The organism is Neobacillus cucumis, from assembly GCF_023715505.1.
In genome coordinates this window covers 1-115,343 of sequence record NZ_JAMBOH010000012.1, presented here as the reverse complement: position 1 = coordinate 115,343, position 115,343 = coordinate 1, and the positions used below count along the sequence as shown (strand labels likewise).

The following is a 115,343-nucleotide window of genomic DNA, read 5'->3' as shown; positions in this document are numbered from 1 at the left end:
ATCAACTAGTTTAATGTCACCGATAATATTTCGGAAACCAAGGATTAAACCACCGACTACTAAGGCAGGAATTAATGGAGTGAAAATTTCAGCAAGATGTCCCATCATCCGCTGGATCCAGTTCTGATTTTGCTTGGCTGCTATTTTTGCTTCTTCTTTCGAAGTGCCGTCAACGCCAGCAATTTTTACAAATTCATTATAAAAGCTGGGTACCTCGTTCCCGATGATAACCTGGAATTGTCCAGCTTGGGTAAATGTACCTTTAACAAGCTTGATGGATTCAATTTCTTTGACGTTTGCTTTACTAGGATCGTTTAAAACAAAACGCATTCTGGTAACACAGTGGGTTACGGCTGCAATATTTTCTTTACCGCCGATGTGTTGCAGTAGTTCTTTCGAAGGATCTGTATACTTCGTCATGTGTCTTTCCCCCTAATGAATGGTTTAATGACCATTTTCTTTCTATTAAGATTAAACCCATATAAATCAGGCAATGAGTACGATTTCAAAATCCATCGTTGCTTGTATATACAAGTTTTGTTTACGGTTTCATTTTAACTTGTATATACATGTATGTCAACAAGTAAATTTTAAGTTTTTTAAAATAGTTTTTCAGCTGTCAAAAAGAGCAAATTCACTATTATTATGGGGTTTATTATATCTAAACATAATTAAATACAGTTATTGGATACAGCGGACAAGAAAGAGGGAGGACTAATTTATTATTTTGGAATAAGCCTTTCGAATTACTTTTCTACTTTACAGTAATAAATTATTGATAGAAGATTCCGAAAATGGTAAAATGAACTTGTTTAAATTCTTCTGAGTTTAGACCTCCTAATTGTGAGAGCTTAGCCTAGACCACTAAGTTCTCTGTTTGAACCTTTGAATCTATTTCAAAGGTTCCTTTTTTGCTTTTTGGCATACCAAGTGCAGAATTTGATAAAATAAGTTTAAATAATGTCCTTTTAAAAAAGTGAGGGAACATGAAATTGGAATTTTTGACGTTTGATCAGTGGGATGATCATTTATGGGACAGTGTCAGGCCAATTTATAATGAGGCATTTGCTGAAAAAGGGGCAAAGCCCGAAAAAATAATCCGCAATATGTTTCGAAAACAGCTTTGTTTTTTACATATCGGACTTGATGATGGTCGAGTTGCTGCGATGTCTTTAACTGGTAAATTGAAAGAAGCAAATTCGTTGCTTATCGATTATTTTGCAGTGAAGGAAGAGCTGAGAGGACAGAGTTTTGGTACACACCTATTGAAATACATAGAGGATTGGGCAATGACGTCTGAACATTATAATAGCCTTATCATTGAAGTCGAAGCCGAAGAAACACCCGAAAATCAGGCCCGGGCTGCATTCTGGAAAAGAAGCGGTTTTGTCTTAACTGAATATATTCATCAATATATCTGGGTGCCTGAGCCCTATCAGGCAATGTATAAAAAACTAAGGCCGGATACGAAATTATCAACCGATGGGAAAATCCTTTTTACCTATATTGGACAATTCCATAAAGAGTCCTTTCAACGATAATTTGAATTTTATAAGTAGTTACGGGAAAGGTTTAATTTTTAGTATTTTTAATCAAAACTTTAAAAAGAAAGTATCCGGTTTCCGTTTACGTCTTTTAAATCTTTCACTCTAAAAATCTGCTTTTCCACTCAGGTGAAGGGAGCAGACAAGTTTCTCTTTTTCCAAACCATTTATATCGGTTAGCTGCCACGAGATTATAGAAAAAATCCCGAACAAAGGATGGGACAACTAATAGAAACGTGAACAGAGGCCAAAAGCCAGTCAACTGCTTACAGACACGTAAAGCGGCCTCTGATTTTAGGTACAATTTATCTCCTTCCATTAAAACAAAACTGTTAACGCTCAACTCTAAGCCATGTTTTATCAAAATCTCTTGACCGGTCTTTCCTTGAAGAGAAGTAAATGTAAAGATTCCTTTACGGTCTCTTTTCAAAATAAATTGAACGCTGCTATTGCAGAGATTACATTCGCCGTCAAATAAGATTATACGTTCCATTAACACACCAACTTTATCTAGATATGTCTAGCATACCAGCAACTAATCACAATAACCAGAAAGGATAATGTAAGCAGCAATGATAATTGGGTTAGATTGTACTTCCTGAAAGGACAATGTCCACGAATGGCGCCTGACACCACCAATTTATGTACAAATTTAAAGAGTGTCACATGACACTCTTTTTTGATTTATCCCAAAAGCTTGTTTAAAATTAGCTTAAAAAAAACCTAACTACGTCATATGAATTGTTTTGATATGCTGGAAGTTGATATAGATTGGGTCTTCTTTAGCACTAATCAATTCAACAAAATTATTCTTAATGGATTGAATCTTGCCGATCACATTTTCATTCTCCCCGATATTAAACACGATTAATTCTCCAAGTAATTTTTCAATTTGAACTTCAAAGGACCTGGCAAACGTTAGGTTGCTTGGACTTACTGGAAGGCTGGCGTTGCTTAATCCATAAGGACGTTGATTGTTGGTATACGGGATTAACCATTTTAAATGGTTTAACGAGATAAACATGGTTTTGTATATCGGCGAGTAGAAGACAAAATAATTATTCATGATACTAATGATATAACCATGTAAGGCTTGGTTACTCGTGACATAGATTTCTGTAAAAATTCCTTTTGCTGCCGTAAGGGTTTTCCGTAACGAGATCTCTTCATTATGATTATAAATGGGTGTTGGTTCGTCATTAAAGGTGATTTCATCAATTTCATATTGTTTCATGAACTGCCAATTTTGAATATGAATAGTTGGAATATAAAGATAGTCAGTTCCATTAAATATAACCCATAAATCACTTCCGATATCCACTAAAAGCCCATATATATATTTCTTACCGGATATTTCAAGTTTAATATATTTGCCGATATTTTCTTTCAATTTCACGGACTTACTCACATCCTTTCCTAAGTATTTCCATTCACAAATAGAGAGGGGCTGAAATGATCGTTTCGTTTCTTTATGCATCTAAATAATTAATCCGATTTGCCCGGCTCATATTTGTAAGGGGACATGGCTGCCGTTAAAATGCTTTGTTTGATAGAACAATAGAGTATTCTTCATTGTGAAAATTGCGGTATTAAAACCTAAAGCTTCGTTGGTTGCTCCTTGGCCATCCAGCAAACGGGAAAGTTCTTTCTTGATTACGGGGAACGGGTTCACCGGTAAAGCGGAAGGCTCTAGTTTCTTGGTCTTTTTGTTTCCATACATTTTTAGTATCGTTATTGACTTGCTCATTTGAGGTAGTTTCTGATTTCTTAGGTGCAGCATATTGTGTGACAACAGGCTTTGAGACTGTTATGGTTTCTTGAGGTTTTTCGTTTTTCATCTCTTTTTTAGATGAAGATGATGAAGATACCGCGGATGTCTGCCTGCTAGTCTTTTCTGTGTTTTTATTCGATTTTATATCATTGGATTTAGAACCCGTCGATTCGTCTTTTTTATTCTCAGTTGGAATCGTTTCATTTTTTTGTTTTTTCATCTCTTTATTAAATACTTGAATTGGTTCAAACTCATCAGACTGCATTTTTACTTTTGAAGATTGGTCATCCTTTATAACTGGTTCTGTTTTGATCGGATTAGACCAAACCTTCATGTAGTTTGGCTCCATAACATCTGTGGCTTCAACTTCAGTTTGTTTGTTTGATGTGGATTTAGATTTCTTTTCACTAGTAGTACTCTTACCCGTAGTATTCTTAATTGTCTCTGCTGTATATTCCTTTGGTGCTTTACCAGAGCTACCATCGTCGTCTTTCTTTTTTGATTCATTCGTTTGTTTTGTCTCTTTAGAATTCTTTGTTTCGTTAGACTCCTTTGTTTCTTTAGAATTCTTTGTTTCGTTAGACTCTTTTGTTTCTTTGGAATTCTTTGTTTCGTTAGACTCTTTTGTTTCTTTGTTCTGATTCTTATTCTCATTTTTACTTTCTGTTTTTTTCTGTTCTTTTTTCATTAGTTTTTCTTTTATAAAACCTTTTAAAATATTGGAAATATGTGTGACTTTGATTAAGATTCGCTCTTCGCCATTAATTAACGTAACAAAATCTTCATCAATCTCACTTAGTACACCGTAAAAGCTTTGTTTATTAATACTCAAGATCGTTACCCAAGAATATTGGAAGGAGTGTAAAAGCTCCATTAAGCTTTGTGTTTTTTGGAATTCTACAGTTGCTTTCTCCGGCTGAAATTGCTTTGTATTCTTAGTAATCGCTTGAATTTTATCAATGTTATAATAAAAAATATATTTCTTTTCAGTTTCTAGTACCACATGGTCTGTTTCTACGCCAATCAATTTTCCTTTAAATATGTCTTCACCCACATAAAGATTTACCTGAAACCCTTTTAGTAAATCCAATGCGGCTGAAAATTTTTCTAACCCCATGTTTCATCCTCCTTAAGAGATAATGGGTCGCTTCTCTTTTGGAGAAGCGACGTAATGGTTAATCGTTATCTTCGTTGTTATCGGAATTGTGGCTGCTGCTGGATGAGCTGGAACTTGATTCCTCCTCATCATCGTTTGCTGATTTATCCACCATTAAGCCGTAACTAATATTTCGAATGTGCTTTAATGAAAAACGAACCACTTCTTCATTCACGATGAGGGAGGCATAGTGTTTGTTAGAATCACTAAGTACACCCTCTAAAGACTCTGGACCACCATCGCGGTTAATTTTTACCCATTGAAATCTAATACTCTCTAAAAGTTTATGAAAATTTTCTGCAGTCTTAAAATCTAATTTTTCAGGAATTTTCAAGCCCAATTTCATAGCATCTTTAGAACTTTCTGTGATACTCCTGACATGGTTCGTTTTGTAGTAAACGACGCCGTCTTTTTCTGTTAAGAGTACAAAGAAGTCTTCAAATACCGCAAGTAATTTCCCGATTCTAGACTCCGGACCGCCACGATCTACCCTAATTGTTTTACCAACATGCATGTTCATAAGTTCTCTATCCATAAAAGTTTTTTCCTCCTTTATTAAATAAACATTTACACTGCATCTATATGTATCACGGGATGATGTTGTACTAATAAAGAGGCCCTTTTTCGTGTTTTTTGCAAAAAATAGGCAAAAAAAAGTATATGATATTCAACCATATACTTTGTCGTCCTGTAGTTTAATTAGTTGCTGCTTTAAGTAGCTATTTCGTTTTTCAATGAAATTAACGATAACGTCCTTTTCCGAATCAAGACTATAGCCTTTTCTTTTAATATAAGGGTCCAATTGTATATGAGGCTTCAGTGTTTCAAAGAGTCCTTCAATAATTCCTATTTGGGTTTCAACCGTAAATTGGCTTTCTAAAATGTAGGAAAGAATCTCACAGTATTTCTTTTTAAAATCAGGAACGTGAAGTAGTCTGCCGGTCAAGGTGTTATACCCAGTTATAGGTACAAAGTCATGATCAAGCCGTTTCCCGTGCAGATCTCTGCCCCAAGTCCCATCATAATCCCAAGGAGTTATTTCAAAAGTGTTGGTTTCACTATTTCGGTAGAGTGCATAATTATGGATAAAGCCATCAAAATTTTGGGTACAAACAACTCCCGCTAACCATGTTAGATACTGGTCCACATTTAGCACCTTTGTTATTTCTTCTTCAAACTCCTCATTTTTAAGTGTGTTAGTTTTTGTGATTAAATCTTCTAAATACGACAATTCATCCTCATCACCATATTTAAGGGTATATCCTTCGAGTAAATCCGTTTTTAATTTCTTTTTTGGTGATAGAAGGGAGAAATTTGCGTAATAGTTAGTTGCATAAATTATGGGTCCCATTGGTAAATTTCTTTTTTGTAAAAGAAATTGATCGAAAGATTCGATTTCTAAATAAATACCTTTACAAAAACCATTTATATAGAGAAGAACATGCTTGGAGTGGGGGGAAATGACACCAATTGTATCAAAGAAATCAAATGAAAGCTTGTTACGACTAAGTGAGATATCATTGTACTCTGCGTTTAAATGGATTTCATGAGCGCCATTAACGGTAAAGGGTTTTTGAAAAATAATGTTATAGGATTTCTTTTTCTTCTTTCGGATCACATTACCACGATATGCCAAGCCGATTGAATATTGATTGTTTCCTATTTTGAGGACTGCCTGAACATGTTCATCCATCCAGATATCTTTATTGAGCTGGTTTAACGTCTTGGGATTGATAAAAATTTCATATTTTTGCAATCTAAAAACCCCTATTAAATACATATTTTTTAGAATACTATGCTCTGACTATAGCAATGGTGCAGTTTATGGGCTACTTGGTTTTTTTAAAAAAAATAAACTTTTGTCTATGACACTTTCACACTTTCTCCCATAAATTATCATTGAAGTATAAATATATTGGAAAGTGGTGGAGTGTTTAAATGAAAATGGTAATGGAAGATCTGCTTACGCAAGCACAAGAGAACGGGGTAATTGAATTTTTAATCAATAACCCTGTTGAATTTAAAAAAGGGCCAAAACCCTCAAAACACCCTAAAGGTACAAAAGGTACAAAAGGTTCAAAAGGTTCAAGCGGTTCAAAAGGTTCAAGCGGTTCAAAAGGTTCAAGTGGTTCAAAAGGATCTAGCGGTTCTAAAGGATCAAGCGGTTCAAAAGGTTCTAAAGGCTCCAGCGGTTCTAAAGGCTCTAGCGGCTCTAAGGGTACTAAAGGCTCTAGTGGTTCTAAAGGTACTAAAGGCTCTAGCGGTTCTAAAGGCTCTAGCGGCTCTAAGGGTTCTTCAGGCAGCCATGGTTCTAAAGGCAGCCACGGATCTTCAGGCAGCCATGGTTCTTCAGGCAGCTGGGGTTCTTCAGGCAGCCATTGTTCTAAAGGCAGCCACGGATCTTCAGGTAGCCATGGTTCTAAAGGCAGCCACGGATCTTCAGGCAGCCACGGATCTTCAGGCAGCCATGGTTCTAAAGGCAGCCACGGATCTTCAGGTAGCCATGGTTCTAAAGGCAGCCACGGATCTTCAGGTAGCCATGGTTCTTCCGGCAGCAAAGGCTCTTCCGGCAGCAAAGGTTCTTCCGGCAGCAAAGGTTCTTCCGGCAGCAAAGGCTCTTCCGGCAGCAAAGGTTCTTCCGGCAGCAAAGGTTCTTCCGGCAGCAAAGGTTCTTCCGGCAGCAAAGGTTCTTCCGGCAGCAAAGGCTCTTCCGGCAGCAAAGGCTCTTCCGGCAGCAAAGGCTCTAAAGGCGCTAAACGTCCTAAAGGCTCTAAAGGCGCTAAACGTCCTAAAGGCTCTAAAGGTAAGAAATAATTGGATTTATAAAGCCGGTACTTCAACAAGTGCCGGTTTTATTTTTTTAAGGTTCTTCAAAACAAACTGCAGCCCAATTTAACCCAATCTACATAAATACCTAGATCATATAAGCAGAGTTATTTGCCCAAATATAAAATTGTTAGGCAAAAATCTATTTAAGTTTAAAAATATTTATCTAGATAGATGCTGATTTGTATAATTACAGGATATTCGTTTAGAACAAGCCTTCATTTTGGACGTACTATATGGCAAGGGACAAGAAGAGAATAAACGGAAAAAAATCAGAAGGAAACTAAATGAAGGGAGTAAATTAACTTTTATGTATCATCATTTGACGGTGATTGTTACTATAACAGCTTTTATTCTAACTATGGTGATGATCTTCATCCGTCCCAAAAATATGAACGAAGCTATACCAGCTGCGATTGGGGCTGTTCTAGTCTTCTTGAGCGGTAGTGTGTCAACAGGTGACTTGCTTGACATCAGTTCCAAGGTAACTGGGGCTGCAATTACCATAATAGCCACGATTGTAATGGCAATTGTTCTTGAGAGCATAGGCTTTTTCAGCTGGACCGCGGCACTAATGCTTAAACTATCAAAGGGGTCTGGTTACCGCTTATATTGGAACACCTTGCTGTTATGCTTTTTAATGACGTTATTTTTTAATAACGATGGAAGTATTCTAATTACTACACCGATCCTAATTTTAATTTTAAATAATTTAAAATTGAAAAATTCTCAAAAAATCCCATTTCTGTTAAGCGGAGCTTTAATCGCCACAGCCTCCAGTGCCCCCATTGGTGTAAGTAATATTGTTAATCTTATTGCATTGAAAATTATTGGAATGGACCTTTACATGCAAACCGAAATGATGTTTGTGCCAGGAGTCCTCGGTCTATTGTTCTTATCCTATTTGCTGTACCTTGTCTTCAAAAAGAATATTCCAGCCCAAATCCGCTTCCATTCATACTCCATTCCGCTGCAAAAAAACCGCCCATTTCATCCGCTCCAACAAAACTCAGAAAGTCTGTTTGACCAACAAAAGAAACTTATGATTAAAATGTTAATCTTCGTCCTAATAGTTAGGATTAGTCTATTTGTAGCATCCTTTATCGGCATCTCGGTCTCTCTAGTAGCGGTTTGTGGATCACTAATTTTATTGATTTGGAGATGGATGTATTTAAAAGTCAATCCAAAGGATGTCCTAAAAAAAATACCATGGCACATTTTAATCTTTGCCTTCAGTATGTACGTGATTATTTTTGGCTTACACAATATCGGTTTAACAGCTTTTTTAATTGAAAATCTAAAACCCCTTGTCAATGACAGCTTCTTACATGCGAGTTTAACAATGGGTGTTATCACGGCATTTTTATCAAACATTTTTAACAACCATCCTGCCTTGATGGTCTCAACCTTAGCTTTAACTGAAATGGGACTAGACCCGCTAATTATGAAAACGGTGTATTTAGCAAATATAATCGGAAGTGATGTTGGATCCCTTATTCTACCGATTGGAACCTTAGCGACCCTAATATGGATGCATATACTAAAGAAAAGCAAAATCAAGATTACTTGGGTCGAATACATTAAAGTAACGCTGATTGTCATACCGCCAACCTTGGTCTTTACCTTAATCAGTTTGTATCTATGGCTTTTACTCTTTTTTGTAAAATAATTTCACATAAACAAGTTTGATGAGGGTTAATTTGTTCATTAAACTTGTTTTTTTTATTCTCAAGTCAGATAACCACTACACACTTTTTACATTCATGAATAATAAATAATGGGAAAACTTTTTAAGTTTAGGATACAAGGATGTGAAGGGGATGTGGCACAAATCCCATTAAATCAACGAGAATTACCAAGACGGATAGAAAGCATCTATAAACAAATCATTCAAGCAAGTGATCATGCAGAGGATCATCACGAGTTCCAGGACGATGCTAGAATCTGTCGGGATAATTTAATTTCATATTTAGGATTTCGTGAACAAAACTTACTTGGTATACGTCAAGAACTAAAAGAAAAAGGACTTGCAGATCTTTTTCAATCACCTACACACCTTTTATATACACTAGAAAAAATATTATCCTATTTAAATATCTCATTACCTTCGCAAAAGAATCTAATGGTTTCAACTCCATATGATTCAAGAAAAATCTTAAAAAAGCGGACAGAAGAACTTTTCGGGAATAGAATGCAACCGAATCAACCAGCAATTATGGTCACGGTAGATTCAAAAGTCTTAAACAATCCGAACCAGATAGAACAGCTAATACTAAATGGAATGAATATTGCCAGAATCAATTGCGCTCATGATAATCCGGAAATATGGAAGCAAATAATTGATGCTATACGGGATGTTGAAAAAAAACTAAGGATTGAAGGGACGTATCAAAAGACCGAATGTAAAATCTATATGGATTTAGCCGGTCCCAAGGTACGAGTTGGGAAGCTGCCTGATGCTCCTATTTATGTGAGTAAAGGGGATCGGCTGCGATTATATTTGAATTCCGATACGGAGGGGCATTCGGTAGTGGAGGATACTCCTGCCGGCGTCCCGGTAACGCTGGAAAAAGCGTTTCGAAATGTTCGGGTAAACGATTCTATTTTTATCGATGATGGGAAAATCCATGGTATCGTATCACAAGTTACCAAGGAATTTGTAGAAGTGGAAATCCATTCACCCGCGCCCAAACCAGTAAGGGTAAAAGAAGGGAAGGGGCTAAATTTACCTGATTCGCTCTTAAGCTTAAATCTCCCTGCATTAACAGAAAAGGATTTAGCGGACATACCGTTTATAACTAAGCACGCGGATATTTTAGGAATATCCTTTGTCCACTCCCCACTTGACTTAAGAAAATTACGTCAAGAATTAGAAATACTTAAGCGAACCGATATTGGTGTAGTCGCCAAAATTGAAACAAAGGACGCTATCCATAATTTGGCGAGAATCCTTTTAGAAGGTTTACATTTTAACAGATTCGGAATCATGCTGGCAAGGGGAGACTTGACTGTTGAGGTTGGTCCTGAAAACTTATCATTTGTGCAGGATGAAATCTTAACCATCTGTTCGGCTGCCTACACACCCGTTATATGGGCAACAGGTGTATTGGAGAAGCTCACAAAAAAAGGAATCCCAGCGCGTGCAGAGATAACCGATGCTGCCTATGGGAGTCGGGCAAACTGCATCATGCTTAATAAAGGGCCTTTTGTCGTCGATGCATTGAAAATGCTTGTTAAATTGTTACGTACAGTGGAAGTTATTCCGGCGAGACAAAAACCACTGATTGACTTAACGTCGCAGTTTGGGGTATTTAAAAAATAGCAGCTGCCTAGATTAACAGTTATAGGAAGCTGCTATTTTTTTTTAAAATCCCTTTTTATAGTAATCCTCCATAATCACGTCTGGAACCATACTACCTCCTGTCGCCCAAACGATATGCGCAGCTTTTTTGTTAAGCAAATGATTTTTTTGTAAAAATGCCTTCCCTTCTTGTGCTAGTTTAACCGGGCCAATCATCCCTGCGAGAGCAGAAGGTTCCAATCTTATATTCTCTGTAACAACCAGAATCCTTAAAAGTTTAAATAACTCATCATCTCTAACTGTAAAAGCTCCGCTTAAAATAGGCGCGATGATCTTACCAACAAATCCGGATGGTCTTCCTACAGCAAGTCCATCCGCCGCCGTAATATTATCAATCCCTATATCTTGGACGGAAATCTTTTCATGGAGTCCTGTTAATAATCCAAGTAACATACAAGGAGAATGAGTAGGTTCAGCGAAAAAGCAGTAAACATTGTTTTGGAACAATTGTTTTAAACCGAACGTAACACCACCGGGAGCACCGCCCACACCACAGGGCAGGTAAACAAACAAGGGATGATCTTCGTCGACTTTTATCTGAAGCTCTTCTAGTTGATTTTTTAACCTTATGGCAGCCACGGCGTAACCTAGAAATAAATGCTGTGAGTTCTCATCATCTACAAAATAACAACGGGGCTCTTTTTCTGCCTGAATACGACCAGCCTCTACCGCCTTACTGTAATCCGCCTCATATTCAATTACTTGAACACCTTTATCTCTTAGCAGATCCTTTTTCCATTGTTTCGCATCTGCTGACATATGGACAGTTACCATAAATCCTAATTTAGTACTAATTATCCCAATGCTTAGTCCTAGATTACCCGTGGAACCTACCGCAATTTGATATTGTGAGAAAAATCGGCGGAATTCTTCACTGTCCAAAATAGAATAATCATCATCCTTGCGAAGAAGGTGTTGCTCAATCGCTAAATCCTCGGCATATTTGAGGATTTCATATATGCCGCCTCTTGCTTTAATCGAGCCGGAAATGGGTAGATGACTGTCACATTTTAACCATATATCTCCTTCTATTGGCTGAGCGTAATTCTTGACTAATTTATTCTTCATGGCAGGGATCTTAACTAAGTTTGATTCAATGATTCCGTTGGTTGCTTTCGTTTCAGGAAACACTTGAGCTATATAGGGAGCAAATCGTTTCAGTCGTTCTTCAGCATCTTGAATATCCTCCAGAGTGAGCGGGCAGTCTTCCAGGCGGTTTTGAGTCGTATGGATTTTCGGATTAAACCATAAGACTTCGTCATATGATTTCATTTTTTTGATTAGGTTAAGGGCCTGAGCGTCAAGCAAACTTTCAATCTCTACTGGGTTCACATTTTTCCCTCCATATTTCAGATTTGATATCTATAGTTTAACATTCCTAGTTTGTGGGTTGAATCGATTTACTCTAGGTTTGTGGGTTATGATAAGTGGGAGCTATTTTCAAAAAAATATGAATAATCAACAATACTTGGATTTTCTCGAAAGGACGGGTAAAATCTAAATTATGGTGTTTTTACTAATAAATCATGTAGATTGGGGCAAGACCAATGATTGCTAAAACAGAAGAGGATTTTAACAGTTTAAAGGAAATTGGCAGAATTGTAGCATCGATAAGAGATGAACTAGTGAAAAGAGCTGTACCAGGTGTCACCACTAAAGAACTTGACGATTTAGCCGGAGAACTTTTTGAAAAAGAAGGAGCGATCTCCGCACCAAAGGGCGAATATGATTTTCCTGGCTATACTTGTATCAGTGTTAATGAAGAAGTCGCGCACGGGATCCCTGGAGAACGCGTAATTCAAGAAGGGGACTTAGTGAATATCGACGTGTCTGGTTCAAAAAATGGTTACTTTGCTGATACTGGCATTTCCATTGTAGTTGGCAAAGGAGAAGAGATCCTTACCAAAATTTGCGATGTTGCCAAAGAAGCCTTTGAAGCAGGGTTAAAAAAAGTAAAACCAGGTGCTAGAATTACAGGAATGGGTAAAGTCGTTCATCAAGTAGCAAGGCAGCATGGATTAACTGTCGTTATGAATCTTACCGGCCACGGTATTGGGCGTACGATTCACGAAGAACCTGAGTATATTTATAATTATAATGAAACATCAGACCACGGGCTGTTGAAAGAAGGAATGGTCATTGCCTTTGAACCGTTTATCTCTACCCATGACGAGGAAGTATTCCAACTAGATGATGGCTGGACTTTTGTTACAGAGCAAAGCTTTGTAGCACAATATGAACATACATTGATTGTTACAAAAGATGGCCCAATAATTTTAACGAAATAATCGATTTAAAGAGAGCGTATGAAAGTACGTTTTCTTTTTTTTGACCATTTATGGAACACGCTAGATTTCTCCTCCTCATATAGTAAGAGGGGAGGGAATCGAATGGAACCCTATTTCCTTTACTTCAAGAATTAGTTGTGCTTTATTTTATTGGGTTTATCGGTTTTATCACATAGCGAGCAGGGATTCTCCCGGAACGGACGGAGGAACAAATCCTTACTCAAATTCTTTTATATATTACACTTCCAGCATTAATTTTATATTTAATGAATATATCTCCTTCAAAAGATGCATTATCAAATTTTATCATTCTTTTTTTATTATCTGTTTATGCTCTATCAGTTGCTTGTCTGCTTTCTTTTTTTTGCGCAGGAAAGCGAAAGTCGGACAATCCAGGGAAGCCGTTTTTGAGTCACTGATTATTTTGGAAACCAGGGTTTTATAGGCTATGGCAGTATGTTACCTTCTTTTTCAAGAAAAAGGTGTTATCTATACAGCTGTCTTTCATTTAGTATATCTTCTTATATAGCCATATGGTATCTATCTTTTCGTTAAAAAAGAGACACATGTCAAATGGAAAAAGGTTTTCTTAAATCCTGGTATTGCAGCAACACTTTTGGGAGTACTCCTGTTTTTTTTACCTATAAAATTACCCTTTATCGCGGTACAGATATTACAAGAATTGGGATCCCCCAACCATTCCTCTATCTATGCTCCTAATTGGTTGTTTAGTCGGGACGTTGTCCTTTAAAGAAATTATAATACTATGTAAAGAACTTAGTATTTGACTTGGTTGCTTTACAAGACTTCTTTTTATCCCATTATGTTTAATTCCCTTCACACTAACAAGTGTTTCCTTTTCTGTCATTACAACTGCCGTTCTAATATCAGGAACACCCAGTGCCTCGACTGTATCGTTACATGCACAAAAATATGGCGGTGATGTTTACTATTCCTCGATTGGTGTTTTTATTAGTACGGTTTTCTCGTTTCTAACAATCCCGCTGTTATACGCTTTGCTTACTTTCATATTTAATATTCAATAATGTGAAGGGGACAGCTTCTCCTTCTTTTTTTGCATTGTTGCGAGTAATAGTGATATTACTAGGAAAAGGGAGAAAATCAAAGGAAAGAGGTAATGGCTCCGCTTTCCTTTGATTTCACAATTTTGTCACATTCCATTATAATTTTCCTGTTAACAACGGCCCCGGCTTTCATGAGAGTTGGAAGTCAAAAGAAAAAGCAGAAGCACCTCGATCAGGCGCTGGAGCTAGAAACACTATTCAATCATTAAAAAGGGAGAGGTGCTTTATTTGAATTTAAGTACAATTAAATATTCATGGTTTGGAAACATCAAGGGAGATATATTATCTGGGATAGTGGTTGCTATGGCACTGATACCAGAAGCTATTGCCTTCTCAATTATTGCGGGAGTGGACCCGATGATTGGGCTGTATGCATCCTTTTGTATCGCGGTTACCATTTCTTTCGCAGGCGGACGACCCGGGATGATCTCGGCTGCGACCGGGGCAACTGCACTATTAATGACATCCTTAGTCAAAGAACATGGTTTGCAATATTTACTTGCCGCGACTATTCTCACTGGTGTTCTCCAAATCATTATGGGAGCATTAAAATTAGGCCGTTTGATGAAGTTCGTCCCGCGTTCTGTGATGACAGGTTTCGTTAATGCACTGGCCATATTAATTTTTTCAGCTCAATTAGTTCAGTTTAAAGGGGCTAACTGGCAAATGTATGCCATGGTTGCTGGGGCGCTTGTGATTATTTATGTACTGCCTCGTTTTACAAAAGCTGTACCCGCTCCATTAGTTGCGATTCTTGTTATGACCGTTGTCTCGATTCTAACGGGCAGCGATGTACGTACAGTTGGAGATTTAGGAGAACTAACATCCAAACTACCAGTATTTTTAATTCCTGATATTCCATTTAATTTTGAAACATTGCAAATTATTTTTCCATACTCTATTTCCATTGCGATTGTGGGCTTGGTGGAAACTTTACTAACGGCTTCGATTGTCGATGATATGACAGATACTGATAGTGACAAAAACAAAGAAGCTAGAGGACAAGGGATCGCCAATATCGTATCCGGCTTTTTCGGCGGTATGGCTGGATGTGCCATGATTGGACAATCTGTTATAAATGTTAAATCAGGTGGAAGAGGGCGTTTGTCTACCTTTGTAGCAGGTGCTTTCTTATTAACTCTCATCTGCTCACTAAAAAGCTTCCTTGTTCAAATTCCAATGGCTGCACTTGTGGCGGTTATGTTTATGGTTTCGATTGGAACGTTTGATTGGTCTTGTCTTAAAAACTTTAATAAAATACCGATTACCGATTCAATTGTTATGGTCATTACTGTTATTACCGTAGTCATGACAAATAACTTATCTTTAGGGGTTTTAGTAGGGGTAATCCTAAGTGCGATATTCTTTGCTTCAAAAATTTCCAAAGTAAATGTAACTAGTATTTCAGCAAAAGGGGCCAATAAAAGGATTTATCATGTGACAGGACAACTTTTCTTTGCTTCTGTAACTGACTTTATAAATGGTTTTGATTTTAAAGAAGCTGTAAAGGAAGTCGACTTAGATTTATCTCATGCCCACCTTTGGGATGATTCTGCTGTTGGAGCAATTGATAAAGTCGTGATCAAATACCATCAAAATGGTGTCAAGGTAAACCTTAGAGGATTAAATACGGATAGTAATAAGCTTATTAATAAAATAGCTATTCATAACAAGCCTGGCGGTCTTGAAAAAGCTGCTAGCCATTAATTGAGGATGAACACGCTGAATATTACTCAGCGTGTTTTTTTATCGTTAAAGAAATTATAAAATTTTCGCTTGTGGATAACTCTTAATAAATGGACTATCGACGTCCAGCTCCAGCGCTTTTGTTCTTGACTATGTACCACTAGATGTATTACAATTATCTCATATTCAAGATAATCAGATTCAAAATAATTATCAAACGAATTTGGAAATACTAGCAAAAAAGGTGTACAACGTATTATGGCTTACGACCAAATGCAATGATCAAGTCTTGGTTTAGTACAAATTGTCTTAAATGCCTATGCCATATAAGAGTTTGAAAGGAGAATATAGATGAAACACATTTTTCAAAAAGGAAAAAACCCTGCAAAACCAACTTTGCTATTACTTCATGGTACTGGTGGAAATGAATTAGATCTCTTACCGCTGGCTGGAATGATAGATGATGAGGCGTCGGTGCTTAGTGTTCGTGGGAATGTATTGGAGAACGGAATGCCCCGCTTTTTCCGTAGACTAGCGGAAGGTATTTTTGATGAAGAGGATCTTGTCTTCCGAACCCAAGAATTAAATGATTTTCTTGATGAGGCTGCACAAAAATATGAGTTTGACCGGAATAATATTATTGCCATCGGCTATTCAAACGGGGCCAATATTGCGGCAAGCCTATTATTTCACTGTCAAAATGCCCTAAAGGGGGCAATTCTACATCATCCGATGGTACCAAGAAGGATAGAGCTTCCCGACTTAACAGGAATAAATGTGTTCATTGCCGCAGGGACGAATGACCCGATTTGTTCCCCACTGGAATCAAAGGAATTACTAGCATTACTACAAGATGCCAACGCATTGGTAGAGCTGCACTGGGAAAATCGTGGACATCAATTAACTAGAGAAGAAGTAGAAGAAGCTGCCAAATGGTATAAAGGAATTGTGAGTTAAGGAGGTTTTAACACATGCAATTATTAGGACTGCATCATGTATCGATTTTGACAGGCAAAGCCGAGAGAAACTACGAATTTTATACCAAAATTTTAGGCATGAGATTAGTTAAGAAAACAGTCAATCAAGATAATACTGAGTCCTATCACCTTTTCTATGCGGATGCCGAGGGAACTCCAGGTACAGAGGTCACTTTCTTTGATATTCCAGGCCTAGGCCACTCCTACCGAGGAACTTCAGATATATCTACGGTTTCTTTAAGAGTGAAAACCACAGATGCTTTGTTATTTTGGAAAGAACGTTTTACCCAATTGGGAATCCATCATGACTCTATTGAAAAAAGGGCCGGTCGCGATACTTTAGCTTTTCGAGACTTTGAAGGAACCCGCTTAATCCTTGTGGCAGATAATGAGGAAACCGGCGTTAGAGCCGGAATCCCTTGGAAACGGGATGATATCCCTGTTGAACATGCCATTATTGGATTAGGTCCAGTCACACTTACAGTCAGCATTGCCGAACCAACGATCGGAATTCTTACAGAAGTAATGGGATTTCGATTTGTGAGTTCCTATCCATCATTAGAGGGGGAATATCCTGATATCATGGTTTTTGCAACAGGAGAAGGCGGCAGTGGAGCAGAGGTCCATATTGAACCAAGACCCGATCTACCGCGGGCACGAATTGGACGCGGTACGAGTGCATCATGTGGCCTTCCGAGTACCTAATCAAGAGGAATACCATTTATGGGCTCAACGTTTAAAACAACATCGGATAGCCAATTCAGGTAAGGTAGAACGATATTATTTTAAAGCACTATATTTTAGAGAACCCAATGGTATTTTGTTTGAACTATCAACTGATACACCTGGCTTCGCGACAGATGAACCCTTGGAAACGATGGGTCAAAAACTGGCATTACCACCATTTTTAGAACCAAGACGGGAAGAAATTGAAGCAAACTTACGTCCTCTTGAATTAAATTGAATTTATATTTTATAAAGCAGACGAAAAAAATTCGTCTGTTTTTATTTGTGTTAATTGGTTAAATTAACTATTAAATAATCGAGTACATATTGAAAGAATTCGGTATCAAGAGGGGGAAGTAATATGAAATGCCCGCAATGTGTCTATACTAATCCAGATGGTGTGAAATTCTGCTTAAGCTGCGGCGAAAAGTTCATTAAAAATAATACAGAAGAGGATGAAAACAGCTTATTTTATGAATTTGCCCATTATGTGGATATGGTTCCGAGATTTGAACGTTCGGTTGAACCAAAATTTCAAAACGTCTTTTCTCGTGTCTTCAGAAATCATAGTGAATTAGAGGCTGAACGTCTTTTTATCGTAGGCACTGCGCTTACCACGCCGAAAATTACGGAAGTAACAGAAACATGGCCAAAACCTTGGCTTTTTGCAAGGGTGTTTATATTTGCCCTTATTGCATTCTTAGGGTTATATATTGGCGTAGGTTATTTTAGAAATGTAAACTTTATACCGGGACTTATCATTGTTGGTGCTTTTGCTGTTCCGTTGACTACTTTAATCTTCTTCTGGGAAATGAACGCTCCGCAAAATATCGCCTTTTATCGAATCATTTATGTGGTGTTTATCGGCGGGATTCTTTCTATGTTAGTCGCCCTATTGTTTTTCGATATTCTAAAACATAATATCAATCCCATTACGATCGGCATTGCCGAGGAACTCGCCAAAGCAATTACGGTCATCACTTTTGTACGGTACCGTAAATACAGGTATATCTTAAATGGACTTCTTATTGGTGCAGCCGTTGGAGCAGGATTTGCAGCCTTCGAAACAGCTGGTTATGCCCTAAGAGCGCTGCTTTCCGGGGATGGAAAAAATCTATATATCACAATGCTATGGCGCGGAATTTTGGCTCCTGGCGGCCATGTCGCCTGGGCAGCTTTGACAGGTGCAGCATTCTGCAGGGTTCAAGGGGACCAGCCTTTTAACATCAACATGTTATTCCATAGTAAATTTTTACGTGTCTTTATCTTAGTTGTTTTGATGCATGCTCTCTGGGACATGCAAATACCAGGAATGTTCCCCTTTGGACAGATCTTCTTGATGGTTTCTTCATGGATTGTCGTGTTCCTTTTGATTCGTGCTGGTCTCAAAGAAATAGGCAATAAAAAATTTAAATATCAATCAAACATTCGTTAGGGAAGAGAATAAGCCATAATCCATAGGGGGATATACGATGGATTTATCCTATATTTTAAAATCTTTTATACTGTTCTTCACAGGTATTATCCTGCTTCGAATCGCTGGAAGAAAATCAATCGCACAGATGACACTTGCCCAAACGATCGTAATGATCTCATTAGGTCACCTTATAGTTGAACCAATTGTGGAAGTAAGTATGGTTAAGGCGATTGGAGGGGCAATCATTTTTGTGGTGTCCATCCTAATAGTTGAGTATATCCAACTTCATTTTAACCCTTTTGAAAAATTAATTATGGGAAAATCTAAAATAGTTATAGAAAACGGGGAATTAAATGTTAAAAATTTAAAGAAGCTTCGATTAACTGTTGACGGGCTGGAAATGCGGATGCGCAATATGGGTCTTACCAAGTTATCTGACATCAAAATTGGCACGATTGAACCAAACGGTCAATTGGGCTATGAATTAAAAGAAGACGCGAAACCACTAACGATTGGCGAATTTAAAAAACTAATCAATCAAATCTCACAACAAAAACCAACGACAACGAACAAGGATTCTAGTCAGGACATATTTGAAGAGATCCAACAAAATACTCCACAAAAACATCCGGAATATTTAAATTAACTATTATTAAAGGCATAAAAAAGCCTCCATTGTATTAAATTCACAATAGACGGTATTAAAATTAAAGGAGCAGCCATTTAAAGTAGCTGCTCCTTTTTTTGTCGTTAAAGAAATTATAAAATTTTCGCTTGTGGATAACTCTTAATAAATGGACTATCTACGTCCAGCTCTAGCGTTAGCCCCTCGATGGTCTACAGCCACTCAGGGAATGAAGGCAAACGCCTTCTTTCCCTGAGTGGCTTATGCTTGTCGGAGCTATTCAAGGCGCTTGCGTTTTTGTTCATAGACTTTTATCGCAATGTTTTTAATGCGCCGCTCCAAGCAAGGACTTGGTCGATCATTGCATTCACATTGTTTAAATGTATTTCCTGAGGTTTGAAGTCAGTACCGTTTTCAAAATCAGTAAATAAAGATAATGTAGGGTGAACTCTGACATCGGCAATCATTAATTCTCCGCAAATCCCGCGTAAGTGCTCAGCGGCACGCGCACCGCCGGTCGAACCGTAACTGACAATGCCAGCCGCTTTGTTATTCCAAGCCTCACGTGCACAGTCAAGTGCGTTTTTCAATGCTCCTGTAATACTATGGTTGTACTCTTGGACAATAAACACAAACCCGTCTAAGCTTCCAAGCTTTTCATTCCATCTTCCTAATCCAGGCTCAGAGCCGTCAGTTGTACCTAAGAATGGTAAGTCAAAATCTTTAATATCGACGATTTCGTAATTTGCATCCCCTCGTTTATCAGCAATTCCTTTTATCCATTCGCCGACTTGTGGACTTACACGTCCTTGACGTGTACTGCCTAGAATAATTCCGATGTTTAACTTATCATTTGTCATTTTGTTTTCCTCCTTTGTTTCATTACCAAATAATTTGCTGAAGAAACCCATTTGATACACCACCTATGGCTATAAACGAATTATGTAAAAACGGTAAGCTTTTCCTCACAATTCATTAGCTTACCACTCCTAATATCAGTTATTTGACGATACTTTATACCTATAATTAGGTGATATTTTCTAAAAAATCTAATCTACTTCTAATATTTTTTTGCGATACTTGTCCAAACCATTCCTTTATCAGTTGAATTTATTATACAAGGGAGGTGAATCTTATGAATCCTGAAGATGTAGTTTCGATTGGAGCTAATTGTATTCTCCAAACCAGAAGAAATGGCTTCTTTTTGGTAGTGGAAATAGAAGCAGAAGCAGGTAATGTTGAAATCGAGGAATTTGTCTTTATTCGCATTTCACGGAGAGAAGCTAATACTTTGTTGAATGCAGGAGTCCAGCGGTGCGAAGTAGTAACTAGAAGACCAACTTCTGATGATTTAGAAGTAAATTTCATTTGTGTATTGATTTTAGACGGAGAGGCCTTTGCTGTGTTTGATGTAGAGGACGACACAGACGAAGCTGTTCTTGTTGAAATCTCTTTAGCTGAGGCACGCCGTTTAATTCGCAGGGGTGCAAGACAATGCACAGTGATTAATAGACGTCTCTTTTAAATACAGGAAAAGTTTTTAGTAATAAAAAGGTCTTCCGAAAAATTGGAAGACCTTTTTATTGATTTACATATTTTCCTTAACATTCACCATATAGGTTTCCTGTGTGACATTTCCTTTTCGTTTTAATTTATTCCAACCTACAGTTACTCCTTTTATTGCAGAGAAAATTGATTTTATCACGACATACGTCATAAGCTGTTTGTACAAGATCCGTTGTAAAAACAAGGAAAACAGAGGTTTAGTTCTTTCATTCTCCAAACGAAACGCATATAGGGACGTAACGAAATCGAGCAGGTAAAATAGGATAAAGCCAATGGCTGCTTTTCCAGAGTGCCCGTTAAAAAGAGCCATAATAAACAATATATCTGCAATAGGAGAGATGGTTTGATAGATATATTGAAAAAGCCACATGTTTGGTAAGCCGATAAAACCTAATGTATTGTGTTTCTTATTAAATAAAGCCTCACGATGTTTCCATAAGCATTGTAATGTACCATAAACCCAACGGTACCGCTGTTTGGCAAGACTTTTTATATCTTCAGGTACTTCTGTGAAGGCATAAGCCTTTTCCTCAAATTCGATCTTTTTCCCTTGCCGTAAAAGGGTAAGAGTGATATCGGTATCTTCTGCCAGCGTATCTTCTTTAAAGTATCCTGCTTCTTCCACAGCCGTCTTTCGCCATGCACCGATCGCACCTGGCACGACCGTAATACAATTTAAAGCCGCAAATGCCCTTCTCTCTAAGTTAAATCCTGTTACATATTCAATATGCTGCCAGTTAGTAAGGAGGTTCCCCTTATTACCGACTTTGACATTACCTGAAACAGCAGCCACATTTTCATTTGTAAAATGGTTAACAAGCAGGGAGATGGCATTATCAGCGATGAGTGTATCTGCGTCAAGTGCAACGACGATTTCTCCTTTTGCTTCTTTGAAACCAAGATTGACTGCAGAGGATTTTCCTCCATTAGATTTTTTTATTAATCTGACGATAGGATGGTTTGAATAAGTTTTTTCAACAACATCAGCCGTATCATCCTTTGATCCATCGTCAATAATTAACATCTCAAAAGCAGGGTAATCGCTCGATAGTATAGATTCAATCGTTTTGTAAATTACTTTATCCTCGTTGTAGGCAGCAATAACAACACTCACAAACGGTGTAAAGTTAGGGTCAATTACAGTCTCTTTATACTCTTTTACCTGCTTTCTAGAAAGAAAGATGAAGAGAGCAAGGCGCAATATTCCTAAGATAATAGCTGAGTAGAAAAGGAAATTTAATCCTAAACGCCAGCCCTGCATAAGCTTAAAAACAGCTTTATCATAGACCAAATAAGGGCTGTCTTGATTAGCGGAAGGCATAATCTGACTATCTTTTTTTCCAATTAAATCACCAATGGTTGTAAAGGTATAGCCGCGCTGTTTTAGTTCTTTTATGATAATCGGCAACGCCTTCACAGTGTTGGAGCGGTCACCCCCAGAATCGTGGAACAAAATCACATTTCCCTCTGGTAGCTGCAGCAACACTCGCTTTACAATTTCATTACTAGAAGGTCTTTGCCAATCGTCAGAGTCTATTAATTCGCCGACCATCGTATACCCCATATCCTGTGCACGCATGATAGGGAGCAGTTCCCTTCTTGTGCTCGGTTCCGCATCTGCCACATACGGCGGGCGGAAGAGGGTCATTGAGTGCCCAGTAATTTCCTCAAAAAGTCTTTGATTAGCATTTAGCTCTAATTTTGATTGCCATGGTGCGGTCGATGCAACATCAGGATGCGTAAAGGTGTGACTGCCAATTTCATGGCCTTCTCCATGAATTCTTTTAATCAGTTCTGGATGCAGCACTGCATTCTCTCCTACGATAAAGAAGGAACCCTTTATATGATACTTTTTTAAAATGTCCAATATTTGCGGTGTATAGACTGGATCCGGTCCGTCGTCAAAGGTAAGGACAATTTCCTTCTGTTTAGGTTTGCCGTAACGAACCACTTCAAAAGGCTTTGGTAACTTGATATAGGTTTCATTTTGGATTAATCCTTGTGAATCCATTTCAATAGCCCTTTTACCTTTTTCTGATTGAGAAACCACTTTTAAAATTTCTCCTTCGCCTGTATAGTGAACGGGTTCAGGACTGGCTAAGGTTTTTAGGGCATTGGATGGATTTTTCATTGCTTTTGGTTGATTCATATAGTTCCAGATAGAAGGATCTTCGGAACCAAGACGCCAGACAGCGATTCCTTTTGAACCACTTTCTATTGCTGTTTTCATTTGATTATAAAATGTTGCGGCATCTAAAAACCAAACAGTATGGTTTTTTTCGTTTGTTTTGTAACGTAAATAAGGATTGCCTACTTGTTTATTCCAATTGATATTTATGCTCGTACCCATTCCAAGCTTCATTAAATCCCCGAAAGTAACTGTTTCCGTAGGCTCCTTGGAGTTTTCTTCCCAGTCATACCCGTAGCTTCCCAAACTTACAATTAATTTTTCAGAAGGAATATGAAGGCGGTTCAAGCTGCCCTTTACCCAATCTAATGGTGCGATAGGTCCAGGATTACTGGTAGAGTTGTGCTGGTCATATAGCATTACAAATATCCGGTCAACATTATTTGCTAATGAACCATAGTCAAAACTAGTGTTACTTGGCGGGACATCAATTGATACCAATAGGTCATGTTGATGAAATGCATGAGAAACTTTATTTACAAAATTTGATAATTCAGCTTTGTCCTTTTGGTTAATATTCTCAAAGTCAATATTAATACCAGCAAAGTCATTTGTTCTCACATAATCCAACAAATTTTTAATAAAAAGATCCTCCGCACCGGGAGAAGTAAATAACCGATGCAGAGTTTCTGCATCCCATTTATTATTAATAAAATTATTTACTACTGGGAGAACCTTTATCTGATGTGCTTTTGCCTCTGTAATAATAGACGAGTCATTGCTGGATTTAAAGGTCAGGTCAGTATTAAGCTGCAGCCACTCGGGTACTAATGTTGTTATCGAATCGATATTTTTTTTAAAAGAAGTTTTGCTGTTTGCATCCCAATTGACGTAAAAACCATAAACTTCTTGTTTTTGTGAAATTTGTCCTTTGTTTTCTACATCATTTTTTTGAACAAGAGGGGCAGGATTTGTTTTTTCCAGCTGGCTGGCAAGCTGTTCTTTAGTGAAACTTTGATTAATGGGTTCAATCCTCGTTGTGACTCCACTTTTATTTAATTGTAGGTTCGGAAACACCGGGTCAGTATATAGACTTTCAATAAAAATAAAAGATACTAAAACAACTAATAGAGTAAAGCCGGTACTCATACGTTTAATTATCGACCAGCGTCTTTTTGCTGGATCAAGAAAAACATGTTCTTGATTTCGTTCCCTTTTTTTTAGCCCTAGATTGTAAAACCAATGGAAGAAATAATAACAAACAAGCCCGATTAAACCACCCAGGCCTGGTGTTAAATTATATCCTTCTAATACAGGTATATTGAGAAAAGGCAAATCTCGAATAGTAGGGATAAAAAGGGTAATTAACGTTCCAAGTAAAATGGCAATGATATTAAGACGAAATAAAAGTGAGAGAACGAGCAATAATGGAATTCTTACACTATATATAGGCAAAAAGGCCAGGAAAAATCCAAGTGAACTCGCAATGGCCCCTCTATTACCAGTGACGGGTGCAAAAAATGATCGAACAATCCACCTAAAAACTTTATTCACGCAATCCCTCCTTTTAGGTGTTTGTTGAGAGTTAAATTTTAATATTAGAATGTATTACCTTCTTAATGCTACGGTTACTGCTTTTTTTCGACAAAAAAGACTACCAACAAAAGGTTAGGTAGTCACTAATAGATTTTGGGGGTAGAATGAAATGTTTTTTTATTTCTAATGGTACTTGAGTCAATTTTTGGTTTTTAGTCTCTTAAATTTACTATACTACCCCCATAAACCCTGCAGGATTTGGCGAAATTTGTATGGTAATCCTGAAAAAAAAGATAAAAGGGGAAGAATATGAACAAAAGAGCTATTGGAGCACTAACCATGGTGTTAGTGGGATCCGTTACGTTTTCTCTCACCGGCAACTTATTATCCAATCAATCTACTAAACAATTGAACGAAGTTAATAAATTACCCATTTCAGATGAACCAAAAACAGCTGATAACATAGACTCAACAGAAAAAACATGAATCCTCAAACGATAGGAACAACAGATAAAATCACAAAAGAAAATAATACCTTAAAAGAGCAAACACCTACAACGGAAAGACAGAACGTGGATACTACGGTTTCTATTAAGCCTGTTCCTCTTCATGCGGAGAGTAATAAAACCACAACTCAGGTTCAAAACAGTACTACGACTATACGAGCTGCTTCATCCAGAACCAAAACTACATCACCTGTTACTACTAAAACTACGACCAACCAAACAACAACAACAACAAGCACAACAACAGCCACCAAGACGGCACCAACAAACTCGACAACCACATCGTCATCAAAGACTACTACGGCACCAACAAACTCGACAACAACGTCGTCATCAAAGATTACTACGGCACCGACAAACTTGACATCAACATCACCATCAAAGACAACAACAGCACCGACAAACTCAACATCAACAACCAGTAATCGTGGACAACAAGTTTCTCAAGCTGCAAAAGCAAAAGCTGCGATTCGTAAAGATCAAAAAGGGAGCAATGGAAAGACAAATTAATCTACTAATTAGGAGACCATTAGGTTCCCTTTTTACGCTTAAAATTCTCTGCTTTTTAATTAATACCTGAAAAATAATTGACATAACCACAGTAAAGTATAGTTTCGGTACGGTTTTACAGATAATTATCATATCAACAAAATAAAAAAAGGAAAGAGAGGGCAGTTAATGAAACAACTATGGTATGGCGGAAAAATTTACACAATGGAAAAGGAAAATGAAACAGTAGAGGCTATTGTTGCCCAAGATGACAGAATTATTGCAACAGGCACATTTAATGAACTTAGTAAATTAGCAGATGAGCTTATCAATTTGGAAGGTGCCGCCATGTATCCTGGTTTCGTGGACAGCCACCTGCATATGATTTTTCAAGGTCAAAAGTTCACACGGCTAGATTTATCGAAAGCTTCTTCAGCTGAGGAAGTGTTAGATATGGTGAAATCAGCGGCAAAGACTACACCTCAGAACCAATGGTTATTTGGAGAAGGATGGAATGAAAATAATTTTATAGATCACCGGATTCCGACCATCCAGGAGCTTGATGCTATTCGCAAAGAACCAATCGTACTAACTAGAATCTGTCATCATGTTATTTTGGGAAATACAGCAGCCCTACAGGCAGGCAGAATCTTTGGAAATAGTAAATCCCCAGCAGGCGGAGAGATCGGACGAGATGAACAAGGTACGTTAAATGGTTTGTTATATGACCTAGCAACTAATTCCGTAACAGAAGCGATTCCACGAGAAGGTGAAGCGTACATCGAGTCTCTAACCGATTCTCTTAATCATGCCATTGATGAGATGCTATCCTATGGTTTAACGGGAGGACACACTGAAGATATGAGCTACTTTGGGGAGTTTTCGAATCCGTTAACCGCTTTCCATCGGGTTGTAGGGGAAAAACATCATTTTAGAGTAACACTGCTTCGACATAATGCTGTATTTGAAAAAATGATGAAGGCCAATGCCACTTTTGACGAGCCATTTATTGAACCAGGTGCCATGAAAATATTTGCTGATGGTGCATTAGGCGGAGCAACTGCTGCCTTATCAAAACCGTATTCAGATCAACCAAATAACCGTGGTTTATTGATTCAAACGAATGAACAATTAGAAGCATTAGTGAAACTAGCACGGCAATATAATGAAGCTGTCGCCGTGCATATGATTGGAGATGCAGGAGCTGAACAGGTACTTACTGTAATTGAAAAATATCCATTAACAAACGGTAAAAGAGACCGCCTGATCCACTGCTGTGTGTTACGCGAAGATTTAATAGAACGAATGGAAAAATTACCGGTAGTTTTAGACATTCAACCAGCATTTGTACCTTCAGATTTCCCCTGGGTCATCAATCGACTAGGTAAAGACCGGCTGGAGTGGGCCTATGCGTGGAAAAAATTAGTCGACCGAGGATTAATGTGCGCAGCTGGGACAGATGCACCTGTGGAAGAGATTAATCCATTATATTCTATTTATGCTGCAGTTGAGAGAAAAAAACCTTATGCAAAACATGATGGATACATTCCGGAACAAAAGCTGTCTCGCTTCCAAGCAATCCAGCTCTATACGATTGGCAGTGCAAAAGCCATTTGTAAAGAACATGAACGCGGGCTAATTAAATCCGGATATGTCGCGGATTTTTCCATCTTTGATCGTGATTTATTTGAGGGATCATCCGAAGATATGCTAGCGGCAAAAGCCTTGAAAACAGTTGTGGCTGGTCGAGTAGTATTTAATAGATGTTAAATAAAACAGCAATAGTAACATAGAAAATATGTCGTAGCTTTTCTTTGAATATGAAAATTGACCACAAAGTAATAATCTACTTTGTGGTCCTTTTATAAAAAGTTATTTAGTTAGTTCATTACGGTCCTCAATCTGTGGAGGTTCTTCTATCCATCCATTTTTGATCATAATCCTTCCTCCATCATGGGCAAAAGTGGAAATATCTTTTGCCAGAAACGCCATTTTTGCTGGTAAGTCATTTCGTAAACTAAATGCGCTGCCTAATGCATTACTTCCGAGCCCAAAGGACGTTAATAAACTGGTGTTGTACATCATCAATTTGTCAGAAAATGGTGCAATTGTCGATGTAGTTGCTTTACCTGCATGAGTAGCAGGCGGTTCTATAAAACTTTTGCGTAAAAATTCACCTAAATCCATTTCAATCTTTTTTGACAATTTCATTCCTCTGACGAGATATTCTTGCACATCCTTATTTGCAGCTACTTGAGCAAATCCAATCATTAATTGCATTCCTATTAGGTTTGTTTCAATGGCATGATGGATAAGAGAAACTTCAATCGTATTTAAAGATCTCAGTTCTCCAAACAAATGGAAACCACTCCTATAATCGGTATTCTGAACAAAATGCACTTCTTTAGGCATCGATACAAAGGGTGGTCGTACCAAAACACCCTTTTCTAAAAGGAACTGAGTGGATTGGCTGTTCATCGCTTGGGATTCTGCTGTCAATTTGATAAAAAAATCATTAATATCTTTCCGATAGGACATGCCACAAAAAAGTGAATATAGGCTCATTTCCACTTTCGTCATCATATGCAAGTACATGATATCGAAAATGTAATCATACAACTTTGGAGCTCCCTTACTTACATCCTCTTCTGTAAAACCAATTGGAATTACGGCTCCTTCTTGCTTGAAAATTTCCTTAATAGTATCTATTGTTATGGATGCATTATTATAATGCGTTTGTAACAATAGTTTTTCTTCATTATCGGCGTGCTCTATAAAATGCTCCAATATTCTTATAATCATGGTTTTTTCTTGAAAAGTCATCCATAAATTGGCTAATTCTGATGACGTAATTGGAACCCCACTCGTCATTTAAACCCCTCCTGTTTATAACTTTTCTTAATTTAACCATAAGTTCTTAATTTAATAAAAAAGAGGAGATATTTAACGGAAAGGGAAGCCAATAACTAAAGAGGGGAATTACTTGGAGGATAATGATATTAATCAAATCAATGTTAATTACGATTCAAATAATAAACATTATGAGGATGCTCTTAAATTGGTTAGAGTTAATCAGATACTATTTTGCTTGATATTTATTTAATGGCGATGATTTGAAGTGCTTAGTCGTTCCTTTTTCCTTTTGGATTTATGCAGGAATTTGGATTTTAAAGCTGAATCTTTTCTTCTATTTGTTCACCATTCTTCCCCTGATAAATAGCTGCTTTTTCGGGAATATGGACTGTATAGGTCGTAATTCCTGCGTTTGCCATCTCTCTTAGAAAGTCCAGAAAGGGAAGGGTAATGTTTGCGATTGATTGTAATGCCTGATCTCTATTAAAGTGATTAGCAATCACAAAGTTTACTTGAGGTTCTGTTTGTAACTTCGAATGCTCGCCCTTGTAAGAGGCTTGACCCGTGGCAACATTTATATCGTATTGCATAATTCCAATTTCAGATAATTCAACTAAAAATTCAGCAAAACTTGTCTTTCCTGTACTTCTCCTTTCAATAATCTTATTTAACTCTTTCTCAGTTAGTTTGTCATCCATGATCGGACCTCCATAAGATTTTTTCTTCATCATTTTAACCGTAAAGCTAATTCTTATGCCTAGAATTGTAATATTCAAATCAAATCATTAAAAAGAAATCTTTTTGAAGGAAATTCTTTTGAAAACGGAGACTATAACCGCTAATGGAAGATGCAAAACCGCTTCCTTTACGTAAGAGAGAAGATTACATAATGAAATAGGAACAACTGCTACTACCGTCACTTCCTGTTTTTGGCGGCCAATGACGATAGTTATGTTACCTATCCTAACCATCACGTTGACTGTACGGTTTATATCGTGTTATAGTTACATAACTAGAAAGGGGTGAGTAAGTTGGGAAGTTGTATCGTATTGGAGAAATAGCCAGTCAAATGAATCTGTCAAGAAGAACTATTGATTATTACACCCATTTAGGCTTACTGAACCCTGTAAGGACGGATTCTAATTATCGAATGTACGGAGAAGAATCTATTAAAATTCTTGAATTAATTGAACATTATAAAACTCTTAATATGCCGCTTGAAGAAATTAAATCTGTTATTCGAATGATTAATTCATGTACTGAGATAGATAAAGAGAAAATAGAGAAACATTGTGAACAGCTTGCAAATTTAATGGATCATTTAAAAGAGGAAATAAAGGTCATGGAGCCAATACTTCAAAAATTAAACAATAATGAAAAAGAAATACTCGTAAATAAACTTTCCATACAGGGAGTTACGTTGGCACAAACATTGTTATTATTATTTGGTTAATGAGGGGTCATTAGATTCTTAATCTTACAATTATATTATTTTTTTAAACCAGGAGGTGTATTCCTTACTTTTAATTAAAGTGAGGAGACCATTGATATTAATTAATTTGCTGATCATAGCAATTCTAATTGGATTTACTGCTTTTTTCGTAGCATATGAATTTGCTATTGTTAAAATCCGCAGTTCCCGAATTGACCAACTCGTTGGGGAAGGTAATAAAAATGCACTGGCAGCAAAAAAAATCGTTTCGAACCTTGATGAGTATTTATCTGCCTGTCAGTTGGGGATTACTGTTACTGCATTAGGTTTAGGATGGTTGGGAGAACCAACTGTCGAGCATATACTTCATCCGCTGTTGGTTTTCTTAAACTTATCAGAAACTGCTTCGAGTGTAACATCCTTTATTTTTGCCTTTGCCTCTGTTACATTTATCCATGTGGTAGTTGGGGAACTCGCACCAAAAACGTTTGCAATCCAAAAAGCTGAGACAGTCACATTGCTTTTCGCTAGACCAATGATCCTATTCTATAAAATTATGTATCCTTTTATAAAAATGTTAAATCGTTCGGCTCGCTTAGTTGTAGGGATATTCGGATTGAAACCCGCATCAGAACATGAAACAGCACACTCTGAAGAAGAGCTTCAATTAATTATTAATGAAAGTTATATGAGTGGAGAAATTAATCAATCTGAGTTTAAATACGTTAACAATATTTTTGAATTTGATGATCGAATTGCAAAAGAAATTATGGTACCACGTACTGAGATTGTTGCTTTTGATCGATCTCAAACTTTAGCAGAATGCCTTGAAATCATAAAAGAGGAAAATTATACAAGATACCCAATTGTTGATGGTGAAAAAGATAACATTGTGGGAATGTTGAATATGAAAGAGGTCTTGACGGATTATATCATCCATAAGAATTTAGAAACTCCAATTGAACATTATGTGCGTCCTGTGATTCAAGTTTTTGAGTCCATTGCCATTCACGATTTGTTACTTAAAATGCAGAAAGACCGCATTCATATGGCAATTTTAATGGATGAGTATGGAGGGACTGCAGGTTTAGTAACAGTCGAAGATATTCTTGAGGAAATAGTCGGTGAAATCCGTGATGAATTTGATGCTGATGAGGTACCAGATATTAATAAAATTAGTGAAAATAAAACCATCGTAGATGGAAAAGTTCTTATTGAAGAAATAAATGATTTATTTGGTTTAGACTTAGACGATACAGATATGGATACCATTGGTGGTTGGATCTTATCACAGAAAATGGATATTGATGAAGGTGAAAAAATTTGTCATGCTAACTATGAGTTTAAAGTGATTGAAGTGGATAGCTATCATATCAAGTCATTAGAAATTGTAAAATTAAATCAAGTGGCAGTTTAGTAGAATAAATGAATTTATTGCGCCAATTCATTTTGGATTGGGTGAAAAAGGGGATACTGAAAAATCAGTATCCCTTTTTTTGTGGGATTTCCAGAAACATCTTGTGGTTGATCTACCGAAGATTTTTCTGATTTCACACAAATATTATTATAACTTAAATAAAAATTTATATTATAGCTAAATAAGGGCTCTTTTAATTTATTTGGTAATAATGGCACAAATTAAAACGGATAATATTAGTTAAAAGGTTCGTCAAACTGGAGGTGCATCATGACAAACATCTGCAAGCTCTTTACAGCAACATTCTTAGTCCTTTTACTAATGTCTGGAATGTCATCAGTTAAGGTTAGTACAGCGGAGACAGAACCTCCACAAATTGTCGGATCGTTCGGAGTCGCCATAAATGCTTTAACAGGGGAAATTCTTTATAATAAAAATGCATATTCAAAAGCGTATCCTGCAAGTATGACTAAAGTGCTAACAGCCACTATTTTAGATGAACAAATAAAAGATGGAGAATTATTAACGGTTAGCCGAAATGCTGCAGATCAAGAGTGCCTTTGTTTGGGGCTTACAGCAGGAGAGAAGATTTCCAAACTAGACGCAATGAAAGCATTATTGTTATTAAGTGCTAATGATGTGGCGGTTACGATTGCTGAAAACGTGGCCGACAGCGAAGAGGGATTTGCAGATCTGATGAATCACAAAGTGAAACAATTGAATCTAAAAAACACCCATTTTGTTACACCTAATGGTCTTCATCATCCAAATCATTACACCACTCCATATGACATGGCCCTCATCACAAGAGAGGCGATTGCGCATCCTAACGTACTGAAGGTCTTGTCTACACAAACAACACATATTAAAACTAGCATGCAAGAAAAAACAATTCATAATCTACTTCACACCATGCCGAACGCTATTGCTGGTAAACCTGGATTTACCGATGCGGCACAGCACACGCTAGTCGAATATTTAAAAAAGGACAATAAGGAAGTCATCTCTGTGGTCATGAAGACGGATAAAAGGGCAAAATACAGTGATGTTCAAACAATGGCAAATTATTCATTCGATTATATGCAAACATTTTCAAATCGATAATCATTGGCCAAAATTGTAAAGGGAAATCATCACAAAACACATAGATTGGTTTAAGTTGCCTTTAAAAGTTTTTTCTTATATAATTATCCATATTCAAATAGGCGATGGAGTTCGCCATAAACTGTCTGTATGACTAATGACTCCTACCAGTGTTTATACTTATTACTGGTAGGAGTCTGTTTTATTTTCAAGGAAAATTATATAAGGGGTCGTTTAAATGAATGTATTAGCTGTTGGGGTTGGTGGCTTTTTTGGGGCCCTTTTGCGTTATTTGATCGGAAAAGAAATACCTGCACCCTCGGGATTTCCATTAGGAACCTTGGTCATTAACCTATTGGGGGGTCTATTTTTATCATGGTTTTTTACTATTACAGTAAAACGAACGAATATTAGTCCGAATTTAAAATTAACTATTGGAACGGGTTTTACAGGTGCCTTTACTACTTTTTCAACCTTCTCTGTTGAAACATTGAATTTAATTAAAAATGATCAAATAATTCTGGCCTGTCTCTACGTGGTTTTAAGCATTTTAGGAGGAATTATACTTGCGTTGATTGGTGCTAAACTAGCTGAATATCAGTCTGAGAATCATAGGAGAGGAGTAGAGAAATAATGTTATTTGTAGGTATTGGAGGTATATTTGGTGCCATCATGCGATTTCAGCTAGGAAAATGGATCACTGCCAAAACATCTGTTGCATTTCCATTTGGTACTTTTATCATTAATATTACTGGTTCGCTTGTACTTGGTTTTCTAGCTGTTTTACATCTAGATAAGGAAATTCCGGAATGGATTTGGTTATTGTGTGGAACTGGTTTTCTTGGAGCCTATACGACCTTTTCTACATTCGGATACGAAGCTATTCAAATGATGCAAAAGAGGGAAACTAAAAACGCTGTATTTTATGTTAGCATTTCCGTAATATTTGGTATTATTTTTGCGTGGGTCGGGAGCATTATCGGCAAACTGTTGGTTTAAACAGAGATGATGAATGATAGTTAAGAATATGTATCATTTTTATATACACTACCTTAACAATAGATTACTTGAATCTAATTACATATTGTTTTAATATATAAGCAAATAGTTATATATCGATTTTAATCAGATTAGAAATCCAAGACGTAAGCATAAATTTATAAAGTCTACAAAAATTATTTATTATATAAATTGGAACTTAAATAAGAACATAATTATTTACTTATGTAATTAAGGCGGTGTCCGTTTTGGTGAAATCAATAGTTCAATTAGAGAGCGCAGCTAACGTTTTAAAAATGTTAGGTGATAAAACACGCTTAACCATTATTGCTATATTAAAGCAACGTGAGTGCTGTGTATGCGAATTTCTTGAAGTGTTTGATATGAGTCAACCATCTATCAGCCAGCATCTTAGAAAATTAAAAGATGCAGGGATGGTTAAAGAAGAAAGAAGAGGTCAGTGGGTATATTATTCCCTTAATCATGAAAGTGAGCTTTATGGACTTATAGAAGATATTTTGGAACATGTACCAGCGCAGACAGATAAAATCAAAATGATTGAAAAAGCGAATCCGACACTTCAATGCGGATGTTAGCTTCACATATAGTTTGGGAGTGAGAAAATGAGTAATACAAAAAAGAAACGTCTATCTTTTTTAGATCGTTACCTAACGCTATGGATATTTCTAGCTATGGCAGTGGGTATCGGATTGGGGTTCATTTTTCCAGGTTTTGTAGAAGGCATGAACAAATTGCAAGTTGGCACTACATCGATTCCACTTGCGATTGGCTTAATTTTAATGATGTATCCTCCGCTCGCCAAAGTCCGATATGAGGAGATTGGAAGGGTCTTTAAAGATGTAAAAGTCTTAGTTTTATCACTAGTACAAAACTGGATCATTGGACCAATTCTTATGTTTTTATTAGCCATTATTTTTCTTCCTGATAAGCCAGAATATATGGTTGGTCTAATTATGATTGGTTTAGCTCGTTGTATTGCGATGGTTATTGTATGGAATGATCTTGCTAAAGGAGATACGGAATACGCTGCTGGTTTAGTAGCATTCAACTCTATTTTCCAAATGTTATTCTTCTCTGTTTATGCGTATGTATTTGTAACGATCATCCCTGAATGGATAGGAATCCAAGGGGCAGTTGTCAATATTACGATGATAGAAGTAGCTAAATCAGTTTTCATCTATCTTGGAATACCATTTATAGCTGGTATGATTACAAGGTTTACGTTAGTAAAGGCTAAAGGCAGACAATGGTATGAAAAGGTGTTTATTCCTAAAATTAGTCCGATTACATTAATTGCTTTACTATTTACGATTATCCTTATGTTCTCATTAAAAGGGGACGCTATTGTAAGCTTACCATTACACGTAGTTCGTATAGCAATTCCTTTATTAATTTACTTTGTAATAATGTTCTTTGTTTCATTTTTTATGGGAAGGAAAATTGGAGCGGACTACCCTGTTACAACAACTCTTGCTTTTACAGCTGGAAGTAATAACTTTGAATTAGCAATTGCTGTGGCTGTTGGTGTATTTGGAATCCATTCTGGTGCTGCGTTTGCAGCCGTTATTGGACCTCTTGTAGAAGTGCCTGTAATGATTGTGTTAGTTAACGTAGCTTTATGGTTTAAAAGAAAATATTTTAAAGAGCATGCAGCCTAATCTTATAATTAAAGGTGGAATACAACATGGAAAATAAAAAGAAACTTTACTTCCTATGTACAGGAAATTCTTGCAGAAGCCAAATGGCAGAAGGTTGGGCAAAGAAACATTTAGGCGATGATTGGGAAGTACGCAGTGCTGGGATTGAAGCACACGGATTAAACCCAAATGCCGTAAAAGCGATGAAAGAAGCTGGTATCGACATTTCAACTCATACTTCTGATATTATCAATCCTGAATATCTAAACAACGCCGATTTAGTTGTAACATTATGTGGTGACGCTGCCGATAAGTGCCCTGTTACTCCTCCTAGAGTAAAACGAGTTCACTGGGGCTTTGATGACCCAGCAAAAGCTCAAGGAACTGACGAAGAAAAATGGGCATTCTTCCAACGTGTCCGTGACGAAATCGGAGAACGCATTAAGCATTTTGCTGAAACTGGTGAATGAGAAATGAATTTAATAGCCAAGAGTAAAAATACTCTTGGCTTTAACTTTAGGAATAATATAAGTAAATACTTATACTAAAACCCTTTAGGAGGTTTAATTAATGAATAAAGTTGAAATTTTCGATCCGGCATTGTGCTGTGCAACAGGTGTATGTGGTCCAAGTGTAGATCCAGAGTTAATAAGAGTGGCAACGGCTATCTTTCTATTAGAGAAAAAAGGATACAACATCAAAAGATATAACCTTGGATTTGAACCAGCCATTTTTGTTGAGAACAAAGAGGTAAGCAAAGTTCTTCACGAAAAGGGGCCAGATTCACTCCCTATAACCTTAGTTGAAGGTGAAATTGCAAAAATTGGAGCCTATCCAACCAACGATGAATTTGCTGAATGGTTTGGAGTACAGGCTGAGGAACTTAGCGAAAAATCAAAACCACGTCTTACAATTGATTTAAAACCATCGAAATAAGAAAGAAGTGAAAATTATGTTTCAGTCTTTCCATCCAAAAATGATTGTGAACACCAAGTTTTTATTTTTCACTGGAAAGGGTGGAGTAGGGAAGACATCGACTGCATGTGCAACCGCTGTAGCATTGGCTGATGATGGAAAAAAAGTCTTACTTGTCAGTACAGACCCTGCCTCTAACTTACAGGATGTATTAGAAGTTGGGTTAACAAATACTCCGGTGGGAATTTCTAATGTACCAAACCTTTACGCTTGTAATCTTGATCCTGAAGAAGCTGCAAGGGCATATCGCGATAGAATTGTTGGGCCTTATCGCGGGAAACTTCCTGATGCAGTAGTTGCTACTATGGAAGAACAATTATCAGGGGCTTGTACAGTTGAAATTGCAGCATTCGATGAGTTTACAAATATACTGGCAGATCCTAATGTCGTTAATGCTTACGAGCATATAATCTTTGATACGGCACCTACGGGTCATACTCTTCGACTTCTCCAATTACCAACTGCTTGGAGTGGCTTTTTAGAAGAGAACACCCATGGCGCCTCTTGTTTAGGCCCTTTATCAGGGTTATCTGAAAAGAAGCAAATTTATTCGGTTTCAATGGACGCACTATCAGACTCAACAAAAACAACGCTCATTCTTGTCGCAAGACCTGATGAGTCATCATTACTTGAGGCAAACCGTGCATCTAAGGAATTAAAAGAAATTGGTATTACAAATCAAGCTCTCATTGTTAACGGGTTAATGCAATCTTATCTGACAGACGATAAAGTTTCATCTGCCTTTTATGAACGACAACGTAATGCCATAAAACAAATGCCCAACGATTTAAAGCAAGTTGTCACTTACTCGTTGCCGTTTGTTTCTTATTCCTTAACAGGTATTCAAAACTTACGGTTCTTCTTTAAGCAGTATACAATGCCAGCTGCAGAACCAGAGGCTGAAGGCAAGATTATATCCCTGCCTGGCTTAAATAAAGTGATTGAAGACTTCTCCTTAAATAATATTAGAGTGATTTTTACCATGGCGAAGGGTGGTGTTGGAAAGACCACAATGGCATCTGCAATCGCCGTTGGATTAGTAGAAAAAGGTCATAAAGTACATTTAACCACAACGGACCCAGCTGCGCATCTAGAGTTTGTGTTTCCAAATAATGATATGAATAATCAATTAACCATTAGCCGTATTAATCCGACTGAAGAAGTAGCGGCATACAAAGCAGAAGTCTTATCAAAAGTAAGCAATGAACTGAATGATGAAGCACTTGCCTACATTGAAGAAGACTTAAACTCTCCTTGTACAGAAGAGATAGCCGTATTTCGTGCTTTTGCAGAGGTAGTAGCTCGATCAAAAGATGAAGTTGTTGTGATTGACACGGCCCCAACTGGCCACACCTTACTCCTTTTAGACGCCGCTCAGTCTTATCATAAAGAACTAGTCCGTTCAACAGGGGAAATACCTGAGAGCGTGAAAACACTGCTGCCTCGGCTAAGGAATCCAAAAGAAACAAGCGTCGTCATAGTAACGTTAGCAGAAGCTACCCCTGTATTAGAAGCTAGTCGATTACAGGATGATTTAAAACGTGCTGAAATAACTCCTAAATGGTGGGTAATCAACCAAAGTCTATATGTAACTGAAACTAAAGATCCTGTGTTAAATGGCAGAGCACAGGCAGAAGAAGGATGGATACAAAAGGTTACTACTGAATTTGCAAAAAGATGTGCAATTGTTCCTCTTATGAGTGAAGATTATAGAGGATATGATCAGTTAAAAAATTTTTTATAATGCCTACTAAGTGACTAGATTGAAGGGTGGAATAAAACCATGACTACAAAGAACTATAACGAATTAATTAAAGACCGTATTTATTTTGGCGGAGCAGATGATGTAATAGATATGATGGAACATGAACAAGCTGATGTGATATTTGATTTACGCGCAGAGTCACATGAGAACAAGTCAGGGTATGATCGAATTCATAGTCCAATCGTTGATGATGCCGAACATCAAGATGAATCAATCAAAAAATCGATTGAACATGTTGTAAATGCCTATAATGAAGGGAAAAAAGTTTATTTCCATTGTGGGGGCGGAAGCACCCGTGCGGGGACTGTTGCAGTGGGAACCCTATTGTCATTAGGTAAAGCGAAGACAATTGATGAGGCTGAAAAATTAGCCAAGACAGCCCGTCCAAAAGTTAATGTAAAACCTCAAATGAAAGAAGCGTTACAACGGATTTATCCTAATGCTTAAAAAGAAATCAAACATACAAGTAACTTTTTGATTTGCAAATGGATATAAACCAAGTAAGATAAGTAAGTGAATTTTTTGAAAGGTGATGGGCAAATGAATATTACAGATCAAGCTCGTGATATATTGAAGCAATTGTTCCAAGAACACGATGCCAAAAACATCCGTGTCTATTTTGCAGGCTTTGGCTGAGGACAGCCACAAGTGGGACTAGCTCTGGATGAGCCAGATGAAAAGGATAAAGTAGTAACTATTAATGAAGTATCGGTAGCAATCGATCCTGATATTGAGCCATATACGGAAGACCTTACTCTTGATTTCAGTCTAGAGGCCAATGGGCTCGTGTTATTAGGTAATGAAAGTAATTGTTGTTAAAGGGAAAAAATGGAGGGAAGTTTGTTTCTTAAAACGAACTTCCCATTATTGGTACATATTAATTAATGCCATGAAACAGGGCTAATTTTCAGTCTTGCTTAATTGCTTAAAAGCTTCAATAAATCGTTCGTAAGTTTGTTTACCATATTGTTCGGAGTTGTTTTTGAAAAACAGTTCTATTGTTAATTCTTTAGCCTGTTGCAAGGAACAATTTCGAGAAATCATTACTAAATTTATATAAGAAAGAAAATACTCTTTTTTTAAGGTGCTGGCATGATTAACGGTCAAATTAACAGCCTCCTACAGACGAGGTGCTTAATTAACAGCACACACCATTGCCATTAGTTTTTACGATAGTTAATTTAGGTTTTAATTTTAATTTCTTTGCTACTATTTGAATAAAGGATTCCTTTTTCAACCGCTCTAATTTCCAAGCGTTTTCGTTTTGAGCTATTCTTTCTACTTCCTCTTGGAGTAATTTTATTAATTGATATACTTCAAACTCATTAAACATGTTCAATCCCCCTATTAATCAAATTATGTTGATATATTAATCAAAAAAAAATGATTTAAGATCAAAAAATTAGCAACCAGTTGGTTTAAAGATACAGCAAAGTTCATAGGACAATAAATGATTAAGTTCATCTTGATTAAGTTCATAATAGCTCCAGGTGCCTTTTGTTTCTTTTTTGATAATGTTGGCATCTAATAAAATCTTTAAATGATAAGATAATTTTGATTGAGCCATATCCATCATGGGAGCCAGATCGCACACACACATAGAACCATTTTGAGTTAAAATATTCATGATTTGAAGTCTCTTTTTATCTGCAATAGCTTTAAATTTTAGTTCATATTTCTCAAACACTTTATCTAAGGATACATCTTGTAATTTAATTTCTTCTTTCATCTTTATCACCTGCTTCATAAATCAAATAATCTTGATACACTCATAATATATCCAAAATTCACATGTGTCAACTGATTAAATCAAAAAAAGTTGATTTAAATTTATATTTTATTATATTGTATTTTCTGAGGAGTTAAAATGGGACAAATAAAAAATCAAATTTATTTGATAAAGGGATTGTAATTGAAAAAAATTACAAATATACTGTAACTATAAATCCAGAAAAGTTGATTTAAAAAACAATAAATCAAAAATAATTGATTTATGGTCAGAATAATCATGAAGGAGCTGTTAATAATGAAAATGCATGTTGGCGTAAATGTTACCGATTTAGAAAAGTCCATTGAATTTTACGCTAGAGTATTTAATTCTCAGCCAATAAAAGTAAAGCCAGATTATGCTAAGTTTTTACTTGATGATCCTGGCCTTAATTTCACTTTAAACTTAAAAAATGAAGTTTCTGGAAACCAGGTTGGACATTTTGGCTTTCAAGTAGAAAATCAAGAAGAGGTCTTACAACATAAAGATCGTTTAGAAAAATTAGGCTTCTTTGCAAGAGAAGAAATGGATGTTACCTGCTGCTATGCTCCTCAAGATAAATTTTGGGTAACCGACCCAGACGGAAACGAGTGGGAGTTCTTCTACACAAAAGGTGATGTAGAGACAATAGCTACACAATCCACATGCTGTGCAACAACACAGTCCAAGATAGAAATTAATAAATAATAACGAGCTTCCCATCTTGGGGAGCCTTTTAATGGAGAGTACCCATTCGAATAAGAATTGTTTGACTTATAAAATGCTGGTCACCGATTTATGATCACTAGGTTATAACATGTTTATATAAAGTCTTTAAGGAGTTGTTAAATAGCAGCTCTTTTTTTATTAAAAAAGTAACCTTAAAACAATAAAATGGGTTATCCCAGTACTTTAGCTGCAATTTTAGTTATGAGGTTAATGGTTTTTCCTAGAGCTTTTTAAGCAGAATGTAAATAACAACTAAGCACTGTTTTCATAAATGTCCCATTTATTTTACTTCAGAATACAATCGAAGAGAATGGAAAATAACTAATAAGATATTTTTTGGAAGGTGAGCGCAAATAAAATGAAAAATCAAAGATATACAAATGCTCTGCTACAGGAAAAATCTCCTTATTTACTGCAGCATGCACACAACCCTGTCAATTGGTATCCATGGGGAGCAGAAGCTTTCGAGAAAGCTAAAAAAGAAAACAAGCCGGTTTTTGTTAGTATTGGATATAGTACTTGCCATTGGTGCCATGTAATGGAAAAAGAGAGTTTTGAGAACGAAGAGGTGGCCAAATTATTAAATGATCGATTCGTGTCGATAAAAGTAGACCGAGAGGAACGGCCAGATATTGATTCGATTTACATGCAAGTTTGTCAGATGATGACGGGACATGGAGGGTGGCCGATGAGCGTCTATATGACGCCTGAAAAAGTCCCTTTTTATACTGGGACCTACTTTCCGAAAGAGGCTCGCTACGGACAACCAGGATTCAAGGACCTAATAGTAGGTTTATCGAATAAATACCTCCAAGATCCTGAGCATATAAACGAAGTAGTAGAAAGTGTCCTCGAGGCATTAAGACCCGAGCAGCAAGCTGGGAAACCTGTAAAACTAACAAGAGAGGTAATTGAGAATTGCTTTGACGATTTTGTTGAACGGTTCGATGGTAAATATGGAGGTTTTGGTGAAGCCCCGAAGTTTCCGATGCCGCATACATTAATGTTTCTTTTGCGGTATTATAAATACCAAAATGATGAGCATGCTCTTGATATGGTGGCTAAAACCCTGGATGGACTCGCCCGAGGAGGAATTTACGATCACGTTGGTTTCGGATTTTCACGCTATTCCGTTGATGAATATTATCTTGTTCCACATTTTGAAAAAATGCTCTATGATAATGCCCTTTTGGCGATGGCCTATACAGAAGCCTATCAGAATACAAAATCTGACCATTTTAAACAAGTTGCCGAACAAATCTTCACTTATATACTCCGTGATATGCAGCATGGCGAAGGCGGGTTCTATTCAGCCGAGGATGCAGACTCGGAAGGGGAAGAAGGAAAGTTTTATGTTTGGACACCCGATGAAGTCATGAAGATATTGGGAGAAGAATTAGGAGGCTTATATTGCCAGATATATGACATAACTGAACATGGAAATTTCGAAGGTAAGAACATACCAAACTTAATAAATGTAGATTTAATCACATACGCTTCACAAAATAATCTACCTGTTGAAACCCTAAAAAAACAGCTGCAAGAGGCTAGACAAAGGCTATTTGAGCACAGAGAGAAAAGAGTGCACCCCCATAAGGATGATAAGATTCTTACATCATGGAATGCATTAATGATCGCTTCCCTTGCGAAGTCAGGAAGGGTTTTCGCAAAGGAGGAATATCTATGGGCGGCAGAAAGGGCGATATCCTTTATTGAAAACAAACTCATCATAGATGATCGTTTGATGGTACGTTACCGCGATGGAGAAGTCAAGAATAAAGGTTTCATCGATGATTATGCCTTTATGGTATGGGCCTATATTGAAATGTACGAGAGCACATTACAACTAAAGTATTTAAGAAAAGCAATTAAGTTGACAAATGACATGATTGAACTGTTCTGGGACAAACAGGCTGGAGGCTTTTTCTTTAGTGGAAGTGATAATGAGGAACTATTAGTACGCCAAAAAGAAGTCTATGATGGTGCAATCCCGTCCGGAAACAGCGTGGCCGCGATGCAAATGATCCGGTTGTCACGCCTGACAGGTGACTATGAGTTAGAAGAAAAGGTGCAGAAATTATACGATGTGTTTTCTGAAGATTTAACAAGCTACCCCACTGGCCATACCTTGTTATTGCAAAGTTATTTGATAACACAAATGGCTATGAAGGAAGTCATTGTCCTATCACGAGATAAAAATTACGATGACCTACTACGTGAGTTGCAGCAAGAATTTCATCCAGAGATAACTTACTTGATAAGTAGTGACCAGACTGAATTAGCGGAAGCAGCGCCATTCACGAAAGATTATCAGATCTTAGATTCCAAGACAACTATTTATGTTTGCGAAAATTTTGTTTGTAACAAGCCCACAAATGATTTGGATGGAGCATTGCAATTAATCAACAAAAAAGACCGCTAAATTCCCAGCGGTCTTTACTTACTTATTCGTTTGCTTTTGCCATAATCCCAATATTTAAGGGTATCCGTTTGTCCAGTCGCTTCACTTTTTAAAATATGTCCGTCTTTGTCTTTATAAACTTCATATTCCTCGTATGTTTCAAAGATGTAGCCATTCTTCCTTTCACGTTTCACCAATCGTTCTTCCGTAGCAGGAATGTCCGTTGATGGTTCCTCCGCCGCTGGCACGGCTGCGGCAGGCTGGTCGTTTGAATAGGCATAGTTTTTATTCAGGAATGAGTATGGCGAATCAAGATAAGCCGAAAAGCCCAAGAGAATCACAGCAAAAAAAACACTGATAAAGTTTTTTCTTTTCATGTTTATGCTCCTCACTTCGATTGAATCCTCAAACCCATTTTATGCATGTCCATTAAACATATGCCTATTTTATTAAAGGCTCCTTACTTTAACAGGATTCACCTGAGGCCGAAAGATAAGAAATAATACTAGGGCAACGAATGTAATAACAACTCCTGAAATGTAAGGAAGTCCGATCGTTAAAGAAAATAACCAACCGCCAAGTGGCGGTCCAATGATCCTGCCTAACGAATCAAAAGAAGACAATAAACCTGTCGCCCGTCCATGACCAGTGGCCGATGTCTTCGTCAAGAGGGAAGAAACACTTGGTCGAATCACACCATTACCTAATCCAAATATTGTTAGAAAAATGGCAGCAGTAGAAAAACTATGAACAAGCAGGATAAGACCAAACCCTACCGCAGAAACAATCATCCCACCTTGAATGACAGAACTCTCGCCGTATTTTTTCGTTAATCTGCCTACTAACCCACCTTGAACAAGGGCACTTCCGAATCCCATGATCATGAAAATATAGCCAAGCTGAATAGAGTCGAGGCCCGCTCTTTTAGCGGCAAAATAAGCAAATGTTGCTTCAAGCCCGGATAGTGATAAAGAAATGAGAAACTGTACAAAAAACAGAATAGAAGTATGACCATTGAGTGCTTTCCAAATAGATGGTTTTTTCTGTATCGTTTCACTGCCTTTCTGTTTTGATTCCTTAAGTAAAATCAGTACAAGAAATAAGGTGATCAACGATGACCCGCTTGCAAGATAAAAGGGCATAATTAAGCTGATTCTTGAAAAAATGCCGCCTATCGCTGGGCCAAAGACAAAGCCTAGTCCTGTCGCAGCTCCTATGATCCCCATACCTTTGCCTCTATTTTCCTCTGTAGTGATATCGGCGACATAGGCCATGGCAGTTGGCATATTTGCTGAGGACAGAATTCCTCCAAGTATTCTTGCCGCAAACAACATCCACAATTGCGTTGATATGGCTTGGATGAAAAAGGAAATCGCTAAACCGGCTATTCCAAGCATCATCACCGGCTTTCTCCCGATTCGATCGGAGACCTGACCCCAAATGGGAGCAAAAATAAGCTGCATAAGCGAATAAACCGCCATTAATAGGCCGAGTTCAGTAGGATTTGCCCCAATTTCCTTTGCATAAAACGGCAAAACTGGAATAATAATTCCGAAACCAACCATTACCAAGAACATAACAAGAAATAATATAGGTAAAGCCTTTTTTGTTTCCAACTATTCTCACCCCCGCTGTAAAAAAACAGTACATTCTTTATAAGGATAAAGGATATAGACGTGTTAAAACAAGCATATAAATCCCATTATTTCCTTGACTGGAAATAGTATGCAGACAAATGCGTTATTAGCTTACAATGAATCCTATTCTTTGAAATGGAAGGCAAACGGACAAATTTCCAATTATGAGGAGGCAGCCGAAATTGTCACGACTTTTGGTCTGCATTTTGATGGAGGTATGTTGGTTCGAAAAGCACAACAGCCAAAAGAAATTGATAAAAAGCCCAGCTAATCTTGGATAGTTGATTACTATTAATATGCTAGCAACATGATAGCATCAATCTAGTTAATGATAGATCATACAAAAAAACACATCTTAACAGGAAGATGTGTTTTTTTACCTATTTCACTGCTTTTCTCGTGCTTTCTGAGGCAAAGTCCGCAATTATTACAAGAATCATATAACATAAGAGCAGCAAGGTTATTTGTGTGTAATTGAAAAAGCTCATCGCAAGCTTAAAGTCCATTCCTAAACCGCCTGCCCCGACAAACCCAACAACGATGGTTGTCCTCATAATCACTTCCCAGCGATAGAGGATATAGGTAAGAAATCTAGGCATGACAATCGGCAGGATTCCATAAAAGAACGATTCTGTTTTAGATGCACCCGCAACTGCCAAATTCCGAATGGGGCGGGAGTCCATGTCTTCAATTACTTCAGCCCAAAGTTTCCCCAATATCCCAAAATTATGAAGGGCAAGGGCAATCGCGCCTGGTAATAAACCCGGTTTAAAAATAAAGATAATCATCATCGCCCAAACTAGCTCAGGAACTGCCCTGGAAAAAATATAAGCGAGGCGGACCACGCCATAAAGGAGCCAATTGTACCATTTTATAGATCCGCTTAACTTTCCATTGGCGATGTTTCGAGCCGCCGGAACCACTGTAAGAAGTGCGGCAATGGTGGCGAAACCTATCGCCATAATACTCATTTCAAGTGTTTCTAAGGTAAGCTTTAACGCTGCAGACCAGCTTTCTCCATCAAGGAATGCCGGATGTTCAACACCAATTCCAATTAGCCCTCCGAAAAATCTTTTGGCCGCTTCGATGTTCTTATCAGAAAGCAGCTCAAAAAATTGTGCGTTTTCACTAATATTGATAAATACCCATGAGCCGATTATAAGCAATAAGGTGAAACAGACAGATCTCCAGCCAGAGCTGAAACCGCGCTGTTTCTTTCGCTCTATTAAGGCCCTGCGAACAAAATTACTCCATAAATCCACTAAAATGACGAGTCCAATAAGAAAGAACACAAAGGCCCAAACCCGATCATATCTTAAGTCCTGAAGGGATAGCTGAATTTGATAACCTAGGCCGCCAAGACCAATAAAACTCATAATGGCAGAAGAACGGATTGCACATTCAAAGCGGTACATCGTGTAACTAATCATATCCGCCCAAATCAATGGAAGGTAGCCATATATGAGTGTTTGAAGTTTAGACGCGCCCGATGTTTTTAATGCTTTTATAGGCTCTTCCGAGACATCATTTAGCATATCCGCAAAGATTCTGCCCAAGATTCCCCCGTAAGGGATAGCTATGGCAAATATCGCAGCATAAGGGGAAAGTCCAACTGCTGCTACAAACAGCCATGCCCAAATGAGTTCATGTATCGAACGGGTAAACCCTAAAATTCCTCTAAAGAACACCTTCGAAACCCATTTCGATGTATTCGTAGAAGGTAATACACCAGATGCAAGAATCCCCACGATAAAAGCATACAGGATCGCAAGCGACATTCCTGCAACAGCATACGCTAATGTAATCCACGCAGATTCAAGTCCGAGTACGAGAACATCAGGGGATAGGTCAGGATGAAAAAGTCCTTCAAATATTTGTATTAATGTTGGAATCCCACCGGAATGAAATAAATCCGCATTCCACCGTATCGAAAAAAGACTCCAGACAAAAATAGCTGCCAAGAGGAGAGAAAGGAGAAAGCGATTATGCAATCGAAATAAGCGGGTTAACTTCATAAGGTACCACCGCTTTTTATTTGATATAACTCAGCTAAGTGGTCATCTGTTACTTGTTCGGTTGGCAAGTCAAAAAATACCTCGCCATTTTTCATCGAAATGATTCTAGTAAAATATTTTCTAGCGTATTCAACAGAATGGAGGCTGGTAATTAACGTCTGGTTTTCCTCTGTGACAATTTTTGTCAGCATGGATAAAATGTCATCGGCTCTGGCCGGATCTAATGAAGCAACAGGTTCATCGGCTAAAATGACTTCCGGTTTTTGTACCATCAACCGTGCCATGGCGACACGCTGCTGCTCACCGCCTGATAAAGTGGAGGTAATTTCATAGGCCTTATCATGAAGTCCGACACGTTTTAATGCATTAAGCGCTAATTCTTTCTCCTGTGGGACTAATAATGAAAAAAGGGACTTAAAGGTTCCCCATTCAGAAAGTTTTCCGGCTAGAACATTATGGATAACCGCAAGCGGCCCAATCAAATCGAATTGCTGGCGGATAACGCCAACCTTTTTAGCAAATATTTTTCCTTTTTTATAAGCAGAAAGGGGCTTGCCATCGATGAGAAGGTCGCCTCCTGTAATTGGCACAAGTCCAGTAATTGAATTAAGCAGAGTGGTTTTACCCGCTCCGCTTGGTCCAATTAATGCGACTAATTCACCTTGTTTTATGGTAAAAGAAAGGGAAGATAAGGCTATCTTCCGCTCAAAATGTTTTGTTAAATTGTTGGCTTCAATCATATTTTTTGAAGACATTTCTCTGACACCTACTACTTAATGATGTTTAATTCTTTTGCTACCTTTTGAATCTTTTCATAATTACTATTTTTAGTTTCGATAAATTTATCGGTTTGGAAAAAGTCCGTAATTTCTTTTTGATCTGTTGTAATGGAAAGAATCGCATTTTCTACCTTTTTCGTTGCGCCTTTTCCAAAGACATCGTCCACATTGCTGTTGATGGTCCAGTTATAGTCATAGAAAGAAGGGGTTGTATAGAATACTTTTACTTTATTTGTATCAACTTTTTTATCTTTAACGGCTGCTTGCCAAACAGCTTCGTTTAGTGCACCGGCTTTGAATGCACCTGATTCTACTAATTTATAAGTAGTATCATGTGAACCCGAGAAGTTTGGTTTTCCATCAAAGTCTTTGTTCGCGTCAATTCCAGCTTCTGATAGGTAATAACGCGGCATTAAATGTCCAGAAGTGGAGCTTTCGCTGCCAAATGTGAACGATTTCCCTTTTAAATCTTCCAGCTTAGTTATACCTGAATTGGGCTGAGTAATGAAAACAGAGTGGAATTCAGCATCTCTTGGTCTCTGTGCGAAAGACTCAGCACCAGGAACAAGGCTGATCGCTTGAACACTTGTTAAACCGCCAAACCAGGCCATATGAATTTCACCGCGTTGAAACCCTGTTACAAGGGCAGCATAGTCAACAGATGGTACAAATTCTACTTTCATTCCTGTTTTTTGACTAAGATAATCGGCAACTGCCGTCATGCCTTTATCAAGTTCTGAAGCATTCTGGTCAGGAATCGCACCGATCTTGAAAACTTCTTTTGCAGTTGTTTCTTTTTTTGCATCACTTGCTTTTTCATCCTTTTGGCTGCTACATGCACCTAGTGAAAAGACGAGGATAACTAATATTAACATAGAAAGCCATTTCTTCATAAATGTCCGCACCTCTTAGTAATTTTATCTATTGCCTTTCTCATTATAAAGAAAGAAATTTGTCGAATAAATTCATTTAATCTATTTGTTCTATCTAACTCAATCGATTATCTGTATAGGTAAATATAGGAAATGAAAAACCCCTGCTAAAAGGCAGGGGCTGGTACACGTTCTTAAACTGTCATTTGTGGCCATTCTTCAACATTCCATACTTTGGTTACCCAATCTTCATAAAAATCAGGTTCGTGGCAAACAAGCACAACCGTACCTTTATATTCTTTTAAGGCACGGTTTAATTCTGCCTTGGCATCAATATCCAAGTGGTTTGTCGGCTCATCGAATAAAATCCAGTTGCTTTCATACATCATCAGCTTGCAAAGGCGCACTTTTGCTTGCTCTCCACCGCTCAGCTGATTCATCGGTCGTGAGATATGCTCATTTTTTAAACCGCAGCGGGCAAGAGCAGCCCTAACTTGATGCTGATCCATCGAAGGGAAGGCATTCCAAACATCATCAATTGGTGTAATATTGCAGGCTTTTACCTCTTGTTCAAAATAAGAAGGGAAGAGGAAGTCACCGCGTTCAACCTTGTCATTTAACGGGTCAATTTTTCCAAGCATGGTTTTTAGTAGTGTGGATTTACCAACACCGTTGCAGCCAATAATTGCCACTTTTTCACCGCGTTCAAGCGTCATACTCATTTTCGGCAGCAATGGATTTGTATAACCAATCTCTAAATCTTTTGCTTCAAACACATAGCGGCTGCTGGAACGTGACTCTTTAAAGCTGAAGGAAGCCTTTACGCCAGTTTCGGGACGGTCAATCCGCTCAATTCTATCCAGCTGTTTTTGCCGGCTTTTAGCCCGGCCAGTAGTCGAATACCGTGCTTTGTTTTTAGTTTTTAGCAATAAAGTCTTCTTGTTTTTTAATAAATTCCTGCTGTTTTTCATAGGCATTGATATGCTGATTTTTATTGATTTCCGCTAGTTCTAGGAATTTTTCATAGCTTGCTGTGTAGCGGGTAAGCTTAGAGAATTCTAATTGAAAAATAACATTCGATACAGGGTTCAAAAATTCTGTATCATGGGAAATTAAAATAAACGCATATGGGTATTCTTTTAGATATGAAGTTAACCAGCGTATATGCTCAACATCTAGATAGTTGGTTGGCTCGTCTAGTAATAGAACCTTGGGCTGTTCATAGTAGCTTGGCTAACAGGACCTTTGTACGCTGTCCGCCACTTAGTGTGCTGACATCGCGGTCTAAGCCAATCGCATCCAAACCTAATCCTCGTGCTGCTTCTTCAATCTTAATATCTAGTGAGAAAAACCCCCTGCATCCAGAGCATCTTGGATTTCACCCATTTTTTCCAATAAGACTTCCAACTCTTCAGGTGAGGCATCTCCCATTTGTGCGATAACTTCATTCAATTCTTTTTCTTTTTCAAAAAGAGGAAGAAAGGCATCCCGAAGAACATCTCTCATTGTTTTGCCAGGTGTTAACACGGTATGTTGATCCAAATAGCCATAGTGAACGCCTGGTGTCCATTCTACACGGCCGCCGTCATAAATCAATTGCCCCGTAATAATATTCATTAAAGTGGATTTACCAACACCATTCGCGCCGACTAATCCAACATGATCTTCTGCTAATAAACGAAAAGATACATCCTTAAATAATTTGCGATCTCCAAATGTATGGGATAAATTTTCAACAGTTAATAAGCTCATTTTTATTCGTAATCCTCGCTTTGTTCAAGAATTCATACATTAATTCATCATAATAGATTTTTTAGCAGAAAAATATTGTGAATTACTTGGAAATCAAATAAGTGTGTTTAAATCCCACAAGAATGAATTTTCCAACATCCTTTGAATTCCGTTGTGAGCAAATGTCGGAATCCGAAGTGCTGCTTTATTTTTCTAAGAGTTGATGAAGAAGTTTAAACAAGCACTATCCCTTGTACATATAATAGGGAATAAGGGAAGGAGTGTTTGAATGGCGGCGTACAATCAAGATGGAATATCTATTGGTACTATATCAGGGGGAATTGTAAACTTTGGTGGAGCTGTTACAATTGCTCCAATTTCGATTACAAAGACATCTTCTGGTTCAAGTTCAGATAATCAGGGGGGAACGATGACAACAAGTAGTGGAAGTAGTTCTTCTTCTAGATCAAATACAGCAAGCAATGGCAGGAGTTCTCCTTCCAGAACAGGTTCAGATAATAGTGGAGGGAGTTCGTTTATTGACACCAGCTTATCAGGAATACTAGAAATCATCAGACGGTTTTAGCATAAACCCGTCTGAATTTTTTTGAAGGTTAAATATCGTAAACTAACTTAAAAAGAACTACTTAGAATCCCTTGTTTTGTGAAGTGGGGCTAATTAAGTAGTTCACTCTTTTTTTGTTTCTTTCTTCATTAAAGCTTCCGGTAGAGAACATGCTTCTTCTATTGAAAATAATCGACAAAAATAATTAAGTATGTCAATCACCAGTTACAATAAAATTACCATAATCAATTACTATAAAATCCCCGTTTTCAGAAAGTGCTAGATTCTTCTCTTTAATATCTTTTGGTTCAATTCCATTTTCCTTAAATATCTTAATCAATTGTGATATTTTTTTATCATATTCTTTATCTGACGGTATCTTTTGTGTCATTTTTTTCATTATAATCCATCCGTAACCAGACTCTATTACTGGACATAAATGTTTTCGTATATGGGATGGTGAATTGAAGAATAACTTATATTCTTTTTTATTGCTCTTCATACCCCAATTATTAAGGGCAACCTTTAGTACATAACCATTTTCAAGGTCAAACACAATTCTATTCTTGCCATTTCCAATTATTGTATATTTTAACTGAAGAGCTTTAATAGCTTTTTTGACATGCGCATTCATTTCTTTGCTATCTTTAATATTACTTTTATTTTTTATTTTTAAAATCCATGAATTTATTGATTTATTTTCTTGTTTAGATAAGTAACTAGATTTTAAGGAATCAATCTCATTTTTCCTTTTATTATTTTCCTCATCTTGATGATCGTATATGTTTTCCATCTCCCTTCCTAGAATATTAATTTTCTACAGTATTCTTATTTCAGTAAATTGATTTATGGATATATACTCAAGTATTATTAAAACAACCTTAAAACAGTGTATGCATAACATCATTTATCTGAATGGTTGTATATACGATGAAAACTAGAATTTATTAGTACTTTTTGTTCCCTAATATTTGTGAAAGCAAATTATCCGTTAGCACATCGAGGACTTAGATTGCATTTTTTCACACAAAAAGAATTAGTGTACATATACAGGGGAATTCGATATAGAAACATTAATATTAAGGTAGTAAAAAATAAATATATTTAAAGAAAATAATCAAACCACCAGTCACTATGATTGGTGGTTGTCTTTTCACTATAGTGGGATAATGCTTTACAAATTGAATCTTTATGCCACACTTTGATTGCTATTGTTTACCGCTTGACTTTGCTGCTTAGGTTTTGCCACATTAAAAATCAGATTGAGTAAAATCGCCGTTAAACTTCCTGCAACAATTCCACTGTTAGTTAATATTTTCACACTTTCTGGAAGGGCATCAAATAAATTAGGAACTGCTGTAACTCCTAGACCTACAGCAACTGAGCAGGCAATAATTAACAGGTTTTCCTGAGATGAAAAATCCACTTTGCTTAGCATTTTAATCCCGGAAGCAATAACCATACCAAACATGGCTACCATGGCACCGCCTAGTACGGAGGTATGCACAACCGTTGTTAACGCAGCAATTTTAGGAACAAATCCAAGAAAGATCAAAATACCTGCCATTGTATAGATCACATTTTTCGACTTCACACCGGAAAATTGAACAAGTCCAACATTTTGCGAATAAGTCGTGTAAGGGAAGGAGTTAAATAGTGCACCTACGATACTAGCAAGGCCTTCTGCACGATATCCTTTTACCAAATCCTGTTCGGTTAATTTTCTTCCTGTAATATCACTTAATGCGAAATAAACACCTGTTGATTCAACGAGACTTACAATCGCAACTAGTGTCATCGTAATGATTGGAGCCAGTTCAAACGTTGGTACAGCGAAATGCAGGGGAGCAACCATGTGGAACCATGATGCCGCTCCAACAGCAGAAAAATCAACTTTGCCTAAAAGTGATGCCGCAATGGTACCGGCCATCAATCCAAGCAAAATAGAGATTGAACGGATGAAACCTTTAAAAAAGCGATAAAGAACAATGATAAATAATAATGTACCAAATGCTAGGCATAGATTTGTTACTGATCCAAAATCTGGGCTTCCTTGACCCCCGGCCACGTTATTCATTGCAACAGGAATAAGTGTAATTCCAATAATTGTTACAACTGAACCAGTGACAACAGGAGGGAAGAAGCGGACAAGCTTTCCAAAAAAGGAAGCAATCAGGATAACAATGATTCCGGAAACAAGTATCGATCCATAGATCGCAGACATACCATATTGCCCGCCGATCGCAATGATTGGACCAACTGCCGTAAATGTACAGCCTAGGACGATTGGAAGTCCGATTCCAAAGTAACGATTTTGCCATACCTGCAAGAGAGTGGCAATCCCGCTCGTTAAAATATCTAAAGAAACTAAATAAGCTAATTGTTTACCAGATAAATGAAGTGCACCGCCGATTATTAGCGGGACAATAACAGCCCCGGCGTACATTGCTAAAACATGTTGAATTCCTAAAGAAGCTGTTTTCCATGGACCTTGTTTCATTACACTAATTCCTCCACTTTTTCATTGATAAATTGAACTTTTCCGTTTGATAGGGAAGCGACCCTTGCTAAGGATTCCACCCTTAAGCCACATTCTTTTAGTTTTTCGGCTCCTTGCTGGAAGGACTTTTCAATCACAATTCCAATCCCCATTACCTCGGCTCCACTTTGTTTGACAATCTCCACTAATCCAAGTGCCGCTTGTCCGTTTGCAAGAAAGTCATCAATTATTAGAACTCGGTCATCTTCATTTAAATATTTTTTGGAGATGGAGATTTCGTTTGTTTCATTTTTAGTAAATGAATGGACAGACGCGGAAAGTAAATCATCTGTAAGTGTCAAAGATTTTCTTTTTCTAGCGAAAACTACAGGAGCATTCATATATAATCCAGCCATTACTGCTGGTGCAATACCAGAAGATTCAATCGTCACGATTTTTGTAATTCCTTCATTAGCGAACCGTGAGGCAAATTCTTTTCCAATCTCATTCATTAGGAAAGGGTCGATTTGATGGTTAAGAAATGAATCCACCTTCAAGACCTGATCTGACAATACCCTTCCTTCTGAAATAATTTTTTTCTCTAATAATCTCATAATGTTAAATCCCCCCTGAAAAATAAAAAGAGCCCAATGGTCATTACTCACACTTTAATAGAGTGAGGCAATGACCATTGGGCTCTAATTTCCATCATAAATAGTAGAAATAAGCATAATAGGTTAATCACATTACCCACTCATAGTCAGATTGTTAACGGCAATCTGGTAGAAACTTGCGGGCCATATTCCCGCGATTATATGAGCGAAACTTATCTTTTATGTAATCACATTATAACATGGTAGAAAGGGAAATCAATCACTTTTTCACCAAAAAACGAACATTAACGAAAAATAATAGACTATTATTCGTCTTAGAAAGCACTTTCATTCATTTTTCACTGTTCAAAAAACAAAGATTGAATAGCCATTCAGTTTCGAGTACTATTATAATACAGATGTTTAGTCAGAATATTCCAATCAAGGAGGGGGTTTATTTTTGCAAAAAACAATACCTGAAAGCTGGTGGAACCAACTACGGCTGCCCGTTATTTCTGCACCGATGTTCTTGGTGTCAGGCACCGAACTCGTTAAAGCATGCTGTTTAAACGGAGTGATTGGATCATTTCCTGCGCCAAACGCAAGACCAATTGAGGTGCTAGATCAGTGGATGGGGCAGTTAAATGAAGAGCTTGCCGAGGCACGCGCAAAAGAGCCGAATCGAAAAATTGCTCCGTGGGCCATGAATATGGTGGTACATAGCTCTTATAGCCGCCTGCAGGATGAACTTGACTTAATTAAGAAACATAAACCGCAATTAGTGATTACTTCATTGGGAAGTCCAAAACATGTAGTGGAGATTGTTCATGAGTATGGCGGACTTGTCTTCTCAGATGTAAGCGATTTAAAGTTTGCTAAAAAAGCGGCCGAAGCAGGTGTTGATGGCCTCATCCTCGTAGCAAGCGGCGCCGGCGGTCATGCCGGGCAAATTAACAGCTTTGCGTTTGTTGATATGGTCCGGTCATTTTGGGATGGAATCATCATTCTTGCCGGTTCTATTTCCACTGGTAAGGGAATCTTAGCAGCTCAAGCGGCTGGTGCCGACCTTGCCTATATGGGTACACGTTTCATCGTAGCAACGGAAAGTATGGCTAACGATGATTACCGGAAGATGCTTGTAGAAGCCACTCAAGAAGATTTGATATTAACCGATGCGTTTTCTGGTGTGAAAGCAAACATGCTAATCCCGAGTATTAAGAAAGCAGGGCTTGACCCCAAACAATTAGTCAAAAAAGACCAAGTGAACTTTGATGATATGCAAAAAGAAACAAATGCCAAGGCCTGGAAGGATATCTGGTCTGCCGGCCATGGAGTAGGGGCAATTGACCGAATTGAATCCGCTGCGGATATTATTGGCCGATTGGAACTTGAATATAGGGAAGCACTTCAAAAGATTAATAGTTTTGCTGGGAAATTAACAAGTGTGGGTGTCAACTAAAGCGGTGATGGAAAACTAGGATATTAACAGAAAAAAGGAACCGAATCATTAAACGGTTCCTTTTTTCTGTTTCTTGTTATTTTCCTTTTTTGCAACAATATTGACCACTTTATAACCAGGTTTTAATTTCACCTTTTTTTTGCCGTTGTCTGTGGTGACTTGGTAGAGGGTATATTTACGCGGTTCAATTTCCAACCGATCAATGTTTTTAATCGTCTCTTTACGGAAATGTTTATGGATCTTTTTTATTTGCTTCTCCGGTTTTTCACCGTAAAAGATATCATAAGCATAAATAAAAAGATAGATAAACACAGCACCGATGACAATGTAATATAGGGCGGAAGTTATGACTGTCATGATAGACATCCTTTCTTAGGAGCAGGTGTAAATAGTACAAAGTGTATTATAACGAAAAAGGAGGAATTAAGAAATGATTTGTTTGGCTGTAGGAATAAGATATTGGGAGAAATAAACTATTTTAACCTGTGTAATTAAATATTTTTAATAAATAATCGTCCATATATAGTGAACATATGGCCGGAAATTTGATAAAATACACATTAGAAACCTTTATTAGTCAATGTTTAAAGCGCTTACTCATGTCCACGTCGTGAGGACAATTGTGTTTTTTCTTTTTACAAATCCAACTACAATACTTAGGGGGGATTTTTTGTGTCCAGCCATATTTTAGAAACCTTTTTAAATCAAAATCTCGAAGACTTAAAGGGCAAAGGTTTGTATAATGTCATCGATCCACTGGAAAGTCCAAATGGACCAGTCATTACGATTAATGGCAAGGAATTAATTAACCTTTCCTCTAACAATTACTTAGGTTTAGCCACAGATAAGAGACTTAAAGATGCAGCAAATGACGCCATTGGGAAATACGGTGTCGGAGCAGGGGCAGTTCGCACCATCAATGGAACCCTTAAACTACATGTCGAGTTAGAGGAAAAATTGGCCGAGTTTAAGCATACGGAGGCAGCGATTGCTTACCAATCAGGCTTCAATTGTAATATGGCCGCTATCTCTGCAGTTATGGATTCGTACGATGCGATCCTTTCAGATGAATTAAACCATGCCTCGATTATTGATGGCTGCCGACTTTCAAAGGCAAAAATTATTCGATTCAACCATTCTGATATGGTGGATTTACGTGCTAAAGCCAAAGAAGCAAAGGAATTTGGTCAATATAACAAGATTATGGTGATTACCGATGGCGTATTTTCAATGGATGGTGATATTGCCTTATTACCTGAAATCGTAAACATTGCAGAGGAGTTTGACTTAATTACGTATGTAGATGATGCCCACGGATCCGGCGTCCTTGGGGAAGGGGCAGGGACCGTTAAGCATTTCGGGCTTTCCAATAAGATTGATTTTCAGATTGGGACCTTATCAAAAGCTATAGGTGTTGTTGGAGGTTATGTAGCTGGCAAGAAAAATCTGATTGACTGGTTGAAGGTTCGCAGCCGCCCGTTCCTATTTTCCACCTCCTTAACTCCTGCAGACGTGGCAGCATGTAAAAGGTCTATTGAAATCCTAATGGAAAGCACCGATCTTAATAAGAAGCTGTGGGCAAATGGCCATTACTTGAAAAAGGGATTAAAACAACTAGGGTTTAATATTGGCAACAGCGAAACTCCCATCACACCATGCATCATCGGTGACGAGTCGCTCACACAACAATTTAGTAAACGTCTTAATGAAGAAGGAGTTTACGCAAAAGCGATCGTGTTTCCAACTGTACAAAAGGGGACTGGGCGCGTCCGCAATATGCCAACTGCCGCTCATTCTAAGGAAATGCTCGATCAAGCGATTGCCATTTATGAAAAAGTCGGCAAGGAAATGGGCGTTATTTAAACGAAAACAGAGACACTCTACACAATTAAGTAACGTATCCATACATTAATACAGAATTTTTCAGCATAAGGGAAGAGGACGGAGAAACAATGAAGCGGATTTTAATCACAGGCGCATTAGGGCAGATTGGATCAGAATTAACATTAAGATTAAGGGAGATTTATGGAGCAGATCATGTCATTGCTACTGATATTAAGAAGAATGATAGTGAAGCTGCCCAAAGTGGCCCCTTTGAATTAGTAGATGTAACTGATTTAAACAAAATGATGGAGACGGCCAAAAAATACAAAGTTGATACAGTGATGCATTTAGCTGCGCTCCTTTCAGCAACAGCCGAGGCAAAACCTGTATTTGCTTGGAATTTAAATATGGGCGGTCTGATGAATGCTCTTGAAACGGCGAAGGAGCTGAAAGCCCAATTTTTCACACCTAGCTCAATTGGAGCTTTTGGACCATCCACACCTAAAAATAATACTCCTCAGGATACCATTATGCGGCCGACTACAATGTATGGGGTCAATAAGGTTGCCGGAGAATTGTTAGCTGATTACTATTATTACAAATTTGGCGTCGATTCACGCGGATTGCGTTTCCCCGGCCTAATCTCACATGTTACCCTTCCTGGAGGGGGAACAACAGACTATGCTGTTGAAATTTATTACGAAGCAGTTAAAAACGGAAAATATACTTCCTATCTTAATAAAGGTACCTTTATGGACATGATGTACATGCCGGATGCATTGAACGCCATTATCGACTTAATGGAGGCGGGTCCATCTAAACTCAAGCACCGTAATTCTTTTAATGTCACAGCGATGAGTTTTGCCCCCGAGGATATTGCTGCGAGTATCGCTAAGTATATACCAGGGTTTGAGATTAACTATAAGGTAGATCCCGCTCGGCAGAGAATTGCCGAGAGCTGGCCAGATTCGATTGATGCTAGTGCAGCGAGGGAAGAGTGGGGCTTCAAATGTGAATATGATTTGGATAAAATGACGCAGGATATGATTGAGAAGCTGCGGGAGAAATTATAAATTATCGAAACCTGAGCCAAAATGGCCCAGGTTTTTGATTGTGTTAACACGTTTGGCTCATTTTTTTGATTTTATGGCTGATTTTTAACCGGGTATGGTCCATTTCTACATGTGTTTGGCTCATTTTATTAATGTTTGGCTCATTTTCATGAGTTTATGGCTTATTTTCCAAAAGTAGGAAACCAAACCAGCAAAAAAAAAGAAACAGCGAGCCTGATCAGCTTCGCTGTTTATCTTTTTACATAAATAAGTTTCTCTTGTTTTTCTATGACACGGCCAACGATCGCTGCTTGGACAACACCGCTTGCATGTAGTTGGTCCACATAACTTCTCGCTTCCACTTCATTCATGGAAACCAGCAAGCCGCCTGAAGTGATTGCATCACAAAGGACAAGCTGCTCTTCTGAAGCAATATCCTCATAAACCGTATCATCACTGATCCATTTATGATTGGACTTAGAACCTCCAGGAACAACACCGTTTTTCGCTAATTCAACCGCACCTTCCAAAATTGGCACCTGACTCCAGTAAACTTCAAAGCTCACATCACTGCCGCGTGCCATCTCACTGCCATGACCAAGCAAACCAAATCCCGTTACATCTGTTACAGAATGCGGTTGATAATTGGTCAATACTTCAGCTGCCGTCTTATTGAGCATTGCCATTGTTTCTGTAACCAACTGCTCTTGTTCAAGAGTTACGGCACTTCTTTTAATACCAGTGGTTAAGATCCCAACGCCAATCGGTTTAGTTAACACTAGAACATCACCAGGTTTGGCGCCGATATTTTTCCATACCTTGTCAGGGTGAACGATCCCCGTTACAGATAAACCAAACTTAGGTTCTTGGTCATCAATGGAGTGACCGCCAACCGTAATCGCACCTGCTTCTTTTACTTTATCAGCCGCACCGCGAAGGATATCGGAAAGCATTTCAGCTCCAAGCTTTTTAATTGGGAAGCCGACAATATTCATAACCGTTTTTGGTTGACCACCCATTGCATAGACATCACTTAACGCATTTGCTGCTGTAATTTGACCGAACATATAAGGATCATCGACAATCGGCGTAAAGTAGTCAACCGTTTGTATGAGAGCAATGGAGTCGGTTAATTTATAAACCCCCGCATCATCTGATGTATCAAGCCCCACAATCAATTCAGGGACAGGTTCTTGTTTAGGTAATTGACGCAAAACTTGCGCCAGGTCCTCAGGACCAATTTTGCAGCCTCAACCAGCTTTTGTCGAAAAAGAGGTTAGGCGAATCTTCTCTTGTTCACTCAACATGTCCACCTCCATTTTCATAGTATACCTCTTTCCGTGTAAATCCGCACCAATCATGCAGAACATTTGCAGAAGGGGAGGGAATACAGTAAAATATTTCTACTATCTAGATATAGGAAAACTGAAATATAGGGGGTGAACGTGTGAAAAACTATCATGTTATTGTAGAATTTTGTATGCAATGAAACTACGCACCAAAAGCCGCGAGTTTCGCGGAAGAGCTTTTTAACCATTTTTATCGGGACATACAAAAATTAGAACTAATTCCTAGTTCAGGCGGTGCTTTCGAAGTGACCGTTAATGGGGATAAGATTTATTCCAAGCTTGAAACCGGAGTTTTCCCAGATACTGAAGAAATGATTGAAATTATTAAGACTAAATGACAAAAGCCCTCAAAAAACGAGGGCTTATTTTTATTTACATAATCATATTATGTTAACTAGACTGAAAAAATCATCCTTAAACACAGGTTTAAGGTAGAGTAATATATCTATTTTTCCCTGATCCTTTTTTCGTTTTAGAGATAAAAACCTCTAATCTACCATTTGTAAAACCCGCTGATATATCCTGTTCTTTAATATAAAATGGAAAATCAATTGAACGAGACCGTTTATAATGGGTTGTGTAAGGGGGGTGTTTCGCTGCCGAGATGGTTAATTTTTTTTCTTCTATATATACTTGTATATCTGATGCCTCAAAATCACTTAAAATCGCTTCAACAATCCACTCTTGATCGGTCTCGAACAAGTCAATTTGAAATTGTGTTTGGTCGTAATAAGCTGTGAGTGGATCTAGAAAATAGTTTTCCAGCCACTTTTCCACTAAGGCAAAATCAAAGGTTTGATTTTGCAGATGTTTTTTCCTCATTTTAATCCCCCTTGCTCGTTCATTTTATTCTATCCTGACTTAAAATGTGAAAAGGTTATGATATAATAGGAAAAGAAATTTTGCCAATGGACGAGCTGTAAAAAGTCTATGGCAGGCGGCTAAAATGCCCTTATACCATACGAAAAGTCAAACGGCCCGCAGCAAGTATACAGGAGGAGTTTTTTATTGTGAAAGAATGGTTACGTTCACTACCGGCCATCCATGAGCTACAAAACCATGAGAATTTTCTCAAACTTTATAACGAAAATCAACTTGATCACCCGCAGCTTACAAAACAGCTGAAAGACGTGCTCGATCAAATTAGGGATTCAATACTAAAAGGGGCATGGCAAGGAGCCACACCTGGAACCAATAAGTTTACGGAAGAATTGTTTCAAACACTTGAAGAAAATATTCACAAGCGATTCTCCTATACGATAGAAAAAGTCATCAATGCAACAGGGACCATTTTACATACAAACCTTGGAAGGGCAAGACTAAGTGAAAATGCGATTACGCATGTGGTTGAAACGGCAAGAAATTACTCCAATCTAGAATATAGGTTGAAGGAAGGAGAACGGGGCTCACGCCATAGTCATGTAGAATCACTCATTAAAGAGATTACAGGCGCTGAAGCAGCAATGGTCGTCAATAACAACGCGTCGGCTGTTTATCTTGTATTAAGGGCATTAGCTAAAGACAAAGAGGTCATTGTTTCCCGTGGACAGCTTGTTGAGATTGGCGGATCCTTTCGCATTTCATCCATCATGGAGGAAAGCGGTGCCATCCTAAAAGAGGTCGGCACGACAAATAAAACCCACTTGTATGACTATGAAAATGCATTGTCACCAGATACCGCTGTCATCATGAAGGTGCATACCAGCAATTTTAAAGTGATCGGCTTTACAAAATCAGTTGAATCAGAAGAACTCGTACAGCTAACTAAGAGGCAAGAAAATGTGATCTTCTATGAGGATCTTGGCAGCGGCGCGCTTTATGACTTTAAGAAGCATGGTATTGGCGAAGAACCAGTTGTTAGTGAGGTCATCAATATGGGGGCGGATGTTGTTACGTTTAGTGGAGATAAACTCCTTGGCGGACCACAGGCAGGGATTATTGCCGGAAAGAAAGCTATTATTGATCAATTGAAAAAGCACCAATTAGCCAGAGTAGTTCGGGTTGATAAGATGACATTGGCAGCTCTAGAGGGAACCCTTATGGATTATGCCCGTGGGGAAACCGCAATGAGAAGTATCCCAACAATTCGTGATTTATTAGTTTCTATTCATCAATTAGACGAAAGAGCACAATTATTTGTTACAAAATTATTACAAAAAGCGAGCGATTTTAATGCTACGATTTTTCAAGACTCAAGCCAAGTCGGCGGGGGAACAATGCCGGATGTCTTACTGCCAACCATGGTTATTGCCCTAAAGCATGAAAAGCTTTCAGCAGAGCAGATCGGCAGAAAATTACGAACGGAAACGAAACCTGCCATTATTGCCCGTATTCAAAAAGACGAAATTATTATAGATTTAAGAACCGTTTCCACGGAAGAAGAAGAACTATTGGTTAATGCATTGATAAATATCATTCCTAAATAACTCATTAAAGCGGAAGCGCCCAAGTATATCAAATCAGGCGCTTCCGCTGTTATTTACATATCATGTCCAGGATTATGGTTATTGCGTGAATGGTTGCGATTTTTCACTTTCTTTGAACCACTCATGGGTTCTGGCTGGCCTGATTGTTTTGGCGCATTTTTACGCATATCTTTTCCATCATTTTTGTTCACCATATTTCATCCCTCCTACTGTTAGGATGCAGTCAATAAGTGTTTTTATGCTGAATAAATTGTATTTTTCTGTGCATTTTAACGGTATATAAAATGAAGGGGTGGATTAGAAAATGCAAAAATATCCTTATAATAAAGACAAACAACAAGCTTTTCAAGCAGCACAGCAAGGATACGAAAATGCTCAAGGCCTGTATAAGACGATCGTTAGTGACAGTGCCAGTTACGGTCATCAGCTGAAGCATTTAAAGGATGAGGTAAATGAGGCCTACCAGCAGATCGAAAATGCGCTCGAGGTTGCTTCAGAACATCAGAGGGCACAATTACAACGTTTTCAGCAAGATCTTCAAACTATGGTGTCAGAAGTCAATCAAGAAGACTAAAAAAGCAGGAGGGAGATCCTCCTGCTTTACTATCGTCCAGCTGCAGTGCCTAGGGGCTCTTAGGTCTAGCCAATCCGACAAGAAGGCTAAAAAACAGCCTTCTAGCTGGCTCGTCTTATGCCTGTCGGCCCTGTTCAAGGCGCTTCCGCTTTTGGTTTCTACTGGTTCTTTTTACGTTTTTTGTTGTTCATTCTTTCTTTTGCAGTTAATTCTGGTTCACTGGCAAATTCCTCATTGAAACCGGCGCCTTTTCCTTGACCTTTTGCTGCATTCATCCCTGGAATTACATGATTAGACTTACGTTTTACCATTCCAATCACCTCCTGTAATTAATATTTCCCCCTTCACTTAAATAATGACAAAATAAAAGTTTTTTGCGATAATATTAACGAAAGGGTATTTTCCTAAAATTCTAAATTCACTTGTGTATAGTTGAGATTTACAAAATATTCTGAACAAAATACATAAAAAACTATAAGAAAAACTTATCAATCACAATAACTTTCTTGTTATTTACTTATATTATAGGGTGTATTAAGATAAGAATTGTGAGAAAAGTGAAGATGACTGGGAAAATTCAAACTTTCAAGACTTTTCGTTAATTTTAAGTATGAAAACGAACAGGAGGAATTACACATGGTAAAAAACGATGTATTTAACGCTCGTTCTTCCTTCGAGGCTAACGGTAAACGTTACCATTACTACCGTTTAAACGCATTGGAAGAAGCAGGTATTGGCAATGTATCTAAATTGCCTTATTCCGTAAAAGTTTTACTTGAATCTGTACTTCGCCAATATGATGGCCGCGTAATCGCAAAAGAACATGTTGAAAACTTAGCAAAATGGGGAACAGCAGAGCTAAAAGAAGTGGACGTTCCATTTAAACCAGCGCGTGTTATCCTTCAAGACTTCACTGGTGTTCCAGCAGTAGTGGACCTTGCTTCATTAAGAAAAGCAATGGCTGACCTTGGCGGGGACCCTGACAAAATTAATCCAGAAAAAACGGTCGATCTTGTTATTGACCACTCCGTACAAGTTGATGCCTATGGCTCATCTGATTCATTAAGAATCAACATGGATTACGAATTCGAACGTAACGCTGAACGTTACCAATTCTTAAGCTGGGCACAAAAATCATTCAACAACTATCGTGCGGTTCCGCCTGCAACAGGAATTGTTCACCAAGTAAACCTTGAATATTTAGCAGATGTTGTACATGTAGCTGAAGTTGATGGCGAACTTGAAACATATCCTGATACATTAGTAGGAACTGACTCCCATACGACAATGATCAACGGACTTGGCGTACTTGGCTGGGGCGTTGGCGGTATCGAAGCAGAAGCTGGCATGCTAGGACAACCTTCTTACTTCCCAGTCCCAGAAGTTGTCGGTGTAAAATTAACTGGAGTGCTTCCAAACGGTGCAACAGCTACTGACCTTGCACTTAAAGTAACGCAAGTATTACGTAAACATGGTGTAGTTGGAAAATTCGTTGAGTATTTCGGACCTGGTGTGTCTTCATTACCACTAGCTGACCGTGCAACCATTGCGAACATGGCTCCTGAATACGGTGCAACATGCGGATTCTTCGCGATTGACGACGAGTCACTTGCTTACATGCGCCTAACTGGACGTGATGAAGAACAAGTTAAAGTTGTAGAAGAATATTGCAAAGCAAACGGATTATTCTTTGATCCTTCGTTTGAGCCTGTTTATACAGATGTCATTGAAATTGATCTTGCTGAAATCGAAGCAAATCTTTCTGGACCTAAGCGCCCTCAAGATTTAATTCCTCTTTCACAAATGAAAGAAGAGTTCGTGAAAGCTGTTTCTGCTCCACAAGGAAACCAAGGCTTCGGTTTACAAGCAAATGAACTAGAAAAGTCTGCTGTGGTTAAATTTAATAATGGCGATGAAGCTACGATTAAAACAGGTGCAGTTGCAATAGCTTCCATTACTAGCTGTACAAACACATCGAACCCATATGTTCTAGTTGGTGCAGGACTTGTTGCGAAAAAAGCTGTAGAACTCGGAATGGAAGTTCCTAAATTCGTTAAGACTTCTTTAGCCCCAGGTTCAAAGGTTGTAACAGGTTACCTTCGTGATTCTGGCTTACTTCCATACCTAGAGCAAATCGGCTTTAACCTTGTAGGTTATGGTTGTACAACATGTATCGGTAACTCCGGTCCATTAAAAGAAGAGATTGAAAAAACAATCGCAGAAAACGATCTATTAGTTACGTCTGTTCTTTCAGGTAACCGTAACTTCGAAGGACGTATTCACCCGCTTGTAAAAGCTAACTACCTTGCTTCTCCACCATTAGTTGTTGCTTACGCCCTTGCAGGAACTGTAAACATCGACTTTGCTAATGAAGCAATCGGTAAAGATAAAGATGGTAACGATGTATTCTTCAAGGATATTTGGCCATCAACTGCTGAAGTAAACGATGTTGTAAAACGCACTGTTACACCAGAATTATTCCGTAGAGAATACGAGAATGTGTTCGGTGACAACGAGCGCTGGAACCAAATCAAAACTAGCAATGAGCCATTATATACTTGGGATGAAAATTCCACTTACATTGCGAACCCGCCATTCTTTGAAGGCTTATCACCTGAACCAGGTACAGTTGAGCCTCTAGCCGGGCTTCGTGTTGTCGGCAAGTTCGGTGATTCTGTTACAACTGACCATATCTCACCTGCAGGAGCTATTGGCAAAAACACTCCAGCCGGTAAGTATTTATTAGAAAAAGGCGTTGAGCCTCGTGACTTTAACTCCTATGGTTCCCGCCGTGGTAACCATGAAGTTATGATGCGCGGTACGTTTGCAAACATTCGTATCCGTAACCAAATCGCACCAGGTACAGAAGGCGGCTTCACAACTTACTGGCCAACTGGCGAAGTTACATCTATCTATGATGCTTGCATGCAGTACAAAGCTGATGGCACTGGACTAATGGTTCTTGCTGGTAAGGACTACGGAATGGGTTCTTCACGTGACTGGGCTGCTAAAGGTACAAACCTTCTTGGCATTAAAACAGTTCTAGCTGAAAGCTTTGAACGAATCCACCGTTCTAACCTAGTGTTAATGGGCGTTCTTCCACTTCAATTCAAAGATGGCGACAGCGCTGAATCACTTGGTTTAAATGGTAAAGAAACTTTCGAAGTACAAGTAGACGAAAATGTAAAACCACGTGATCTTGTAAAAGTAACAGCTACTGACGAAGCTGGCAACAAGAAAGAATTTGAGGTTCTTGTACGCTTTGATTCCGAAGTGGAAATTGATTACTACCGTCACGGTGGAATTCTGCAAATGGTTCTTCGTGAAAAATTACAAGCTTAATTCTTGTTACGCAACACCATGTCAAAATTGGCATGGTGTTTTTTCATATAATGATTGACAAATTTATCTCTTTTTAAATAAAATGGAACTATCAAACGTAAAGGAATGAACAAAGGGCCCATGAAATTATAATCTTATTTTTCAGTACATTATTCGAAATTTACGAAAATGTTGAACCTGAAGAATAGGATGAGTATGTCCTTTTTTATGTCCTGATCGTTTATATCTAATCACTGCAAAGAATCCTTCATAGGGTTTATTTGTCTTTGGATTTTCATGGGTATATAACATTAAATGACATAACACTCTCTTTCAGGTTCAAATGAAGGGGGTTTTTTTATGTTTACAAATCAAAAAGTCGTTCTAAAAGTCAGTGGACTAGATAAAAGTATTCAACTAAGAAAGATTCTTGAAAATATTCAATTTGATATAAAAAGTGGAGATCGCATCGGGCTTGTCGGAGGTAATGGCTCCGGTAAAACAACCCTGGCCAAACTTCTGCTCGGCACACTTAGTCCTGATAAGGGAACCATTGAAAAGTCCGATCACATAAAAATAGGATACCTATCACAGTCTATTGATTTTGAAATTAGTGGATTCGGACAGCATCACTTAAATAATGGAGAAGACTTATACCAATATACAAAGGAGTTAGGTCTCAATAAGGTTTATGACTGGAACGGAGAACGCCTGTTGCATTTAAGCGGCGGAGAAAAGCTAAAACTTGCGCTATCGGACCTCTGGGCCTCGAAACCTGATTTTTTAATCCTAGATGAGCCTACTAACCATCTGGATTTTAAAGGAATAAACTGGCTGGTATCTGAATTAGCAAACTTTGATGGACCAGTCCTGGTCATCTCTCATGATCGCCACTTCCTGGATCAATCCGTTACGCAAATATTTGAATTAGCAAATTGCAAACTGCATTTTTACAACGGAAATTATAGTAATTTTCTAATTGAAAAACAAAAAAGGTTCGAAAACCAGCAGCATGCGTATCACGTCCAGCAGCGCCAGATTGAACTAGTTGAATCACAAATGGAGCAATTAAAGTCGTGGTCTGAAAAGGCCCACCGTGATTCAACTAAGAAAGGCTCAGGCCCCTCCAAAAGGCAATTTGGGATTAAAGAATTTCATCGGGCGAAGGCTAAAAAGCGCGACAGCCAAGTTAAATCAAAAATGAAACGATTGGAGAGTGAATTGACCAAAAATAGAATCGAGAAGCCACTAGAAGATAGCACCGTTAGATTCCAGTTTGATGCAAGCGGGAAAAGAGGAAAGCGTATTATCGAGGCAAAGAATCTTTCAATAAAATTTGGTGACCGTACCCTATTCCATGGTTCGCAGTTTTATATTAATCAGGGGGAGCGAATCGGTCTTTTAGGCGATAACGGCAGTGGGAAAACAACCTTAATCAAGATGATTTTAGGTGAAGAGACCCGCTTTGAGGGTGAAATTTGGAAAAGTGATTCACTAAAAATTGCTTATTTGAGACAAGATGTAGACGATCTGCCTGCTGATAAAAATGCACTAGAAGCACTTGGGTTTACTGACAGACAAGACATCCTTAGAGCCAGAACCTTATTAGCGAATTTAGGTCTTACGGAACAACATATCCTAAAGCCGATTGAGACATTGAGTCTAGGAGAACGAACGAGGGTTAAACTGACTGATTTACTAATGAATGAATACGATGTTCTCATTCTCGATGAGCCCACCAATCATCTTGACTTAGCAAGCAGGGAACAGCTTGAAAAAACGTTAGCTGAATTCACAGGAACCATCCTCACCGTATCCCATGATTATTATTTTCTTAATAAATTATGTGATCGTCTGCTTGTCTTTGAGGACCAACGGGTTAAACGAGTAGAAAAGACACCGGATGAATATATAAACCCTGAGAAAGATAATGGGAATAATGGAGAAGATGATTTATTGATTATTGAAAACAAGATTGCGCTAATTTTAGGACAATTATCGATGATCGATCAAAAAGATCCAAAGTACCCTGTTTTAGATCAAGAATTTAACCTTCTACTTCAACAAAAACGGAATTTAAAAAATAAATTTTAAAACTTGTCACTACATTGGCATACAGTTATTTTGTTTCAACTGAGTTTATAGTGTAAAATCATTATAGCTAAAGTAGAAACAAAGGAGGTTCCGGGATGATTAAAAAGGTGATTGCTGCTGTCGTACTCGTTAGTTTACTGACAGTTGCGATTGTTCAAGCGATGGATAAAAAGACTGATACTCCTAAAACAGCGACAGAAGCATCGGCAGCTAAAGAAGGACTTTCGATTGGGGCTTCAGCACCTGATTTTGAGCTTAAAACGTTAACCGGAGACACCGTAAAGTTATCACAACTAAAAGGGAAAAAAGTCATGCTGAACTTTTGGGCGACATGGTGTCCGCCTTGTAAAGCCGAAATGCCAGAAATGGAGCAGTTTTCTAAACAAATTGGTGATGATACCGTTATTTTAGCAGTTAATATCGATCCTCAATTAGATGTGCAAGGATTTGTTAATGAAAATAAAATAACGTTCCCAATCCTTCTAGATGCAGAAGACAAAGTTAATGAAGCGTATCAAATTCTTTCAATCCCGACGACTTATTTTATTAATAGTAAAGGGATTATCCAAAACAAATATACTGGCGCAATGAAGCTTGATGTCATGAAAAAATATACACAAGCATTAAATTAAACAAGAGATGTTGGCATATGCCAATGTCTTTTTTTGTACTTTGAAAATTGTCCAGTTTCAGTGTCTAGGTTCTCGAGGACATAAGCCTCTGTTTAAGGCGTTTTCGCTTTTCGAACAAATTTTCAAAAAGTTGTAATAATTGCAACCGTTTCAGGGAATAATAATTGTTACAATAGGAAATAAGGAAGGTGATAACAATGAGAAAACCTAGAAAACGCTCATTCGCAGAACTAGTATTAGAAAATAAATCACAATTAATGAAAGACAGTGCTGCTATGGAAAAAATTGAACAGCGATTAGAAGAAAAGCGGCTCGGCAAAGCTGAGTAATCACATTTGTTTCCAATCATGCTTCCCCTCCTTATGGGTAAAATGATAATAAGGAGGGATTGAAACATGGGTAATCCGAAAAAAGATTTTAAGCATTTCTCACCAAGCCATTTAGGTACTCAACCAAGAGGATTTAGTGGCAATAATGGGAAAAAAATGAATGATACTTCTGGGAAGCATGCTCAGGTCATTCAAACTAAAGGCGAATAATGCTATGTATATAAGACCCGTCAGGCACCAGCCTTACGGGTCTTTTTGTTTTAAGTTTCCCTTGATTCTCCTGTGATAAATTTTGCTTTCCGTTACAAACTATATCTGTACCAAATACACCTTTAGGAGGATTTTGAAAATGACCTACAACAACAAACCAAATCCCGATGACCGCAGCGATAATGTTGAAAAACTTCAAGCGATGATTACAAATACTATTGAAAATATGGAAGCTGCCGAAGAATCACTTGCTTTAACAGACAGTGAAACACAAAAGCAACAAATTCAAGCTAAGAATGAACGCAGGCGTGAAAGCATCGATTCTTTCCGTTCTGAAATTAAAGATGAGGCAAACAACCAAGGTTAATTTCCCCTCCCAGGACCTGTTCATTATCTGAGCAGGTCCTTTTTGAGACCTCTCATTTTATCTAGGAGAACCTGTTATGGTAAGATAGTGAGTAAAACCTAGTACAAGAATTTTAAATAGAAGAGTGATGATTTTGAATCAATTAGAAAACAACCGTTCTTATTCCATCATGCAGATTCAACAGTGGGAACAAGAACTGAATGAAACCGGTTTTATTACTGAAGAGGCAAACTTACTAGCCGCTATCCGTCAGGAAACAAATCCTGTAACATTATCAAAACTGTTAACATTTGGCGCTTTATCAAGACTCCATGATCATAAAGATGACTCCATCGCCGCGGTTTGGTTAGAAAAAGCACTAAAACTAAATCCCCTAAACCAAAAAGCAAAGGAACATACTGTTCAATCTGACTGGAAGAAGATGCATCATTTATTGACACCATTAACGTTTCCGTCCATACGGGAAACGGATAATCGTACAGCTAAAAAGAAAACCGCGGAAGAGTATATTGAAGTATGTCAGCGATTTTTAGCCGAAGCGGATGAACACCTTCAGGAATTGCAGAAAATCATTGATACTGTCTCAAAAATCGATTTGGACGAACTTTTACAAAGATATAAAAGACTTTCCGAACTGCTTTCATCTGCGATTGAGGAAACAGGAAGCTTGTTAAAAGCGGCTGAGGAATACAATCAATCGATAACAGGGGTTTTCCATACTTCGACCTATTATGATGATTTAAAAATACATATGTCTAATTTAGAAGAAATCAAACAGACATGGCAACAGCAATTTGTAGAGGAAGAAACCCCTGCTGCAAAACCAGAGAATGCATTAGATCAGCTGCAAAATATGGTAGGGATGGATTTAGTAAAGAAACGCATTAACGATTTTTACCGGTTTCTTAAGTACCAAAAACAACGGAAACAACTGGGCTTTCAGATTAAAGATGAGCTTAGTCTTAATATGATTTTAACCGGGAATCCTGGGACAGGAAAGACAACCTTAGCTAGATTATTAGCGAAGATTTATCATGAACTCGGGGTATTACCAAGGGAGGAAGTCATTGAAACGAATCGCTCGCAACTCGTTGGTTCTTTTGTCGGGCAAACGGAAGAAAATGTCCGTTCGATTGTTGAACGCTCGATTGGCGGCGTTTTATTTATTGATGAAGCCTATAGCTTAAAACGTGAAGGTCAAACGGGAAATGACTATGGACAAGCTGCCATTGATACGCTTGTTTCATTAATGACAAGCAGTGAATATGGCGGAAAATTCGCCGTCATTTTAGCTGGCTACCCAGATGAGATGCGTTCCTTTTTAAATGGGAATCCAGGGCTGCGAAGCAGATTCCCGCAGTCCAACTTTATTCATTTGCCTAATTACTCTAACGAAGAACTAATTGATATTGCCGAGTTAGTTGCAGCCGAAAATGATTATCTTTTAACAGAGGAATCTAAAATTGAAATTCATCACCGTCTTGAAAAGGAACGGGTAGATGATAGCTTTGGTAACGCCAGAACGGTCCACAATATTGTTTTGGATGCCATTTTTAAAAAAGGGTCACATAACACTGCCGATGGCGACATTTTAGATATGATGCTGCTTGACCAAGAAGACTTTCAAACCGAGAATGAGAGTATTATGGAATCACCGCAGGAACAATTGAACCAATTAACCGGTTTGACCAACTTAAAAATAGAGCTAAAATCACTTATATCGTTCGTCAAAATGCAGCAATTCAGAAGATCGAAGGGCCTCCCTGCCGTACCGATTCAACTGCATGCTGTTTTTACGGGAAACCCAGGTACAGGGAAAACAACTGTAGCTAAAATTTATGCGGAGTTTTTAAAGGAATGCGGTATTTTAAAAAGAGGTCATCTCATTGTGGCGAGCCGGGCTGATTTTGTTGCTGGCTATGTCGGTCAAACAGCTGGAAAAACGAAGCAAAAAATTAAGGAAGCCTTAGGCGGGGTTCTTTTCATTGATGAGGCCTATTCATTAATTAGTCAAACAGCAGGTGACTTTGGAAAAGAGGTCATCGATACTCTTGTGGATGAAATGACAAAACAAAATGAAAATTTGGTGGTCGTTTTAGCTGGTTATCCTAATGAAATGAATCAACTGCTTGAGAGTAATCCAGGGCTTCGTTCCCGCTTTAAAAAGTTCTTCCTTTTCCCTGACTATACAAATGAAGAGTTACTTGAAATCATGATCAACTATGCGGGTAAGTTTCAGTATCAGCTTACAGAAGACGCAAAAAACTTACTGCTTCAAACAATGGAAGCTGAAAGTTTTAAAGGTAATGGCCGATTTGCTACCAATTTAGTGGATGAAATGATACAGGCACAAGCATTACGGTTAATGGATGGAGTAGAGGAAGAAGGTCTATTAGAAAAAGCGCTGTTACTGGAACTGGAGGATATCGAAAAAGCACTTGATAAAACTTCAGTATACTAACAATGAAAGGGAGGTTTATAGTGGGAAATTATTTTGTCTCAACTAGGGAAATCCAACTGTATTATGCGGATACAGATATGATGGGTGTCATTTATCATGCTAATTATTTAAAATTTTTTGAGCTAGGCCGGACAGGTTTTATCGAGGACATCGGCTATAGCTATCTTGCCATGGAGGAATCGGGTTACTATGCTCCTGTCTATGATATTAATATTACCTATAAAAAACCATTAAGATATGGAGACAAGGCCTTTGTAAAAACATGGGTAACATTAAATGATGGAATCAAGACCATTTATACTTATACCATTGTAAACGGGGAGGAGGAGGTCTGTGCAGAAGGGACTTCGACCCATATTATTGTGAAAAAGGATAACTTTAAACCGACTTCCTTTAAAAGAGCTTTTCCGGAATGGTATTTGAAATATGAAGAAATAAAGAAAAAATAATCTCATTTTAAAGTTAACCTTTCAACAAGAAATGAGGTGTTACTGTTGGCTTTTGGAATAAACCGCAATGAACTAAACGAATGGAAAAAGAACATTGATCAGGGAAAAATTGCGTTTTTGACTCATTATTGGCTGGATGATCGCTTTCCTGATTGCAAAACCGTCACAAAAGTTGGATGTCTTGACCTTGATAAATTAGCTGAATGGGGTAAAAAGTACGGGTTAAAAAAAGAATGGATTCATCACCGCCAGGATGGTTACTCCCATTTTGATTTACTAGGTGAGCGGCAAACCGAAATTTTAGAAAAAGAGGGCTTAATTGAACATATTTGGCAAAAAACCGGCACACTTGAGGAGTAGGTGATCAAGCGTGCCGGTTTTTCTTATCAGATAAGAAGATATAAATTTTGCCTTCGAGAATTGTCCAGCTCCAAGCGCCATCGGCTCGAGGTCACAAGCCAATCCGTCCAAAAGGTTAAAGAACATTTCGGCCGGCTCGTCTTGTGCTTGTCGCCAATAGGCGGGCGCCTTGCGCTTTTCTTATTGAATCCACTGGTACATATGTTTTTTAATTTCATCATATTTGGCTTGGGCATTTTTTAGCCCGTAGTTCTCAGCCCTTTCAAGGGGAACAACGCGAAAGCTTTTGTTTTTCTGACTTGCAACATATGAGGGTGTAAAAACTGGATTGGAAATCTCAATTTTGCTGCCCTCGGCGGCAATCTTTTTTGTGATATCAATCGTCGCTAAACCACCAATATCCCTATACTTTCCGTGCTGTGCGGAAATAAAATTTCCAAGTGAATAGATAACAAACGATTTTCTGCCATCTGTTCTATTAATCCATTCCATTGGCTGGAGTACATGCGGATGGGAGCCAAAGATAATATCCGCTCCTTCATTTGCCAGAAATTGTGCTAAATCCTTTTGTTCTTTTGATGGGATTCGTTGGTATTCATTCCCCCAGTGAATACTCATTACTACCACGTCGGCATTACTTTTTGCCCGTCTGATTTCTGCTTTCATGGCATTTTTATCAATTACATTAACAAGATAGTCTTTCCCTTTTGGAATTGGAATGCCATTCGTTCCGTATGTATAAGATAAGAAGGCAACTTTAATCCCATTTTTATTGATAATCCGTAATCTTTGACGGTCCATTGGATCAATAAAGCTTCCAACATGGGGTAAACCAATTTGATCTAAGTAGGCAGATTCTGATTGGATTCCCTTTTCTCCTTTATCCAAGGAGTGATTATTGGCGGTTGAAACAATATCCACGCCTGAATGGATCAGGGCATTAGCAACCTGATGTGGACTATTAAACCTCGGATATCCGGAAAGGCCCAATTCTAGTCCTCCTAACATGCTTTCTTGATTGGCAGTTAGAATATCAGGTTTTTCAAGGATTGATTTTACCGGATCGAACATAGGATCAAAACTATAATCAGCACCGTTAAAGGCATCTTGATATACAGGGTTATGAATTAGGATGTCTCCAACCGCCCCAATGGTTATTTTTTCAGTCAGAGTTACATCTCGATTAACATTAAATGATGGCCGTATCGAATGTTTTTGTACACTATAAATTTTATTTTCCTGATTTGCAGATTGCTTTTGCTGTATGATGAGAACAGCCGCAGTCGTAATACAACCTATAATAATGAACATTGAAGGTAAAATCGCCTTTTTCTTCATAATGTCTCCTTTAATCACTAGACTAATAAGCAAATTACTTTTGTGCTTCTTGATGTTACTATATTATATTTAAGTATAATTTTACATTTATTCTTAAAATTTTCTAAAAAAGTTTTGAAAGGAATAGGACATGTTTAAACTAACAAATAGTGCTTACCTGAAATTATCCGAAATTGTTGTCCAAGAAAAGGTAACAGCTGATGAGCAGCTTTTCCTGCGACTAACCATGGGGATTGGCTGAGGCGGACCTAAATTAAATCTGTCTCTGGAAGAGCGGAAGATTGAGGGAGATCGTACTTACCAATTTGATCATCTTACTGTGATTATTCATGAAAAAGATATGGTTTACTTTAATCATACGAAACTGGATTATGTATCAGATGTACTAGGGAATAAACGGTTTCAACTATTGCATATGTGAAAAATGGCTATAAAGAGACATAATGTCCCTTTATAGCCATTTAATTTTTGGTTCTGTTTTATTTAAAATTCTTTTAATATTAGCCCTGTGGCGGTAAATAACAAATGATGCCATCAAGAGTACCACAACTAATAAAGGGATGTCCCAATTACGGACAAATCCTGAAACGACGGCATATAAGACAGCAGTAATACCTGCAGCCATGGAGGATAAGGATACATATTTGGTTATGTATAAACAAATAAAAAATACCACAATAACCGTCAAAAACATATAAGGTGCTGCTAACAATACGACCCCGCCAGATGTTGCAACTGCTTTTCCACCACGAAATCCCGCAAAAATCGGATAGGTATGTCCCAGAACCGCAAAAATCCCTGCCAACAATGGATTTATATCAAGATGGAAGATCAAGGGAAGAGCAGCTGCTAATGTGCCCTTTAGAATATCAGCAAGCGTTACCGCTAAGCCCGCTTTAACCCCGAGCGTTCGAAACGTGTTCGTACCTCCTAAATTCCCACTTCCATGCTCCCGAATATCGGTTTTGTAAAATACCTTTCCAACTATTAGCCCAGATGGAATGGAGCCAAGTAAATAGGCTAGGATCAAGACCAAAATTATTTGAACCATTCAAAATTTCTCCTTCAATAAAAGATCCAGTTCTTCTATTTTACCATGGATTTGTGAAAAAGTACTATTCCTTTCAAAGATAAGTTTAAAAGAGAAGTAAAAAAAAGTTGGTCAAAATGGTTCTCTAAAAATGCTTTTCACTGGGGAAATTGATTATTGAGTCAAAAGTAAGGACAAAAAAAGTCAAATTTATTACAAAGCAATTGAGAATTTAGGAACGGTTGATAAATCGATTGAATGCCGGGAAATGGGAACCTATAATAAAGAAAAATCTAATGATCATCAAAAGAACCGGCCTTATCTAGACGGTAAAAGATCGGTTTTCTTACATAATTTTATACTAACGATGAAAGAGGTGATGAACCCATGAAAAGAAGTGTTCTGCAATATCCTTACTACCAATACCCAGATATAAGGGTTTTATATGTAGAAGATGAAAGGTTTTCCCGCGAGAAACTCCTGCGGGTTTTAAATCGAAGGTTTGCCAATATTCATGTTGCTATTGATGGTGTCGAAGGTTTACAACTCTATCAAAAATATAAACCGGATTTAATTATTGCTGATATAAAAATGGATCAAATGAGCGGATTAGAGATGATAAAAAACATCCATGCACATAACGAAAAGGTCCAAATCATTGTTACCACCGCACATGATGATAATGATTTTTTTGTCCAATCGATTGAAAGTAATGTCAACTATTTTATTTTAAAACCGATTGATTTGGATTTACTGTTACAAGCGATTCAAAAATCCGTTTACCAAATTCAGCTCGAAAAAGAGCTTGAAAAACAAAAGAATCTTATTCGTATTATTCTTGATTTTCAGGATAATCTCATTTTTATAATTGAAAACGGAGAGATTGTAGAATGGAATCAAGCTTTAACCAATGTAACGGGTATAAGTATTCACAAAAATAATCCAACAGGTTATCAAAGTGAATTTCTGGCAAGTTTTTTTGTCGAGGATCCTCATTATTTTTATCCCAAGGATAAAGGGCGTTGGTTAGAGGAGTTTACTTCCAGCGGAAAAAACATGGCAAAAGTTCGTTGGAAAGGACCACATGGAAACGATTATAACTATGTGATGAAAGCAGGACCCATCCCAGGTACTAATCAAACCTTATTCGTGCTTACAGATATTGAGAAAGAAAGTCGAGAAAAGGATCATTTAGCTATGCTGGACCCATTGACGAGCAGTTATACCCGTCAGAAATTCAAGGAAATTTTGGCCAGCGAAATGAGGCGTTCCGAACAATTTAATCGGGCCTTCTCACTTATTTTAATGGATATTGATTTCTTTCATACACTCAATGATCAAATAGGTCACACAGCAGGAGATAAAGTGTTAATCACAGTATCGACCATTGTTCAACAGCGGATTCGCGAGTGCGATATTTTAGCCCGCTGGGGAGGAGAGGAATTCATCCTCCTTATTCCTGAGACAGTTGGAAAAAATGCTGTTGTTTTAGCCGATTCAATCCGTTCGATTATTGAAGAATACGATTTTCTTAAAATCGGAAAGGTTACCTGCAGCTTTGGAGTTGCTGAATTTGCTTCGGGAAAAACAAAAAGTGAATTACTCGCAGAGGCCGAACACGCCTTAACCTCTTCAAAAAATAATGGACGAAACTGTGTAACATTATACACCTAAGAAGAGTATGGGGGCGGCAATTATGATATACATATATATTAGCTTATCCTTGATGATTGGTTATATCATTTTCACTATTTATTTATATGTTTTTAAGAGCCGTATCCTGATGAAGAAGCTGAAAGACAGTGAACGTTGTTATCGAGATTTAGCGGAAAAGTACGAAGCCATTAATCGAAACCTAGAAAAAAAGATTCAAGATGAAGTAGAAAAAAACAGACAAAAAGATCGTCTCCTTATTCAGCATTCTCGTCTTGCTGCGCTGGGGGAAATGATAGCCAGTATTGGCCATCAATGGCGCCAGCCCTTAAATAGCTTATCCCTAATCATCCAAGATGTACGGGAGGAATTTGAGTTTGGTCAGCTTGATGAAATCTATATTGATAAATTCACGAAGGAAAGCATGATTCAGATCAAACATATGTCCCGTACCATCAATGATTTTCGGAAATTTTACAAACCGAATAACGAAAGGGGCCCTTTTTCGATTGGAAGTTCAATTGAGGACGCTTTGTCGATTTTTTCCTCCAGTCTAAAATATTATGGGATTAGAATGGAATTTGAATATCGGGGTGAGCTGATGGCATACGGCTTCCCAAACGAATATAGTCAAGTGGTGTTGAACATTTTAACCAATGCCCGCGATGCCTTTATTCAAAAGGATATTAAGGATCGAAAAATAACGATAAAATTACGTGAAACATCAAAATTTATTACAGCCGAAATCACGGATAATGCCGGGGGAATAGAGCCTGAGCTCCTAGATAAAATTTTTGATCCCTATTTTACAACGAGGCCGCAAGGAACAGGTTTGGGCCTTTTTTTGACTAAGATGATACTAGAAAATATGAACCGATTGGTTATGGCAGAAAACCAAAAACATGGTGCCCGGTTTTGCGTCTCAATACCAAAAGTAAATGAAACAGCGAAACAAGAACTAATCTCTGTTTCTTAAGGTAAGCTCCCAATTAAACGGCTAGCTACAGCGCCTAGGGGCCCGGGGTCATAAGCTTATCCAGTTCCGGCTCCTTTGGACTCGAGTCATAATCCACCCCCTGAAGAAGGCAAAAAGCGCCTACTTGCATGGTGCGTCTTAGCCTAGAGTCCCAGGACAGTCGCCTCCACTTTTAAATCAATCCGTCAAGAAGGCTCGACTGTAGCCTTGCGCCCCTGGTCAAGGCGCTTTCGCTTTTCGATTTTGCAAGCGTTTTATTTTGGCTTTTATTATCAAAAAGGGTAAAATAAAGATAATAATTCCAAGGAGTGGTAATGATGGCAATTGAAAATCCAAGCCGTGAGGAAATTGGTGCTATTTTGAATAAGGCAAAGAGAATCGCTGTTGTGGGCTTAAGCGACAATCCTGCAAAGGCTTCCTACCAAGTATCAAAAGTTATGCAAGATGCAGGATACGAAATTATCCCTGTGAATCCAGCTGTTGACAATGTCCTAGGTGTTAAGGCAGTAGCTTCTTTAAAAGATATCCAGGGGCATGTAGATATTGTCAATGTTTTCCGACGTTCCGAACAATTGTTCGATGTCGCAAAAGAATTTGATGAGATTGATGCCGACATATATTGGGCCCAGCTCGGTCTTGCAAATGAAGAAGCCTATCAATTTTTAAAAGAAAAGGGGTATACCGTCATTATGGATCGCTGCATTAAAATTGAATATGCAATGACAAGATAAAGAACTGCTATTTTTTAGCAGTTTTTTTATTTTTCACCCCCTGTAAACAGCTAAAATTGTATTACAAAAAAATGTTGTTTTTAAATACATATTTGCCAAATCGAAATTAATCGCTACAATTAAGCATAGACGCCGCAAGAAGATGTGTTAAAATAAATGTGGCAAACATTAGTTCTATTGGATAAATTTAAAGGATAATGAACTCTTTTAAACGAATGTTTTACTAATTAATTGTGAAAATGGCGGTGAACGCCATTTATGTTTTTTAGGTATGAAAGGGGTATTTTAGTGGCAAGAAATCAGCAAGCTTTTGACTACAATGATGATGCCATCCAGGTACTAGAAGGTCTTGAGGCAGTTAGAAAACGCCCAGGTATGTACATTGGCAGCACTGATTCACGGGGTCTTCATCATCTTGTGTATGAGATCGTTGACAACTCTGTAGATGAAGCACTAGGCGGATTCGGTGATCAAATCATTGTAAGAATACACAAAGATAATTCCATAAGTGTTATGGATAAGGGTAGAGGAATGCCTACAGGTATGCATAAAATGGGAAAACCAACACCTGAGGTGATTTTAACTGTGCTCCATGCCGGCGGTAAATTTGGCCAGGGCGGCTACAAAACCAGCGGTGGTTTGCACGGTGTAGGTGCATCAGTCGTAAATGCCTTATCTGAATGGTTAATCGTAACAATTAAACGAGATGGCTTCGTATATGAACAACGTTTCGAGGATGGCGGTAAACCGGTCACAACACTCGAAAAACTCGGCAAAACGAATCAAACGGGGACAACGATTCATTTTAAGCCTGATCCAACCATATTCTCGACCACTACCTATAACCTTGAAACTCTATGTGAACGGCTGAGAGAATCAGCTTTCTTGTTAAAAGGTTTAAAAATCGAAATTATTGATGAGCGTAATGATATTCACGAAGTTTTTCATTATGATAATGGTATTGAGGCTTTTGTTGAATACTTAAACGAAGATAAAGAGACACTCCATCCAGTTGTCAGTTTTGAAGGATCTCAAAACGGGATTGAAGTAGAATTTTCATTTCAATTCAATGATGGATATTCTGAAAATGTCTTGTCGTTTGTTAACAATGTAAGAACAAGGGATGGCGGTACACATGAGGCCGGAGCCAAAACCGCCATGACTAGGGTATTCAATGACTATGCCCGCAAAGTTGCTTTTCTTAAGGAAAAAGACAAAAATTTAGACGGTAACGATATTCGTGAAGGATTATCCGCGATTATTTCCGTGAGAATCCCAGAAGAACTGTTACAATTTGAAGGACAAACAAAGGGAAAACTCGGTACGAGTGAAGCGAGATCATCAGTAGATTCCGTTGTTTCTGAACATTTATCCTACTTCTTAGAAGAAAATCCTGATATTAGTTCCTTATTAATCAAAAAATCGATTAAAGCGTATCAGGCCCGGGAAGCAGCAAGAAAAGCCCGCGAGGATGCACGAAGCGGTAAAAAGAAGAAAAGAGGAGAAACCGTCCTTTCTGGAAAGCTGACACCGGCACAATCACGGAACCCGCAAAAGAATGAACTCTACTTAGTAGAGGGTGATTCTGCGGGAGGTTCTGCCAAGCAGGGCCGTGACCGCCGTTTTCAAGCTGTCCTTCCACTCCGTGGAAAAGTTATCAACACAGAAAAAGCGAAACTCTCTGATATTTTCAAAAACGAAGAAATTAACACGATTATCCACGCAATTGGCGGAGGCGTTGGTGCCGATTTTACAGTCGAAGACATCAATTATGACAAAATTGTCATTATGACAGATGCTGATACAGACGGTGCCCATATCCAAGTTCTATTGCTTACCTTCTTTTATCGTTATATGAAGCCGCTTCTTGAAGCAGGTAAAGTGTTTATTGCCCTTCCACCGCTATATAAAGTAAGTAAAGGCTCAGGGAAAAAAGAAATAATCGAATATGCATGGAACGAGGATGAGCTTCAAGGAGCTATTAAAAAAGTTGGTAGAGGCTATATCATTCAGCGCTACAAAGGACTTGGCGAAATGAATGCAGACCAGCTATGGGATACCACAATGGACCCAGAAACACGGACATTAATCCGCGTTAAGATTGATGATATCGCAAGAGCGGAGCGACGTGTTACTACGCTAATGGGTGATAAGGTCGAACCGCGTCGTAAATGGATTGAAAGTAATGTAGCATTCGGTTTAGAAGAAGATGATACGATTTTAGAAAATGAAAATATTACCGTCTCCGAGGAGGTTACTGAAGGATGAGTGCACTTGAAAAATTTCGGGACTTACCTCTAGAAGATGTAATTGGTGATCGTTTTGGAAGATATAGTAAGTATATTATCCAAGAACGTGCACTGCCGGATGCGCGGGACGGATTAAAGCCTGTACAGCGGCGTATCTTATATGCTATGCATGTGGAAGGCAACACCTTTGATAAAGGGTTTCGTAAATCGGCAAAGACAGTCGGTAATGTTATTGGTAACTATCACCCACATGGTGATTCTTCTGTATATGAGGCGATGGTGCGTTTGAGTCAAGATTGGAAGGTTCGGAATGTGCTTGTCCAAATGCATGGAAACAACGGTAGCGTCGATGGTGACCCGCCCGCTGCGATGCGTTACACAGAAGCAAGACTTTCGGCGATCGCCGCTGAACTTTTAAGGGATATCGAAAAAAATACAGTAGAATTTATTCCAAACTTTGATGATACATCAAAGGAACCGACTGTTTTACCAGCCATGTTCCCAAACTTACTTGTAAATGGTTCAACAGGAATATCAGCCGGTTATGCCACCGATATTCCTCCACATCATTTGGGTGAAATCATTGATGGCGTGATCATGAGAATGGATCAACCGGATTCAACCGTAGATGAACTCATGACCGTGATTAAAGGACCAGATTTCCCTACTGGCGGAATCATTCAAGGCATAGAAGGCATTAAAAAAGCCTATGAAACTGGTAAAGGGAAAATCATTGTCCGAGGAAAAGCTGAGATTGAAGAGGTTCGCGGCGGTAAGCAGCAAATCGTTATTACGGAGATACCTTACGAAATTAATAAAGCCAACCTCGTCAAGAAGATGGATGAGTTCCGAATCGATCGAAAAGTTGAAGGAATGTCAGAGGTTCGTGATGAGACGGACCGAACCGGTCTTAGAATCGTGATTGAATTAAAAAAGGACGCACACGCAGAAGGTGTCTTGAATTACTTATACAAAAATAGTGACCTTCAAATAACCTATAACTTTAATATGGTCGCAATCTATAATAAACGCCCGAAACTTATGGGAATTCGTGAGTTACTCGATGCCTATATTGGGCATCAAAAAGAAGTTGTGACCAGACGTACTCAATATGACCTCAATAAAGCGAAGGAACGCCAGCATATAGTTGAAGGTTTAATGAAGGCTTTATCGATTCTTGATGAAGTCATTGCCACCATCCGCGCATCTAAGGACAAACGGGATGCAAAAGATAACTTGATTGCGAAATTTGCCTTTACAGAAATACAGGCAGAAGCGATTGTCTCTTTACAGCTCTACCGTTTAACAAATACTGACATCACAGCTTTACGTCAGGAAGCAGAAGAGTTAGCCAAAAAAGTGGAAGAGCTTTCTAGCATCTTAGCTAGTGAGAAAAAATTATTATCTGTCATTAAAAAAGAGCTCAAAGACGTGAAAAAACGCTTTGTCGATTCACGCCGTTCTAAGATTGAAGCGGAAATCGAAGAAATTAAAATCAACCTTGATGTCACCGTGCCAAGCGAAGATGTCATTGTTACAGTGACAAAAGAAGGTTACGTCAAACGGACAAGTCAGCGTTCTTTTGCGGCATCCGGCGGACAAGATTTGGCAATGAAGGAATCCGACCGTCTCCTTGCCCAATTAGATATGAATACAAAAGATGTATTATTGCTCTTTACCAATAAGGGGAACTACTTGTTCTGCCCTGTTCACGAGCTGCCGGATATACGTTGGAAGGATCTCGGCCAGCACATAGCCAACATTATTCCAATTGACCGTGATGAGGAGATTATTCACGCCATTTCCGTTAAAGACTTTGAGAAGGATGATTATCTTGTTTTTGTAACGAAAAATGGCATGGTTAAGAAGACTGAGCTGAAAGCCTATAAAGCGCAGCGCTACTCTAAACCTCTTGTTGCGGTAAATCTTAAGGATGACGACCAGGTGGTTGATGTTCATTTAACTGATGGCTCTAAAGAGCTCTTCTTAGTCACGAACTTGGGATATGCTTTATGGTTCCATGAGGAAGAAATCAGTATCGTCGGACAGCGGGCTGCGGGTGTAAAAGGCATTAACTTAAAAGACGACGATGTAGTCATTGGCGGAAAGCTGATTACTCCAGGCAGCAGCGAATCCATTGTGGTAGCTACCCAGCGTGGCGCCTTAAAACGCATGAAGTTAAAAGAGTTTGAAAAAGCAACACGTGCGAAGCGTGGTGTGGTCATACTAAGGGAGCTTAAAGCAAAACCGCATCGGATAACCGGCTTTGTCATCGCAAATGAACAAGACTTAATTATAATTGAGACAGAAAAAGGCTATTCCGAAACGCTAAAAACAGTGGATATTAGCTTTAGTGACCGTTACTCTAATGGCTCATTTATTCTTGATGAGGATGAGAACGGCAAAGTAACAAACGTTTGGAAAGTATCCGTACCATCAGCGGTAACCGAATAAAAAAATGAAAAGAACCTCCTAGGAAATCAGGAGGTTCTTTTCATTTTTTTCCCAAAATTGGACATACTAAGTAAAACAAAAGGATGTGGAGGGGAACTGGATGAAAAAAGAGATGCTGCTAGTAATCATTTCGTTTTTTCTTATATCGCTGTCGACCATAACAGGGGTTTATGCGATTGAAGAAAAAAACAAAACGGTCACCATTTCCAAACAGGAGGCAGATTTAACTGGTGATAGACAAAATGAGACCATCTTCCTAAAAGGGGTACCTGATCAAGATGAAGAGGCCAATTTACAAAATATTTATATCGAAATATCGGCGTCAAATGGCAGAACATACAGCCTCCCATTAGAAAGTGGTACTAAGGCATCGCTGAAGATAGTAGATTTAAACCATGATGGATTGAAGGACTTATTTGCAAACATATTATCAAGTGGAACCGAGGGCACTGTTAAGAGCTATTTGTATACCTTAAAGAATTTTGTCCGAACCGAGTTAACGGTTCCTGAACCGCTCGAGATGGATGCAAAATTTAAAAATGGGTACAAAGCAGAAATTAAATTATCCGACACTGGAAAATCCTATTTGTTTGATTTAAAAAAGCGCAAAGACTATTACAAAAAACTCGGTTTTTATTATAGAGGAAAATTAAATGAGCCAACGGAACTTACAGTAAACAATTATAACCATGTGGAACCGATTCACATCGACAAACAAAGAATCGGTCTAAAGGGGCAGCAGAAGGTGACAGGGATCGCAAATGCGGATACGATCGCTTTAGTTGAATCTATTTGGTATTATGATCGTGGACACTGGAAGCTTTTTAAAGCAGATGTTAAACCATCATGATGTTAAAGTTGAGTGTGGATACGTTCAAAACACAGGAGAGATCTTCTGTGTTTTTTCTTTATATTGAAAATTGACGAACATCCTTAAGTGGAATATACTTAGGTCTATAAATAATTAAGTTACCTAACTATTAGTCTGGTGAATAAAAGAGGTGATATAAATGGCTGGGACAGAAAATGAAACGGCACATAAACTTATTAAGGCTTTTCAGCAATTCCGCAAAACTGGAAGAAATGAAAAGAAAATAGCCGGATTTAACCCAAGTGAATTCAGGGTACTGTTCCTGATTCAACGTGCAAATGAGAATAATAGTGAGATGAAGGTTTCAGAAATCAGTCAGAAATTGAGAGTGACCCCGCCAACGGTAACACAAATCATCAATGGTTTAGAAAAGGATGGTTATATTGAACGGACCATCAATCCTGAAGATCGCCGGGCTGTAAAGATTAGCCTGACGGAGGCTGGACTAAAAGCAACAGAACAAGCCAGAAAGAAATTTAATGAAACCTTCTTAGGTCTAATCGATTACTTAGGAGAAAAGGATAGCGAGCAGTTAGCGGAACTACTCTTTAAGGTACATGATTATTTCAATCAATTAGATAATCAATAAAATTTAACATTAGAAAATGGAGAGGGTTCTTCTTGTTAAAATTAAGCAAATATCTTAAACCATTTCAGATTCCAATCTACCTCGTCCTTGTGCTTGTCCTTTTACAATCCCTATCGGAATTATACCTGCCAACACTCATGTCTGATATCGTGGACAAAGGGGTCGTGACTGGTGATTCGCACTATATTTGGAAAATCGGCGGTTTTATGCTGTTGGTAGCAGCAGGCGGTATGATTTGTTCGATAGCCGCCAGTTTTTTCTCAGCAAAAGCAGCATCCGGCTTCGGAAGATTATTACGAAGCAAGGTCTTCTCACACGTGGGAAATTTTTCCTTAAATGAGTTTGATAAACTAGGGACAGCATCGCTTATTACAAGAACAACGAACGATATTACGCAAATACAGCAAGTAATGATTATGATGCTAAGAATGATGGCCGCTGCACCAATGATGTGTATTGGCGGCATTATCATGGCGTATTCAAAAGATGCGAAACTCACTCTGGTCCTGGCGGTGGCGATTCCTTTTCTAATTGCAGCGATCGTGGTGATTGCTAGAAAAGGAATTCCGTTGTTTAAAGCCATGCAAGTTAAATTGGATAAACTTAATCGTGTTTTACGGGAGAATTTAACCGGCATTCGGGTTATTCGTTCCTTTAACCGAGTAGAGTTTGAGAAAAAACGCTTTGATGAAGCGAACTGGGATTTAACGCAAACCGCCATTAAGGTTAATAAAATTATGGCGGCAATGATGCCAATTATGATGGTTGTCCTGAACCTTACCACGGTAGCGATAATTTGGTTCGGCAGTCACCGGATCAGCAATGGACATATGGAAGTAGGGGATATGATGGCATTTATCCAATATGCGATGCAGATCATGTTCTCGTTCATTATGCTATCAATGATGTTTGTTATGATCCCGCGAGCTTCAGTTTCAGCTGTCAGGATTAATGAAGTACTTGAGACAGTGGCCGATATTAAGGACCCAGCATCTTCTGCATCATTTGATGGCGAAAAAGGAAATGTGGAATTCAGGGATGTTACATTCAGCTATCCAGGTGCTGAAATGCCGGCTATTTCTAACATTTCTTTTTCGATGCATCCTGGCGAAGTGACGGCAATTATTGGAGGTACTGGTTCAGGTAAATCAACCCTTATTAATTTAATTCCACGTTTTTATGACGTTGATCATGGTCAAGTGCTTGTAGATGGAGTAGATGTTCGCGACATGACACAAGAACAGCTTCGGCAAAAAATTGGTTTTGTTCCCCAGCAGGCTGTTCTCTTTACTGGAACGATCTCTGAAAATATCCGCTATGGGAAAGATAATGCCTCCGATGAAGAAGTCTATCATGCGGCAGAAATTGCTCAGGCAAATGAATTTATTTCATCGATGCCTGAGGGTTTTGATTCGATTATTGCCCAAGGGGGAACAAATGTTTCAGGTGGTCAAAAACAGCGCTTATCCATTGCGCGGGCCCTTGTAAGAAAACCTGAAATCTATATTTTTGATGATAGTTTCTCAGCATTGGACTTTAAGACTGATGCAAAGCTACGTGCAGCCTTAAAAGAAGAAACCGACGATTCTACCGTCTTGATTGTGGCACAAAGGGTAAGTACGATCATGGATTCCGATCGAATTATTGTTTTAGATGATGGAAAAGTTTCCGGAATTGGCACACATAAAAAACTCATGGAATCTTGTTCAGTTTATCGTGAAATTGTAATGTCACAGCTGTCAGAGGAGGAAATTGCATGAGTACGGATTCCAAAAATCAGCGTCCAGAAGACGGTGCCGCTCCACAAAGACCAGGTCCGGGAGGAGGATTCGGACCTCGTGGAATGGGGATGCCTGTCCAAAAAGCAAAAGATTTTAAAGGAACTCTTAAAAGACTCGTAGTCTACTTAAAGCCTTATAAATTGCAGCTCATTTCCGTCCTTATCACTGCAATCATTAGTACCGTCTTTTCAATTGTCAGCCCGAAAATAATGGGTAAGGCCACCACAAAGCTCTTTGAAGGATTAATGATGATTTTTAAGGGTGTTCCTGGCGCTAAAATAGATTTTGATTATATTGGCCAAATCATATTACTCTTAATTGGTCTCTATATATTAAGTGCCATTTTTGCCTATTTACAGGGATATATCATGGCAGGGGTAGCCCAAAAGACCGTCTATCATTTAAGAAAAGAAGTGGAAGAAAAACTGAACCGTCTGCCGTTAAAGTATTTTGACTCTAAGACCCATGGTGAAATACTAAGCAGGGCTGTCAATGATGTGGATAATATTAGTACCACGCTGCAGCAAAGCTTAACACAGCTGATTACTTCCGTTGTTACTTTAATTGGTGTCATCGTGATGATGCTTTCAATCAGTCCATTAATGACCTTGATTGTCATCGTTACACTGCCGCTAAGCTTTTTTGCTACTGCTAACATTGCGAAAAAATCACAGCAGTATTTTAAAGGACAACAAAAATCACTTGGTCAGTTGAACGGGCATGTGGAAGAAATGTATACGGGGCATAAAGTGGTTAAAGTGTTTGGGCAAGAAAAAAAATCAATCGAACAATTTGAAGAAATTAATAACAAGCTTTATCAATCAGGCTGGAAGGCCCAGTTTGTTTCCGGAATGATTATGCCGCTTATGTCTTTTATCAATAATATCGGCTATGTGCTTGTGTCTGTTGCAGGCGGCCTATTAGTGACTAAAAAGGGGATTGAAATCGGGGATATCCAGGCTTTTATCCAGTATGCTCGTCAGTTCTCGCAGCCCATTGCACAAACAGCTCAAATTGCCAACGTCATTCAGTCAACAATCGCCAGTGCGGAACGCGTGTTCGAAATATTAGATGAAACAGAAGAGGTACCAGAAGCGGTTCAGCCAAAAGAAATTAACCTACCAGAGGGTAATGTAAGGTTTGAACATGTTTCCTTTGGTTATAACAAAGATGAATTGTTGATTGAAGATATGAACATCGATGTCAAATCAGGTCAAAAGGTTGCGATTGTGGGTCCAACTGGAGCTGGGAAAACTACTTTAATAAACTTGTTGATGAGGTTCTATGAACTTAATTCCGGTCGAATATTAATCGATGGAGTTGATACAAGGGATTTAAAAAGAGAGAAACTTAGAAGTCTGTTTGGAATGGTTCTTCAGGATACATGGCTGTTTAACAGTACGATTCGTGATAATATCGCTTACGGAAGAGAAGGGGCGTCGGAAATGGAAATTTTGGCAGCTGCCAAGGCTGCAAATGCTGACCATTTTATCAGAACACTTCCGGAGGGCTATGATACGATTTTAAATGAAGAAGCATCGAATATATCGCAGGGTCAGAAGCAATTACTTACGATCGCTCGGGCTATCTTAGCGGATCCCGCGATTCTTATTCTTGATGAGGCAACCAGCAGTGTCGATACTCGAACGGAAGTACAGATTCAGAAAGCAATGGATTATTTGATGAAGGGACGCACTAGTTTTGTGATTGCGCACCGTTTATCGACCATTCGGGATGCTGATTTAATCCTGGTCATGAATAATGGTACGGTGATTGAAAAAGGTACACATCAGGAATTATTGGAAAAAGGCGGTTTTTATGCTGATTTATATAATAGTCAGTTTGCCGGTCGGAAAAATGTAGGTTAATGTATGGCGCTTAGGGTGATCCTAGGCGTTTTTTTCTCTGAAGAATTTCCGAAGGATTATTGTAAAATTTAATCTCGTCTCATTTTCTTAAGTATACTTAGGATATGAGACAATATATGAATTTGTTTACATAATAATATTATGTAAACTAATAAAATAATGAAAAACTGCCGAGAAGGGGCAGCTTTTTTATTATTTTATTCCATTTGTTCTTTAGGCATATCCATTTTATCTACAGCTATTTTTAAATCGTCGTTCTTAATATGTGTATAGATCATCGTTGTCTGTATAGACGAATGACCTAGTTGCCGTCTTAATTTTGGCACATCATTTATTTCTGCATGATATCTCGTTGCGAACGAATGTCTTAGTTTATGTACCGATAATGATGGTTTACCAAATGCCGCTGCATATTTTTCAATGAGTTTTTCAACAGATCTTGCTGTTAGCCTTCGTGATTTTCCTTTTGGACCTACCGGTGCAGAAATAAACAATGCTTTATTTGTTTTATCGACCTTATACTTTGAAACTCTCACCGTGAGATATTCCTGGAGATCAGCCATGGCCACCTGGCTAAAATAAACGAATTGTTCTTTATTTCCTTTTCTAATCACTCTTACGCAGTATTTACTGAAATCAATATCGTCTAATTCGATACCGACTAACTCGGAAAGCCGCAGGCCTGATCCTAAAATTAAGGAAACTATCGCTGTATCTCGTTCTTTATTTAACAAATAAAAGTTATAACGCTTTTTATTTTCCTTATATAATTCACCATAATCATTTGCTACAAACAAACGAAACTTTTCGTATTCATCGCCAAGAAGGATTTTACCTTCCATTTTATTTGCTTTCGTTTCCATGCTGTCTTTTACTTCATTAAATTCGATTTTAGCCATGACATTACGGTTAATATATGGCTTTAAATCAGGCGTTTCAGCAATATTTTGCAAATAGTTAAATAACGACTTTAAGGCTGATAATTTACGGTTAACGGTCAATTCCTTGTTATCTAATTGATAATGGAGATAGTTTAAGAAGTTTTCAACCTCTAAAACTGTCATGTGTTCGAGACGTTCTAACGGAATATCCTTAACGGGACCTTGATACAGTTGCTCCATAATCATCCAGTTGAAAAAGATTTTGTAGTCATGACAGTAATTAAATAAGGATGCGGTCGAAAGTTTCCGCAGCTTGTGATTAATGTATTCTTCAACATACCAAGGAAGTTCGTTCAGCAAGGTTTGTAATTTCTTAAAATTAGTTTGTTTATCCTGATTTACCATAATAACACCTCACTTCTATATTTTACCTGATGGTCATAATTACGTCAAATTTATATTTTACGTAATTATTTAAATAGGGAGTTTCACCACCTTTAAAATGAACAGCAAATCTTCTCCAATAAGGAAACTATCCAAATTATTCCATTCATCTCAAACCTAAATTTCTTTAAGTCCCCTTCTCTTTTTCTTACATAAAGTAAATAATGTAGTTTGTTAAGCTTGTGCTGTAAGAGGATGTTTAATTTGTAATGGAAAACCATTGTTACTACTTCCTCTTACAAACAATACTTCGGTCCCCTTATATAAATTACCTTCTGTTTTAATTCCTTCATATTCTGGGGTATAATGAAAAACAATTTTATTCGTTTCTCTATCAGTAATTTTTAAAAGTATATCTTGAATATTTATTTCTTTTTTAGAAATAATCTCAAAAATATCAATTTGGTTTTCATCCTTTTTATAGATTACGATAACATCCTCACGCTCTAGATAGTAAACATCATTGTTAAATACGTACATACAGTAAAACATTAAAACCCCTTGAGTATTTTCCGTTCCAAAAAGTTTAGATACGGGTAATCTTTCGGATGCAAATTCAAAAATAAAATGAAGATCCTTCGAATTGTGACCATTAAGTTTCCGGATACAAGAAACATCTGTTCGGCTTAGTGTAAATGGCATTGAAAATTGATACTCCTTAACTGCTTTAAACCCAAACTTCGGTTAAAAATCTAAAACTGTTTGGTTAGCAAATAAGTACATATAATCATACTGGTTCTCATACTCAGCTAGTACTTTGTTCATTAAACTGGCACAAAGGCCTCGCTTTCGATAATCAGGATGAGTCATAACTGTGCCAATCTGTAATGCATCTTTTTTCTCACCGTTTATAACTAAATTTAGAACGTTAACTGAAACATTTGCGACAACTTTATCACCATCCATATAAGAAAAAGGGATATAGTGGTTATTCCAAAAGCCTTTTTGGTACCATTCCTCAAAATTAATGCCAAATACCTTCGCAGCAAGCTCATTGAAGCTTTTTCTAAGGCCCTCATCATGCTTATAATCTTTTAAATATTTTAATTCCTTCATTATGCGTTCCCCTTTTTAGTATTTCTATTTCTTCCTTACTTCCACCAATCGTTCCATCTCTATCTATGAAAACAGCTGAAATATCCATAAAATTACTTCCGTTAATTATGTTCAACATAAACTATTCAATTATATATGATAAAATTCCTTAAGAGGTAGATCTACCAGAATATGATATAATCATACGAGGAGGCGAATTATGGACGGGAATCATGAGGTGCCTGCAAAATGGTACAAGAACCCCCACAACAAAATTATTCTAAAAATATTAATCCCTATCATTCTTGTAATCCTTCTACTTGTCGTGAAGAAGGTCTGGGGAGATACCATCCTCTCCTACTCCCAAGAAAACAAGTGGTTTATACTTACTGGATTTTCAGCTGTCATTCTCTACATAAGTTGGGCCTTTAAAGACCTTTTTGCTAACCATAAACAAAATCTTCGGAGAACATGGTATTTCTTGTTTATTGTTGAAGTGGTTCTGCTGCTCAATCAAACAGGTTTTGATGTAAAAGAGTGGCAACGTTACACTTTGTTAGCAGGAATGTTCATTTTTATTGATTTAGCCTTGTTTCTTACTCCATCTATCAAGAAAATCGGCGGCGCTGAAATGGAACAAATCAATGAGGTTGAAAGTGTCAATGAAGAGATGAAGAAAGTCATTGCTCAAACGCAGAATAGAAGTTTACAATTTACATATTTATTGGACATGATACAAATTTCCTCTTTTGAAACGCAAGAATGGGATGAAATAGACAGTTACCGGGAGAGTTTAGAGGATTTTCTATTTTCATATGGGGAAACTTGCCGACAAGAGATCACCGTATTCAAGAAAGAACATAACACTCATTTTAAACAAGAAGTTGGGACAGTACTCGGAATCAATCTTACAGAAGAACAAATGAACTCCATTAATGATAATACTGTCGTCCATATTAACAAACAAACTGTTCTTATCCCCTACCTCGAAAAGGTTTTTCCAGTAGTCATTTCAATCGAATCGGAAAAAGAGCATGTATTGGATATAGACATAGATCACATCATTAATCTATCTTTGATACATAGTTGGTTGAAAAAACCACAAGAAGAACAAACGTATTGGCAAACATTGTAGATAAAAAAGTGTATGTTTGATAGAATTAGGGTATAGATAGGAAAGGAGTGGATAAAATGCCAGAGCGTACTAACAAACCTAAAGAAAATGTAGTAAATATTGTTGGAAGACGCAGCGGTAGAGTTAAGTCTCCTTTTTTACAAGAGAAGGCTACTCGAACAGTTCCACGAACTTCTCCATCATTGTATACACGGGAATTATTTAAGAGAAGTGACGAAGCTGTAGATCGCTTAAAAGATAGCCGTTACGCAAAATAAGACGATAAGACAGGAGATACTCCTGTCTTTTTTGATTAAAACCTTCATAATTTGACCATACAAACAGTATATATATGGACAGGGATTTGTATGGGAGATGATCATGTGGGAGTAAAAAAGAAGAAAAACCCCTTTTTAACCGATAAGCCCTCTGGAACCTTACCAAGGCGGGACAAGGATGATAGTTTACTGCTAAACTTGAATAGGAAAATGAAAGACAATATTGATAAATTAAAGAAAGGCAGATAGAGTGTTAGTTATCCAACCTGCCTTTTTTCTTTTTCTACTGTTTTACCAACATGGTGAAACTGTTAAAGAATAAATTTCGATATAACAACTTACTGTTAAATAATCAATGATTATTTATATCTACTCATAACTAAAATCCCTTGGACCAAACTGATGCCCAGCGTGAGGATGCTGTTGCTCTGTTTGTGCTTCTGCTTGTGCCCCATCTTGAGTTCCTATTTGGGATTCAGCCTGTGCCCCATCTTGAGTTCCTGTTTGTGTTCCTGCCTGTGTACCAACTTGAGTTCCCGTTTGTGCTCCTGTCTGTGGACCAACTTGAGTTCCCGTTTGTGCTCCTGTCTGTGGACCAACTTGAGTTCCTGTTTGTGCTCCTGTCTGTGGACCAACTTGAGTCGCCGTTTGTACACCTGCCTGTGCCCCTGTTTGTAATCCAGTTTGGTTACCAGTTTGAAAACCTGCTTGGAACCCGGTTTGGAACCCCGTTTGGAACCCAGCCTGGAACCCAGCCTGGAACCCTGCTTGATATCCGGCCTGATTCATTGTTTGTTGCCCTGTCTCTGCCCCGCTTGGCAGACCCATTTGCTGCCTCACACTTTTAAAATCAGAGTCTTCATATTCATTTTCATACAAACAATTGTCAATTTCATCCTGCCATGCTTGTTGCCCTGTTTCTGACTCACAAGGCAGAAACATTTGCTGCCTTACGCCATTAAAATCAGAGTCTTCATATTCATTTCCATACAAATCATTTTCGATTCCATCCTGCATTGCTTGTTGCCCTGCTTCTGCCCCGCTTGGGTGCATTTGCCACCCTACAACCATAAAATCAGAGTCTTGATATTCATTTCCATGAAAATCATTGTCGATTTCATGATGCATAGCTTGTTGTCCTGTTTCTGACTCATACGGCAGACCCATTTGCCGCCTTACGCCATTAAAATCAGACTTTCGATATTCGTTTCCATACAAATCATTGTCGATTCGATTATACATATACTCACCACCTGCCGATATGGTATGCACTTTAAGAAAAAGATGAGCCTTTCCATAAAAAAGACAGGGGGATATACTACATACTTTTAGGCTGTTTGTCGTCCAATCTATTCCTAAACTAGTGGCATAAGCTGAAATTTAGGATGTTCATTCTCTCCTAATGTTCTTACCTTGAAACGATTCGTACTTTGAGACTTCCATAATCGTTTCCTCGATTTCTTTTACATATGTATCAAATAATGGAAGATTCTCTGTTACTATAAAGTTCTGTTTATCTATAGAATTAAGTAATGCAATAATTGCTTTAAATTTGAGATCATCATGATTCGGTATTTTTGCTGCTCCAGATATTTCTCCTTTAACCTCAATTTTTCCATCCATGTCTTCCATTTTAAAATTCACTTTATGTATTTGCTCTGTTTCCACAAAATATGCCTTCTTCCTTATCAATTATCAGGACATCAAAGAAAATAGATGGCACCCTTAATGGGCGCCTTTTTACGGCTCAATTTTTCTTGTAACTTTATTGTCTGTTGAAGCAAATTCAGTTCCGTATTTTCCTGATGAACCAGCTTGATGGCGCGATGCCTCCGCTTGGTTATCTTCAACGGTGCGACTGCCTTGTTTTTTATTCTTATCCATACCCAATCACCTCCAACGTTAATATACCCAAATAAGGCGTCTTTATTTTTTAACCAACTGGTATTTTTCATAAAATCACTCACTATTGCAAATTCTATATTTGTTAAACACTAAAATAGTAAAGGAGTCTTATTATGCAAATGATGCAAAATAATCAACCGCCTATTCCCAACCCGCCACGAGCCATTACCACAAAGGATCTTTTATATTTAAAGGATGCTATGTCATGGGAGTTGCTTGCATTTAAGAAATTTCATTCTATGGCTCAGCAAGTGCAAAATCCACAATTTAAGCAAGCACTCGACAAAGTCGGCCAAATGCACCAAAATCATTTCAAAAGAATCCTTGGACACCTACAAGTCGATAATAATGCAGCTTTAGCAAGCTTACCTAATACACAACTACAGTAATCTCAAAAAAGAAAAACGGAGGTTAAGTGATGCAAAACCAACAATCACAACAAAACCAAAACAAGAATCAAATAGCCAATCCGCAAACTGGTGAACTGCCAAAGGTAAAAAGTCCGGAAATGAACGATCGTGACTATATTAATGATGCGCTTAGTACCTGCAAATATTTAACTGACAGCTTAAATATTGCAGTTCGAGAGGCCAGCCATGAACAGCTGCATCAAGAATTACTGCAAATCCTAAATGAAACGCACCAAAGTAGCCGTGAGCTTTATAACTTAATGTTCCAGCATGGCTGGTATAAGCTTGAGGCGGAAGAACAGCAAAAAATCGATCAGGCTTATCAGCAATTTAACAACTATTCTTCACAATTCCCATACTAAGATGAAAGCCTAGTTTTCTAGGCTTTTTTATTTTATCCTCCTTTCTCCCTCCCTTCCTGATAAAATAAAAATAAAATAGCAGTATAATCTTTCCCATCAGATTTTTCATAACATTAGTCATATTTTCATAATTTTAATTATATTCATAAAACTAACTTGACTTTTCCAAATTAAATAAGATATAAAATTTGTATACATCTCTGATTATAGAACTATTTTCCTAATGTACCTTGTATTTTGGTGATTTAGAATTTCCCGTGATTTTAAAACAAGGATTACTAAATCTTAGGTAAGTGAGGTAATGTCATGTACAAAGCTTATTGTCGAACGTTTCAAAGGGTCATGAAAACGACCTCCTCCCTCCTGCCTTGGCGGGAACCGAAACTATTAGAGGGCGAAAATAGTCTACGGGAACTGGCCAAACTTATTAAAGACCAAGGAGTTGAAAACGTTTTAATCGTAACCGATCGAGGAATCGTCTCGGTTGGACTGATGGATGAATTTCTAGAAGATCTTCGAAGTGAAAATATTAGCTACGTAATCTATGACAAAACGGTCCCAAATCCCAAGATTGAAAATATTGAAGAAGCATTACAAATGTACTCGGATAATAACTGTCAAGGCATAGTCGCGTTTGGCGGGGGTTCCCCGATGGATTGTGCGAAAGGTGTAGGCGCCCGGGTTGCTAAGCCCCAAAAAACCGTCCCACAAATGAAAGGTGTATTAAAGATAATAAAGAAGCTTCCTCCCTCTTTGCGATTCCTACCACAGCTGGCACAGGCAGTGAAGCTACCCTTGCTGCCGTAGTCTCTAATAGCAAAACCCATGAAAAATATGCCATAATGGATACATCACTCATTCCGCATTTTGCCGTTTTGGATCCCTTGTTAACTGTCAAACTCCCCCCTCATATCAATGCTGCAACCGGGATTGATGCTTTGACACATGCGGTTGAAGCCTATATTGGCAGGAGTAATACTAAGAATACAGCACTGTACAGTATCGATGCTGTAAAATTAATTTTTGATAATCTCGATGAAGCATACGCAAACGGGGCCAATCTTGTGGCACGTTCAAATATGCAAAAGGCGGCCTATCTGGCTGGAATGGCTTTTACTAGAGCGTATGTTGGTTATGTACATGCGATTGCCCATACCTTGGGTGGATTCTATTCGGTTCCCCATGGGCTTGCAAATGCAATCATCTTACCCTATGTCCTCGAGTATTACGGTGATTCAGTCCAAAGGCAGTTAGCAGAACTTGCAGACGTCATCGGCATTGCTGACCCGGAGAAACCAATCGCACAAAATGCCGAGAAATTCATAGCGGCAATTAAGAATTTGAAGGAAAGGTTGGACATCCCTAAAAAAGTAAGCGGGATTATTGAAAGTGATATTCCCGTTATGGTCGAGCGGGCTCTCGCAGAAGCCAATCCTCTCTATCCTGTTCCGCGAATTCTCTATAAGGATGACCTGTTTCAACTTTACAAGCTAATAAAGGAGTAGCATTCTGCATTCAAGTAGGAATAAATAAAAGGTGGCTAAAGAATGGAGACCTATAGTTCTCTCATTAACAAGCAAAAATCATTTTTCAAAACGGAAAAAACTAAAAATGTCGATTTCCGTATTGAAGCCCTTCAAAAGTTACGAAATTCCATAAAAAAAAAATGAAAAGACAATAATGGAGGCCTTAAGAACGGACTTAAATAAATCAGAATTTGACGCATACACATCAGAAATCGGATTTGTTTTGGAAGAATTGCGTTTTACGGTGAAACATCTGCGTTCATGGGCAGCACCCAAAAAGGTTAAAACCCCGGTAACTCATATTGGGTCGAATAGTTATATTTATCCTGAACCCTATGGTGTGGCTTTGATCATCGCACCTTGGAACTATCCATTTCAATTGGCAGTCGCTCCGTTAATTGGTGCGATTGCCGCAGGAAACTGCGCCATAATCAAACCGTCTGAATTGACACCGAAAACGTCCGAAGTATTAGAGACCCTGATTCAAGAGATTTTCTCTGAAAAATTTATTGCGGTTGTCCAAGGGGGTGTCGAAACAAGTCAAGCCTTGCTGAATGAACAGCTTGATTACATTTTTTTCACAGGAAGTGTTCCTGTAGGAAAAATTATTATGGAATCCGCTGCAAAACATTTAACTCCGGTAACATTAGAACTGGGTGGGAAAAGTCCTTGTATTGTTCATGAGGATGCCAATCTTAAGCTGGCTGCTAAACGGATTGCCTGGGGGAAGTTTACAAATGCCGGACAAACCTGTATCGCCCCGGATTATCTTTATGTTCATAAAAGAATTAAAGATGTGTTTCTCCAACAATTTAAGGAAACAACCTTTGAATTGTATGGCAGAGACCCTTTAAAAAATCCTGACTTTACGCGGATTGTCAGTGAAAGGCATTTTAATCGACTTTCTTCATTTTTGGACAATGGGCAATTATTTATGGGTGGAAATGCGGATAAGGAACGATTAACCATCGAGCCTACCTTTTTAACTGATATCACCTGGGAAGATTCGATTATGCAGGATTAAATTTTCGGACCTCTTCTACCGGTGCTGGAATATGAGGATTTATCAGAGGTGATCGAGGGCATTCATCGCCATCCGAAACCACTTGCCCTCTATATCTTTACGGAAAATTACAAGATTCAAGAGGAAGTCTTAAATAAGGTCTCCTTCGGGGGCGGATGTGTTAACGATACCGTTTATCACTTTGTCTCTCCATATTTGCCGTTTGGCGGTGTTGGTACCAGCGGGATTGGAGCTTATCATGGAAAGGGAATTTTGACACCTTTTCCCATCAAAAAAGTGTCCTTAAACAAACAACTAAGTTTGATATACCGTTCCGTTATCCAAATATTAAGAACGGACTGGAAAAAATCAAGTTATTTATGAAGTAAGATTAAAAGCCTGAACTTCAGAAAAGTGAGGCCAGGCTTTTTATAATGAAAAAGGCTGAGTTTTATTGTTCCAAATGACTAGAATAAAGGACACTATAAATTATCAAGTATATTTCCATTTTCAGTTTCTTCTTTAAAAGTCAGTACCTCTTCAACCGGTTGATAGGATTCGCCATAGAAGCGTTTGTCTTTATAGGTATGAATTAAGTTATAAGTTTTTTTCATGGCATCAAATATGATTTCTTCTGACTCATTATTTGGAGCCCAAAAAAGTATTTCCATTTTATTAATTTCATTTGTGGCTAAAGACCTCCGTGCATATCCAATTGACTCTGCATGTTCAAAACCTTCTCGTTTATAAAAATGAAGCCTTTTTGCTGTATCACTGTCTTTATAGTTCACCGGTTCCACTTCCAGAATAATCGGTTTCCCTCTGTGCTTCAATTTTTCCATAAGTTTATGACCCAGTCCCTGACCACGGGCATTTTTAGATACAAAAAGATAATCGATGAAAATAAAATTATCAAGCTCTACATACATTAAAACATGATTGGGCCCTTCATCCTTATGATAGATTTCAGAGCGTTCTTTCAGTAAAGTCTGCATATGTTCTTTTGATTTCATTTCCTCAATCGGGAAATATTGATTTAATTTTTCATACCAATGCATGGACATACTCCTTTGAATGTTGGTAATACCTAAAGGAATTATGTACTATTTGTAGAATTTCATACTCTTTAATTTTATAGGTGAAATATCTAAAGCTCAAATTCCCATTCATCCTTAAGATTTAAGTAAAGAACAAGTAGCGTATTTTCTAATTCTGTCTCCGTTTTTCCTATCACGTCGATCCCAGTTTTAGGCAGCAGCAAATCAGTAATCTGTTTTGTCAGCCGATTTCGCTCCTCCACTGGCAACTGATGAAAACGGCTTGCATAGGTACTCACCAACTTCCAATCCTTAGCCGTAAATGACTTTAACGTCCAGTCATCCAATTCAAGGTCGTTCACCGTAATTCCTCTGAGATTAATTTCTTTTTCAATGGGTGTAAATTTCTTTTTCTTTTTGGCCTTTCGTTCATGAACGACAATCGTACCAGCAACAAGGTCACCAAGCCGTTTATGTTTAGGATGGAAAAATATCATGATAATACCAAGAAAATAAGCTGTTGGCAGTGAATCGATCAGACGAACAAGATTTCGTATAAAACTAGACAGCAATGTAATGCTGTGCCCATTTTCCTGAATCACTCGGATCCCGACCACTTTTTTACCAAGGGTTCGACCCCCAGAAAAAAACTCAAAGAAAAAGAAGTAGCCCCAATTTAGAACAAATAAACCTATAACTACAACCGCAATGGGAAAGGTACTTTCCGTAAGAAAAAAAGGCGACGTTTCCATCCCGCCCATTATGAAAAAAAGTATCACGATTGTCAGTATATTTATGATCATGAGCAGGGCCTGATCGATTATAAAGGCTGCGGCTCTGCTCCCTAATCCAGCAATTTGAAACTGTATGGCTACATATTCTGGTGTTTTGATATCTAAATGATCATCTGTCATCAAATTCCCCCCTTAAATCTCGTTGATTTTCTCTGATATGGTTTCTATTTTCCTACTAATTTTCTATAATAAGGAGAAAAGTATAAAAATTTACATAGCTCCGTAAAAGAAGGTGTCAAAATGAATCTCAAGCAATTTGTCAAAATGCACCGTGAAGATTGGAAACAACTTGAACAATTCGTTACCCTATTAAGCAAGAGAAAAAGGGACTATACCGGTGAAACCATTACACAGTTTCATCGATTATATCAAAAGGCAGCGCAAAATCTTTCTTACAGTCAAACTTATTTTCCAAATGATGAAATAACGCCCTATTTAAACACCCTTGTTTCAAAAGCACATAACCTTTTGTACAAAGACCAGGTTTCAAGCTTTAAACAGATTCGTTATTTCTTCAGCACTAAATTTATTGGTTTATTGCTGGAGCAATGGAAATTTGTCATCGCCGCGATGATTTTATTTTTAATTGGAGCGATCGGAAGCTTTCTTTCTGTTATGAATGACCCGCTCCATATTTATTCGATTCTCCCTGCGGAAATTTCTCAAGGCGTGGATCCAGATAAATTAGGAAAAGGCTCTGGTGCCGTTGATTCTTCCCTGATGTCAGCGAGTATTATGACCAACAATATTAAAGTCGGCATCTTTGCCTTTGCCGGTGGCATTGCCTTTGGCCTCGTTACCGTTTATTTAATGGTCTATAACGGGATCATTATTGGAGCCCTTGCTGCCCTCTTTTGGCATCACGGCAAATCCTATGATTTTTGGGCCTTTATTGTTCCACATGGAATGATCGAACTTACAGCTATTTTTATCGCAGGCGGTGCTGGGCTTTTAATGGGCTATAAGCTCTTTGTTCCTGGGCAATACACAAGAGGCTGGCAATTAAAGCGGCATGCCAAACGATCCGTTCAGCTTTTGCTTGGTACAATTCCATTGTTTGTGATTGCTGGAATCATCGAAGGCTTCATTACACCGGCAAAGATTTCGTTGGGAGCAAAATATATCGTCGCTGTCCTAACCGTTGCCGGCCTTATCCTATATGTGTTTATAGGTAAACTTAAACTAGCCAAATCCCAGCCTATAAAAGATTTTGATTTATAATTTGAATATAATTTGACACGGCCGTTACAGCCAATTTTTCCTCTCGGGCCTCGATCATCTGCAGGCCTTTTTTCTCCCATTTGTTCTTCTCCCGCTTTTTTAAAATAACTTGCTGCTGAGCAATACTTTTCACCATTGCTTGCTGTACCGTTTCAGGCACTTCCTTTACCCTCTTTAATAAAGTCTGGTCTTCCACGCCGATCATCAAAAACAAATGGCGCTGTTGAAGCCGTTGTAAATAAACTAAGGCACTTTCCTCATGTAAAAAAGTACGAACATCACTAAATAAAAGCAGCAGACTTCGTTTCTTTTGAACTGTTTCTAAATACCGTAAAACAGCTCCATAATTAGACTCAGATGCGTCTACCTTTAAATTGTAAATAGCATGCAAAATGGTCTGTAAATGAGCCATTCCTTTGGAAGGTGGAACATAGACGTGGATTTCCTTTGAAAAAGCAAGAACAGAAACATAATCGCCTTTTTTTAATGCTGCTGCCGTGACAGTCAGGGCTGCTTCTAACGCCTTTTCTAGCCGATTCCCCTTTTTCAACTCTGCCCCCATCATACGCCCGCAATCAATTAAAACCGTTATATATTTGCCATGCTCTGGCTCATAGTCATTTGTCATGACTTCCCTCAGTTTGGCCGTTTGCCGCCAGTTAATCTTACGCGGATCATCACCGACCACAAACTCTCGAATTTTTGAAAAATCGCCAACACCGCTCCTTTGTCTGCGGATGTTTAATCCTTCATACTTTAAATAGCTTTGAGCATTTTCTAAGTATTGTTTTGTTTCAGTTAAATCTGGAATCACTTTTACCGTTTCCTTTATGGAAACGGTTGTTTGTTTTTCCCATAAACCAAAGCGGCTGCGATAACGAAAATAAAGCTTTTGTACATCATAGTCTCCTCTAATCGTGGCAATAGTATCATAGGTAATCACCACGGCAGAATCCTTTTGAATTTGTCCCTTAAGTGGAAACGGCCTATCAAAGAATTGTGGCAGTCCGTCAATCAATCGGTACGAAATGGAATAGGGAGAGGTATTACAAACCTCAATCTCGATTGGATAAGAGATTCCTCTTTCCATTTCTTTGGGCATTGTCCTGTTGAAGGTAAGCTGTTGTTTATTAGGTGAAAAAAGTAAGTCCAATAAACTGATACAAAGGGCCAAAATGTTAAAGGTAATGATATAAGCCCACGAGAGGCCAATAATCATTCCCAGCATAAAAACTACAGAGATTATGAGGTAAATGAACAATAACCGTTTGGCAGGCAGGATCCCTTTATCTTGGAACAGGAACCGAGCCCACAAGCTCTTCAATGATTTGGTCAACGGTTGCTCCCTCCAATTCTATATGTGGAGATAACTGAATTCGATGTCTTAATGCCGGTTTGGCAACCATCTTAATATCGTCTGGCGTCACATAATCTCTCCCTGCAAGATAGGCCCAGGCTTGAGCCGCTTTTCCTATTGAAATCCCCGCTCTCGTACTCGCCCCAAAGCGAATTGATTCTGCCTCTCTTGTTTTACGAACGATCTGTAAGATGTAGCCTAATACGGTCTCACTTACGGTTACTTTTTCAATTTCTTTTCTTATCGCCATAAAAGTGTCCATATCCAGGATGGCTGTTAACCGACTTTCCTCAATAGTGTTTTCTATCACCATCTTCAATACATCTTTCTCCTCATCAAAGGAAGGAAAATCGATATAAAGTTTAAATAAAAAACGATCCTGCTGCGCTTCTGGAAGTGGGTATGTACCTTCAAATTCAATTGGATTTTGTGTTGCGACCACAAAAAATACATCTGGCAAAAGATAGGTTTCACCTTGGATGGTCACCTGCTTTTCTTCCATCGCCTCCAAAAGGGCGGCTTGTGTCTTAGCAGGGGTTCGGTTAATTTCATCAGCTAATAGGATATTGGTGAAAATTGGCCCCTTAAGTGTTTGAAACGTACTTTCTTTCATGTTATAAATCGCGCTGCCCGTAATATCACTAGGCAATAAATCCGGTGTGAACTGAATCCGGTTAAAGCTGCCACCCAGAAGACCTGCGAGCGTTCGAACCATTTGCGTTTTACCGGTGCCAGGCACTCCTTCCAAAAGGACATGTCCGCCTGATAGAATGGCAGAAAGCAGGAGTCTAAGATTAAGGCTCTGACCTAGGATCCGCTCTTCATATTTTTCTAAAAAAGATGTTAATTCTGTCTTCATGATTCAACCTCATTTCGTAATTCCTCTAGTTTTCTCGACCACAATAGATATTCTTGCTTATTGATCTTTTCCTGGTTTAAGATGGCGGCTAAGCCGTATAGGAAAGTTTTCATTTCATGGGCAGGAATTTTTATCCATTTTCTTTCAAAATAAGGAGTAAGCTCCTGCCAACCCTTATGATAAGGAATATGCCAGCGTTCCTGCAGCAAAACCTTTACATAATCTGCTTGGATATGGAGTGAATCTTGATAACGTCTGCCTTTTAAATACCAGGCGGCAATCGCCTGAATCCCTTCATCACTAAAGCGGACCCACTCTTCCCGCGGGCTTAACAATGGGCCAAACCGTTTCCCCTTGTACCACAGCCAGAACACCACCAATAAAATCCCTTGAAAAATAAGGACCAAAAACCACATCGGATAAACCGCTAAAATGGACGATTTGTTTTCCCCAACATGCGTATATTCATCAAACAAAATGGTGTCAGGATTCCCTCGATTTAATAGTTGAAAACTAAGTGGCAAGTGGTCTTTTTTCAGTAGTTTATCATTGGTGAACCACTCAGGGGTAATGGCAACGATTAAATGTCCCTTCCCAAAGGTTCTTTTTACTGCGATCGGACCATACTGATCAGACAGCAACAGTTCATCACCCTTGATCGTACGGATTCGAACATCTGAATTCACTTCTGCTTTGAAAGTTTTATAGTTCTGATCCTTTACCAAATGCCATCTTTTGCTTTGAGAGGGACTCTTTTCAATAAAGTCTGCTTCAAGATCAAACATCCCTTTTGGGTTTGTTTGTAATAACAAGATCGTATTTCCAGCATTCATATACGCTTTATATGCCTGCATCAACTCTTTTTCAGGTGTAAAAGCAGGGCCGACCATTACAAGCATTTGGTTGTTGTCTCCTTTAGGGAGTAGATCAGGTGAATGGTTCCAGCTTTTTACGCCTTTTTCCTTTTTTAAATATGTATATATTGCCTTAATCCCAGTTGGAGCAGGAGAGGTGGTCACATAATCTGGATAAATTTTTGGTTTGGGTGTAAAGGCGACATAACTAACTCCAATAAAGAGAAGGAGAAGCACGGCAAACCAAATCCATCCACGTATTTTTAAAGCATTCATTGAATACTTTCCACCCCCCTACTTCCCAATATATCTCTGATTTTTGTGCGAAACGGTTTATATTCTTCAGGACTTACCTTATGTTCCCCATAAGCGGCATCCTCAAAGAAGTGGGCAAGCTCGAAAAATTCTTCAGCATTTTGCTGACTCACTTTTCTTAATTCATCATAGTAATCCCAATTGGTTTTCCATATCCTTGCCTCAAGCCATTCCTTTTCATGATAATAAAAAAGCATGGCTAAGAAGAGGTGTCTTGTCGATTCTGTATAATCTTCAAGGGATTCCAGTTTTTCCGCCTCTTCTAAATGCCTTACGTACGTCCAATTTCTCTCTTTTAATGATTGTAGCGGCCTCTCGTTTCGCAGCAATCGATTCCGTCGAGTATTTCGAAGAAGCATAAAGGCTGCAAAAGCTAACAATAAAATGACAATAACAATAATCGTAATTAAAATGGCACTGGAAGCGCCACTTGCCGATTTAATGGAAGGGAACAATTTCTCCAGCTGTGAGGCGATCCACTCTTTGGCCTTTTCCCACCAGGTTTCGATCAACCCGTTAGAGTGATCATAATAAACTTGATACTCCTGTTTTTGTAAAATCTCTTCAATATCATCTCGTGCTTTGTTTGCATTTAACATAACCATCACCTAACATATAGGTTTTTAGATCGACTGATAATCTTCAATCAATTCTTTTAAATCCTCCGCATCATTTCTTGTTTTTAAATCAAAATACATAACCCCATAGCCTACGGAGAAAATCATCGTTGTAAATAATGATGCCAGATTCGAAATTAGGCCTAATAAAACACTGTCCCCTAAAAGCGCGCCAAAAGTCAGCTGAACAGCAAAGCTTATAATGGAAACAATTAAGTAAAACACAATATATAGGCCAAACAATACCCAAGTCCGTTTCTTCGACAGCCGCCAGCTTCGAGCAAAACCGGGTGTGACTTTATCAAGGACAACCGATCCAAAGTAAAAGCTCCAGCGTGTGATTAACAGACCCACACCGACCGCAAACCCAATAAACAACAGAATGCCGACCAATATCCCTAAAACAGGATGGACAGCGGCTGCAAGAGTAGCGCCTGAAAAAGCGACAATCAAAATGGGAATCAAGATTATTCCTAACAGTATAATTCCAAATAAAATCGAACTGCCCAGTATTGGCCAGAAGCGTTGGAACGCTTCTTTAATAACCGAGCTAACCGTATACTCTTCTTCTTTCTTAATATGCTGGATGGCAAATAAAATAGCGGCCTCAGCAACCGGAAAAAGCAGGAAGCTCACTAACCCAACGACGATTAATCCGATATCAGCACCTAAACTACTAGAATCAAACGAGCCGGAAGAACTGTCCAAGTTTGAAAGTATTTGTTCATACCATTGTCCCCCTGTCCCTGTATCCCGAAAAAAACTGGTCCCGGTTGCCATCTGAATAATGGCTTGAAGTAAATAGACGGGTCCCATAAAAACGATTAAAATCATAAAAAATTCCTTAAAGCGATTTTTGCTCAAACTAAAGGTATGATCCAGTATTTCTCCGAACGCTTTTGGTTTTTTAAACTTAGAATTCAAATCATTATCCTCCTAAAATAGGTTTATAAACTATATTCTAACAAATCTTTAGAGTAAAAACTTGTAAAAAAATATGGCCAGACTCACCATTTTGAGTAAGGCCTTCATTTTTAGTTATAGTCGTTCCTTTTCATCCCTAAAAACCGTTGAGTGGTGAATTCCCCGGTTTTTTAGGTCTAGATTTGCGAAAATTCTTCAACAAGTTCTCCAAATCGTTTCAGTGCATTTTGGATTGGTTCTGGGGTTGTTAAGTCCACACCAGTCTTTTTCAATAACTCCAGTGGATAATCAATGCTGCCGCTTTTCAGAAATTTTAGATAAGAATGGAGTGTTTCTTGGTCTCCTTCTAAAATCTTTGTCGCCAGTTGTATCGCAGAGGCAAAGCCTGTCGCGTATTTATACACGTAGAATGGACGATAAAAGTGCGGAATTCTTGACCAGCCATATTTCACTTCCTCATCAAAGACAACCTCATCTCCATTGTATTCCCTAAACAACGTTTCATAGGTTTTGTTGAATACTTCAACATTCAATGGGATTCCCTTCTCGGCCATGTCATGTGTTTTCATCTCAAACTCCGCAAACATGACCTGTGTGAAAAAGGTTCCTTTGAACTGGTCTATAAAATGATTGAGCAAATGATTTCGGACTTCAGGATCCTTTTCATTATTTAATAAGTAGTTAATTAAGAGTACCTCGTTAACGGTCGAAGCTACCTCCGCCACAAAAATACTGTATCCCGCCGTAATTTGCGGCTGGTACTGTGAGCTCAACTTACTGTGAACTCCGTGGCCGCATTCATGGACCAGGGTGAATAAACTATCCAAATCATCTTGATGATTTAATAATATAAATGGATGGACGCCATAAACGCCCAAATTATAAGCCCCAGATCGTTTTCCAGGTGTTTCACGGACATCAATATACCTTGAGTCCTTAAACTCTTTTAAGATGTTAATATAATCTTCCCCTAGAGGAGCTAAAGCCTTCAACATGGTTTCATATGCTTCTTCATAAGAAATCACTTGTTTTACACCGCTGACAAGCGGGACGCTCATATCATATTGGTGGATTTCCTCGAGTTTTAATTTCTGTTTGCGAATTTTTGTATACTCGTGTAGCGGTGCAATATTGTCTTTTGTTGTTTGGATAAGATTCTCGTAAACCTCACGCGGTACTTGGTCACCAAACAGTGCTTTTTCAAGCGCGGATGGATATTGACGAATTTTAGCCAATGTTACGTTATTTTTGATCGCAGCTGAAAGGGTTGAAGCGATGGAATTTTTTAATTGAACATATGGCTGATAATAGGCTTTATAAGCCTCTCTTCTCTTTTCACGGTCTTCATCTTCAATTAATTTGGAATACATGCCTCGTGTTAATTCAACTCGGTCACCATCTCCATTTGTGACTTCGCCGAATTTAATATCGGCGTTATTGATCATCCCAAAAGTATGTCCCGGTGCTGACAAAGCTTCCCCTAATTGGGACAGGATTTCTTCTTGTTCCTTGCTTAAAACATGCTTTTTGTAGCGGAATGAGTCAAGTAAATCTTCTTCAAAATATATCAATTTTTCCTCTTCTTTGATATATCCCCTTAAAGTTTCCTCGTCTAAACTTAGTAAATAAGGCATAAAAAAGGAAGTGGCAGCACTGATTTTCACACTAAGCTGCTTCGCCTTATCTAAGTAGGACTGCGGGAGAGGCTCTCGAGTATTTTCATCGACCATTAACATCGCAAAAGCATAGACTTTATTCAAATGAAAGGACAGCTCTTCTCTTTGTTTAAGGTATTCATATAAGGAATGGCCATCGTTTATTTTTCCATCAAATTGCTTGAGGCTGGCGCCAATGTTCTCAATTAATTGGTAATCTTCTTCCCATTTACTGATATCAGGATATATATCGGATAAATTCCATTTTTCGTGGGCGGGAACTTCATTTCTACTTTTATATGTCGTCATGGGTAAACTCCCTTCAAGGTATTCAGTAATCTATTGTTTTTAAAATAGAAAAGCCTTCACAAGTATATTCCATATGTATCAACCATTATCCTTTTTTATGTTAAATTCAGTACTATAAAGCAAAAGCAGGCCATGATGATGACCTGCTTCCATTGTTATTTGTTATGACTTAACGCCATAAGTCTTTCATTTACTTCTTCTTCACTTAAACCATGTTCAGCAACATAGCGGTTTCTTGGGTGAACCCGGCACTCATGTGAACAGCTTCGTAAGTGTTTGTGCTCGTTTTCTTCTGAGCAAAGGATTTTTTTGTTACATTCAGGGTTCGCGCAGTTAACATAACGCTCACATGGCTCGCCTGTATAGTAATCCTTGCCGACAACGACATGCTCTATGCGGTTAACTGGAACACTAATGCGCTCATCAAATACGTAAAGCTGTCCATCCCATAGGTCGCCTTGAACCTCAGGGTCTTTCCCGTAAGTGACAATTCCGCCTTCAAGCTGTGATACATCTTCAAAGCCTTCTTTGCGAAGCCAGCCGGAGAACTTTTCACAACGAATCCCGCCGGTACAATAAGTAAGGATTTTTTTGCCTTCAAATTCCTCTTTGTTCTCTCTAATCCACTCTGGGAGATCGCGGAAGTTCAATATATCTGGGCGGACTGCTCCTCGAAAATGGCCAAGATCATATTCATAATCATTTCGAGCATCGATCACAACCGTATCTTCCTTTTGCATTGCCTCAAAGAATTCCTTTGGCTTCAAATGCTTGCCGGTTAATACGTTAGGATCAACATCATCTTCTAAACGAAGTGTGACAAGCTCTGATCTGTAGCGGACTTTCATTTTTTTGAAAGCATGCTCTGATGCTTCATCAATTTTAAAAATGGTTCCCGCAAACAACGGATGCTCGTCCATGTATTTCATGTAAGCGTCTGTTTGTTCGATGGTGCCTGACACCGTCCCATTGATCCCTTCTGCTGCTATGATAATCCGGCCTTTTAAGCCTAAGTCGTTACAAAATTGACGGTGTTCATTTGCACATTCCTCTGGGTTCTCAATCGAGACATATTTATAATAAAGTAATACTCTATATTCTTGATTCATTGTTAACCACCTTTAAATCTTTATCTAAAATAATTTTGTTTTAAATATTAACCTTATGATTATATCAGAAACAGGTTTTACTTTCAAATCTATTTACCCAGGTAAATAATTAGCGGCTTTAAAGGTGGATATTACCAACCAATCTTAGCTGTTTAATCTGTTACAATTTTATAGTAAAAAGAAGGAGGAAACATTCCATGAAAAAACGTAAACTCCTCCTTGCAATGGTAATTGTTCTTACCTTCCTTGGAGGAATCTATACAGGGATACAATTCTCTTCGAACAAGCCACAGGAAAAATCAATTAAATCTGAAAAAGCACCACAGTCGGCAATTAAGCCGCAGGTCAAAGCATTACCTAAAGTTGAAAAAACAAAATCAAAAGTATTGATCGGTTATATACAGGATTTCCGAGATCCCAACCAATTAGACTACAGTCAATTAACACACGTCATCTTCTCTTTTGCCCATCCAACAAAAGACGGCGGAATTTTACTAAATGGCGACTCCGCTTTGAAAAACCTGCGGACCACCGTTGCAAAGGCAAAGAAATCGAATACCAAGGTAATATTAGCTGTCGGTGGATGGTTTCATATAAACGGCGGGGAATCCTATCCCTATTTTACAGCTGCAATTTCAAATCCGGACTCACGGACAAAGCTAGTGAACGAGCTTACTAGTTTAGCAGACCGTGAGAACCTAGATGGAATCGATATTGATTTTGAACATCCCCACTCAAAAGCGGATGCAGAAAATCTTGCTGCTTTTACGAAGCAATTAAGCGCACAGCTTCATCCAAAAAAGAAGGAGCTGTCTGTCGCTGTTTATTCAAAAATACATGCTGTTACCTTAACTGAAATTGGTTTGGTTCAGTATCTACCGTCCATGTTTAAAGATGTTGATCATGTGAATATCATGGCATATGACGGGCAATGGGACGGCGGTTACAATGCGGCTAATTTATCACCGTATCCATTTACAGAGAAAATCGTCAATTATTGGACCAGGTTGTTTGAAGATCAAAATATCTCAAAAGATAAATTGGTGCTTGGAGTACCATTTTATGCTCAGCCAAAGGATCCTAAGATTAAACAGGTCTCCTATGGAGCCATTATTAACCAAAACCCTGCCAATGCCAATAGGGACACCGTTAATATGTATGGAACCACTTACTATTACAATGGTGCAGCAACCATGAAAAAGAAAACTAAACTGGCCTTAGACCATGGTTTCGGAGGAATGATGATTTGGGAGCTTGGACTTGATGCAAAAGGGTCAAATAGCTTAACTAGCTCCATCTCTGAGACAATTGAACAATCGACCAACACTCCTGTAAAATACTATGCTGTTGAGAATGCGCAATAAAATGAAAGGCTGTTACACTCGTTAATGAGAGTACAGCCCTTTTATATATGAAACGCTTCTTCAGCAATCAATTGATAGGACTTCACTCGATCTTCTGGTAAGTGGGTAATCGTTACCAGCATGATTTCATCTGCATGAAATAAAGAGACTAGCTCATATAGCTTTTTTATTACCTTCTTGGGGTTGCCAATAATCATGTTTTGTTTCATTTTTTCTATAGTTTGCAGGTCCTTGTCATCTAAAGGATATTGCTTTGCTTGAGCAATGGAAGGAACCCCATGTCCCTCTCCTTTACTTTTCTGTAAGGACCATATTATAGAACTTAATGCAATCTCTTCGGCCTCTTCATCCATCTCCGCACAAATAACATTCACTGTTAAAATCACTTCAGGCTTTTGCCAATGCGTTCTTGGTTGAAAAGTATCAAGATACTTCTGAATAATTTCTGGCCCGTTGTTCTCACTCATAAACTGTCCAAAGGCGTAGCTCATCCCCTTTTCTGCTGCCAGTAAGGCACTTTTTTTACTTGTTCCGAGCAGCCATAGGGCAGGAGGAACTGGTGGAACAGGAGAAGCCTTTAAATTTTTATATTCATGTTCAGAAGGAAAGTCATTTTCTAAAAAATGGAGCAGTTCCGTTACTGACTTTGGCATATTCCAAACCTGTTGTAAAAAGTTATCTGATAAGGCATTAGAAGCCTCCGCGGAACCTCCCGGTGCCCGGCCAATCCCGATATCAATCCGGCCAGGAAATAAGGTGGCGAGCATGTTGTAGACTTCTGCTACTTTGTAAGGTTTATAGTGTGGCAGCAAGACCGCACCTGAACCGATGCGAATAGTCGAGGTGTTGGCGCCAATATAACTTAACATCACTTCCGGGGCCGGACAAGCAAGTCCAGGCAAATCATGATGTTCCGCAATCCAATATCGGGTGTAACCCAGTTTTTCACCGGTTTGAGCAAGCTTCATGGATTCATTTAATGCTTCATGAGCTGTTTGATTGGATGAAATAGGAGCTTGGTCTAAAATACTGAGTTTCATTTATTCCACCCCCTTAATGGTTCGTTTCAAGTAGACTTAACTTGAATTCCCCGACTTGACCTTTTTCATATAAATTTGTAATTGAAGTGGAAAATTGCTGAATGGACGCCTTAAAAGCTAGTTGTCTTTCCTGTATTTTTACATCAAAGGTACCTTTATAAAGCAAGGTGGTGATATCATGATAATCCGCACTGGTTACTTTAAAGGCAACGGTTATTTTATATAAATTATTGATCTTTTCTTCTTCATAATGGTCAAGTTCAATAACTGTGTCATTTAATATTAATTCATTTACCAAAATATCGTCCCCTAACTTCATAATTACTAGAAGCATAGCACTCGGAAAAATTCTAATCAAATATAGTGTCTTAGGCAAAATTTCAATTTTAATTCTTAGATTTAAAAGAAATTATACAACTATTAACAACGACACGTTTCTGACACAAAATTTGGCATTTGTCGAATATTTTTCCAAGTTTTTTGAAGGAGATTGTCGAAAAAAGAAGAATAAATTAAAAGATAATTAAATAGAGGAGGAAGAAAATGAAAAAATTATTAACCATTATTGGCGGATTAGTCATTGCAGGATCTTTGTTTGTGACATCTGGAAATACGGCTAAAGCAGCAGAAGAGGAACCATGTACTTGTCATGAGTTAATTCCAATTCAAGGTGCTGAAAGAAATAAAATTGTGGCGGATTTTATCAGTAGCAATGAGTTTAAAGAAATCAAAAAGGATCTTTGGAAATTGGGGTATTCATGGAATGGGGCTCACACAATTGAAGTAGTATTACCTGGAGATGGCAGGACTATGATAGGTGTCCCAGTTATAAGTGCTGAAGGAGTACCCGACGTTTACGTATTTATTAATGGGGTATTTGTGGGTAAAGAATCTGATATCCCTCAAGACCAACAATAATTAAAATCCCAACTAGTCACAGTTGGGATTTCCTCCACTTATTTACAATAGAATGAATATTATCAAAACAAACTAACTCATCCGAACTGCCAAACACTATGACTAAGGTTTCCATACCGGTAGCTGCGATGAAGCAAGCTTGCCTTTTTCACATCATCCGCTGCCCCCATTGCATAGAAAATTGGAATAAAGTGCTCATTTCCATAAGGAGGTACCGCATATTCTGCATTTGGAGCAACTGACTCATACTTAAACAGTGACTCCAAATCCCAATTGTCTAAATGAACAGCCAACCAATCATCAAATTCCTGTGCCCACTGATCGATTTCATTATCGGACCATTTTACTGCTCTTAAGTTATGAACCGTTCCCCCGCTTCCAATCACTAAGACATCTTTTTCCCTTAAAGCAGATAAAGCCTTACCAATCTTATATTGTTCTTCAGGTAAAAGCTTAGGATTTACCGACATCGCAATTACTGGAATATCGGCATTCGGATACAATAACCGCAGCACAACCCAAGCACCATGGTCCAACCCGCGTTCGGTTTCAATTTCAAACGGTATACCGTTTTCCTTAAACAAATTCTGGATTTCATTCGAAATCTGTTGATCCCCTTGAGCAGGATACTGTATCTGATAAAGCTCTGGAGGGAATCCACCAAAATCATAAATCGTATTATAGGTATCAACATTGCTTACTTTCTGAGCCTGTGATTCCCAATGGGCAGAAAATAACACAATCGCCTTCGGGCGCGGCATGTTCTTACCTAACTTATTCAAATATTGGGTGTACTCATTATTTTCAATTGCTAACAACGGTGCACCATGCGCAATAAATAAAGATGGCATCATTTTATATACCCCCTATTTTAAATGTAATAGTTTTAAAAGGATTTGGTATCCGTCTTTTGTCCTTTAAAAATAACCTGGTCAAGAGCAAACATTTTACTGCCGTTAATAGCAATGAACACAGCCATAGCTAGTAAGGCTAAATCCAATTCATATCCAGCCATTTCTCCATTGCCTAAAAAGCCAACCGCGAGCTTCACTTTTAAGGTTGCACCGATCATTAATAGTGCAAGCAAGGCTGAAACAACTCTGCTCCCTAATCCAAGGATTAATGCAATTCCGCCAACAACTTCAATTGTTGCCACTACATATGCCAAGAATCCTGGTAAGCCGATTGCTCCAAACCAGCCAGCAATATTTTCAATTCCCCCTTGGAATTTAACTACCCCATGAACAAAGAACGTAATTCCCAAAATAACACGTAAAATTAATGTACTTGCTTCAAATTTTTTTAACATTTTCTAACCTCTCCTTAAAAATATTATTTTTCTAGTTGTTCAGAAATCCATCTGATAAAGTCCTGATGATTCTCTATTGTTACGGTATGTCCCACTGGATAGGTCCGAAAGGTAACATTTGCGCCTAACTTGCGGAAGTACTCATCATTGGCTACTCCCAATTCAAAAGGAAGCACCTGATCCATCTCCCCATGTGAAATAAAGATGGATAGATTGTTGACCGGTTTAATGTTGTACTCTTCCTTTACAAAAGCAGGGATATACCCGCTTAATGCTACAATACCTTTAATTCGGCTGCCTAATGTTAATCCTAAAGTCATTGACAGAATCGCTCCTTGACTGAAGCCAAGTAAATATAATTGTTGCTCGTCTATCGGATATTGGCTGCAGGCATAGTCAATGAAGCTGGTCAGTTTCTTCACTCCCTCATCGAAAACTTCCCGATGTGGTTTCCCATACCCTTCTATTGTAAAAAATGCATAGCCAGGAGGCTGTGGTAAGTGACCGCGGATACTGAAAATGAAAAATTGGTTTTCTAAACTGTCCACCAATGGCAGCATATTTTGTTCATTGCTTCCAATACCATGCATGAGAAATAATGCAGGATAAGTTTTGTCTGGATCCATTTGTGCTGGCCGGCGGAGCTCATAAATCATTGGTGCCGTCATAGTTAACATCCCTTTCTTAAGTGTTTTATTATTTTAGTCTTTCCTTAATTTAAGGTATCAGGCAATATTCAAATAGAATAAAAAGATTCATATAAGAAAACACGCGTGCAAAAAAATATGTTCTTATTTGTATTTTAATATGAACCTTTGTTATCTATAGGATAACAACTAACGAAGTAGATTGTCAATTACTTTTTTGCTAATATATAAATATGTTCTATATTAGAAAACTATTGAGGTGGATGATTTGGATATCGGCGCAAAAATTCGAGCGATACGAAATAGAAAGAAAATCACCATTGCCCAAATGTGTGAAGGAACGGGACTTTCCAAAGGGTTTATTAGTAATGTTGAAAATAATAATACTTCTCCATCAATTAACACACTACAGACCATTGCGACCTATTTAGATGTTCCTCTTCCTTACCTGCTTTTAGAAAAAAAAGAACATATGCAGGTTGTTAGAAAAGAAGAAAGAACCCATACTACTATGAATACTTTGAAAATCGAGCAAATCTCTTCAAAGGGAGGATTATGGCTAAGGAGTGTAGAGTTTCCACCCGGAGCATCGATTGGTGATGCCCATTCACATGAAGGGGTAGAATGTCATTTAGTATTGGAAGGAAAGGTTCTTGCAGAGCAAGGGGAAGATTCCTTTGTCTTGGAAAAAGGGGATTCCTTTAGCTGGAATGCCAGTGTACCTCATACCGTTAAAAATATCAGTACGGAAAAAGCGGTCGTGCTGATTGCCGTTTATTCCAACACCGAACTGAGTGACTTGTTTTAACTTTAAAAGGAGGAACCCAAAAACGTTCCTCCTTTTACCTTCTTACATATTTTCCATAAAGTCTTTAATGACTGAGATTAGTTCGCCTGGTTGCTCATACATACTCATATGACCAGAATCTTTAATAATCGTTTGTTTAATGTTTGCTTTACTCACAGAAAAGGTTTTTTCTACAGGGATAATTTGATCTTGTTCCCCGGCAATTAACAACACAGGTAATGAAGTTGACTCGAGCACACTGTTACGATCCGGTCTGTCCCTCATGGCACTTAATGTATGGATAGCTCCTTCTGAAGGTGTACGATAGCCGATCTGTTTTGCTGATTCTATATACTGTTCTTCAAGGTGATCCGGTGAAAATAGCTTAGGAACAAGTCCATCAATCAGCGTCTTGATACCCTCATTCTTAACCTTATCAATATTTGTACTTCTACCCTTCTTAGCCTCTTCCGAATCAGGAAAGGCAGTGGAATGAACAAGTGAGAAACCGTTTAAAGTGTCACTGTACTTCTCTGCATAAGCAAGTGTAATATAGCCCCCTAATGAGTGGCCGAACATGGTTACTTTACCTAAATTCAATTTATCTAAAAACTCTTTGATCATTTCAGCCATATCTGAAATTGAATAGTTCTTTAAAGCGGTTGTAGACCCTCCATGTCCCGGAAGGTCCGGAGCGATAACCCGATAATTTTTTGATATAACAGGTATGACTTCTGACCAATATGCGGAACTGCCACAGAACCCATGAAGCAGCACAATCGGCTTGCCTTCTCCTTCGTCGACAAATGTAATGGTTGAATTTTTTAAAGTGGCACTTTTAGTTTCCATAAAATAAATTCATCCTTTCGCTCTTTTTATTTATCTTATAATATCTTAAAAGAAATCAATAATAAAAAGCATTACTCCTCCAATAGAAGCAATGCCCATGTTTACCCTATTTGCTCTTCATTTAGCTCATGATTCAACACAGATCTTTTATTAGGAATCACCGTTAAGTTAGATTTCTTCAATAAATACTGCATATGCTCAACTGGCATTGAACCATGGCCTTTACTGTCGCCAAGAATAAATTGGATTGTGACGCCATTATTGCTTTTAACCGTCATTGTTTCAGCAGAGTTGAAAAACCCTTTTGCATTTTGCGAAATTTGAAACTTATTTCCTTCTTCAATTAACATGTACGAACTCCTTTAATGTATTCTCTATGTTAGTATGCCAATTCCTATTTTTATACATACATTATTTTTCCAAAAAAAACTTACACGGCACAACTAACACAATGAATTAGTTGTGCCGATTCCATTTGCTTTCAATATTGATTAAATATGCATCTGGATCCTTTTTAAATCTTCTCTGTTTTGTGTGTTCATGTATTCGACTGTCC

The 115,343-nt window shown here is 38.2% G+C and carries 112 protein-coding genes, 4 pseudogenes and 2 riboswitches (1 of these 118 running past the window's edge); of the genes and pseudogenes, 64 read left to right on the top strand and 52 right to left on the bottom strand.

Features of this window, described 5'->3' with window-relative positions; translation table 11 throughout:
- Positions 1-420: the start of a PTS system trehalose-specific EIIBC component gene (gene treP / locus M3226_RS17950; protein ID WP_251567620.1), read on the bottom strand. Its footprint begins 1,005 nt before the window's first position; 420 of the gene's 1,425 nt are visible here — the first part of the coding sequence; the start codon lies at positions 418-420; the stop codon falls past the left edge of the window.
- 566 nt (positions 421-986) lie between these two features.
- Here treP and M3226_RS17945 point away from each other — a divergent pair.
- On the top strand, positions 987-1,541 hold the full coding sequence (locus M3226_RS17945) for a GNAT family N-acetyltransferase (RefSeq protein WP_251567611.1): 555 nt from the start codon (positions 987-989) through the stop codon (positions 1,539-1,541).
- A 103-nt stretch (positions 1,542-1,644) separates the two neighbouring features.
- Here M3226_RS17945 and M3226_RS17940 read toward each other — a convergent pair whose 3' ends face one another.
- The 5 genes from M3226_RS17940 to M3226_RS17920 all read right to left on the bottom strand — a co-directional run bounded on the left by M3226_RS17940 (position 1,645) and on the right by M3226_RS17920 (position 6,251).
- Positions 1,645-2,037: a thiol-disulfide oxidoreductase DCC family protein gene (locus M3226_RS17940; RefSeq protein ID WP_251567603.1), complete on the bottom strand. Its 393-nt coding sequence runs from the start codon at positions 2,035-2,037 to the stop codon at positions 1,645-1,647.
- 234 nt (positions 2,038-2,271) lie between these two features.
- Positions 2,272-2,940: a DUF2642 domain-containing protein gene (locus M3226_RS17935; RefSeq protein WP_251567601.1), complete on the bottom strand. Its 669-nt coding sequence runs from the start codon at positions 2,938-2,940 to the stop codon at positions 2,272-2,274.
- A 193-nt stretch (positions 2,941-3,133) separates the two neighbouring features.
- A complete protein-coding gene (locus M3226_RS17930; protein ID WP_251567599.1) occupies positions 3,134-4,432 on the bottom strand; it encodes a hypothetical protein in 1,299 nt (432 codons plus the stop codon).
- 58 nt (positions 4,433-4,490) lie between these two features.
- Complete coding sequence (locus M3226_RS17925) at positions 4,491-5,006, bottom strand: hypothetical protein (protein WP_251567597.1); 516 nt, start codon at positions 5,004-5,006, stop codon at positions 4,491-4,493.
- Between the two features lie 132 nt (positions 5,007-5,138).
- Positions 5,139-6,251, bottom strand: a complete 1,113-nt coding sequence (locus M3226_RS17920) for a CotH kinase family protein (RefSeq protein ID WP_251567595.1) — start codon at positions 6,249-6,251, stop codon at positions 5,139-5,141.
- Between the two features lie 234 nt (positions 6,252-6,485).
- On the opposite strand from M3226_RS17920, the gene M3226_RS17915 reads away from it, so the two are divergent.
- The 3 genes from M3226_RS17915 to M3226_RS17905 all read left to right on the top strand — a co-directional run bounded on the left by M3226_RS17915 (position 6,486) and on the right by M3226_RS17905 (position 10,619).
- Positions 6,486-7,367 (top strand): hypothetical protein, encoded by an 882-nt coding sequence (locus M3226_RS17915; protein ID WP_251567593.1) that lies wholly within the window; start codon positions 6,486-6,488, stop codon positions 7,365-7,367.
- Between the two features lie 240 nt (positions 7,368-7,607).
- The gene (locus M3226_RS17910; RefSeq protein ID WP_251567591.1) at positions 7,608-8,966 is read left to right on the top strand and encodes an arsenic transporter; all 1,359 of its coding nucleotides are present in this window, start codon (positions 7,608-7,610) and stop codon (positions 8,964-8,966) included.
- 153 nt (positions 8,967-9,119) lie between these two features.
- Entirely contained in the window at positions 9,120-10,619 is a 1,500-nt protein-coding gene (locus M3226_RS17905; RefSeq protein WP_251567589.1) for a pyruvate kinase, read from the top strand.
- Between the two features lie 42 nt (positions 10,620-10,661).
- Here the strand turns inward: M3226_RS17905 and M3226_RS17900 are convergent, their stop codons facing one another.
- Complete coding sequence (locus tag M3226_RS17900) at positions 10,662-11,990, bottom strand: D-serine ammonia-lyase (protein ID WP_308211958.1); 1,329 nt, start codon at positions 11,988-11,990, stop codon at positions 10,662-10,664.
- Positions 11,991-12,205: 215 nt separating this feature from the next.
- Between M3226_RS17900 and map the strand changes: the two genes are divergently transcribed.
- The 6 genes and pseudogenes from map (at position 12,206) to M3226_RS17870 (ending at position 19,483) form a co-directional block, all read left to right on the top strand.
- Positions 12,206-12,946, top strand: a complete 741-nt coding sequence (gene map, locus M3226_RS17895; protein WP_251567588.1) for a type I methionyl aminopeptidase — start codon at positions 12,206-12,208, stop codon at positions 12,944-12,946.
- A 1,313-nt stretch (positions 12,947-14,259) separates the two neighbouring features.
- Complete coding sequence (locus tag M3226_RS17890) at positions 14,260-15,738, top strand: SulP family inorganic anion transporter (protein WP_251567587.1); 1,479 nt, start codon at positions 14,260-14,262, stop codon at positions 15,736-15,738.
- Between the two features lie 330 nt (positions 15,739-16,068).
- Positions 16,069-16,674 carry an alpha/beta hydrolase gene (locus M3226_RS17885; protein ID WP_251567586.1) on the top strand — a complete coding sequence of 202 codons (606 nt, stop codon included), beginning with the start codon at positions 16,069-16,071 and terminating at the stop codon, positions 16,672-16,674.
- 14 nt (positions 16,675-16,688) lie between these two features.
- A pseudogene (locus M3226_RS17880) lies at positions 16,689-17,658 on the top strand (ring-cleaving dioxygenase).
- A 123-nt stretch (positions 17,659-17,781) separates the two neighbouring features.
- Positions 17,782-18,855, top strand: a complete 1,074-nt coding sequence (locus tag M3226_RS17875; protein ID WP_251567585.1) for a PrsW family intramembrane metalloprotease — start codon at positions 17,782-17,784, stop codon at positions 18,853-18,855.
- Positions 18,856-18,892: 37 nt separating this feature from the next.
- A complete protein-coding gene (locus tag M3226_RS17870; RefSeq protein WP_251567584.1) occupies positions 18,893-19,483 on the top strand; it encodes a DUF421 domain-containing protein in 591 nt (196 codons plus the stop codon).
- A gap of 290 nt (positions 19,484-19,773) precedes the next feature.
- On the opposite strand, the gene M3226_RS17865 is transcribed toward M3226_RS17870, so the two are convergent.
- Complete coding sequence (locus tag M3226_RS17865; protein WP_251567583.1) at positions 19,774-20,373, bottom strand: NADPH-dependent FMN reductase; 600 nt, start codon at positions 20,371-20,373, stop codon at positions 19,774-19,776.
- A 224-nt stretch (positions 20,374-20,597) separates the two neighbouring features.
- Between M3226_RS17865 and M3226_RS17860 the strand changes: the two genes are divergently transcribed.
- Positions 20,598-20,987: a hypothetical protein gene (locus M3226_RS17860; RefSeq protein WP_251567582.1), complete on the top strand. Its 390-nt coding sequence runs from the start codon at positions 20,598-20,600 to the stop codon at positions 20,985-20,987.
- A gap of 63 nt (positions 20,988-21,050) precedes the next feature.
- Here the strand turns inward: M3226_RS17860 and M3226_RS17855 are convergent, their stop codons facing one another.
- Positions 21,051-24,710, bottom strand: a complete 3,660-nt coding sequence (locus M3226_RS17855) for a polysaccharide deacetylase family protein (protein WP_374110628.1) — start codon at positions 24,708-24,710, stop codon at positions 21,051-21,053.
- A 291-nt stretch (positions 24,711-25,001) separates the two neighbouring features.
- Between M3226_RS17855 and M3226_RS17850 the strand changes: the two genes are divergently transcribed.
- The 3 genes from M3226_RS17850 to M3226_RS17840 all read left to right on the top strand — a co-directional run bounded on the left by M3226_RS17850 (position 25,002) and on the right by M3226_RS17840 (position 27,457).
- A complete protein-coding gene (locus M3226_RS17850; protein WP_251567581.1) occupies positions 25,002-25,178 on the top strand; it encodes a hypothetical protein in 177 nt (58 codons plus the stop codon).
- Entirely contained in the window at positions 25,175-25,708 is a 534-nt protein-coding gene (locus M3226_RS17845) for a hypothetical protein (protein WP_251567580.1), read from the top strand. Before M3226_RS17850 ends, M3226_RS17845 begins: the two co-directional genes overlap by 4 nt.
- 168 nt (positions 25,709-25,876) lie before the next feature.
- Positions 25,877-27,457: an amidohydrolase gene (locus tag M3226_RS17840; RefSeq protein ID WP_251567579.1), complete on the top strand. Its 1,581-nt coding sequence runs from the start codon at positions 25,877-25,879 to the stop codon at positions 27,455-27,457.
- 102 nt (positions 27,458-27,559) lie between these two features.
- Here M3226_RS17840 and M3226_RS17835 read toward each other — a convergent pair whose 3' ends face one another.
- Together M3226_RS17835 and M3226_RS17830 are read right to left on the bottom strand one after the other, a co-directional pair.
- Positions 27,560-28,558, bottom strand: coding sequence for a DUF3231 family protein (locus M3226_RS17835; protein WP_251567578.1), 999 nt, complete (start codon positions 28,556-28,558; stop codon positions 27,560-27,562).
- Between the two features lie 296 nt (positions 28,559-28,854).
- Positions 28,855-29,238 (bottom strand): DUF1398 family protein, encoded by a 384-nt coding sequence (locus M3226_RS17830; protein WP_251567577.1) that lies wholly within the window; start codon positions 29,236-29,238, stop codon positions 28,855-28,857.
- 341 nt (positions 29,239-29,579) lie between these two features.
- Here M3226_RS17830 and M3226_RS17825 point away from each other — a divergent pair, with 341 nt between their 5' ends.
- From M3226_RS17825 to M3226_RS17770, 12 genes are all read left to right on the top strand, one after another.
- A complete protein-coding gene (locus tag M3226_RS17825; protein WP_285857897.1) occupies positions 29,580-29,993 on the top strand; it encodes a MerR family transcriptional regulator in 414 nt (137 codons plus the stop codon).
- A gap of 91 nt (positions 29,994-30,084) precedes the next feature.
- Entirely contained in the window at positions 30,085-31,389 is a 1,305-nt protein-coding gene (locus M3226_RS17820; RefSeq protein WP_251567575.1) for a hemolysin family protein, read from the top strand.
- Between the two features lie 270 nt (positions 31,390-31,659).
- Positions 31,660-32,493, top strand: coding sequence for a D-alanyl-D-alanine carboxypeptidase family protein (locus tag M3226_RS17815; RefSeq protein ID WP_251567574.1), 834 nt, complete (start codon positions 31,660-31,662; stop codon positions 32,491-32,493).
- A gap of 91 nt (positions 32,494-32,584) precedes the next feature.
- Positions 32,585-32,646: riboswitch (Fluoride riboswitch) on the top strand.
- Between the two features lie 64 nt (positions 32,647-32,710).
- Positions 32,711-33,106 carry a fluoride efflux transporter CrcB gene (crcB, locus tag M3226_RS17810; protein ID WP_251567573.1) on the top strand — a complete coding sequence of 132 codons (396 nt, stop codon included), beginning with the start codon at positions 32,711-32,713 and terminating at the stop codon, positions 33,104-33,106.
- Positions 33,106-33,471, top strand: a complete 366-nt coding sequence (gene crcB / locus M3226_RS17805; protein WP_251567571.1) for a fluoride efflux transporter CrcB — start codon at positions 33,106-33,108, stop codon at positions 33,469-33,471. Before crcB (M3226_RS17810) ends, crcB (M3226_RS17805) begins: the two co-directional genes overlap by 1 nt.
- 248 nt (positions 33,472-33,719) lie before the next feature.
- Positions 33,720-34,067 (top strand): ArsR/SmtB family transcription factor, encoded by a 348-nt coding sequence (locus M3226_RS17800; protein ID WP_251567569.1) that lies wholly within the window; start codon positions 33,720-33,722, stop codon positions 34,065-34,067.
- Between the two features lie 27 nt (positions 34,068-34,094).
- A complete protein-coding gene (gene arsB, locus M3226_RS17795; protein WP_251567567.1) occupies positions 34,095-35,150 on the top strand; it encodes an ACR3 family arsenite efflux transporter in 1,056 nt (351 codons plus the stop codon).
- 26 nt (positions 35,151-35,176) lie between these two features.
- Positions 35,177-35,599 (top strand): arsenate reductase (thioredoxin), encoded by a 423-nt coding sequence (gene arsC, locus M3226_RS17790; RefSeq protein WP_251567565.1) that lies wholly within the window; start codon positions 35,177-35,179, stop codon positions 35,597-35,599.
- A 100-nt stretch (positions 35,600-35,699) separates the two neighbouring features.
- On the top strand, positions 35,700-36,065 hold the full coding sequence (arsD, locus tag M3226_RS17785) for an arsenite efflux transporter metallochaperone ArsD (protein ID WP_251567562.1): 366 nt from the start codon (positions 35,700-35,702) through the stop codon (positions 36,063-36,065).
- Between the two features lie 16 nt (positions 36,066-36,081).
- Positions 36,082-37,848 (top strand): arsenical pump-driving ATPase, encoded by a 1,767-nt coding sequence (gene arsA / locus M3226_RS17780; protein WP_251567560.1) that lies wholly within the window; start codon positions 36,082-36,084, stop codon positions 37,846-37,848.
- Positions 37,849-37,887: 39 nt separating this feature from the next.
- On the top strand, positions 37,888-38,316 hold the full coding sequence (locus tag M3226_RS17775; protein WP_251567558.1) for a protein-tyrosine phosphatase family protein: 429 nt from the start codon (positions 37,888-37,890) through the stop codon (positions 38,314-38,316).
- A 201-nt stretch (positions 38,317-38,517) separates the two neighbouring features.
- Positions 38,518-38,688 (top strand): hypothetical protein, encoded by a 171-nt coding sequence (locus M3226_RS17770; RefSeq protein WP_251567556.1) that lies wholly within the window; start codon positions 38,518-38,520, stop codon positions 38,686-38,688.
- An 81-nt stretch (positions 38,689-38,769) separates the two neighbouring features.
- On the opposite strand, the gene M3226_RS17765 is transcribed toward M3226_RS17770, so the two are convergent.
- From M3226_RS17765 to M3226_RS17755, 3 genes are all read right to left on the bottom strand, one after another.
- A complete protein-coding gene (locus M3226_RS17765) occupies positions 38,770-38,976 on the bottom strand; it encodes a hypothetical protein (RefSeq protein WP_251567554.1) in 207 nt (68 codons plus the stop codon).
- Between the two features lie 31 nt (positions 38,977-39,007).
- The gene (locus M3226_RS17760; protein WP_251567552.1) at positions 39,008-39,202 is read right to left on the bottom strand and encodes a hypothetical protein; all 195 of its coding nucleotides are present in this window, start codon (positions 39,200-39,202) and stop codon (positions 39,008-39,010) included.
- Positions 39,203-39,271: 69 nt separating this feature from the next.
- Positions 39,272-39,598 carry an ArsR/SmtB family transcription factor gene (locus M3226_RS17755; RefSeq protein WP_251567550.1) on the bottom strand — a complete coding sequence of 109 codons (327 nt, stop codon included), beginning with the start codon at positions 39,596-39,598 and terminating at the stop codon, positions 39,272-39,274.
- A 294-nt stretch (positions 39,599-39,892) separates the two neighbouring features.
- Between M3226_RS17755 and M3226_RS17750 the strand changes: the two genes are divergently transcribed.
- On the top strand, positions 39,893-40,324 hold the full coding sequence (locus M3226_RS17750; protein WP_251567699.1) for an ArsI/CadI family heavy metal resistance metalloenzyme: 432 nt from the start codon (positions 39,893-39,895) through the stop codon (positions 40,322-40,324).
- Between the two features lie 379 nt (positions 40,325-40,703).
- The gene (locus tag M3226_RS17745; protein ID WP_251567548.1) at positions 40,704-42,767 is read left to right on the top strand and encodes a thioredoxin domain-containing protein; all 2,064 of its coding nucleotides are present in this window, start codon (positions 40,704-40,706) and stop codon (positions 42,765-42,767) included.
- A 14-nt stretch (positions 42,768-42,781) separates the two neighbouring features.
- On the opposite strand, the gene M3226_RS17740 is transcribed toward M3226_RS17745, so the two are convergent.
- The gene (locus tag M3226_RS17740) at positions 42,782-43,123 is read right to left on the bottom strand and encodes a hypothetical protein (RefSeq protein WP_251567546.1); all 342 of its coding nucleotides are present in this window, start codon (positions 43,121-43,123) and stop codon (positions 42,782-42,784) included.
- A 72-nt stretch (positions 43,124-43,195) separates the two neighbouring features.
- Positions 43,196-44,362, bottom strand: a complete 1,167-nt coding sequence (locus tag M3226_RS17735; RefSeq protein ID WP_251567544.1) for an MFS transporter — start codon at positions 44,360-44,362, stop codon at positions 43,196-43,198.
- A 109-nt stretch (positions 44,363-44,471) separates the two neighbouring features.
- Here M3226_RS17735 and M3226_RS17730 point away from each other — a divergent pair, with 109 nt between their 5' ends.
- Positions 44,472-44,654 (top strand): hypothetical protein, encoded by a 183-nt coding sequence (locus tag M3226_RS17730; RefSeq protein WP_251567542.1) that lies wholly within the window; start codon positions 44,472-44,474, stop codon positions 44,652-44,654.
- 109 nt (positions 44,655-44,763) lie between these two features.
- On the opposite strand, the gene M3226_RS17725 is transcribed toward M3226_RS17730, so the two are convergent.
- The 4 genes and pseudogenes from M3226_RS17725 to M3226_RS17710 all read right to left on the bottom strand — a co-directional run bounded on the left by M3226_RS17725 (position 44,764) and on the right by M3226_RS17710 (position 49,801).
- Positions 44,764-46,398: a PhnE/PtxC family ABC transporter permease gene (locus M3226_RS17725; RefSeq protein ID WP_251567540.1), complete on the bottom strand. Its 1,635-nt coding sequence runs from the start codon at positions 46,396-46,398 to the stop codon at positions 44,764-44,766.
- Positions 46,395-47,153: a phosphonate ABC transporter ATP-binding protein gene (locus M3226_RS17720; protein ID WP_251567532.1), complete on the bottom strand. Its 759-nt coding sequence runs from the start codon at positions 47,151-47,153 to the stop codon at positions 46,395-46,397. Before M3226_RS17720 ends, M3226_RS17725 begins: the two co-directional genes overlap by 4 nt.
- Before the next feature lie 14 nt (positions 47,154-47,167).
- On the bottom strand, positions 47,168-48,070 hold the full coding sequence (locus tag M3226_RS17715) for a putative selenate ABC transporter substrate-binding protein (RefSeq protein ID WP_251567530.1): 903 nt from the start codon (positions 48,068-48,070) through the stop codon (positions 47,168-47,170).
- Positions 48,071-48,243: 173 nt separating this feature from the next.
- Positions 48,244-49,801 (bottom strand): annotated as a pseudogene (locus M3226_RS17710) (ABC-F family ATP-binding cassette domain-containing protein).
- Between the two features lie 268 nt (positions 49,802-50,069).
- On the opposite strand from M3226_RS17710, the gene M3226_RS17705 reads away from it, so the two are divergent.
- Complete coding sequence (locus tag M3226_RS17705) at positions 50,070-50,366, top strand: hypothetical protein (protein ID WP_251567528.1); 297 nt, start codon at positions 50,070-50,072, stop codon at positions 50,364-50,366.
- 193 nt (positions 50,367-50,559) lie between these two features.
- On the opposite strand, the gene M3226_RS17700 is transcribed toward M3226_RS17705, so the two are convergent.
- The 3 genes from M3226_RS17700 to M3226_RS17690 all read right to left on the bottom strand — a co-directional run bounded on the left by M3226_RS17700 (position 50,560) and on the right by M3226_RS17690 (position 53,438).
- Complete coding sequence (locus M3226_RS17700; RefSeq protein ID WP_251567526.1) at positions 50,560-51,138, bottom strand: hypothetical protein; 579 nt, start codon at positions 51,136-51,138, stop codon at positions 50,560-50,562.
- Between the two features lie 396 nt (positions 51,139-51,534).
- Entirely contained in the window at positions 51,535-52,845 is a 1,311-nt protein-coding gene (locus tag M3226_RS17695) for a nucleobase:cation symporter-2 family protein (RefSeq protein ID WP_251567524.1), read from the bottom strand.
- Positions 52,845-53,438, bottom strand: coding sequence for a xanthine phosphoribosyltransferase (locus tag M3226_RS17690; RefSeq protein WP_251567522.1), 594 nt, complete (start codon positions 53,436-53,438; stop codon positions 52,845-52,847). The genes M3226_RS17695 and M3226_RS17690 overlap by 1 nt, the downstream gene beginning before the upstream one ends.
- 123 nt (positions 53,439-53,561) lie before the next feature.
- Positions 53,562-53,663, bottom strand: a riboswitch (purine riboswitch).
- Between the two features lie 214 nt (positions 53,664-53,877).
- On the opposite strand from M3226_RS17690, the gene M3226_RS17685 reads away from it, so the two are divergent.
- The gene (locus M3226_RS17685; RefSeq protein ID WP_251567520.1) at positions 53,878-54,876 is read left to right on the top strand and encodes an NAD(P)H-dependent flavin oxidoreductase; all 999 of its coding nucleotides are present in this window, start codon (positions 53,878-53,880) and stop codon (positions 54,874-54,876) included.
- 48 nt (positions 54,877-54,924) lie between these two features.
- Here the strand turns inward: M3226_RS17685 and M3226_RS17680 are convergent, their stop codons facing one another.
- The gene (locus M3226_RS17680; protein ID WP_251567518.1) at positions 54,925-55,233 is read right to left on the bottom strand and encodes a hypothetical protein; all 309 of its coding nucleotides are present in this window, start codon (positions 55,231-55,233) and stop codon (positions 54,925-54,927) included.
- 315 nt (positions 55,234-55,548) lie between these two features.
- Between M3226_RS17680 and M3226_RS17675 the strand changes: the two genes are divergently transcribed.
- Both M3226_RS17675 and M3226_RS17670 read left to right on the top strand, forming a co-directional pair.
- A complete protein-coding gene (locus tag M3226_RS17675; RefSeq protein WP_251567516.1) occupies positions 55,549-56,739 on the top strand; it encodes a glycine C-acetyltransferase in 1,191 nt (396 codons plus the stop codon).
- An 89-nt stretch (positions 56,740-56,828) separates the two neighbouring features.
- Positions 56,829-57,773 carry an L-threonine 3-dehydrogenase gene (locus M3226_RS17670; protein WP_251567514.1) on the top strand — a complete coding sequence of 315 codons (945 nt, stop codon included), beginning with the start codon at positions 56,829-56,831 and terminating at the stop codon, positions 57,771-57,773.
- A 230-nt stretch (positions 57,774-58,003) separates the two neighbouring features.
- On the opposite strand, the gene selD is transcribed toward M3226_RS17670, so the two are convergent.
- Complete coding sequence (gene selD / locus M3226_RS17665; protein WP_374110631.1) at positions 58,004-59,059, bottom strand: selenide, water dikinase SelD; 1,056 nt, start codon at positions 59,057-59,059, stop codon at positions 58,004-58,006.
- Positions 59,060-59,232: 173 nt separating this feature from the next.
- Between selD and M3226_RS32755 the strand changes: the two genes are divergently transcribed.
- On the top strand, positions 59,233-59,439 hold the full coding sequence (locus M3226_RS32755) for an Rdx family protein (protein ID WP_374110630.1): 207 nt from the start codon (positions 59,233-59,235) through the stop codon (positions 59,437-59,439).
- A gap of 88 nt (positions 59,440-59,527) precedes the next feature.
- Here the strand turns inward: M3226_RS32755 and M3226_RS17660 are convergent, their stop codons facing one another.
- A complete protein-coding gene (locus tag M3226_RS17660) occupies positions 59,528-59,923 on the bottom strand; it encodes an Hsp20/alpha crystallin family protein (RefSeq protein WP_251567512.1) in 396 nt (131 codons plus the stop codon).
- Positions 59,924-60,111: 188 nt separating this feature from the next.
- Between M3226_RS17660 and selA the strand changes: the two genes are divergently transcribed.
- Positions 60,112-61,527, top strand: coding sequence for an L-seryl-tRNA(Sec) selenium transferase (selA, locus tag M3226_RS17655; RefSeq protein WP_251567510.1), 1,416 nt, complete (start codon positions 60,112-60,114; stop codon positions 61,525-61,527).
- Between the two features lie 53 nt (positions 61,528-61,580).
- Here selA and M3226_RS17650 read toward each other — a convergent pair whose 3' ends face one another.
- Positions 61,581-61,721: a small acid-soluble spore protein P gene (locus M3226_RS17650; protein ID WP_251567508.1), complete on the bottom strand. Its 141-nt coding sequence runs from the start codon at positions 61,719-61,721 to the stop codon at positions 61,581-61,583.
- A 110-nt stretch (positions 61,722-61,831) separates the two neighbouring features.
- Between M3226_RS17650 and M3226_RS17645 the strand changes: the two genes are divergently transcribed.
- Positions 61,832-62,101: a hypothetical protein gene (locus tag M3226_RS17645; protein WP_251567506.1), complete on the top strand. Its 270-nt coding sequence runs from the start codon at positions 61,832-61,834 to the stop codon at positions 62,099-62,101.
- Positions 62,102-62,259: 158 nt separating this feature from the next.
- Here the strand turns inward: M3226_RS17645 and sspO are convergent, their stop codons facing one another.
- Positions 62,260-62,412, bottom strand: coding sequence for a small acid-soluble spore protein O (gene sspO, locus M3226_RS17640; protein ID WP_098532148.1), 153 nt, complete (start codon positions 62,410-62,412; stop codon positions 62,260-62,262).
- A gap of 325 nt (positions 62,413-62,737) precedes the next feature.
- On the opposite strand from sspO, the gene acnA reads away from it, so the two are divergent.
- From acnA to M3226_RS17595, 9 genes are all read left to right on the top strand, one after another.
- The gene (gene acnA / locus M3226_RS17635; protein WP_251567504.1) at positions 62,738-65,443 is read left to right on the top strand and encodes an aconitate hydratase AcnA; all 2,706 of its coding nucleotides are present in this window, start codon (positions 62,738-62,740) and stop codon (positions 65,441-65,443) included.
- A gap of 339 nt (positions 65,444-65,782) precedes the next feature.
- Complete coding sequence (abc-f, locus tag M3226_RS17630; protein WP_251567501.1) at positions 65,783-67,516, top strand: ribosomal protection-like ABC-F family protein; 1,734 nt, start codon at positions 65,783-65,785, stop codon at positions 67,514-67,516.
- Between the two features lie 95 nt (positions 67,517-67,611).
- Positions 67,612-68,148: a redoxin domain-containing protein gene (locus M3226_RS17625; RefSeq protein ID WP_251567499.1), complete on the top strand. Its 537-nt coding sequence runs from the start codon at positions 67,612-67,614 to the stop codon at positions 68,146-68,148.
- Between the two features lie 197 nt (positions 68,149-68,345).
- On the top strand, positions 68,346-68,477 hold the full coding sequence (locus tag M3226_RS17620) for an FbpB family small basic protein (RefSeq protein WP_098532144.1): 132 nt from the start codon (positions 68,346-68,348) through the stop codon (positions 68,475-68,477).
- 66 nt (positions 68,478-68,543) lie between these two features.
- Positions 68,544-68,687: an acid-soluble spore protein N gene (locus M3226_RS17615; RefSeq protein WP_098532143.1), complete on the top strand. Its 144-nt coding sequence runs from the start codon at positions 68,544-68,546 to the stop codon at positions 68,685-68,687.
- A 139-nt stretch (positions 68,688-68,826) separates the two neighbouring features.
- Positions 68,827-69,054 (top strand): small acid-soluble spore protein Tlp, encoded by a 228-nt coding sequence (gene tlp, locus M3226_RS17610; protein ID WP_098532136.1) that lies wholly within the window; start codon positions 68,827-68,829, stop codon positions 69,052-69,054.
- A gap of 127 nt (positions 69,055-69,181) precedes the next feature.
- Complete coding sequence (locus M3226_RS17605) at positions 69,182-71,515, top strand: AAA family ATPase (protein ID WP_251567497.1); 2,334 nt, start codon at positions 69,182-69,184, stop codon at positions 71,513-71,515.
- A gap of 20 nt (positions 71,516-71,535) precedes the next feature.
- The gene (locus M3226_RS17600) at positions 71,536-71,964 is read left to right on the top strand and encodes an acyl-CoA thioesterase (RefSeq protein WP_251567495.1); all 429 of its coding nucleotides are present in this window, start codon (positions 71,536-71,538) and stop codon (positions 71,962-71,964) included.
- Between the two features lie 45 nt (positions 71,965-72,009).
- Positions 72,010-72,324 carry a hypothetical protein gene (locus M3226_RS17595; protein ID WP_251567486.1) on the top strand — a complete coding sequence of 105 codons (315 nt, stop codon included), beginning with the start codon at positions 72,010-72,012 and terminating at the stop codon, positions 72,322-72,324.
- Positions 72,325-72,504: 180 nt separating this feature from the next.
- Here the strand turns inward: M3226_RS17595 and M3226_RS17590 are convergent, their stop codons facing one another.
- Complete coding sequence (locus M3226_RS17590; protein ID WP_251567484.1) at positions 72,505-73,662, bottom strand: CapA family protein; 1,158 nt, start codon at positions 73,660-73,662, stop codon at positions 72,505-72,507.
- A 451-nt stretch (positions 73,663-74,113) separates the two neighbouring features.
- Entirely contained in the window at positions 74,114-74,713 is a 600-nt protein-coding gene (gene plsY, locus M3226_RS17585) for a glycerol-3-phosphate 1-O-acyltransferase PlsY (RefSeq protein ID WP_251567482.1), read from the bottom strand.
- Positions 74,714-75,079: 366 nt separating this feature from the next.
- Here plsY and M3226_RS17580 point away from each other — a divergent pair, with 366 nt between their 5' ends.
- The 9 genes from M3226_RS17580 (at position 75,080) to M3226_RS17540 (ending at position 87,864) form a co-directional block, all read left to right on the top strand.
- Positions 75,080-76,366 (top strand): GGDEF domain-containing response regulator, encoded by a 1,287-nt coding sequence (locus M3226_RS17580; protein ID WP_251567480.1) that lies wholly within the window; start codon positions 75,080-75,082, stop codon positions 76,364-76,366.
- Positions 76,367-76,388: 22 nt separating this feature from the next.
- Positions 76,389-77,321, top strand: coding sequence for a sensor histidine kinase (locus M3226_RS17575; protein ID WP_251567478.1), 933 nt, complete (start codon positions 76,389-76,391; stop codon positions 77,319-77,321).
- A 317-nt stretch (positions 77,322-77,638) separates the two neighbouring features.
- The gene (locus M3226_RS17570; RefSeq protein WP_251567695.1) at positions 77,639-78,052 is read left to right on the top strand and encodes a CoA-binding protein; all 414 of its coding nucleotides are present in this window, start codon (positions 77,639-77,641) and stop codon (positions 78,050-78,052) included.
- A 288-nt stretch (positions 78,053-78,340) separates the two neighbouring features.
- Positions 78,341-80,320, top strand: a complete 1,980-nt coding sequence (gene parE / locus M3226_RS17565; RefSeq protein ID WP_308211957.1) for a DNA topoisomerase IV subunit B — start codon at positions 78,341-78,343, stop codon at positions 80,318-80,320.
- Positions 80,317-82,755, top strand: a complete 2,439-nt coding sequence (gene parC / locus M3226_RS17560; protein WP_251567474.1) for a DNA topoisomerase IV subunit A — start codon at positions 80,317-80,319, stop codon at positions 82,753-82,755. Before parE ends, parC begins: the two co-directional genes overlap by 4 nt.
- Before the next feature lie 100 nt (positions 82,756-82,855).
- Positions 82,856-83,605 carry a hypothetical protein gene (locus M3226_RS17555; RefSeq protein WP_251567473.1) on the top strand — a complete coding sequence of 250 codons (750 nt, stop codon included), beginning with the start codon at positions 82,856-82,858 and terminating at the stop codon, positions 83,603-83,605.
- A gap of 160 nt (positions 83,606-83,765) precedes the next feature.
- Positions 83,766-84,215 (top strand): MarR family winged helix-turn-helix transcriptional regulator, encoded by a 450-nt coding sequence (locus M3226_RS17550; RefSeq protein WP_251567470.1) that lies wholly within the window; start codon positions 83,766-83,768, stop codon positions 84,213-84,215.
- Positions 84,216-84,247: 32 nt separating this feature from the next.
- Positions 84,248-85,975 (top strand): ABC transporter ATP-binding protein, encoded by a 1,728-nt coding sequence (locus M3226_RS17545; protein ID WP_251567468.1) that lies wholly within the window; start codon positions 84,248-84,250, stop codon positions 85,973-85,975.
- A complete protein-coding gene (locus M3226_RS17540; protein WP_285857895.1) occupies positions 85,972-87,864 on the top strand; it encodes an ABC transporter ATP-binding protein in 1,893 nt (630 codons plus the stop codon). Before M3226_RS17545 ends, M3226_RS17540 begins: the two co-directional genes overlap by 4 nt.
- 197 nt (positions 87,865-88,061) lie before the next feature.
- On the opposite strand, the gene xerS is transcribed toward M3226_RS17540, so the two are convergent.
- The 3 genes from xerS to M3226_RS17525 form a co-directional block, all read right to left on the bottom strand.
- On the bottom strand, positions 88,062-89,150 hold the full coding sequence (gene xerS / locus M3226_RS17535; protein WP_251567466.1) for a tyrosine recombinase XerS: 1,089 nt from the start codon (positions 89,148-89,150) through the stop codon (positions 88,062-88,064).
- Positions 89,151-89,363: 213 nt separating this feature from the next.
- Complete coding sequence (locus tag M3226_RS17530; RefSeq protein WP_251567457.1) at positions 89,364-89,831, bottom strand: hypothetical protein; 468 nt, start codon at positions 89,829-89,831, stop codon at positions 89,364-89,366.
- Positions 89,832-89,873: 42 nt separating this feature from the next.
- On the bottom strand, positions 89,874-90,245 hold the full coding sequence (locus tag M3226_RS17525) for a GNAT family N-acetyltransferase (RefSeq protein ID WP_251567455.1): 372 nt from the start codon (positions 90,243-90,245) through the stop codon (positions 89,874-89,876).
- A gap of 199 nt (positions 90,246-90,444) precedes the next feature.
- Here M3226_RS17525 and M3226_RS17520 point away from each other — a divergent pair, with 199 nt between their 5' ends.
- Together M3226_RS17520 and M3226_RS17515 are read left to right on the top strand one after the other, a co-directional pair.
- The gene (locus M3226_RS17520) at positions 90,445-91,359 is read left to right on the top strand and encodes a type II toxin-antitoxin system SpoIISA family toxin (protein WP_251567453.1); all 915 of its coding nucleotides are present in this window, start codon (positions 90,445-90,447) and stop codon (positions 91,357-91,359) included.
- A gap of 56 nt (positions 91,360-91,415) precedes the next feature.
- Positions 91,416-91,616, top strand: coding sequence for a hypothetical protein (locus M3226_RS17515; RefSeq protein ID WP_251567451.1), 201 nt, complete (start codon positions 91,416-91,418; stop codon positions 91,614-91,616).
- Positions 91,617-91,985: 369 nt separating this feature from the next.
- On the opposite strand, the gene M3226_RS17510 is transcribed toward M3226_RS17515, so the two are convergent.
- The 3 genes from M3226_RS17510 to M3226_RS17500 all read right to left on the bottom strand — a co-directional run bounded on the left by M3226_RS17510 (position 91,986) and on the right by M3226_RS17500 (position 93,500).
- A complete protein-coding gene (locus M3226_RS17510) occupies positions 91,986-92,858 on the bottom strand; it encodes a hypothetical protein (RefSeq protein WP_251567449.1) in 873 nt (290 codons plus the stop codon).
- Positions 92,859-93,005: 147 nt separating this feature from the next.
- Entirely contained in the window at positions 93,006-93,284 is a 279-nt protein-coding gene (locus tag M3226_RS17505) for a hypothetical protein (protein WP_251567447.1), read from the bottom strand.
- A gap of 72 nt (positions 93,285-93,356) precedes the next feature.
- Positions 93,357-93,500 (bottom strand): hypothetical protein, encoded by a 144-nt coding sequence (locus tag M3226_RS17500; RefSeq protein ID WP_186446444.1) that lies wholly within the window; start codon positions 93,498-93,500, stop codon positions 93,357-93,359.
- A gap of 140 nt (positions 93,501-93,640) precedes the next feature.
- Here M3226_RS17500 and M3226_RS17495 point away from each other — a divergent pair, with 140 nt between their 5' ends.
- The 4 genes and pseudogenes from M3226_RS17495 to M3226_RS17480 all read left to right on the top strand — a co-directional run bounded on the left by M3226_RS17495 (position 93,641) and on the right by M3226_RS17480 (position 97,211).
- A complete protein-coding gene (locus M3226_RS17495) occupies positions 93,641-93,910 on the top strand; it encodes a ferritin-like domain-containing protein (protein ID WP_251567690.1) in 270 nt (89 codons plus the stop codon).
- Between the two features lie 29 nt (positions 93,911-93,939).
- Positions 93,940-94,293, top strand: coding sequence for a spore coat protein (locus tag M3226_RS17490; RefSeq protein ID WP_144564895.1), 354 nt, complete (start codon positions 93,940-93,942; stop codon positions 94,291-94,293).
- A gap of 306 nt (positions 94,294-94,599) precedes the next feature.
- Positions 94,600-95,798 (top strand): annotated as a pseudogene (locus M3226_RS17485) (iron-containing alcohol dehydrogenase).
- Positions 95,799-95,840: 42 nt separating this feature from the next.
- Positions 95,841-97,211, top strand: a pseudogene (locus M3226_RS17480) (aldehyde dehydrogenase).
- Between the two features lie 93 nt (positions 97,212-97,304).
- Here M3226_RS17480 and M3226_RS17475 read toward each other — a convergent pair.
- Together M3226_RS17475 and M3226_RS17470 are read right to left on the bottom strand one after the other, a co-directional pair.
- On the bottom strand, positions 97,305-97,880 hold the full coding sequence (locus M3226_RS17475; RefSeq protein WP_251567439.1) for a GNAT family N-acetyltransferase: 576 nt from the start codon (positions 97,878-97,880) through the stop codon (positions 97,305-97,307).
- Positions 97,881-97,969: 89 nt separating this feature from the next.
- Positions 97,970-98,773, bottom strand: a complete 804-nt coding sequence (locus M3226_RS17470; RefSeq protein ID WP_251567437.1) for an RDD family protein — start codon at positions 98,771-98,773, stop codon at positions 97,970-97,972.
- A 120-nt stretch (positions 98,774-98,893) separates the two neighbouring features.
- Between M3226_RS17470 and M3226_RS17465 the strand changes: the two genes are divergently transcribed.
- Positions 98,894-99,874, top strand: coding sequence for a stage II sporulation protein M (locus tag M3226_RS17465; RefSeq protein WP_251567435.1), 981 nt, complete (start codon positions 98,894-98,896; stop codon positions 99,872-99,874).
- Here M3226_RS17465 and M3226_RS17460 read toward each other — a convergent pair.
- The 7 genes from M3226_RS17460 to trhO all read right to left on the bottom strand — a co-directional run bounded on the left by M3226_RS17460 (position 99,852) and on the right by trhO (position 107,873).
- The gene (locus M3226_RS17460) at positions 99,852-101,210 is read right to left on the bottom strand and encodes a DUF58 domain-containing protein (protein ID WP_251567433.1); all 1,359 of its coding nucleotides are present in this window, start codon (positions 101,208-101,210) and stop codon (positions 99,852-99,854) included. The two genes, M3226_RS17465 and M3226_RS17460, sit on opposite strands and share 23 nt — an antisense overlap.
- Entirely contained in the window at positions 101,161-102,090 is a 930-nt protein-coding gene (locus tag M3226_RS17455) for an AAA family ATPase (protein ID WP_251567431.1), read from the bottom strand. The genes M3226_RS17460 and M3226_RS17455 overlap by 50 nt, the downstream gene beginning before the upstream one ends.
- The gene (locus M3226_RS17450) at positions 102,087-103,220 is read right to left on the bottom strand and encodes a DUF4350 domain-containing protein (RefSeq protein ID WP_251567429.1); all 1,134 of its coding nucleotides are present in this window, start codon (positions 103,218-103,220) and stop codon (positions 102,087-102,089) included. Before M3226_RS17450 ends, M3226_RS17455 begins: the two co-directional genes overlap by 4 nt.
- On the bottom strand, positions 103,217-103,858 hold the full coding sequence (locus tag M3226_RS17445) for a DUF4129 domain-containing protein (protein ID WP_251567427.1): 642 nt from the start codon (positions 103,856-103,858) through the stop codon (positions 103,217-103,219). The genes M3226_RS17450 and M3226_RS17445 overlap by 4 nt, the downstream gene beginning before the upstream one ends.
- A 24-nt stretch (positions 103,859-103,882) precedes the next feature.
- The gene (locus tag M3226_RS17440; RefSeq protein WP_251567425.1) at positions 103,883-104,800 is read right to left on the bottom strand and encodes a hypothetical protein; all 918 of its coding nucleotides are present in this window, start codon (positions 104,798-104,800) and stop codon (positions 103,883-103,885) included.
- 176 nt (positions 104,801-104,976) lie between these two features.
- Positions 104,977-106,764, bottom strand: coding sequence for an oligoendopeptidase F (pepF, locus tag M3226_RS17435; RefSeq protein WP_251567423.1), 1,788 nt, complete (start codon positions 106,762-106,764; stop codon positions 104,977-104,979).
- A gap of 155 nt (positions 106,765-106,919) precedes the next feature.
- On the bottom strand, positions 106,920-107,873 hold the full coding sequence (gene trhO, locus M3226_RS17430) for an oxygen-dependent tRNA uridine(34) hydroxylase TrhO (protein ID WP_251567421.1): 954 nt from the start codon (positions 107,871-107,873) through the stop codon (positions 106,920-106,922).
- Between the two features lie 197 nt (positions 107,874-108,070).
- On the opposite strand from trhO, the gene M3226_RS17425 reads away from it, so the two are divergent.
- Positions 108,071-109,237 carry a glycosyl hydrolase family 18 protein gene (locus M3226_RS17425; protein ID WP_251567419.1) on the top strand — a complete coding sequence of 389 codons (1,167 nt, stop codon included), beginning with the start codon at positions 108,071-108,073 and terminating at the stop codon, positions 109,235-109,237.
- 41 nt (positions 109,238-109,278) lie between these two features.
- On the opposite strand, the gene M3226_RS17420 is transcribed toward M3226_RS17425, so the two are convergent.
- Positions 109,279-110,277 (bottom strand): LLM class flavin-dependent oxidoreductase, encoded by a 999-nt coding sequence (locus M3226_RS17420; RefSeq protein ID WP_251567418.1) that lies wholly within the window; start codon positions 110,275-110,277, stop codon positions 109,279-109,281.
- A 13-nt stretch (positions 110,278-110,290) separates the two neighbouring features.
- Positions 110,291-110,575 carry a DUF3219 family protein gene (locus tag M3226_RS17415; protein WP_251567415.1) on the bottom strand — a complete coding sequence of 95 codons (285 nt, stop codon included), beginning with the start codon at positions 110,573-110,575 and terminating at the stop codon, positions 110,291-110,293.
- A 245-nt stretch (positions 110,576-110,820) separates the two neighbouring features.
- On the opposite strand from M3226_RS17415, the gene M3226_RS17410 reads away from it, so the two are divergent.
- On the top strand, positions 110,821-111,195 hold the full coding sequence (locus M3226_RS17410) for a hypothetical protein (RefSeq protein ID WP_251567414.1): 375 nt from the start codon (positions 110,821-110,823) through the stop codon (positions 111,193-111,195).
- A gap of 77 nt (positions 111,196-111,272) precedes the next feature.
- Here the strand turns inward: M3226_RS17410 and M3226_RS17405 are convergent, their stop codons facing one another.
- From M3226_RS17405 to M3226_RS17395, 3 genes are read right to left on the bottom strand one after another with little or no spacing between them, the layout of a single operon-like run.
- Positions 111,273-112,049, bottom strand: coding sequence for a DODA-type extradiol aromatic ring-opening family dioxygenase (locus tag M3226_RS17405; RefSeq protein ID WP_251567412.1), 777 nt, complete (start codon positions 112,047-112,049; stop codon positions 111,273-111,275).
- Positions 112,050-112,081: 32 nt separating this feature from the next.
- Positions 112,082-112,504 (bottom strand): DoxX family protein, encoded by a 423-nt coding sequence (locus M3226_RS17400; RefSeq protein WP_251567410.1) that lies wholly within the window; start codon positions 112,502-112,504, stop codon positions 112,082-112,084.
- A gap of 23 nt (positions 112,505-112,527) precedes the next feature.
- Positions 112,528-113,172 carry an alpha/beta hydrolase gene (locus M3226_RS17395; protein ID WP_251567408.1) on the bottom strand — a complete coding sequence of 215 codons (645 nt, stop codon included), beginning with the start codon at positions 113,170-113,172 and terminating at the stop codon, positions 112,528-112,530.
- A gap of 247 nt (positions 113,173-113,419) precedes the next feature.
- Here M3226_RS17395 and M3226_RS17390 point away from each other — a divergent pair, with 247 nt between their 5' ends.
- Positions 113,420-113,959: a helix-turn-helix domain-containing protein gene (locus tag M3226_RS17390; protein ID WP_251567405.1), complete on the top strand. Its 540-nt coding sequence runs from the start codon at positions 113,420-113,422 to the stop codon at positions 113,957-113,959.
- Positions 113,960-114,001: 42 nt separating this feature from the next.
- Here the strand turns inward: M3226_RS17390 and M3226_RS17385 are convergent, their stop codons facing one another.
- Positions 114,002-114,787 carry an alpha/beta fold hydrolase gene (locus M3226_RS17385; RefSeq protein ID WP_251567403.1) on the bottom strand — a complete coding sequence of 262 codons (786 nt, stop codon included), beginning with the start codon at positions 114,785-114,787 and terminating at the stop codon, positions 114,002-114,004.
- Positions 114,788-114,888: 101 nt separating this feature from the next.
- Positions 114,889-115,137, bottom strand: coding sequence for a hypothetical protein (locus M3226_RS17380; RefSeq protein ID WP_098532090.1), 249 nt, complete (start codon positions 115,135-115,137; stop codon positions 114,889-114,891).
- Positions 115,138-115,343: the final 206 nt, after the last annotated feature.

Coding starts and splice junctions, on each gene's coding strand:
- M3226_RS17945 (WP_251567611.1), top strand. CDS start 987: ATGAAATTGGAATTTTTGACGTTTGATCAGTGGGATGATCATTTATGG.
- M3226_RS17940 (WP_251567603.1), bottom strand. CDS start 2,037: ATGGAACGTATAATCTTATTTGACGGCGAATGTAATCTCTGCAATAGC.
- M3226_RS17930 (WP_251567599.1), bottom strand. CDS start 4,432: ATGGGGTTAGAAAAATTTTCAGCCGCATTGGATTTACTAAAAGGGTTT.
- M3226_RS17925 (WP_251567597.1), bottom strand. CDS start 5,006: ATGGATAGAGAACTTATGAACATGCATGTTGGTAAAACAATTAGGGTA.
- M3226_RS17920 (WP_251567595.1), bottom strand. CDS start 6,251: ATGTATTTAATAGGGGTTTTTAGATTGCAAAAATATGAAATTTTTATC.
- M3226_RS17910 (WP_251567591.1), top strand. CDS start 7,608: ATGTATCATCATTTGACGGTGATTGTTACTATAACAGCTTTTATTCTA.
- map (WP_251567588.1), top strand. CDS start 12,206: ATGATTGCTAAAACAGAAGAGGATTTTAACAGTTTAAAGGAAATTGGC.
- M3226_RS17885 (WP_251567586.1), top strand. CDS start 16,069: ATGAAACACATTTTTCAAAAAGGAAAAAACCCTGCAAAACCAACTTTG.
- M3226_RS17875 (WP_251567585.1), top strand. CDS start 17,782: ATGAAATGCCCGCAATGTGTCTATACTAATCCAGATGGTGTGAAATTC.
- M3226_RS17870 (WP_251567584.1), top strand. CDS start 18,893: ATGGATTTATCCTATATTTTAAAATCTTTTATACTGTTCTTCACAGGT.
- M3226_RS17865 (WP_251567583.1), bottom strand. CDS start 20,373: ATGGGTTTCTTCAGCAAATTATTTGGTAATGAAACAAAGGAGGAAAAC.
- M3226_RS17860 (WP_251567582.1), top strand. CDS start 20,598: ATGAATCCTGAAGATGTAGTTTCGATTGGAGCTAATTGTATTCTCCAA.
- M3226_RS17850 (WP_251567581.1), top strand. CDS start 25,002: ATGAACAAAAGAGCTATTGGAGCACTAACCATGGTGTTAGTGGGATCC.
- M3226_RS17845 (WP_251567580.1), top strand. CDS start 25,175: ATGAATCCTCAAACGATAGGAACAACAGATAAAATCACAAAAGAAAAT.
- M3226_RS17840 (WP_251567579.1), top strand. CDS start 25,877: ATGAAACAACTATGGTATGGCGGAAAAATTTACACAATGGAAAAGGAA.
- M3226_RS17835 (WP_251567578.1), bottom strand. CDS start 28,558: ATGACGAGTGGGGTTCCAATTACGTCATCAGAATTAGCCAATTTATGG.
- M3226_RS17830 (WP_251567577.1), bottom strand. CDS start 29,238: ATGGATGACAAACTAACTGAGAAAGAGTTAAATAAGATTATTGAAAGG.
- M3226_RS17815 (WP_251567574.1), top strand. CDS start 31,660: ATGACAAACATCTGCAAGCTCTTTACAGCAACATTCTTAGTCCTTTTA.
- crcB (WP_251567573.1), top strand. CDS start 32,711: ATGAATGTATTAGCTGTTGGGGTTGGTGGCTTTTTTGGGGCCCTTTTG.
- crcB (WP_251567571.1), top strand. CDS start 33,106: ATGTTATTTGTAGGTATTGGAGGTATATTTGGTGCCATCATGCGATTT.
- arsB (WP_251567567.1), top strand. CDS start 34,095: ATGAGTAATACAAAAAAGAAACGTCTATCTTTTTTAGATCGTTACCTA.
- arsC (WP_251567565.1), top strand. CDS start 35,177: ATGGAAAATAAAAAGAAACTTTACTTCCTATGTACAGGAAATTCTTGC.
- arsD (WP_251567562.1), top strand. CDS start 35,700: ATGAATAAAGTTGAAATTTTCGATCCGGCATTGTGCTGTGCAACAGGT.
- arsA (WP_251567560.1), top strand. CDS start 36,082: ATGTTTCAGTCTTTCCATCCAAAAATGATTGTGAACACCAAGTTTTTA.
- M3226_RS17775 (WP_251567558.1), top strand. CDS start 37,888: ATGACTACAAAGAACTATAACGAATTAATTAAAGACCGTATTTATTTT.
- M3226_RS17760 (WP_251567552.1), bottom strand. CDS start 39,202: ATGTTTAATGAGTTTGAAGTATATCAATTAATAAAATTACTCCAAGAG.
- M3226_RS17755 (WP_251567550.1), bottom strand. CDS start 39,598: ATGAAAGAAGAAATTAAATTACAAGATGTATCCTTAGATAAAGTGTTT.
- M3226_RS17745 (WP_251567548.1), top strand. CDS start 40,704: ATGAAAAATCAAAGATATACAAATGCTCTGCTACAGGAAAAATCTCCT.
- M3226_RS17740 (WP_251567546.1), bottom strand. CDS start 43,123: ATGAAAAGAAAAAACTTTATCAGTGTTTTTTTTGCTGTGATTCTCTTG.
- M3226_RS17730 (WP_251567542.1), top strand. CDS start 44,472: ATGCAGACAAATGCGTTATTAGCTTACAATGAATCCTATTCTTTGAAA.
- M3226_RS17725 (WP_251567540.1), bottom strand. CDS start 46,398: ATGAAGTTAACCCGCTTATTTCGATTGCATAATCGCTTTCTCCTTTCT.
- M3226_RS17720 (WP_251567532.1), bottom strand. CDS start 47,153: ATGTCTTCAAAAAATATGATTGAAGCCAACAATTTAACAAAACATTTT.
- M3226_RS17715 (WP_251567530.1), bottom strand. CDS start 48,070: ATGAAGAAATGGCTTTCTATGTTAATATTAGTTATCCTCGTCTTTTCA.
- M3226_RS17705 (WP_251567528.1), top strand. CDS start 50,070: ATGGCGGCGTACAATCAAGATGGAATATCTATTGGTACTATATCAGGG.
- M3226_RS17700 (WP_251567526.1), bottom strand. CDS start 51,138: ATGGAAAACATATACGATCATCAAGATGAGGAAAATAATAAAAGGAAA.
- M3226_RS17695 (WP_251567524.1), bottom strand. CDS start 52,845: ATGAAACAAGGTCCATGGAAAACAGCTTCTTTAGGAATTCAACATGTT.
- M3226_RS17690 (WP_251567522.1), bottom strand. CDS start 53,438: ATGAGATTATTAGAGAAAAAAATTATTTCAGAAGGAAGGGTATTGTCA.
- M3226_RS17680 (WP_251567518.1), bottom strand. CDS start 55,233: ATGACAGTCATAACTTCCGCCCTATATTACATTGTCATCGGTGCTGTG.
- M3226_RS17670 (WP_251567514.1), top strand. CDS start 56,829: ATGAAGCGGATTTTAATCACAGGCGCATTAGGGCAGATTGGATCAGAA.
- M3226_RS17660 (WP_251567512.1), bottom strand. CDS start 59,923: ATGAGGAAAAAACATCTGCAAAATCAAACCTTTGATTTTGCCTTAGTG.
- M3226_RS17650 (WP_251567508.1), bottom strand. CDS start 61,721: ATGGTGAACAAAAATGATGGAAAAGATATGCGTAAAAATGCGCCAAAA.
- M3226_RS17645 (WP_251567506.1), top strand. CDS start 61,832: ATGCAAAAATATCCTTATAATAAAGACAAACAACAAGCTTTTCAAGCA.
- sspO (WP_098532148.1), bottom strand. CDS start 62,412: ATGGTAAAACGTAAGTCTAATCATGTAATTCCAGGGATGAATGCAGCA.
- acnA (WP_251567504.1), top strand. CDS start 62,738: ATGGTAAAAAACGATGTATTTAACGCTCGTTCTTCCTTCGAGGCTAAC.
- abc-f (WP_251567501.1), top strand. CDS start 65,783: ATGTTTACAAATCAAAAAGTCGTTCTAAAAGTCAGTGGACTAGATAAA.
- M3226_RS17625 (WP_251567499.1), top strand. CDS start 67,612: ATGATTAAAAAGGTGATTGCTGCTGTCGTACTCGTTAGTTTACTGACA.
- M3226_RS17620 (WP_098532144.1), top strand. CDS start 68,346: ATGAGAAAACCTAGAAAACGCTCATTCGCAGAACTAGTATTAGAAAAT.
- M3226_RS17615 (WP_098532143.1), top strand. CDS start 68,544: ATGGGTAATCCGAAAAAAGATTTTAAGCATTTCTCACCAAGCCATTTA.
- tlp (WP_098532136.1), top strand. CDS start 68,827: ATGACCTACAACAACAAACCAAATCCCGATGACCGCAGCGATAATGTT.
- M3226_RS17605 (WP_251567497.1), top strand. CDS start 69,182: ATGATTTTGAATCAATTAGAAAACAACCGTTCTTATTCCATCATGCAG.
- M3226_RS17590 (WP_251567484.1), bottom strand. CDS start 73,662: ATGAAGAAAAAGGCGATTTTACCTTCAATGTTCATTATTATAGGTTGT.
- plsY (WP_251567482.1), bottom strand. CDS start 74,713: ATGGTTCAAATAATTTTGGTCTTGATCCTAGCCTATTTACTTGGCTCC.
- M3226_RS17580 (WP_251567480.1), top strand. CDS start 75,080: ATGAAAAGAAGTGTTCTGCAATATCCTTACTACCAATACCCAGATATA.
- M3226_RS17575 (WP_251567478.1), top strand. CDS start 76,389: ATGATATACATATATATTAGCTTATCCTTGATGATTGGTTATATCATT.
- M3226_RS17570 (WP_251567695.1), top strand. CDS start 77,639: ATGGCAATTGAAAATCCAAGCCGTGAGGAAATTGGTGCTATTTTGAAT.
- parC (WP_251567474.1), top strand. CDS start 80,317: ATGAGTGCACTTGAAAAATTTCGGGACTTACCTCTAGAAGATGTAATT.
- M3226_RS17555 (WP_251567473.1), top strand. CDS start 82,856: ATGAAAAAAGAGATGCTGCTAGTAATCATTTCGTTTTTTCTTATATCG.
- M3226_RS17550 (WP_251567470.1), top strand. CDS start 83,766: ATGGCTGGGACAGAAAATGAAACGGCACATAAACTTATTAAGGCTTTT.
- M3226_RS17540 (WP_285857895.1), top strand. CDS start 85,972: ATGAGTACGGATTCCAAAAATCAGCGTCCAGAAGACGGTGCCGCTCCA.
- xerS (WP_251567466.1), bottom strand. CDS start 89,150: ATGGTAAATCAGGATAAACAAACTAATTTTAAGAAATTACAAACCTTG.
- M3226_RS17530 (WP_251567457.1), bottom strand. CDS start 89,831: ATGCCATTTACACTAAGCCGAACAGATGTTTCTTGTATCCGGAAACTT.
- M3226_RS17525 (WP_251567455.1), bottom strand. CDS start 90,245: ATGAAGGAATTAAAATATTTAAAAGATTATAAGCATGATGAGGGCCTT.
- M3226_RS17520 (WP_251567453.1), top strand. CDS start 90,445: ATGGACGGGAATCATGAGGTGCCTGCAAAATGGTACAAGAACCCCCAC.
- M3226_RS17515 (WP_251567451.1), top strand. CDS start 91,416: ATGCCAGAGCGTACTAACAAACCTAAAGAAAATGTAGTAAATATTGTT.
- M3226_RS17510 (WP_251567449.1), bottom strand. CDS start 92,858: ATGTATAATCGAATCGACAATGATTTGTATGGAAACGAATATCGAAAG.
- M3226_RS17500 (WP_186446444.1), bottom strand. CDS start 93,500: ATGGATAAGAATAAAAAACAAGGCAGTCGCACCGTTGAAGATAACCAA.
- M3226_RS17495 (WP_251567690.1), top strand. CDS start 93,641: ATGATGCAAAATAATCAACCGCCTATTCCCAACCCGCCACGAGCCATT.
- M3226_RS17490 (WP_144564895.1), top strand. CDS start 93,940: ATGCAAAACCAACAATCACAACAAAACCAAAACAAGAATCAAATAGCC.
- M3226_RS17475 (WP_251567439.1), bottom strand. CDS start 97,880: ATGCATTGGTATGAAAAATTAAATCAATATTTCCCGATTGAGGAAATG.
- M3226_RS17470 (WP_251567437.1), bottom strand. CDS start 98,773: ATGACAGATGATCATTTAGATATCAAAACACCAGAATATGTAGCCATA.
- M3226_RS17465 (WP_251567435.1), top strand. CDS start 98,894: ATGAATCTCAAGCAATTTGTCAAAATGCACCGTGAAGATTGGAAACAA.
- M3226_RS17455 (WP_251567431.1), bottom strand. CDS start 102,090: ATGAAGACAGAATTAACATCTTTTTTAGAAAAATATGAAGAGCGGATC.
- M3226_RS17450 (WP_251567429.1), bottom strand. CDS start 103,220: ATGAATGCTTTAAAAATACGTGGATGGATTTGGTTTGCCGTGCTTCTC.
- M3226_RS17445 (WP_251567427.1), bottom strand. CDS start 103,858: ATGTTAAATGCAAACAAAGCACGAGATGATATTGAAGAGATTTTACAA.
- pepF (WP_251567423.1), bottom strand. CDS start 106,764: ATGACGACATATAAAAGTAGAAATGAAGTTCCCGCCCACGAAAAATGG.
- trhO (WP_251567421.1), bottom strand. CDS start 107,873: ATGAATCAAGAATATAGAGTATTACTTTATTATAAATATGTCTCGATT.
- M3226_RS17425 (WP_251567419.1), top strand. CDS start 108,071: ATGAAAAAACGTAAACTCCTCCTTGCAATGGTAATTGTTCTTACCTTC.
- M3226_RS17420 (WP_251567418.1), bottom strand. CDS start 110,277: ATGAAACTCAGTATTTTAGACCAAGCTCCTATTTCATCCAATCAAACA.
- M3226_RS17410 (WP_251567414.1), top strand. CDS start 110,821: ATGAAAAAATTATTAACCATTATTGGCGGATTAGTCATTGCAGGATCT.
- M3226_RS17405 (WP_251567412.1), bottom strand. CDS start 112,049: ATGATGCCATCTTTATTTATTGCGCATGGTGCACCGTTGTTAGCAATT.
- M3226_RS17400 (WP_251567410.1), bottom strand. CDS start 112,504: ATGTTAAAAAAATTTGAAGCAAGTACATTAATTTTACGTGTTATTTTG.
- M3226_RS17395 (WP_251567408.1), bottom strand. CDS start 113,172: ATGACGGCACCAATGATTTATGAGCTCCGCCGGCCAGCACAAATGGAT.
- M3226_RS17385 (WP_251567403.1), bottom strand. CDS start 114,787: ATGGAAACTAAAAGTGCCACTTTAAAAAATTCAACCATTACATTTGTC.
- M3226_RS17380 (WP_098532090.1), bottom strand. CDS start 115,137: ATGTTAATTGAAGAAGGAAATAAGTTTCAAATTTCGCAAAATGCAAAA.